The organism is Conyzicola nivalis, from assembly GCF_014639655.1.
In the GTDB taxonomy this organism is placed as follows: domain Bacteria; phylum Actinomycetota; class Actinomycetes; order Actinomycetales; family Microbacteriaceae; genus Conyzicola; species Conyzicola nivalis.
The window spans coordinates 2,380,890-2,491,918 of record NZ_BMGB01000001.1; the positions used below are offsets into that span (position 1 = coordinate 2,380,890).

119 protein-coding genes, 4 tRNA genes and 2 pseudogenes (2 of these 125 cut by a window edge) are annotated in these 111,029 nt (G+C 67.5%); 73 read left to right on the plus strand and 52 right to left on the minus strand.

What is annotated here, in order from left to right; translation table 11 throughout:
- A protein-coding gene (locus IEV96_RS11840; protein ID WP_188510788.1) for a M13 family metallopeptidase crosses the window boundary here: on the minus strand, nt 1-1,403 show its 5' portion. 583 nt of this gene lie to the left of the window's left edge; only the first 1,403 of its 1,986 coding nucleotides appear in the window; the start codon lies at nt 1,401-1,403; its stop codon lies beyond the left edge, outside the window.
- Nucleotides 1,404-1,531: 128 nt separating this feature from the next.
- Here IEV96_RS11840 and IEV96_RS11845 point away from each other — a divergent pair, with 128 nt between their 5' ends.
- Genes IEV96_RS11845 through IEV96_RS11855 form a run of 3 tightly spaced genes read left to right on the plus strand, consistent with a single transcriptional unit; the run spans nt 1,532 to nt 4,411 of the window.
- Nucleotides 1,532-2,110, plus strand: a complete 579-nt coding sequence (locus IEV96_RS11845) for a MarR family winged helix-turn-helix transcriptional regulator (RefSeq protein ID WP_188510789.1) — start codon at nt 1,532-1,534, stop codon at nt 2,108-2,110.
- Nucleotides 2,111-2,121: 11 nt separating this feature from the next.
- Nucleotides 2,122-3,042 carry an NmrA family NAD(P)-binding protein gene (locus IEV96_RS11850; protein ID WP_188510790.1) on the plus strand — a complete coding sequence of 307 codons (921 nt, stop codon included), beginning with the start codon at nt 2,122-2,124 and terminating at the stop codon, nt 3,040-3,042.
- 58 nt (nt 3,043-3,100) lie between these two features.
- A complete protein-coding gene (locus tag IEV96_RS11855; RefSeq protein WP_229733277.1) occupies nt 3,101-4,411 on the plus strand; it encodes an MATE family efflux transporter in 1,311 nt (436 codons plus the stop codon).
- An 86-nt stretch (nt 4,412-4,497) separates the two neighbouring features.
- Here the strand turns inward: IEV96_RS11855 and IEV96_RS11860 are convergent, their stop codons facing one another.
- Nucleotides 4,498-5,568: a LacI family DNA-binding transcriptional regulator gene (locus tag IEV96_RS11860; protein ID WP_188510792.1), complete on the minus strand. Its 1,071-nt coding sequence runs from the start codon at nt 5,566-5,568 to the stop codon at nt 4,498-4,500.
- Between the two features lie 66 nt (nt 5,569-5,634).
- Here IEV96_RS11860 and IEV96_RS11865 point away from each other — a divergent pair, with 66 nt between their 5' ends.
- From IEV96_RS11865 to IEV96_RS11880, 4 genes are all read left to right on the plus strand, one after another.
- The gene (locus IEV96_RS11865) at nt 5,635-6,894 is read left to right on the plus strand and encodes an MFS transporter (RefSeq protein ID WP_188510793.1); all 1,260 of its coding nucleotides are present in this window, start codon (nt 5,635-5,637) and stop codon (nt 6,892-6,894) included.
- A 155-nt stretch (nt 6,895-7,049) separates the two neighbouring features.
- Nucleotides 7,050-7,745: an endonuclease NucS gene (nucS, locus tag IEV96_RS11870; protein ID WP_188510794.1), complete on the plus strand. Its 696-nt coding sequence runs from the start codon at nt 7,050-7,052 to the stop codon at nt 7,743-7,745.
- A gap of 107 nt (nt 7,746-7,852) precedes the next feature.
- Entirely contained in the window at nt 7,853-8,239 is a 387-nt protein-coding gene (locus IEV96_RS11875; protein ID WP_308419482.1) for a winged helix-turn-helix transcriptional regulator, read from the plus strand.
- A gap of 28 nt (nt 8,240-8,267) precedes the next feature.
- A complete protein-coding gene (locus tag IEV96_RS11880; protein WP_188510795.1) occupies nt 8,268-8,924 on the plus strand; it encodes an HAD hydrolase-like protein in 657 nt (218 codons plus the stop codon).
- 6 nt (nt 8,925-8,930) lie between these two features.
- Here the strand turns inward: IEV96_RS11880 and IEV96_RS11885 are convergent, their stop codons facing one another.
- On the minus strand, nt 8,931-9,869 hold the full coding sequence (locus IEV96_RS11885) for an SDR family oxidoreductase (protein ID WP_188510796.1): 939 nt from the start codon (nt 9,867-9,869) through the stop codon (nt 8,931-8,933).
- A gap of 126 nt (nt 9,870-9,995) precedes the next feature.
- On the opposite strand from IEV96_RS11885, the gene IEV96_RS11890 reads away from it, so the two are divergent.
- Nucleotides 9,996-10,838: a helix-turn-helix transcriptional regulator gene (locus IEV96_RS11890; protein WP_188510797.1), complete on the plus strand. Its 843-nt coding sequence runs from the start codon at nt 9,996-9,998 to the stop codon at nt 10,836-10,838.
- 17 nt (nt 10,839-10,855) lie between these two features.
- Here the strand turns inward: IEV96_RS11890 and IEV96_RS11895 are convergent, their stop codons facing one another.
- The 6 genes from IEV96_RS11895 to IEV96_RS11920 form a co-directional block, all read right to left on the minus strand.
- Nucleotides 10,856-11,599, minus strand: coding sequence for a class I SAM-dependent methyltransferase (locus tag IEV96_RS11895; RefSeq protein WP_188510798.1), 744 nt, complete (start codon nt 11,597-11,599; stop codon nt 10,856-10,858).
- 237 nt (nt 11,600-11,836) lie between these two features.
- Complete coding sequence (locus IEV96_RS11900; RefSeq protein ID WP_188510799.1) at nt 11,837-12,871, minus strand: NAD(P)/FAD-dependent oxidoreductase; 1,035 nt, start codon at nt 12,869-12,871, stop codon at nt 11,837-11,839.
- The gene (locus tag IEV96_RS11905; protein WP_188510800.1) at nt 12,871-13,407 is read right to left on the minus strand and encodes an isoprenylcysteine carboxyl methyltransferase family protein; all 537 of its coding nucleotides are present in this window, start codon (nt 13,405-13,407) and stop codon (nt 12,871-12,873) included. The genes IEV96_RS11900 and IEV96_RS11905 overlap by 1 nt, the downstream gene beginning before the upstream one ends.
- The gene (locus tag IEV96_RS11910) at nt 13,404-14,465 is read right to left on the minus strand and encodes a type III polyketide synthase (RefSeq protein ID WP_188510801.1); all 1,062 of its coding nucleotides are present in this window, start codon (nt 14,463-14,465) and stop codon (nt 13,404-13,406) included. Before IEV96_RS11910 ends, IEV96_RS11905 begins: the two co-directional genes overlap by 4 nt.
- A 110-nt stretch (nt 14,466-14,575) precedes the next feature.
- On the minus strand, nt 14,576-14,839 hold the full coding sequence (locus tag IEV96_RS11915) for a hypothetical protein (protein WP_188510802.1): 264 nt from the start codon (nt 14,837-14,839) through the stop codon (nt 14,576-14,578).
- A gap of 34 nt (nt 14,840-14,873) precedes the next feature.
- Nucleotides 14,874-15,509: a hypothetical protein gene (locus IEV96_RS11920; RefSeq protein ID WP_188510803.1), complete on the minus strand. Its 636-nt coding sequence runs from the start codon at nt 15,507-15,509 to the stop codon at nt 14,874-14,876.
- Nucleotides 15,510-15,727: 218 nt separating this feature from the next.
- Here IEV96_RS11920 and IEV96_RS11925 point away from each other — a divergent pair, with 218 nt between their 5' ends.
- On the plus strand, nt 15,728-15,877 hold the full coding sequence (locus IEV96_RS11925; protein ID WP_188510804.1) for a hypothetical protein: 150 nt from the start codon (nt 15,728-15,730) through the stop codon (nt 15,875-15,877).
- Nucleotides 15,878-15,886: 9 nt separating this feature from the next.
- Here IEV96_RS11925 and IEV96_RS11930 read toward each other — a convergent pair whose 3' ends face one another.
- Nucleotides 15,887-16,627 carry a class I SAM-dependent methyltransferase gene (locus tag IEV96_RS11930; protein WP_188510805.1) on the minus strand — a complete coding sequence of 247 codons (741 nt, stop codon included), beginning with the start codon at nt 16,625-16,627 and terminating at the stop codon, nt 15,887-15,889.
- 106 nt (nt 16,628-16,733) lie between these two features.
- On the opposite strand from IEV96_RS11930, the gene IEV96_RS11935 reads away from it, so the two are divergent.
- From IEV96_RS11935 to IEV96_RS11955, 5 genes are all read left to right on the plus strand, one after another.
- Nucleotides 16,734-17,939: an MFS transporter gene (locus IEV96_RS11935; protein WP_188510806.1), complete on the plus strand. Its 1,206-nt coding sequence runs from the start codon at nt 16,734-16,736 to the stop codon at nt 17,937-17,939.
- A 147-nt stretch (nt 17,940-18,086) separates the two neighbouring features.
- Complete coding sequence (locus IEV96_RS11940; protein ID WP_188510807.1) at nt 18,087-18,809, plus strand: GNAT family N-acetyltransferase; 723 nt, start codon at nt 18,087-18,089, stop codon at nt 18,807-18,809.
- Nucleotides 18,810-18,901: 92 nt separating this feature from the next.
- A complete protein-coding gene (gene cofG / locus IEV96_RS11945; RefSeq protein ID WP_188510808.1) occupies nt 18,902-21,247 on the plus strand; it encodes a 7,8-didemethyl-8-hydroxy-5-deazariboflavin synthase CofG in 2,346 nt (781 codons plus the stop codon).
- Nucleotides 21,244-21,621 carry a hypothetical protein gene (locus IEV96_RS11950; RefSeq protein ID WP_188510809.1) on the plus strand — a complete coding sequence of 126 codons (378 nt, stop codon included), beginning with the start codon at nt 21,244-21,246 and terminating at the stop codon, nt 21,619-21,621. The genes cofG and IEV96_RS11950 overlap by 4 nt, the downstream gene beginning before the upstream one ends.
- Nucleotides 21,618-23,045, plus strand: a complete 1,428-nt coding sequence (locus IEV96_RS11955) for a flavin-containing monooxygenase (RefSeq protein WP_188510810.1) — start codon at nt 21,618-21,620, stop codon at nt 23,043-23,045. The genes IEV96_RS11950 and IEV96_RS11955 overlap by 4 nt, the downstream gene beginning before the upstream one ends.
- Here IEV96_RS11955 and IEV96_RS11960 read toward each other — a convergent pair.
- Complete coding sequence (locus tag IEV96_RS11960; protein WP_229733278.1) at nt 22,994-24,289, minus strand: APC family permease; 1,296 nt, start codon at nt 24,287-24,289, stop codon at nt 22,994-22,996. The two genes, IEV96_RS11955 and IEV96_RS11960, sit on opposite strands and share 52 nt — an antisense overlap.
- A gap of 128 nt (nt 24,290-24,417) precedes the next feature.
- Here IEV96_RS11960 and IEV96_RS11965 point away from each other — a divergent pair, with 128 nt between their 5' ends.
- The 6 genes from IEV96_RS11965 (at nt 24,418) to IEV96_RS11990 (ending at nt 30,586) form a co-directional block, all read left to right on the plus strand.
- Complete coding sequence (locus IEV96_RS11965; RefSeq protein ID WP_188510812.1) at nt 24,418-26,475, plus strand: transglycosylase domain-containing protein; 2,058 nt, start codon at nt 24,418-24,420, stop codon at nt 26,473-26,475.
- Between the two features lie 28 nt (nt 26,476-26,503).
- Nucleotides 26,504-27,721: an MFS transporter gene (locus IEV96_RS11970; protein WP_188510813.1), complete on the plus strand. Its 1,218-nt coding sequence runs from the start codon at nt 26,504-26,506 to the stop codon at nt 27,719-27,721.
- A 95-nt stretch (nt 27,722-27,816) separates the two neighbouring features.
- Nucleotides 27,817-28,662 (plus strand): DUF4397 domain-containing protein, encoded by an 846-nt coding sequence (locus IEV96_RS11975; protein ID WP_188510814.1) that lies wholly within the window; start codon nt 27,817-27,819, stop codon nt 28,660-28,662.
- Nucleotides 28,663-28,879: 217 nt separating this feature from the next.
- Nucleotides 28,880-29,308 (plus strand): class F sortase, encoded by a 429-nt coding sequence (locus IEV96_RS11980; protein ID WP_188510815.1) that lies wholly within the window; start codon nt 28,880-28,882, stop codon nt 29,306-29,308.
- A gap of 56 nt (nt 29,309-29,364) precedes the next feature.
- Complete coding sequence (locus IEV96_RS11985) at nt 29,365-29,928, plus strand: RNA polymerase sigma factor (RefSeq protein WP_188511245.1); 564 nt, start codon at nt 29,365-29,367, stop codon at nt 29,926-29,928.
- Nucleotides 29,909-30,586 carry an anti-sigma factor gene (locus tag IEV96_RS11990; RefSeq protein ID WP_188510816.1) on the plus strand — a complete coding sequence of 226 codons (678 nt, stop codon included), beginning with the start codon at nt 29,909-29,911 and terminating at the stop codon, nt 30,584-30,586. Before IEV96_RS11985 ends, IEV96_RS11990 begins: the two co-directional genes overlap by 20 nt.
- A gap of 2 nt (nt 30,587-30,588) precedes the next feature.
- On the opposite strand, the gene IEV96_RS11995 is transcribed toward IEV96_RS11990, so the two are convergent.
- The 3 genes and pseudogenes from IEV96_RS11995 to IEV96_RS12005 form a co-directional block, all read right to left on the minus strand.
- Entirely contained in the window at nt 30,589-31,347 is a 759-nt protein-coding gene (locus IEV96_RS11995; RefSeq protein ID WP_188510817.1) for a hypothetical protein, read from the minus strand.
- 390 nt (nt 31,348-31,737) lie between these two features.
- On the minus strand, nt 31,738-32,121 hold the full coding sequence (locus tag IEV96_RS12000; RefSeq protein ID WP_188510818.1) for a hypothetical protein: 384 nt from the start codon (nt 32,119-32,121) through the stop codon (nt 31,738-31,740).
- Nucleotides 32,122-32,182: 61 nt separating this feature from the next.
- Nucleotides 32,183-32,422 (minus strand): annotated as a pseudogene (locus tag IEV96_RS12005) (hypothetical protein); the annotation flags it as partial.
- A gap of 168 nt (nt 32,423-32,590) precedes the next feature.
- Between IEV96_RS12005 and IEV96_RS16850 the strand changes: the two are divergent.
- Nucleotides 32,591-32,749, plus strand: a pseudogene (locus tag IEV96_RS16850) (helicase associated domain-containing protein); the annotation flags it as partial.
- A gap of 118 nt (nt 32,750-32,867) precedes the next feature.
- Here IEV96_RS16850 and IEV96_RS12015 read toward each other — a convergent pair.
- Nucleotides 32,868-32,954, minus strand: a tRNA-Leu gene (locus tag IEV96_RS12015).
- Between the two features lie 151 nt (nt 32,955-33,105).
- Here IEV96_RS12015 and IEV96_RS12020 point away from each other — a divergent pair.
- The 7 genes from IEV96_RS12020 (at nt 33,106) to pknB (ending at nt 41,924) form a co-directional block, all read left to right on the plus strand.
- The gene (locus tag IEV96_RS12020; RefSeq protein ID WP_188510819.1) at nt 33,106-33,813 is read left to right on the plus strand and encodes an FHA domain-containing protein; all 708 of its coding nucleotides are present in this window, start codon (nt 33,106-33,108) and stop codon (nt 33,811-33,813) included.
- On the plus strand, nt 33,810-34,334 hold the full coding sequence (locus IEV96_RS12025; RefSeq protein WP_188510820.1) for an FHA domain-containing protein FhaB/FipA: 525 nt from the start codon (nt 33,810-33,812) through the stop codon (nt 34,332-34,334). Before IEV96_RS12020 ends, IEV96_RS12025 begins: the two co-directional genes overlap by 4 nt.
- Nucleotides 34,335-34,338: 4 nt before the next feature.
- Entirely contained in the window at nt 34,339-35,580 is a 1,242-nt protein-coding gene (locus IEV96_RS12030) for a Stp1/IreP family PP2C-type Ser/Thr phosphatase (protein ID WP_188510821.1), read from the plus strand.
- Nucleotides 35,564-36,997, plus strand: coding sequence for an FtsW/RodA/SpoVE family cell cycle protein (locus IEV96_RS12035; RefSeq protein ID WP_188510822.1), 1,434 nt, complete (start codon nt 35,564-35,566; stop codon nt 36,995-36,997). Before IEV96_RS12030 ends, IEV96_RS12035 begins: the two co-directional genes overlap by 17 nt.
- The gene (locus tag IEV96_RS12040) at nt 36,994-38,448 is read left to right on the plus strand and encodes a peptidoglycan D,D-transpeptidase FtsI family protein (RefSeq protein WP_188510823.1); all 1,455 of its coding nucleotides are present in this window, start codon (nt 36,994-36,996) and stop codon (nt 38,446-38,448) included. The genes IEV96_RS12035 and IEV96_RS12040 overlap by 4 nt, the downstream gene beginning before the upstream one ends.
- Nucleotides 38,445-40,145, plus strand: a complete 1,701-nt coding sequence (locus tag IEV96_RS12045) for a serine/threonine-protein kinase (protein ID WP_188510824.1) — start codon at nt 38,445-38,447, stop codon at nt 40,143-40,145. The genes IEV96_RS12040 and IEV96_RS12045 overlap by 4 nt, the downstream gene beginning before the upstream one ends.
- Before the next feature lie 69 nt (nt 40,146-40,214).
- Complete coding sequence (pknB, locus tag IEV96_RS12050) at nt 40,215-41,924, plus strand: Stk1 family PASTA domain-containing Ser/Thr kinase (RefSeq protein WP_188510825.1); 1,710 nt, start codon at nt 40,215-40,217, stop codon at nt 41,922-41,924.
- Here the strand turns inward: pknB and IEV96_RS12055 are convergent.
- From IEV96_RS12055 to IEV96_RS12065, 3 genes are read right to left on the minus strand one after another with little or no spacing between them, the layout of a single operon-like run.
- Nucleotides 41,921-42,559, minus strand: a complete 639-nt coding sequence (locus tag IEV96_RS12055; protein WP_188510826.1) for an anthranilate synthase component II — start codon at nt 42,557-42,559, stop codon at nt 41,921-41,923. The two genes, pknB and IEV96_RS12055, sit on opposite strands and share 4 nt — an antisense overlap.
- Nucleotides 42,556-42,714, minus strand: coding sequence for a hypothetical protein (locus tag IEV96_RS12060; protein WP_188510827.1), 159 nt, complete (start codon nt 42,712-42,714; stop codon nt 42,556-42,558). Before IEV96_RS12060 ends, IEV96_RS12055 begins: the two co-directional genes overlap by 4 nt.
- The gene (locus tag IEV96_RS12065; RefSeq protein WP_188510828.1) at nt 42,714-43,499 is read right to left on the minus strand and encodes a class E sortase; all 786 of its coding nucleotides are present in this window, start codon (nt 43,497-43,499) and stop codon (nt 42,714-42,716) included. The genes IEV96_RS12060 and IEV96_RS12065 overlap by 1 nt, the downstream gene beginning before the upstream one ends.
- 91 nt (nt 43,500-43,590) lie before the next feature.
- On the opposite strand from IEV96_RS12065, the gene IEV96_RS12070 reads away from it, so the two are divergent.
- Nucleotides 43,591-43,836 carry a cell division protein CrgA gene (locus IEV96_RS12070; protein ID WP_188510829.1) on the plus strand — a complete coding sequence of 82 codons (246 nt, stop codon included), beginning with the start codon at nt 43,591-43,593 and terminating at the stop codon, nt 43,834-43,836.
- A gap of 82 nt (nt 43,837-43,918) precedes the next feature.
- Here the strand turns inward: IEV96_RS12070 and IEV96_RS12075 are convergent, their stop codons facing one another.
- Both IEV96_RS12075 and IEV96_RS12080 read right to left on the minus strand, forming a co-directional pair.
- Nucleotides 43,919-44,560, minus strand: coding sequence for a rhomboid family intramembrane serine protease (locus IEV96_RS12075; protein WP_308419483.1), 642 nt, complete (start codon nt 44,558-44,560; stop codon nt 43,919-43,921).
- 206 nt (nt 44,561-44,766) lie between these two features.
- Nucleotides 44,767-45,306, minus strand: coding sequence for a peptidylprolyl isomerase (locus tag IEV96_RS12080; protein ID WP_188510831.1), 540 nt, complete (start codon nt 45,304-45,306; stop codon nt 44,767-44,769).
- Between the two features lie 136 nt (nt 45,307-45,442).
- Here IEV96_RS12080 and IEV96_RS12085 point away from each other — a divergent pair, with 136 nt between their 5' ends.
- A complete protein-coding gene (locus IEV96_RS12085; RefSeq protein WP_229733280.1) occupies nt 45,443-46,105 on the plus strand; it encodes a DNA helicase in 663 nt (220 codons plus the stop codon).
- A 125-nt stretch (nt 46,106-46,230) separates the two neighbouring features.
- Here IEV96_RS12085 and IEV96_RS12090 read toward each other — a convergent pair.
- The 10 genes from IEV96_RS12090 to dnaA form a co-directional block, all read right to left on the minus strand.
- Nucleotides 46,231-46,303: transfer RNA gene (locus tag IEV96_RS12090), tRNA-Ala, on the minus strand.
- A 31-nt stretch (nt 46,304-46,334) separates the two neighbouring features.
- Nucleotides 46,335-46,408 (minus strand) — tRNA-Ile (locus IEV96_RS12095).
- A 69-nt stretch (nt 46,409-46,477) separates the two neighbouring features.
- Nucleotides 46,478-46,885 carry a DUF3566 domain-containing protein gene (locus IEV96_RS12100; RefSeq protein WP_188510833.1) on the minus strand — a complete coding sequence of 136 codons (408 nt, stop codon included), beginning with the start codon at nt 46,883-46,885 and terminating at the stop codon, nt 46,478-46,480.
- Nucleotides 46,878-49,472, minus strand: a complete 2,595-nt coding sequence (gene gyrA, locus IEV96_RS12105) for a DNA gyrase subunit A (RefSeq protein WP_188510834.1) — start codon at nt 49,470-49,472, stop codon at nt 46,878-46,880. Before gyrA ends, IEV96_RS12100 begins: the two co-directional genes overlap by 8 nt.
- An 85-nt stretch (nt 49,473-49,557) precedes the next feature.
- Nucleotides 49,558-51,519, minus strand: a complete 1,962-nt coding sequence (gyrB, locus tag IEV96_RS12110) for a DNA topoisomerase (ATP-hydrolyzing) subunit B (RefSeq protein WP_188510835.1) — start codon at nt 51,517-51,519, stop codon at nt 49,558-49,560.
- 164 nt (nt 51,520-51,683) lie between these two features.
- Nucleotides 51,684-52,190, minus strand: coding sequence for a DciA family protein (locus IEV96_RS12115; protein WP_229733282.1), 507 nt, complete (start codon nt 52,188-52,190; stop codon nt 51,684-51,686).
- Nucleotides 52,187-53,359 carry a DNA replication/repair protein RecF gene (recF, locus tag IEV96_RS12120; RefSeq protein WP_188510836.1) on the minus strand — a complete coding sequence of 391 codons (1,173 nt, stop codon included), beginning with the start codon at nt 53,357-53,359 and terminating at the stop codon, nt 52,187-52,189. The genes IEV96_RS12115 and recF overlap by 4 nt, the downstream gene beginning before the upstream one ends.
- A 13-nt stretch (nt 53,360-53,372) precedes the next feature.
- On the minus strand, nt 53,373-54,260 hold the full coding sequence (gene gnd, locus IEV96_RS12125) for a phosphogluconate dehydrogenase (NAD(+)-dependent, decarboxylating) (RefSeq protein ID WP_188510837.1): 888 nt from the start codon (nt 54,258-54,260) through the stop codon (nt 53,373-53,375).
- Nucleotides 54,261-54,294: 34 nt separating this feature from the next.
- Nucleotides 54,295-55,440 carry a DNA polymerase III subunit beta gene (dnaN, locus tag IEV96_RS12130; RefSeq protein ID WP_188510838.1) on the minus strand — a complete coding sequence of 382 codons (1,146 nt, stop codon included), beginning with the start codon at nt 55,438-55,440 and terminating at the stop codon, nt 54,295-54,297.
- A gap of 367 nt (nt 55,441-55,807) precedes the next feature.
- The gene (gene dnaA / locus IEV96_RS12135; protein WP_188510839.1) at nt 55,808-57,232 is read right to left on the minus strand and encodes a chromosomal replication initiator protein DnaA; all 1,425 of its coding nucleotides are present in this window, start codon (nt 57,230-57,232) and stop codon (nt 55,808-55,810) included.
- 290 nt (nt 57,233-57,522) lie between these two features.
- Here dnaA and rpmH point away from each other — a divergent pair, with 290 nt between their 5' ends.
- From rpmH to IEV96_RS12175, 8 genes are all read left to right on the plus strand, one after another.
- Entirely contained in the window at nt 57,523-57,660 is a 138-nt protein-coding gene (gene rpmH / locus IEV96_RS12140) for a 50S ribosomal protein L34 (protein ID WP_188510840.1), read from the plus strand.
- A 110-nt stretch (nt 57,661-57,770) separates the two neighbouring features.
- Nucleotides 57,771-58,109: a ribonuclease P protein component gene (gene rnpA / locus IEV96_RS12145; protein ID WP_188510841.1), complete on the plus strand. Its 339-nt coding sequence runs from the start codon at nt 57,771-57,773 to the stop codon at nt 58,107-58,109.
- On the plus strand, nt 58,109-58,420 hold the full coding sequence (yidD, locus tag IEV96_RS12150; RefSeq protein WP_188511247.1) for a membrane protein insertion efficiency factor YidD: 312 nt from the start codon (nt 58,109-58,111) through the stop codon (nt 58,418-58,420). The genes rnpA and yidD overlap by 1 nt, the downstream gene beginning before the upstream one ends.
- Nucleotides 58,421-58,428: 8 nt before the next feature.
- Entirely contained in the window at nt 58,429-59,412 is a 984-nt protein-coding gene (gene yidC / locus IEV96_RS12155) for a membrane protein insertase YidC (RefSeq protein WP_188510842.1), read from the plus strand.
- A 53-nt stretch (nt 59,413-59,465) separates the two neighbouring features.
- Nucleotides 59,466-59,948, plus strand: a complete 483-nt coding sequence (locus tag IEV96_RS12160; protein WP_373282442.1) for a Jag family protein — start codon at nt 59,466-59,468, stop codon at nt 59,946-59,948.
- 14 nt (nt 59,949-59,962) lie between these two features.
- The gene (rsmG, locus tag IEV96_RS12165; RefSeq protein ID WP_188510844.1) at nt 59,963-60,595 is read left to right on the plus strand and encodes a 16S rRNA (guanine(527)-N(7))-methyltransferase RsmG; all 633 of its coding nucleotides are present in this window, start codon (nt 59,963-59,965) and stop codon (nt 60,593-60,595) included.
- A gap of 319 nt (nt 60,596-60,914) precedes the next feature.
- The gene (locus IEV96_RS12170) at nt 60,915-61,760 is read left to right on the plus strand and encodes a ParA family protein (RefSeq protein ID WP_308419487.1); all 846 of its coding nucleotides are present in this window, start codon (nt 60,915-60,917) and stop codon (nt 61,758-61,760) included.
- Nucleotides 61,760-62,710, plus strand: a complete 951-nt coding sequence (locus tag IEV96_RS12175; protein ID WP_188510845.1) for a ParB/RepB/Spo0J family partition protein — start codon at nt 61,760-61,762, stop codon at nt 62,708-62,710. The genes IEV96_RS12170 and IEV96_RS12175 overlap by 1 nt, the downstream gene beginning before the upstream one ends.
- A 959-nt stretch (nt 62,711-63,669) precedes the next feature.
- On the opposite strand, the gene IEV96_RS12180 is transcribed toward IEV96_RS12175, so the two are convergent.
- From IEV96_RS12180 to IEV96_RS12205, 6 genes are all read right to left on the minus strand, one after another.
- A complete protein-coding gene (locus IEV96_RS12180) occupies nt 63,670-64,632 on the minus strand; it encodes a D-alanine--D-alanine ligase family protein (RefSeq protein WP_188510846.1) in 963 nt (320 codons plus the stop codon).
- Nucleotides 64,633-64,641: 9 nt separating this feature from the next.
- Nucleotides 64,642-65,970 (minus strand): aminotransferase-like domain-containing protein, encoded by a 1,329-nt coding sequence (locus tag IEV96_RS12185; protein ID WP_188510847.1) that lies wholly within the window; start codon nt 65,968-65,970, stop codon nt 64,642-64,644.
- A gap of 115 nt (nt 65,971-66,085) precedes the next feature.
- Nucleotides 66,086-66,412 (minus strand): thioredoxin, encoded by a 327-nt coding sequence (gene trxA, locus IEV96_RS12190; protein ID WP_188510848.1) that lies wholly within the window; start codon nt 66,410-66,412, stop codon nt 66,086-66,088.
- 39 nt (nt 66,413-66,451) lie between these two features.
- Nucleotides 66,452-67,444: a thioredoxin-disulfide reductase gene (trxB, locus tag IEV96_RS12195; protein WP_188510849.1), complete on the minus strand. Its 993-nt coding sequence runs from the start codon at nt 67,442-67,444 to the stop codon at nt 66,452-66,454.
- An 80-nt stretch (nt 67,445-67,524) separates the two neighbouring features.
- Nucleotides 67,525-69,177 carry a murein biosynthesis integral membrane protein MurJ gene (gene murJ, locus IEV96_RS12200; RefSeq protein WP_188510850.1) on the minus strand — a complete coding sequence of 551 codons (1,653 nt, stop codon included), beginning with the start codon at nt 69,175-69,177 and terminating at the stop codon, nt 67,525-67,527.
- Nucleotides 69,174-70,868 (minus strand): DUF6049 family protein, encoded by a 1,695-nt coding sequence (locus IEV96_RS12205; RefSeq protein WP_188510851.1) that lies wholly within the window; start codon nt 70,866-70,868, stop codon nt 69,174-69,176. The genes murJ and IEV96_RS12205 overlap by 4 nt, the downstream gene beginning before the upstream one ends.
- Before the next feature lie 55 nt (nt 70,869-70,923).
- Here IEV96_RS12205 and IEV96_RS12210 point away from each other — a divergent pair, with 55 nt between their 5' ends.
- Nucleotides 70,924-72,357 carry a CCA tRNA nucleotidyltransferase gene (locus IEV96_RS12210; RefSeq protein WP_188510852.1) on the plus strand — a complete coding sequence of 478 codons (1,434 nt, stop codon included), beginning with the start codon at nt 70,924-70,926 and terminating at the stop codon, nt 72,355-72,357.
- On the opposite strand, the gene IEV96_RS12215 is transcribed toward IEV96_RS12210, so the two are convergent.
- Nucleotides 72,354-73,421: an inositol-3-phosphate synthase gene (locus tag IEV96_RS12215; protein ID WP_188510853.1), complete on the minus strand. Its 1,068-nt coding sequence runs from the start codon at nt 73,419-73,421 to the stop codon at nt 72,354-72,356. The genes IEV96_RS12210 and IEV96_RS12215 overlap by 4 nt on opposite strands.
- A gap of 139 nt (nt 73,422-73,560) precedes the next feature.
- On the opposite strand from IEV96_RS12215, the gene rpsF reads away from it, so the two are divergent.
- From rpsF to IEV96_RS12250, 7 genes are all read left to right on the plus strand, one after another.
- Complete coding sequence (gene rpsF / locus IEV96_RS12220) at nt 73,561-73,965, plus strand: 30S ribosomal protein S6 (RefSeq protein ID WP_188510854.1); 405 nt, start codon at nt 73,561-73,563, stop codon at nt 73,963-73,965.
- 2 nt (nt 73,966-73,967) lie between these two features.
- A complete protein-coding gene (locus IEV96_RS12225; protein WP_188510855.1) occupies nt 73,968-74,480 on the plus strand; it encodes a single-stranded DNA-binding protein in 513 nt (170 codons plus the stop codon).
- 33 nt (nt 74,481-74,513) lie between these two features.
- Nucleotides 74,514-74,777, plus strand: a complete 264-nt coding sequence (gene rpsR / locus IEV96_RS12230) for a 30S ribosomal protein S18 (RefSeq protein WP_184239658.1) — start codon at nt 74,514-74,516, stop codon at nt 74,775-74,777.
- An 11-nt stretch (nt 74,778-74,788) separates the two neighbouring features.
- Nucleotides 74,789-75,241, plus strand: a complete 453-nt coding sequence (gene rplI, locus IEV96_RS12235) for a 50S ribosomal protein L9 (protein WP_188510856.1) — start codon at nt 74,789-74,791, stop codon at nt 75,239-75,241.
- A gap of 439 nt (nt 75,242-75,680) precedes the next feature.
- Nucleotides 75,681-77,063, plus strand: a complete 1,383-nt coding sequence (gene dnaB / locus IEV96_RS12240; RefSeq protein WP_188510857.1) for a replicative DNA helicase — start codon at nt 75,681-75,683, stop codon at nt 77,061-77,063.
- Between the two features lie 74 nt (nt 77,064-77,137).
- Nucleotides 77,138-77,782, plus strand: a complete 645-nt coding sequence (locus IEV96_RS12245) for a DUF308 domain-containing protein (protein ID WP_229733283.1) — start codon at nt 77,138-77,140, stop codon at nt 77,780-77,782.
- A gap of 1 nt (nt 77,783) precedes the next feature.
- Nucleotides 77,784-78,029 (plus strand): hypothetical protein, encoded by a 246-nt coding sequence (locus IEV96_RS12250; RefSeq protein WP_188510858.1) that lies wholly within the window; start codon nt 77,784-77,786, stop codon nt 78,027-78,029.
- 256 nt (nt 78,030-78,285) lie between these two features.
- On the opposite strand, the gene purB is transcribed toward IEV96_RS12250, so the two are convergent.
- Both purB and IEV96_RS12260 read right to left on the minus strand, forming a co-directional pair.
- Complete coding sequence (gene purB / locus IEV96_RS12255; RefSeq protein WP_188510859.1) at nt 78,286-79,671, minus strand: adenylosuccinate lyase; 1,386 nt, start codon at nt 79,669-79,671, stop codon at nt 78,286-78,288.
- Nucleotides 79,668-80,189: a low molecular weight protein-tyrosine-phosphatase gene (locus IEV96_RS12260; protein WP_188510860.1), complete on the minus strand. Its 522-nt coding sequence runs from the start codon at nt 80,187-80,189 to the stop codon at nt 79,668-79,670. Before IEV96_RS12260 ends, purB begins: the two co-directional genes overlap by 4 nt.
- A gap of 112 nt (nt 80,190-80,301) precedes the next feature.
- Here IEV96_RS12260 and IEV96_RS12265 point away from each other — a divergent pair, with 112 nt between their 5' ends.
- Both IEV96_RS12265 and IEV96_RS12270 read left to right on the plus strand, forming a co-directional pair.
- On the plus strand, nt 80,302-80,586 hold the full coding sequence (locus IEV96_RS12265; protein WP_188510861.1) for a hypothetical protein: 285 nt from the start codon (nt 80,302-80,304) through the stop codon (nt 80,584-80,586).
- Complete coding sequence (locus IEV96_RS12270; protein ID WP_188510862.1) at nt 80,579-82,045, plus strand: hypothetical protein; 1,467 nt, start codon at nt 80,579-80,581, stop codon at nt 82,043-82,045. Before IEV96_RS12265 ends, IEV96_RS12270 begins: the two co-directional genes overlap by 8 nt.
- A gap of 1 nt (nt 82,046) precedes the next feature.
- Here the strand turns inward: IEV96_RS12270 and IEV96_RS12275 are convergent, their stop codons facing one another.
- Nucleotides 82,047-82,454, minus strand: a complete 408-nt coding sequence (locus IEV96_RS12275; RefSeq protein ID WP_188510863.1) for a phage holin family protein — start codon at nt 82,452-82,454, stop codon at nt 82,047-82,049.
- 10 nt (nt 82,455-82,464) lie between these two features.
- Here IEV96_RS12275 and IEV96_RS12280 point away from each other — a divergent pair, with 10 nt between their 5' ends.
- From IEV96_RS12280 to IEV96_RS12335, 12 genes are all read left to right on the plus strand, one after another.
- Nucleotides 82,465-83,586, plus strand: coding sequence for a histidinol-phosphate transaminase (locus IEV96_RS12280; protein ID WP_188511250.1), 1,122 nt, complete (start codon nt 82,465-82,467; stop codon nt 83,584-83,586).
- Between the two features lie 19 nt (nt 83,587-83,605).
- On the plus strand, nt 83,606-84,718 hold the full coding sequence (locus IEV96_RS12285) for a thiamine pyrophosphate-dependent dehydrogenase E1 component subunit alpha (protein ID WP_188510864.1): 1,113 nt from the start codon (nt 83,606-83,608) through the stop codon (nt 84,716-84,718).
- Nucleotides 84,715-85,725, plus strand: a complete 1,011-nt coding sequence (locus IEV96_RS12290) for an alpha-ketoacid dehydrogenase subunit beta (RefSeq protein WP_229733285.1) — start codon at nt 84,715-84,717, stop codon at nt 85,723-85,725. Before IEV96_RS12285 ends, IEV96_RS12290 begins: the two co-directional genes overlap by 4 nt.
- Nucleotides 85,726-85,737: 12 nt before the next feature.
- On the plus strand, nt 85,738-87,102 hold the full coding sequence (locus tag IEV96_RS12295) for a dihydrolipoamide acetyltransferase family protein (protein ID WP_188510865.1): 1,365 nt from the start codon (nt 85,738-85,740) through the stop codon (nt 87,100-87,102).
- Between the two features lie 69 nt (nt 87,103-87,171).
- A complete protein-coding gene (locus IEV96_RS12300) occupies nt 87,172-88,161 on the plus strand; it encodes a metal ABC transporter solute-binding protein, Zn/Mn family (RefSeq protein ID WP_188510866.1) in 990 nt (329 codons plus the stop codon).
- A 44-nt stretch (nt 88,162-88,205) separates the two neighbouring features.
- Nucleotides 88,206-89,000, plus strand: a complete 795-nt coding sequence (locus IEV96_RS12305; protein ID WP_373282443.1) for a metal ABC transporter ATP-binding protein — start codon at nt 88,206-88,208, stop codon at nt 88,998-89,000.
- 23 nt (nt 89,001-89,023) lie between these two features.
- Complete coding sequence (locus IEV96_RS12310; RefSeq protein ID WP_188511252.1) at nt 89,024-89,881, plus strand: metal ABC transporter permease; 858 nt, start codon at nt 89,024-89,026, stop codon at nt 89,879-89,881.
- Between the two features lie 10 nt (nt 89,882-89,891).
- Complete coding sequence (locus IEV96_RS12315; protein ID WP_188510868.1) at nt 89,892-90,284, plus strand: Fur family transcriptional regulator; 393 nt, start codon at nt 89,892-89,894, stop codon at nt 90,282-90,284.
- A gap of 231 nt (nt 90,285-90,515) precedes the next feature.
- A complete protein-coding gene (gene rpmB / locus IEV96_RS12320) occupies nt 90,516-90,752 on the plus strand; it encodes a 50S ribosomal protein L28 (RefSeq protein ID WP_184239701.1) in 237 nt (78 codons plus the stop codon).
- On the plus strand, nt 90,752-90,919 hold the full coding sequence (gene rpmG, locus IEV96_RS12325) for a 50S ribosomal protein L33 (protein WP_184239703.1): 168 nt from the start codon (nt 90,752-90,754) through the stop codon (nt 90,917-90,919). The genes rpmB and rpmG overlap by 1 nt, the downstream gene beginning before the upstream one ends.
- 2 nt (nt 90,920-90,921) lie before the next feature.
- Nucleotides 90,922-91,227, plus strand: a complete 306-nt coding sequence (rpsN, locus tag IEV96_RS12330) for a 30S ribosomal protein S14 (RefSeq protein WP_188510869.1) — start codon at nt 90,922-90,924, stop codon at nt 91,225-91,227.
- Between the two features lie 67 nt (nt 91,228-91,294).
- Nucleotides 91,295-91,591, plus strand: a complete 297-nt coding sequence (locus tag IEV96_RS12335; protein WP_184239713.1) for an HU family DNA-binding protein — start codon at nt 91,295-91,297, stop codon at nt 91,589-91,591.
- 60 nt (nt 91,592-91,651) lie between these two features.
- Here the strand turns inward: IEV96_RS12335 and IEV96_RS12340 are convergent, their stop codons facing one another.
- The gene (locus tag IEV96_RS12340; protein WP_188510870.1) at nt 91,652-92,062 is read right to left on the minus strand and encodes a RidA family protein; all 411 of its coding nucleotides are present in this window, start codon (nt 92,060-92,062) and stop codon (nt 91,652-91,654) included.
- 79 nt (nt 92,063-92,141) lie between these two features.
- Between IEV96_RS12340 and IEV96_RS12345 the strand changes: the two genes are divergently transcribed.
- Complete coding sequence (locus IEV96_RS12345) at nt 92,142-92,516, plus strand: winged helix-turn-helix transcriptional regulator (protein ID WP_188510871.1); 375 nt, start codon at nt 92,142-92,144, stop codon at nt 92,514-92,516.
- Between the two features lie 44 nt (nt 92,517-92,560).
- Entirely contained in the window at nt 92,561-94,537 is a 1,977-nt protein-coding gene (locus tag IEV96_RS12350) for a bifunctional copper resistance protein CopD/cytochrome c oxidase assembly protein (protein ID WP_188510872.1), read from the plus strand.
- Here IEV96_RS12350 and IEV96_RS12355 read toward each other — a convergent pair.
- Nucleotides 94,518-95,507, minus strand: a complete 990-nt coding sequence (locus IEV96_RS12355) for a zinc ribbon domain-containing protein (protein WP_188510873.1) — start codon at nt 95,505-95,507, stop codon at nt 94,518-94,520. The two genes, IEV96_RS12350 and IEV96_RS12355, sit on opposite strands and share 20 nt — an antisense overlap.
- A gap of 68 nt (nt 95,508-95,575) precedes the next feature.
- On the opposite strand from IEV96_RS12355, the gene IEV96_RS12360 reads away from it, so the two are divergent.
- Nucleotides 95,576-96,862 (plus strand): ATP-dependent DNA helicase, encoded by a 1,287-nt coding sequence (locus IEV96_RS12360; RefSeq protein ID WP_188510874.1) that lies wholly within the window; start codon nt 95,576-95,578, stop codon nt 96,860-96,862.
- Here IEV96_RS12360 and IEV96_RS12365 read toward each other — a convergent pair whose 3' ends face one another.
- The 4 genes from IEV96_RS12365 to IEV96_RS12380 are packed head-to-tail and all read right to left on the minus strand — an operon-like array spanning nt 96,863 to nt 98,989.
- Nucleotides 96,863-97,516: a biliverdin-producing heme oxygenase gene (locus tag IEV96_RS12365; RefSeq protein WP_188510875.1), complete on the minus strand. Its 654-nt coding sequence runs from the start codon at nt 97,514-97,516 to the stop codon at nt 96,863-96,865.
- 38 nt (nt 97,517-97,554) lie between these two features.
- Nucleotides 97,555-98,004: a DUF4383 domain-containing protein gene (locus tag IEV96_RS12370; RefSeq protein ID WP_373282432.1), complete on the minus strand. Its 450-nt coding sequence runs from the start codon at nt 98,002-98,004 to the stop codon at nt 97,555-97,557.
- A 2-nt stretch (nt 98,005-98,006) separates the two neighbouring features.
- Nucleotides 98,007-98,303, minus strand: coding sequence for a DUF2470 domain-containing protein (locus IEV96_RS12375; RefSeq protein ID WP_229733287.1), 297 nt, complete (start codon nt 98,301-98,303; stop codon nt 98,007-98,009).
- A gap of 38 nt (nt 98,304-98,341) precedes the next feature.
- On the minus strand, nt 98,342-98,989 hold the full coding sequence (locus IEV96_RS12380) for a dienelactone hydrolase family protein (protein WP_188510876.1): 648 nt from the start codon (nt 98,987-98,989) through the stop codon (nt 98,342-98,344).
- Between the two features lie 231 nt (nt 98,990-99,220).
- Here IEV96_RS12380 and IEV96_RS12385 point away from each other — a divergent pair, with 231 nt between their 5' ends.
- Complete coding sequence (locus tag IEV96_RS12385; RefSeq protein ID WP_188510877.1) at nt 99,221-100,225, plus strand: TerC family protein; 1,005 nt, start codon at nt 99,221-99,223, stop codon at nt 100,223-100,225.
- Here IEV96_RS12385 and IEV96_RS12390 read toward each other — a convergent pair.
- On the minus strand, nt 100,222-100,614 hold the full coding sequence (locus IEV96_RS12390) for an SHOCT domain-containing protein (RefSeq protein WP_188510878.1): 393 nt from the start codon (nt 100,612-100,614) through the stop codon (nt 100,222-100,224). The two genes, IEV96_RS12385 and IEV96_RS12390, sit on opposite strands and share 4 nt — an antisense overlap.
- A 160-nt stretch (nt 100,615-100,774) precedes the next feature.
- Here IEV96_RS12390 and IEV96_RS12395 point away from each other — a divergent pair, with 160 nt between their 5' ends.
- A complete protein-coding gene (locus tag IEV96_RS12395) occupies nt 100,775-101,848 on the plus strand; it encodes an alkene reductase (protein WP_188510879.1) in 1,074 nt (357 codons plus the stop codon).
- Between the two features lie 136 nt (nt 101,849-101,984).
- Nucleotides 101,985-103,130: an epoxide hydrolase family protein gene (locus IEV96_RS12400; RefSeq protein ID WP_188510880.1), complete on the plus strand. Its 1,146-nt coding sequence runs from the start codon at nt 101,985-101,987 to the stop codon at nt 103,128-103,130.
- A gap of 120 nt (nt 103,131-103,250) precedes the next feature.
- Here the strand turns inward: IEV96_RS12400 and IEV96_RS12405 are convergent, their stop codons facing one another.
- Together IEV96_RS12405 and IEV96_RS12410 are read right to left on the minus strand one after the other, a co-directional pair.
- Nucleotides 103,251-103,505 (minus strand): DUF4190 domain-containing protein, encoded by a 255-nt coding sequence (locus IEV96_RS12405; RefSeq protein WP_188510881.1) that lies wholly within the window; start codon nt 103,503-103,505, stop codon nt 103,251-103,253.
- A 38-nt stretch (nt 103,506-103,543) separates the two neighbouring features.
- Nucleotides 103,544-103,617, minus strand: a tRNA-Gly gene (locus IEV96_RS12410).
- A gap of 83 nt (nt 103,618-103,700) precedes the next feature.
- On the opposite strand from IEV96_RS12410, the gene dcd reads away from it, so the two are divergent.
- Nucleotides 103,701-104,306 (plus strand): dCTP deaminase, encoded by a 606-nt coding sequence (gene dcd / locus IEV96_RS12415; protein ID WP_188510882.1) that lies wholly within the window; start codon nt 103,701-103,703, stop codon nt 104,304-104,306.
- 139 nt (nt 104,307-104,445) lie between these two features.
- Here the strand turns inward: dcd and deoC are convergent, their stop codons facing one another.
- Together deoC and idi are read right to left on the minus strand one after the other, a co-directional pair.
- Nucleotides 104,446-105,126 carry a deoxyribose-phosphate aldolase gene (deoC, locus tag IEV96_RS12420; RefSeq protein ID WP_188510883.1) on the minus strand — a complete coding sequence of 227 codons (681 nt, stop codon included), beginning with the start codon at nt 105,124-105,126 and terminating at the stop codon, nt 104,446-104,448.
- On the minus strand, nt 105,123-105,686 hold the full coding sequence (idi, locus tag IEV96_RS12425) for an isopentenyl-diphosphate Delta-isomerase (RefSeq protein WP_188510884.1): 564 nt from the start codon (nt 105,684-105,686) through the stop codon (nt 105,123-105,125). Before idi ends, deoC begins: the two co-directional genes overlap by 4 nt.
- Nucleotides 105,687-105,706: 20 nt before the next feature.
- Here idi and IEV96_RS12430 point away from each other — a divergent pair, with 20 nt between their 5' ends.
- The 6 genes from IEV96_RS12430 to IEV96_RS12455 are packed head-to-tail and all read left to right on the plus strand — an operon-like array spanning nt 105,707 to nt 110,725.
- Entirely contained in the window at nt 105,707-106,777 is a 1,071-nt protein-coding gene (locus IEV96_RS12430; protein WP_188510885.1) for a polyprenyl synthetase family protein, read from the plus strand.
- A complete protein-coding gene (locus tag IEV96_RS12435; RefSeq protein WP_229733289.1) occupies nt 106,774-107,640 on the plus strand; it encodes a phytoene/squalene synthase family protein in 867 nt (288 codons plus the stop codon). The genes IEV96_RS12430 and IEV96_RS12435 overlap by 4 nt, the downstream gene beginning before the upstream one ends.
- Entirely contained in the window at nt 107,637-109,178 is a 1,542-nt protein-coding gene (crtI, locus tag IEV96_RS12440) for a phytoene desaturase family protein (protein WP_188510886.1), read from the plus strand. Before IEV96_RS12435 ends, crtI begins: the two co-directional genes overlap by 4 nt.
- Complete coding sequence (locus IEV96_RS12445) at nt 109,178-109,504, plus strand: lycopene cyclase domain-containing protein (protein ID WP_188510887.1); 327 nt, start codon at nt 109,178-109,180, stop codon at nt 109,502-109,504. Before crtI ends, IEV96_RS12445 begins: the two co-directional genes overlap by 1 nt.
- Nucleotides 109,501-109,872 carry a lycopene cyclase domain-containing protein gene (locus IEV96_RS12450; RefSeq protein ID WP_188510888.1) on the plus strand — a complete coding sequence of 124 codons (372 nt, stop codon included), beginning with the start codon at nt 109,501-109,503 and terminating at the stop codon, nt 109,870-109,872. Before IEV96_RS12445 ends, IEV96_RS12450 begins: the two co-directional genes overlap by 4 nt.
- Nucleotides 109,865-110,725 carry a prenyltransferase gene (locus IEV96_RS12455; RefSeq protein ID WP_188510889.1) on the plus strand — a complete coding sequence of 287 codons (861 nt, stop codon included), beginning with the start codon at nt 109,865-109,867 and terminating at the stop codon, nt 110,723-110,725. Before IEV96_RS12450 ends, IEV96_RS12455 begins: the two co-directional genes overlap by 8 nt.
- Before the next feature lie 34 nt (nt 110,726-110,759).
- Here IEV96_RS12455 and IEV96_RS12460 read toward each other — a convergent pair whose 3' ends face one another.
- Nucleotides 110,760-111,029, minus strand: the end of a protein-coding gene (locus tag IEV96_RS12460; protein WP_188510890.1) for an NAD(P)/FAD-dependent oxidoreductase. 681 nt of this gene lie beyond the right edge of the window; the window shows 270 of its 951 coding nt (coding positions 682-951); the start codon falls outside the window, past its right edge; it ends in the stop codon at nt 110,760-110,762.

The window sequence follows — 111,029 nt, forward strand, 5'->3', positions numbered from 1 at the left end:
GGGAACACGATCTCGTTGAAGCCGGGGTTGTAGTAGGCGTTGATGGTCTGCGGCGTCATGAACCACTCGTCCCGGTCGAGCGGCTTGCCGATCTTGCCCAGCTCGCGCTGGAACTCGAACTCGTTGGTCGCGCGCACGTTGCCGAGCAGGTCGAGCGCGTCGATCTCGAGGGTCGAGTAGTCGCGCCACTTCGCCGGGTAACCGATCTTCGGCGTGAACTTGTCGAGCTTCTCGAGCGCGCGGCGGCGGGTCTCCTCGCCCATCCAGGTCAGCCCGGTGATGCTCTGCCGGTAGGCCTCGACGAGGTTGGCGACGAGCACGTCCATGCTCGCCTTCGCCTCCTCGGGGAAGTGGCGGTCGACGTAGATGCGGCCGACGGCCTCGCCGAGTGCGCCCTCCACGAGCGAGACGCCGCGCTTCCACCTGGCGCGCAGTTCGGGGGTGCCGGTGAGCGTCTTGCCGTAGAAGCCGAAGTTCGCGTCGACGAAGTCCTGGCTCAGGTAGGCGGCGTTCGACCGGATGACCTGCCAGGCGAGCCAGTCGGTCCAGCTGTCGATGCGGTCGGGGCTGAGCAGATCCGCGACGCCGGCGAGGAAGCTCGGCTGGCGCACGACGACTTCGTCGAAGGATGCCTGCGGCACGTCGAGAGCGGACTTCCAGATGTCGAAGTCGGCACCGTCGGCGACGGCGTCGACCGAGGCGAGGGCGCGGGCGTCGACCCACGGCATCGGGTTGTAGGTGGCCTCGCTGTCGCGGTTCTTCACGTTGTCCCAGTGGTGGGCCGCGAGATCGGTCTCGAGCGCGAAGATGCGGGCGGCCGCCTCGGCCGCGTTCTCGCGACCGGCTAGCCGCAGCATCCGCTCGATGAATGCCACATAGGCGGTGCGGACCTCGGCGAACTTCTCTTCGCGGAAGTAGCTCTCGTCGGGCAGTCCGATTCCGCCCTGCTCGAGGAAGACGCGGTAGCGCTCGGGGTTGCCGGGGTCGTTGTCGACGAAGACCTGCACGAACCCGGTCGAACCGCGGCGCTCGAGACGGCCGAGTGCGGCGAGCAGGTCGGGGATGGAGCCGACCGCGTCGACCTCGGCGAGAAGGGGTTCGAGCGGCGTCGCGCCGAGGGCCTCGATGCGCGCCTCGTCGAGGAAGCTGGCGTACAGGTCGCCGAACTTGCGCTGTTCGGTGCCGGGCTCGGCCGACTGCGCCTCGACGATGATGTCGCGCACGGCCTTTTCGGCCTCTTCGGCGAGCACATAGAAGGAGCCGTAGCGTGCCTTGTCGCTCGGGATCTCGGTGCGGGCGATCCACTTGCCGTTCACGTGGCGGAAGAGGTCGTCTTGCGGACGCACCGCCTGGTCGAGTTCTTCGGTGAGGATTCCGGACGGGAGGGAGTTGTCGACGCTCATGGGTTCCACCCTATTCCTCGCGGCCGTCGGAGCAGCTCGTGCGCCGACCCCCTCGAGATTCGTCTACCTTTCGTCTAGAACTGCACTCATCATTGGCGAAGACGATCTTTGAAGAGTATGATCTCGCTATGAACATTTCTTCGGCTACAGACGTGGCGGACTTCCCGCCGGAGATCGATTGGGGCGCGGGAGGGATCGAGACCGAACTCGGCTGGGCCCTGCCGGCGATGTATCAGGGGTTCTCCCGGTCCGCTACGGGTGCGGTCGCCGATGTTCCGGGCGGACCGCGGGGCTACCAGGTGCTCGTGGCGATCACGACCGAGGAGCCTTCCTCCCAACTGGCGCTCGCCCAGCGTCTCGGGATCGACAAAACCCAGATGACCTATGTCATCGATGCCCTCGAGGCCGGCGGATTCGTCGAGCGTCGCCCCGACCCGAACGATCGGCGGATCCGCCAGGTGCATCCGACAGACGGCGGCCGGACGCTGTTGACCTCCGCACGTGTCGCCCTCCGCGACGTCGAGGGTGTCCTGATGCGACACCTCGGCCCCGACGAGCAGACGCAACTCCGCCGGCTCTTGGCCCGGGTCGCGCTCGGCGCCGGAAACGTCGAATCCTGCATTGCCGACGCACGCGCATCGGCCGACCAGCCCCTCGCCGCCCCCGACCGATCCCGCCGATCCACCCCTTCGCCCACAACAGATTGAGACGCTCCCCCATGACCCACACCATCCTCATCGCCGGGGCCACCGGCGACCTGGGCCAGCGGATCGTCCGCGAACTCCTGCAACGCGACGCCCGGCTCCGGGTGCTCACCCGCCCCGGCAGCGCGACCGCAGCCGCACTCTTCGGCGACGACGACCGCATCGACATCGTGACCGCCGCCTATTCCGACCACGCCGCGCTGACCGCCGCCGTGTCCGGCGTCGACGTGGTTGTCTCGGCCGTCAGCGGCGTCCGCCCGGTCATCGTCGACGCCCAGCGCGCCCTCCTGAAAGCGACCGTCGCAGCCGGTGTGCCCCGGTTCATCCCGTCGGACTACTCCGCCGACTACCGTCAGATCAGCCCGGGCACCAACCGCAACTTCGAAATCCGTCGCGAGTTCGCGGCCGATGTCGATGCCGCGCCCGTTCAGGCGACGTCGATCCTCAACGGCATGTTCACCGACCTGCTCACCGACGAGGCACCCATGATCCTCTTCGGCCGTCGACGGGTCCTGTTCTGGTCCTCCGCCGACCAGATCCTCGACTTCACCACGAAAGACGACGTCGCTCGCGTCACCGCCCTCGCCGCGCTGGACGACGATGCTCCACGCGTCATCGAGATCGCCGGTGCACAGGTCTCCGCCCGCGACGTCGCCCGAACGATGACCGAGCTCACGGGAACCGAATTCAAGCTGCAGTGGGCCGGCACGACGGGAACGCTTTCGGCAATGAGCAAGGTCGGCAAGCGGTTCTCGAAGAACCCGGATGAGACCTTCCCGGCCTGGCAGGGCATGCAGTATTTCGTCAGCATGTTCAGCGGCCAGGCGCAGCTCCATCACGTCGACAACGACCGGTTCGGCCCCCACGCCTGGACCTCCGTGCGAGACGTGCTCCAGGCGCACCTCGCCGGTCGGAAAGCGTCGACGACGGCTTGACCCGGTCGCGGCCGTCAGGGCGGCCGCGACCCGACTCCCCAACCGGCAGACTGTGACTGTGACCAGAGCCCTCGACCGCGACATCCGGCGGCTCGCCCTCCCGGCGCTCGGTGCCCTCGTGGCCGAGCCGCTCTTCCTGCTCACCGACACCGCTCTCGTCGGCCACCTGGGCAGCGTGCCGCTCGCCGGTCTCGGCATCGCGAGCGTGGTGATCCAGACCGTGGTGGGTCTGCTCGTCTTCCTCGCCTACGCGACGACCCCGATGGTCGCCCGGCGCCTCGGTTCCGGCGATCTCACCGGCGCGGTGCGCGCGGGAATCGACGGCGTCTGGCTCGCGCTCGCGGTCGGCGCAGTGCTCGTCGCCGCCGGAGTACCGCTCTCGGGCTGGCTCGTCGGGCTGTTCGGGGCGTCGCCAGAGGTCACCGCCGCAGCGGCCACCTACCTCGCGATCGCCCTGTGGGGCATCCCCGCGCTGCTGCTCACGCTCGCCGCGAGCGGCCTGCTGCGCGGCCTGCAGAACACCACCACCCCGCTCGTCGTCGCCGGCGTCGGCTTCGCCGCGAACGCCGCACTCAACGCCGTGTTCATCTACGGTTTCGGCTGGGGCATTGCGGGCTCGGCGATCGGCACGGTCGTCGCCAGCTGGGGAATGGCGGCGGCTTACCTCGTGATCATCGTGCGTTCGGCGCGGGCGACCGGGGCGTCGCTCACCCCGCACGTCTCCGGGCTCGGCAGCGCGCTGCGCAGCGGCGGCTGGCTGCTGCTGCGCACGGCGTCCCTGCGCGTGGCCATGCTCGCGACGGTCGTCGTCGCGACCGACTTCGGCACGCACGAACTCGCGCCCACCCAGATCGCGCTGACGCTCTTCTCCACCCTGGCGTTCGTGCTGGACGCGCTGGCCATCGCGGGTCAGGCGATGATCGGTCACGGGCTGGGCGCATCCGACCTGCCGCGCGTCCGTGCCATCACCACGCGCCTGCTGCACTTCGGGGTGGGCGGCGGCGCCCTGCTCGGCGTGGCGATCGCCGCGCTCAGCCCGGTGCTTCCGGTGATTTTCACTTCGGATGACGCGATCTCGGTTGCCCTCACGGTGGTGTTGCTCGTGATGGCGGGCGGGATCCCGATCGCGGGTTACGTGTTCGTGCTCGACGGAGTGCTGATCGGCGCGGGCGACGCGAAGTACCTCGCGCTCACCGGCTTGGTGAACCTCGCCGTGTATCTGCCGCTGCTCTGGGCGGTCTCTGGCCTCGACGGAACTGCCGGTATCGCCTGGCTGTGGGCCGCGTTCGGCTTCGGCTACATCGGAGCCCGCGCGGTCACGCTGGGCCTGCGCGCGCGGGGCGACCGCTGGATCGTGACCGGCGCCTGAGGCCGGCCGGTCCCGTCGCGCCGCGTTTTGTCACCCCAGCGGCCAAATGTCCGGGGCGGGTGTGAAAAAAGGCCGCGCAACCCTGGTCAGCGGCCGGGCGCCGGGCCGGTCGTCGCACCGATGTGCAGCTCGCTCGTGAAGGCGGCAGGCTCGTCGGGTGCCGCGGCGAGACTCGCCAGCACGGCCCGACCGGCCGCGCTGCCCTTCTCGACGGCGGGCTGCACGAGCGTCGTGAGGTCGAGGTCGAGGCGCACGCCGTCGAAACCGAGCACGCTCAGGTCGCCGGGAACGCTGAGTCCGAGCGCCTCCGCCGCGCGGATCACACCCACGGCGAGCAGGTCGCTCTGCGCGATGACCGCTGTCGGGCGGTCGGCAGCCGACAGCAGCTCGCGGCCGGCGAGCTCGCCCTCCTCGACCGTGCTTCCCGCCGCGACGACCCCGACGGCGTCGGGATAGACGTCGCGGGCGCCCCGGATGCGTTGGGTCGCCGTGAACGCGGAACTCGCGGCCTCGCGCTCGGGCGTGAGCGCCCCGCGCTCGTGTTCCGGGCCGAGCGGCAGCGTGACGAGCGCCACCCGCTCGTGGCCGAGACCGCGCAGGTGCTCGGCGCCGCGCCGGGTCGCGTCGCGGTTGTCGAGGTCGATCGGCACGACGCCCTGCATGCGCTCCGCCTCGATGGCGACGATCGGGATGCCGCGTTGGCGCAGCGTCACGACGGACTGGTCGAGCCGCGTGCTGCAGCCGATGAGCACGACGGCGTCCATGGGCGCGACGGAGATGTCGGCCGCTCCCCCGGTGTCGGTGAGCAACAGCAGCGCGAGCCCGGCCGTGCCGGTGACGTCGGCGATGCCGTCGAGCATGGCGATGTTCATCGGGTCGCGGAACGCGTCGGCCAGACGGTCCTCGATCACGACGCCGATGATCCCGGAACGCCCGCGCCGCAGCGACTGGGCCCGCGGGTCGGGTCCGGCGTAATCGAGTTCGGCCGCCGCGGCGAGCACGCGCGCGCGGGTGGCGTCGGACACCGGGCCGGCGCCGCTGAAGGCGAGGGAGGCGGTAGACGCCGAGACGCCGGCGAGGGCGGCGACCGCCGCGAGGTTGGGGCGCGGGGGTGCGGCTGGCGCATCCGCCCCACTGGTAGTTGCTTCGGCTCCCATAGCTTGCTAGCTTAGTCGAATCGATTCGATCGAATCGATTCGACCTCCTGATCTCTCGGAGACCCCATGTCAGCAACGCCACCGTCGGCGCCGGCTACCAACGCAGCCGGCGCCCTCTCCCGCCACCAGGTCGTCGCCTGGCGCAACGCGATGTTCGTGATCTTCGCGCTGTGCGGGCTCGCCCTCGCCAGCTGGGTGTCCCGGTTGCCCGCGGTGCGCGACGAACTCGGCGCCTCGACCCTCGACATGGGCGTGCTCATCTTCGGGCTGTCGTTCGGCTCGATCCTCGGCCTGCTCGTGTCGAGCCACATCATCGCCCGGCTCGGGGCGCGCACGACCATGCGTTGGGGGTTCGTCATCGCGCCGATCGGCCTCGCCTCCGCGGGCCTCGCCGCGACCGTCGGGCCCAGCTTCCCCGTGATCTTCGTGGGACTCGCCGTGTTCGGCGCGGCGTTCAGCATCTGCGACGTGGGCATGAACGTCTCCGGCGCCGCCAACGAGCGCGCCCTCGGCCGCGCCATCATGCCGATCTACCACGCGTTCTTCAGCTTCGGCACGATCGTCGGCGCCGGTCTGGGTGCTCTCGCCGAAGCGCTCGACGTGCCGATCGCCGCCCACATCGGCATCATCGCCCTCGTCATCGTCGCGCTCGGCCAGGTCTCGCTGCGCTTCCTGCAGGACGAGAACTTCCTCGCCGACGGCGACGAACCGGTGGCCGACGACGACCACTCGAAGAGCTGGCGCGGCCGCCTGAGCATCTGGCGCGACCCGCGCACCCTGCTGATCGGCGTGATCGTGCTCGGCATGGCGTTCGCCGAGGGATCCGCGAACGACTGGCTGACCCTCGCCATGGTCGACGGCCACGGTGTCAGCGGCACCGTCGGCGCGCTGATGTTCGGCATCTTCGTGACGGCGATGACCGTCGGCCGCCTCAGCGGCGTCTTCCTGCTCGACCGGTTCGGGCGTGTCCCGGTGCTGCGCGGCTCGGCCGTGCTCGCCATCATCGGACTCGTCATCGTGATCTTCGGCCCGAGCGCCGAGATCGCGATCGTGGGCATCGTGCTCTGGGGGCTCGGCTCGTCGCTGGGCTTCCCGGTGGGCATGTCGGCCGCCGCGGACGACCCGAAGACCGCGGCCGCCCGGGTGAGCGCCGTCGCCACGATCGGCTACTGCGCGTTCCTGGTCGGCCCGCCCGTGATCGGCCTGCTCGGCGAGCACTTCGGCATCCTGCGCGCGCTGCTCGTGGTGCTGGTGCTTGTCGTCGCCGCGGGACTGGCGAGCGGCGCGGCCCGCGAGCCGAAGAACCCGACCGTCGCCGAGGCGTGAGCCGCGGCATCCGTCTCGCAACTCAGGCAGGAAATTGCGGGAGGCCCGAAAGGCCTGACAATTCGCGGATGCCACGGGTCGGCAGCCCGAATCTGCCTGATTTGCGAAGGTAGGCGGGTGGCAATCACGCCCGCGGCAGCACATAGGCTTGCCGGGTGCGCCTCGTTATAGCCAAGTGTTCCGTCGACTACGCCGGAAGGCTCAGTGCTCACCTGCCGGTGGCCACCCGGCTGCTGCTCGTGAAGGCCGACGGGAGTGTGCTCGTGCACTCCGACTCGCTGAGCTACAAGCCGCTCAACTGGATGAGCCCGCCGTGCACCCTGGCGCAGGTCGACCCCGAGCAGGCGCAGCTCGACGCGGGCGTCACCGAGATCTGGAAGGTCACGCAGGCGAAGACCGCCGACATGCTGGTGATCTCGATCCACGAGATCATGCTTGATTCGACCCACGACCTCGGCATCGACCCCGGCCTGCAGAAGGACGGCGTGGAGAGCGACCTGCAGAAGCTGCTCGCCGAGCAGATCGAACTGCTGGGCGACGGCTACCACCTGGTGCGGCGCGAGCACATGACCGCGATCGGTCCCGTGGACATTCTGGCGAAGGATGCCTCGGGCGCCAGTGTCGCCGTCGAGATCAAGCGGCGCGGCGACATCGACGGCGTCGAACAGCTCACCCGCTACCTCGAGCTGATGAACCGCGACCCGCACCTCGCGCCCGTGGTGGGCGTTTTCGCGGCGCAGGAGATCAAGCCGCAAGCCCGGATGCTGGCCCAGGACCGCGGCATCCGCTGCCTGCTACTCGACTACGACGCGATGCGCGGCATGGACGACAGCCACTCGCGCCTGTTCTAGCGACGCGGACCGACCCGCCACACTCGGGCAGCCGGTTTTAGTTACTTATCGTGCGTAACGCACGGATAGTATTCTCGTACCCGTCTGCCACGGACCGGAGGTAAGGAGTGACGAGCCACATGCCCGACATCGAGCAGATCTGCCGCGGTGACGTCGTAACGGCCGGACACTTGCGCGACGTGCTCGACCGCGTCGGCGACAAGTGGAGCATGCTCGTGATCAGCCTGCTCGAGCACGGGCCCCGCCGGTACGGCCAGCTCGCCACCGACATCCCCGGCATCTCACAACGGATGCTCACGGTGACGCTTCAGCGCCTCGAACGCGACGGACTGGTCACGCGCACGAGTTATCCGGAAATCCCTCCCCGCGTCGAATACGCTCTGTCCCCCCTCGGCGCGAGCCTGCAGGAGCCGATCAGCGCCCTGGCGCAGTGGGCCTACGCGCACAAGGACGAGTTCCTCGCGAGCCGCGACCGGTACGACGCGAAGGCCTGACATCTCGCCCGCCTAAACTGGGCGCAATATGACGACCCCATACAGCTGCATCCTGTTCGACCTCGACGGAACGATCGTCGACTCCGCTCCCGGAATCACCGCCACCCTGGCCTACATGTTCGAGCAGCTGGGCAAGCCGATCCCGACGCCGAGCGAACTGCTTCGCTATGTCGGCCCGCCGCTGCTCGATTCGTTCCGCGATCTCGCCGGGTTCTCCCCCGAGGAGTCTGCCCGAGCGCTCGGGATCTACCGCGAGAAGTACCTGAACGTGGGCGCCTACGACGCCACCCAGTACCCCGGCGTCGGCCTCGTGCTCAAGGCCGTGCACGAGAGCCCGCTGCCGATGTCGCTCGCGACGTCGAAGCCGGAGACGCCGGCCACGCTCATCCTCGAGCACTTCAACCTGGCCAGATACTTCGACATCATCACCGGCGCCTCCGACGACGAGGTGCGGAGCGCCAAGAAGGACGTCGTGGCCGAGGCGCTGATCCGTCTCGAGGCGATGGGGGCCGACATCTCGCGCCCCGTGCTGGTCGGCGACCGGGAGCACGACGTGCACGGTGCCGCCGCCAACGACGTCCCCACGATCTTCGTCGAGTGGGGCTACGGCTCGGTCGCCGAACAGGCCGGATCGGTCGCCGTAGTGAAGACGCCGGAAGAGCTCAAGACCCTGCTGCTCGGCTAGGTCGGCTCAGCCGAAGCTCACCCCGGTCAATTCTTCCGAGACCTCCCACACCTTCTTCGCGTCGTCCGCGCTGCGAAGGGGCGCCCACAGCTTCTGTTCGCCCGGCGCTCCCCCGAGGTTGCCCAGACCCTGCGGCCCGTAGAAGCCGCCGTTCTTGGCGTCCGGCGTTGTCGCGGCCAGGAGGGCGGGCAGCTTCGCACTGTCGACAGTGCCGACGACGACGCCGCGGGCGGAGAGCCAACGGATTATCCGCACCTCCCGCGTGTCCTCGGTCCTCCCCACCTCCGGTCGCGCCGCCAGAAGGTTGGTCGGCGCGACGCCCGGGTGTGAGACATTGCTCGTGATGCCCCAGCCGGCCGCCACACTACGTCGCGCCAGTTCCAGGCCGAACAGCCCGAAGGCGATTTTCGACTGCGTGTAGGCGCGCATCCCGTCGTAATCGTGCTGCCAGCCGAGGTCGTCCCAGTTGATCGTGCCGCTGCGGGCAGCGATGCTCGACTGGGAGGTCACGCGGCCGCGACCGGCTCGGAGCAACGGCAGGAGGTGCGCGGTGAGCGCGAAGTGACCGAGATGGTTGGTGCCGAACTGCAACTCGAACCCGTCGGCCGTCGTCTGCCGCGTCGGCGGGGTCATCACACCCGCGTTGTTGACGAGCAGTTGCACGGGCACGCCCTCGGCCCGCAGCTCTTCGCCGAGCGCCGCTACGGACGCGAGCGAGGAGAGATCCATCTGGCGCAGCGACACCCGGGCGTCGGGCTGGCCGTCGCGGATCTTCGCTATCGCCGCTTCGCCCTTGCGGAGGTTGCGCACCGGCATGATCACCTCCGCCCCTGCGGCGGCGAGTCGCGCGGCAATGCCGGTGCCCATCCCGTCGCTGGCACCGGTGACCACGGCTCGCGTGTTCGAGAGGTTCCGAATGGTGATGTCGTGCTGTCGTCGTGACATGGGTGGCGCCTTCTGGTCGGTGGATGCACCGTTCGGTGCCACAAGCGATGGTGCGCGACTTCGCGCCCGCTATCCACGGCCCGACGATCCGTGGATGAGCGCGACCGGGTGGGCGAGAATCAACTCATGATCGATCGCGTCGGCCTCGCCGACTTCCTCCGCCGCCGCCGCGAAGACCTGCAGCCCGAAGACGTCGGGCTGCCGAGGGGTCCACGACGCCGCACAACCGGCCTCCGCCGGGAAGAGGTCGCCGCGCTCTGCCACATGTCGACCGACTACTACTCCCGGCTCGAGCGAGAGCGCGGCCCGCAGCCGTCGGAGCAGATGATCGCCTCGATGGCCCAGGGACTGCATCTGTCCCGCGACGAGCGTGATCACCTCTTCCTCCTCGCCGGGCACAGGGTTCCAGACCGGATCTCCGGGGGCGACCATGTCAGCCCCGGGATGATGCGCATCTTCGACCGGCTGACCGACACGCCTGCCGAGATCGTCACCGAGCTCGGCGAAACCCTGCGGCAGACGGCGCTCGGCGCCGCGATCGCCGGCGACGCGAGTCCGCGCACCGGCCCCTCGCGCAGCATCGGCTACCGCTGGTTCAGCGACCCGGCGGCACGGGAGCTCCACCCGCCGGAAGACCACGAGTTCTACTCGCGCCTCTACGTCTCGGGGCTGCGGGGCGCGATGGTCCGACGCGGACCCGACTCGCGGGCCGCCCATCTCGCGACGCTGTTGAATGAGAACAGCAGGGAGTTCGCCGCCCTGTGGGACAAGCACGAGGTCGGGATCGCGCCCCGCGAGCTGAAGCGCTACCAGCACCCGACCGTCGGCCTGCTCGAGCTCAACTGCCAGGTCTTGCTCGATCCGGAGCAGGCGCACGCGCTGCTCGTCTACACCGCGGTGCCCGGCAGCGAGAGCTATGAGAAGCTGCAGTTGCTCTCCGTATTGGCGGTCCCGGTGGCGGCTGAGTAGGGTGCCGCGCGACGTGCTCAACCGGCGAGAACGCGCGCGATCGTCACCCGGGTTCGGTAGGGCATCCGGTACTCGGTGAGCCCGGCGAGGTCGGGGTGGGTGTCGAGCAGCGTGCCGAGCTCGGCGAGCAGCGCGTCCCGCTCGAGCGCCTCCATCGTGATGACGTAGCTGCGCGACGTGACCATCGCGAGCAGCTCGTCGCGGGTCAGGGTGTTCTCCCAGGGGAACTCGGTGTAGCTCTCGATCTTCAGCGGCGCCGCGACATCCGGGTCGACGCTGTCGTACCTCTCCGCCTCCGAGGCCCCCATCACCTCGCCGAGGGCCGCGACCCAGTCGACGTCAGGATCGCGGATGTTCCAGACCAACGCGAGGGCGCCGCCGGGCCGAAGCACACGCGCCACCTCGGCGCTTGCCGCGGGCACGTCGACCCAGTGCCACGCCTGCGCGAACGTCACGAGGTCGGCGCTCGCGTCGGGCAGCGGGATCTCCTCGGCGCGTCCGGCGAGCGCGGTCACGCCCGGGTGGTTGCGCGCGAGGCGCGCGAGCATCGCCGCGTCGGGTTCGACCGCGGTCACCGCGAGCCCACGCGCGACGAGCGAGGCGGTGAACTTGCCCGTCCCGGCTCCGACGTCGACGACCGCGTGCGGGTCGACCCGGTCGACGATCCAGTCGACGGCGTCGTCGGGGTAGCCTGGGCGGCCGCGCTCGTAGTCGCCGACGTTCTGGCCGAATGAGAGGGCGTGCCGGGGGTCGCGGGTCATGACTCCAGTCTGGGCGGATCGGGTTAGGCCGTCCACTGGCGCGGGTTGACGGCCGTCACGCAACCGAGGCGGTTTCGGGCGGATGACTCGACCGTGACGGGCTCATCGCGCCGGAACCGGCTCGGGTGAGGGCACCGGTGGGTGCGGTCTCGATGCGGTCGCTGCGCGCCCTGCTCGACCGGCTCGACCGGCTCGACCGGCGACCGGCGACCGGCGACCGGCGACCGGCCTCCGGCGTCAGCGCGCCAGGCGCTCCACCACCCCGCCGTACACCCGCGGGAGCGCGGCGGCGAGCGGCACGATCGCGGGCCGCAGCGGCGACCGGGCGGCCGCGACCAGCCCCGACGTGAGCACCCGGAAGTCGCGCGTGATGCTCATCCAGTCCTGCTCGTAACCACCCGGGAGGCCGTGCGCCACCGCGGACACGGCCGCCTCCGCCTGGGCGAAACCGAGCCGGAGGCCCTCCCCCGTGATCGCGTCGACGTAGCCCGAGGCGTCGCCGACGAGCAACACCCGCCCGCGGTGCCGCCGCGAGGTGCGCTGCCGCAGCGGGCCGGCGCCGCGCAGCGTGCTCGCCGGCTCGGCGTCGAGCAGGAAGGCGAGCTCGGGAATGCCGGCGAGCGCCCGCGCGAAGTCGATTCCGCGGCGCCCGAGCAGGGCGATGCCCACGGTGTCGGGCGCGACGGGCGTGACGTAGGCCTCGACCTCGCCGCTCCAGTGCACCTCGATGAGGTCGCTCCACGGCGCCACCGCGAAGTGCTGCCGCACCCCGAACCGGCGCCCCCGACGGGATGCCGGCAGCTCCACGCCGATCTCGCGCCGCACGGTCGAGTGCAGCCCGTCGCATCCGAACAGCCATCTGGCGCGCATCCCGGCGGCCGTCACCGACGCGGCGTCCTGCGAGATCGGACCGACCTTGGTCTCGTCGAAGGCGACGCCGAGCTCGACGGCCCTGGCGTGCAGGGCGGCGTGCAGCTCGGTGCGCCGCACCCCGCGGCCCTCGCCCGACGCCGCGGTGAAGCGGTGGTCGGCGTGCCGACCTCGTGTGCGATAGCTGACTCCGCGCAACGGCATTCCCGAGGGGTCGACGCCGAGCCTCTTCAGCCGGGGCAGCGCGCCGGGCATCAGGCCCTCGCCGCAGGCCTTGTCGATGTCGCCCGACCGCGGTTCGGCGACCACTACGCTGAGCCCGGCGAGCCGCGCCTCGATAGCGGCCGCGAGGCCGACGGGCCCGCCGCCCGCCACGATGAGGTCGACGTCGAAACCGCTCATCAGACCGGGGAGCTAGGGGCCAGCTTCCGCAGCGCCTCGTTCTCGGTCGGGATGCGGAATCGCAGCAGCAGAATGGCGTTCAGCACGGTGAAGGCGATCGCGGTGATCCACGCCGTGTGCACGAGCGGGAGGGCGATGCCCTCGACCGCGACGATGAGGTAGTTGGGGTGGGGCAGCCAGTCGAACCGGTACGGACCCTTCGCCTTCACGGCGCCGGCGCCCGGGACCACGATCACACGGGTGTTCCACTGCGCGCCGAGCGCGGCGATGCACCAGTAGCGGCCGACCTGGCAGAGCAGCGCGATCGCGAACATGGGCCAGCCGAGCCACGGGATGAACGGCCGGTCGAGCAGGAACACCTCGGCGATGCACGCGAGCAGGAACCCGGTGTGCAGCGCGACCATCCACGGGAAGTGGGATTGGCCGTACTCGACGCCTCCCCGCGCGAATGCCGCCGACGCGTTGCGCTTCGAGACGACGAGCTCGTAGATGCGCTCGGCACCGGTGAACAGGATGAATGCCAGGTACGCGATCACGCGGCCCACTCTAGTAGTACGAACTCGGCGCTGACGCCCGGGCCGAGCGCGAAGAGCAGGCCGGGCGCCCCCGCGTCGAACGAGCCGAGCTCGAGGGTGTCGGCCAGCACGTGCAACACGGCCGCCGACGACAGGTTGCCGACGCGGTCGAGGCACGCCCAGCTGCGAGCGAACACCGAGGCGTCCACCTCGAGGGCGGTCACGAACGCGTCGAGCACCTTCGGGCCTCCCGGGTGGGCGACCCACCAGTCGATGTCGCCGACGGCGAGCTGCCGCGTCGATAGGAAGGCCGCGACATCCGAAGCAAAGTTCTTCTCGATCACATCGGCGACCCCCGGGGTCAGCACGATCTCGAATCCGTTGCCGCCCACGTTGAAGCCGATCACGTCGCGGGTGTCGGGGTAGGTCGCGCTCAGAGTGGCCGCCACGCGTGGTCCGGCCGACCTGGGGTGCTCATCGCCCACCATCACGACGGCCGCGGCACCGTCGCCGAACAGGCCGGTCGCCACGAAGTTCGCCATGGTGGCGTCGTCGCGCTGCAGGGTGAGCGAGCAGAGTTCGACGCTCAGCAGCACGGCCACGCCCTCGGGGTGCCCCTCGAGGTAGTCGTGCACGCGCGAGATCCCGGCCGCGCCGCCCATGCAGCCGAGCCCGTAGGAGGGAAGACGTTTCACGTCCGAGCGCATGCCGAGCCGTGACACGAGCAGGGCGTCGACCGACGGCGCTGCGATTCCGGTGACAGAGGTGAACAGCACGAAGTCGATGTCGGATGCCACGAGCCCCGCGTCGTCCAGAGCGAGCCGCAGGGCGCGCTCGGCCAAGTCTGTCGCGACCTCGATGAAGATGTCGTTGGTCTCGCGGAAGGTCCCGAGCTCGCGGTAACGCTCGAGGGGGAGGGCGGTGTGGCGGGTGCCGATGCCGCTCGCGGCGTGCATGCGCTCGATCACTGCCTGGCGTGCGGGTACCGACGTGATCAGCGGCGCCAGTTCGGCGGTGATCTCGCTTTGTGTGTAGACAAAATCCGGAAGCACGGGGGCGACCGCTGCAATGCGGGTCATTCTCAGAACGTAGCACTCGGGCGGCGTGCCTCCCGGGTCGCGCCGACCCCTCGCCACGGCCGTCGTGTGCGCCTACGATGGCACGCGTTCCCCGACCAGCCGATCGACGCCTACTTGGCGTTGTCGGCGAGAATCTGGTCGACGTCGATCCCGGCCAGCAGTGCGGTCCAGTCGATCTGCCGGGCCGACTCCGCCGCGTCCTCGTCGGCGTAGGCCTTGCCGTTGCGGTGAACGACCACGCCCGCGGGCAACAGCAGGTTGAGCTGGGCGAGCACGGCGTCGTCGACCGCCCCGGTGTCGAAGTCGGCGCCGACTTCGGCGAAGTAGTCGGCGGACACCGTGTAGGGAACGGTTGCGATCTCGACCTGTGCCATGGTGCTCCTTCTCGTGCGTTCGGTTGCGCCCAATCTAGCGCCGGGGGCTCCTCCCCGCCGCGGGATGCTCGGCCGGCAGCGCGTGCCGTTTGCCCTCGGCGGCCAGAGCGGCGTTCTTCTTCTCCCAGTCGCGCACGGCCTGGCGTTCCGGTTCGATGGCGGCGAATTCCTTGCACGTCAGCACGGGTTCTCCACAGGCGCATGCACCGAATTTCGCGTCGTTCTCGTGGTGCAGCCGTTCGAGTCGCCAGAGAACGGCCATCGCCCTGTCGTTGCGGCGGTTGGCGAGCTCCGTGGCCCGGTCCGCGCGGCGCACGACGTCGTTTTCGAGCAGGTCGCGCACCCCGCCGGCGGCGAATTCGCCGGCGACCACGGCCGTGAGCCCGGCGGACTCGGCGCGCAGACTCGCGACCACGGCCGCTTCGTCGGCGAGGTTCGCCCGCAACCGCTCGACCTCAGCGTGATGGTTAACCTGCTGGTCAGCGGCGAGATGCGCCCACATCGTGACGTGCTCGCGATCGCGGCGCTCCGACTTGTCGGTGCCGAGGTGGCTGACACACGTCGCGCAGACCACCTGGTCGCTCGGCGACGCGAATCGGAACACCCGTGGCGCCAGGCAGCAGAGACACTGCGCCGTGACATCCACATGCAACTCGTAAGCGTGGGGCACGTGCCGCTCCTTCTATTCACACACACGTTCGAACACAAATATGCAGGTGAGTCGTTAAGTTCGAATTACACGCCTGTAGTTATCCACAGGTGTTTTCACATGTACGAAAGTTTTATCCACAGGTGCTTATACACATGTTAATTGTTTCGCCGCGGGTGCCATCGATCGCCCGGAAACCGGCATACGCTGGGGATGTTCCCCCTAACGAAGGAGTCGCCGTGACCCTCTCCAACGAGCGCATTCCCGCACCCGACGAGCCCACCGTCCCCGAGCTCGAGGCCGACCAGACGATCGCACCGCGCCCCGAAGAAGAGATCGCCGACGCCCTGCGCGCGAAACCCGACACCGAAGACCACAGCCAGGCCTGACCCGCCGGTCTAACCGACCGTCTTCGCCACCGCGAACCGGTAGGCGTTGTTCAGCCGGTACCCGCCTTCGACGCGGAACGGCCGAGCCGCCGCGAGCACCACGGGGGCCAGTTCACGCAGCACCGAGGGGTCTTCGCCCAGCAGCACCCCGCGCACGAGCGTCTCGTCGTCGGGCACGAGCCACGGCACGTCGACGAGGCCCGCCGTCACGACCTCGAACCCGCTCTCCTCGAGCACCGCCTCAAGCCCGCCGGCCACCCGCAGGTCGCCGTCCGGTCCCGGCTCGACGCCGTCCGCCGCGGCCACGGCCGCCTCCACCGCGTCCAGGTCGTTGCGGGCGCCCTCGGCCCAGTTGGCGATAGCGACCGACCCGCCGGGCGCCAGCACCCGCGCGAATCCGCCGAGGGTTTCGACCGTGTCATCCGCAAACTGCAACGCGTTCACGGCCGTGACGACGTCGAACGAGCCGTCGGGCCAGTCGAGCCGCTCCGCGACACCCGACCGCACATCGGCGAGCGGCGCCACCCGGCGGGCGACCTCGACCATGCCAGGAGCGGGGTCGATGCCGACCGCGCGGGCGCCGACCGCACCCAGGGCCCGCAGAAACTCGCCGCTGCCGCAGCCCACGTCGAGAACGCGCGAGCCGGCGCGAATGCCGGATGCCGCGATCAGCGCGTCGTGCACCGGTGCGCCCGACGACCCCCACAGTTCGCTCCACTGCGCCGCGAGGGCCGACCAGCCGTCTTCCATGCGCCCCACCCTAGCCGCGGAATTCTCGTGGCCCGCGTGTGGTTGATTCGCGGGTATGGCAACGCCGCCGTGACACCCCCCTCCACGAGCGAGAACGGAACCATCCATGCGCACTCTCAGCCGTCGGGCGAGTTTCCTCGTCGCCGCCGCCATCGCCGCGATCGCGCTGTGGACGAGCGCGGCCCCCACCGTCACCTATCCCGTCTACGCCGCCGAGTGGCAGCTACCCACCTCGGCGACCACGGCCATCTTCGCCGTGTATCCGATCGTGCTCGTGCTGGCCCTCGCGGTCTTCGGCAACCTCTCCGACTACATCGGCAGGCGCGCCTCCATCCTCATCGGCCTGCTCGGGTCGTTCGTCGGCGTCGTGCTCTTCGCCGTGGCGCCGAGCGTGGAGTGGCTCTTCGTGGGCCGCGCGTTTATGGGTCTGGGCGTCGCATTCTCGCTGAGCCCGGCCACGGCCGCCATCGTCGAGTTCAGCAAGCCAGGCCAGGGCAAGCGGGCGGGCGCCATCACCACGGCGTCGACGGCGATCGGGATCGTGCTCGCGATGCTCGTGGGCGGCGCGCTCATCGAGTACGCGCCGCTGCCGACCCACCTCAACTTCGTCGTGCTGGCCGCGGTCGTGGCGGTCGTCGCCGGTTTCGCGTGGTTCCTTCCGCGCCACACCGCCGCCGAGGCTCAGGGACGCTGGCGCCCGCGGGGCATCACGGTGCCCCACGGCATCCGGCGCTTCTTCCTCATCGGCGCCGTCTCGGTGACGGCGGCCTTCGCCGTCGGCGTCATCGTGCTCTCGCTCGGCGCCGACATCGCCCAGGAGCTCATCCAGAGCGACAACGCCCTCGTCAACGGCGCGGTACTCGCGCTCAACGCCGCGGCGATCGCCGTGGCCGCGATCGTGCTGCGCAACGTGCGTGCGGTGAACCTGATCATGATCGGCGCGGGCGCCACGGTCGTCGGTCTCGCGGTGATGCTCGCCTCGTCGATGCAGCACTCGCTGGCGCTGTTCCTCGTCGCGGCCGTGATCACCGGCGTGGGCTACAGCCTGCTCTTCGGCGGCGGACTCGGCATCGTCAGCACGACGGCGCCCGCGCACCACCGCGCCGGCACCCTGTCGGCCGTCTACCTCATCGCCTACTTTTTCCAGGGCGCCACGGCGCTCTTCCTCGGGGCGCTCGCCACCGGGTACGACCTGCAGCTGGCCCTCGAGATCGGCGCGGGCATCGTGACCGTGTTCAGCCTGACCGCGCTCACCCTCGCGTTCACCCTCGGCCGCGGGCCCCAGCCCGACCTGACCCCCGCGACCGCCTGAGCCGCCCCTTCTCCTCCTCGCAACTCAGGCAGAATTTCGGATGCCTCGGGGCGAGGTACCGGGATCGGCGGGTTTCCGCGGCCGCGACATCCGCGAAGCCCCACCGCCGCGCGATCTGCCTGAGTTGCGAGAGGTGAGAATAGGGGGATGGCCCTCGAACTGCGCATCCGCCCGCTCGCCGCGACCGATGTCGACGACGTGGTCGCCGCCTCCGACGTCGACCGGGGCACCCTGCTCGCGGATGTGACGAGCTGGCAGCAGCAGAAGGCACCGACCATCGTCGCCCGCACGATCGACGGCGCCTTCGTCGGTTTCGCGCGGGCCCGGCCGAACGAGGTGGAGACGAGTCCGCGCCCCGAGGGCCAGGTTGCCGAGTTCACCCACCTGTTCGTCGTCGGCGACCAGCGCGGCAACGGCGCGGGCACCGCTCTCGTCGAACGCACGCTGAAGACTCTGCGCCTGCTCGGCTTCGCCCGGGTGGTGGCCGCCGCGAACGAGCCGACCGCCGCCTGGCTGGCGCAGCGCGGCTGGGAGGTGCTGCCCGCGGGCCGCGCCCTGGCCTGGGTCGAACCGTTCATCGCGCGCGACGACCTGTGGCACCCCGACGCGCGGTCCGGCAGCTTCTCGCCGCTGCTCGCTATGCCGTTGGCGAAGAACCGGCCGGTGCAGGCGTGGATGCGCCTCGCCGACGCCCCGCCCCTGATCGACGCGCTGTACGACCCGCGCGGCGACGCCGACGCCCACGCGGTCACCGCCATCACGGCCGCCCTGGTCGACCGGCCCGACGTGCTCGCGAAACTGCCGCCCCTGCTTCGTGCCGCGCTGCACTTCCCGGCCTACGACGCTGCGGCGCCCGAGGTCGAGGGGTAGCCTAGACACCAGTCAGTTCGTGCGGGCCTTGATTTGGGCTCGAGGGCACTCCGTTGAGTGTCGTCCTCTGTCGCTCGTCACGAAGGCTCGTCATGCCCACTGCTCTGCACGAAGCACTCTCCCGCACCGAGGCCACGCGCACGGTCACCGAATCCGACGCCGAACTGCTCTTCGACGCCCGCGGCGGCGACCTCGAACGGTTGCTCTCCGTGGCATCCGCGATCCGCGACGAGGGCCTCGCCGGTTCCGGGCGCGACGGTGTGATCACCTACTCGAAGAAAGTGTTCATCCCGATCACGTTCCTCTGCCAGGACCGCTGCCACTACTGCACCTTCGTCGAGACCCCGGGCGGCCTGCTGGCGATGGGCAAGCCGAGCTACATGTCGCCGGACGACATTCTCGAGGTGGCCCGGGCGGGCGCCGCGATGGGCTGCAAGGAGGCGCTGTTCACGCTCGGCGACCGGCCGGAGAACCGCTGGCCGACCGCCCGCGCCTGGCTCGCCGAGCACGGGTACACGTCGACGATCGACTACATCCGGGCGATGGCGAAGCTCGTGCTCGAGGAGACCGGGCTGCTGCCGCACCTCAACCCCGGGGTGATGACGTTCGGCGAACTGCAGGCGCTGCGGCCCGTCGCACCGTCGATGGGCATGATGCTCGAGACCACCGCGACCCGGCTGTGGAGCGAGAAGGGCGGCGTGCACTACGGCTCGCCCGACAAGGATCCGGCGGTGCGCCTGCGCGTGCTCGAGGACGCCGGCCGCGCGAAGGTGCCGTTCACGACCGGGGTGCTGCTCGGCATCGGCGAGAACAACGCCGAGCGCGCCGAGTCGCTGTTCGCGATCCGGGCCTCGCACGAGCGGCACGGGCACATCCAGGAGACCATCGTGCAGAACTTCCGCGCCAAGCCGAAGACCGCAATGCAGAACGACGACGACCTCGGCTTGCAGGAGTACGTGGCCGCGGTCGCGGTCGCCCGCATCGTGATGGGGCCGGATGCGACCATCCAGGCGCCGCCCAACCTGACCGACGCCGACGAGCTCGGCCTGTTGATACGGGCCGGAATCGACGACTGGGGAGGGGTCAGCCCGCTCACCGCCGACCACGTCAATCCCGAGCGCCCGTGGCCGGAGCTCGACGACCTGGCCAGGCTCACCCGCGCCGCGGGCTACGAACTGCGCGAGCGGCTGACGGCGCATCCGCGGTTCGCTACCGTCCTCGACTGGATCGACGCGCGCATCCGGCCGCACGTCGACGCCTTGGCCGCGCCGTCGGGGCTCGTGGATGCCACGGCGCCCGTCACCGGACGCCCCTGGCGCGCGGCGCCCGTCACGCGCACATCGACTCCCGTGCTCCGCCGCGCCGCCGTCGACCCGGCCGGCCTCGGCGACACGGACTACGTGGAACTGCTCGGCTACGACGGCCCCGAGCTCGAGGCCCTCGCGAGCCTCGCCGACGAGCTGCGCGTCGCCACCGTCGGCGACGGGGTAAGTTTCGTCGCCAACCGCAATCTCGACTCGTCGGTGGTGACCGATCCCGGTCTCATCGGCGACCTGGCCGACGAGGCGGCGGCACTCGGCGCCACCGAGATCTGCGTGCAGGGCGCCGTGCCCGCGCACCTTCCCGGCTCGGCCTACCTCGACATCGTGACCGCGATCAGGCGTCGCCAGCCGGGGCTGCACCTGCACGCGTTCCGCCCGACCGAGGTGGTCGACGGCGCCGCCCGGCTCGGCATCACGGTGCGCGAGTTCTACGGCCTGCTGCGCGACGCCGGCGTCGGCACGGTACCCGGAACGGGCGCCCGCATCCTCGACGACCGCATCCGCGGACTGCTGAGCGCCCACGCCGATCCACCCGTCGCCGACTGGGTCGAGACGGTCGCCACCGCGCACTCCGTGGGCCTGCGTTCGACCGCGACCATGGTCTACGGGCACGTCGAGACGGCCGCCGATCAGGTGGCGCACCTGCGCACGCTCGTCGCGCTGCAGCGGCGCACCCGCGGCTTCACCGAATTCATCGCGATGCCGTTCGTGCCGGTGGACTCGCCGCCGGTGCCCGGCGCGCGACCCGGCCCGACGGTGCGGGAGAGCAGGGCGCTGCACGCGGTCGCGCGGCTCATGCTGCACGGCAGCATCGACCACATCCAGGCCGCGTGGACCAAACTCGGCCTCGAGACCAGCCAGGCGGTGCTGCTCGGAGGCGCGGACGACCTCGGCGGCCTGCTGCTCGACGGCGTGCTCGCGCCCGAGGCCGGCGCCGAGGCGTACCGCTCGCTCACGGTCGCCGACGTGCACCGCGTCGCCGCCGAGATCGGGCGCCCCGCCCACCAGCGCACCACCGACTACGCCCCGTTCGCTGAGCCCACCCCGGTCGCTGAGCCCACCCCGGTCGCTGAGCCTGTCGAAGCGCACCAGCCCGCCGAAGCGCGCCGCCCGTGATCACCCTCGCCGCCACCGTCCCCCACCGCGCCTTCCTCGCCGCCATGCTCGCCCGGCACTACGACCTGGCTCAGCCCCCCACCGTGCTGATCACCACCGACCCGCACACCCCGGTCGCCGACACGATCCGCCGCGTCATCCTGATCACCGACGGCCCGATCACCGACGGCCCGATCACCGACACCCCGATCACCGACACCCCCGCGCCGCTCCCCCTCCCCACCCTGATCATCGGCCCGACCGGCCACCCGGCCGCCGGCCACGCCCGCCTCGCCACCTCCCACCCCGCCGAACTGCTCAGCGTCGTCGACGGCTACCTGCGCCACCCCGAGTTGTACCCGGCCGGGCGCACGCGAGAACCGGCCAGGATATGACCGACCTCGACACCGTCATCGTCGGCGCGGGTTTCGCCGGCATCGGGGCGGGCATCCGCCTGTCACGCCTGGGCGAGCACTCGTTCGTCGTGCTCGAACGGGCCGAAGCCATCGGCGGCACGTGGCGCGACAACGTCTACCCCGGCGTCGCCTGCGACATCCCCTCGCACCTCTACTCCTTCTCCTTCGCCCCCAAACACGACTGGTCGCACTTCTTCGCCCGTGGTTCGGAAATTCAGGACTACTTGCGCGAGTGCGCGCGCGAGATCGACTCGCGCCTCCGGCTCGGCACCGACGTGCTCGAGATGCGCTGGCTCGCCGACATCGAACGGTGGCTCGTGCGCACGTCGGCGGGCGACTACACCTGCCGCACGCTCGTGGTCGCCGCCGGCCGGCTCTCCGAACCCCGGATGCCCGAGATCCCGGGCCTCAATTCGTTCCCGGGCGCCGCGTTCCACTCCTCCCGCTACGACCACGACGTGCGACTCGCCGGCAAGCGGGTCGGCGTCGTGGGCACAGGCGCCTCGGCCGTGCAGCTCGTTCCGCGGGTGGCCGAACAGGCCGGCAGCGTGGTGCTGTTCCAGCGCACGGCCCCCTACGTCGTACCGCGCGACGATGTCGAGTACTCGGCACGCGACATCCTGAATTTCCGAAACGACCCCGAGGCCCGCGAGCGGTTGCGCGCCGACCTGTTCTGGGCGATGGAGGCGGGTTTCGCCGAGCGCGTGGCCACTCCGGGCTACATCGACGCCCTGCGCGACCGCGCGCGCGGCCACCTCGAGGCCCAGGTCTCCGACGCCGCCCTGCGGGAAGCCCTCACCCCCGACTACGAGATCGGCTGCAAGCGTGTGCTGCTCGCAGACGACTTCTACCCGGCGCTCGAGAGCGGGGCGGTGACGATCACCGCCGCGCTCGAGCGCGTCGACGGACCGACCGCGATCGCGGCGAACGGCGCCGCCCACGATCTCGACGTGCTGGTCTTCGCGACCGGCTTCGAGTCCACCCGTCCGCCGTTCGCCCGCCGCGTCTTCGGCCGCGACGGCCTGAGCCTCGACGAGGCCTGGCGCGACGGCATGGTCGCCTACGCCTCGACCACGGTGCACGGCTTCCCGAACCTGTTCGTCATCGACGGCCCGAACGCGAGCCTCGGCCACAACTCGGCGATCGTGATGATCGAGGCGCAGATCGACTACCTGCTCGGCGCGCTGCACGACGAGATCGACGTGCTCGAGGTCTCGGCCGACGCCCAGGCCGCCTACGTCGCCGATCTCGACGCCCGCGCCGCCTCGACCGTCTGGCTCGGCGGCGGCTGCGAGAGCTGGTACGTCGACGAGCGCAGCCGCCGCCTCACACTGCTCTGGCCCGACTTCGCCTACGCCTTCCGCGACCGGCTCTCCGAGTTCGACCGCGCCGCGTACCTCTGAACCGCCGCCCGATAGGCGACACCGACGACGAGCACGGCTACTCCGACCACGATCGACACGGGCGGAAGGGTAGCGACGAGCACGAGACATCCGAAAGCCCCCGCCACCTGCAGCGCCCGCGGGTACCGCCGCTGCTCGCCCGGCTGGGTGAAGGCAGCGACGTTGGCGATCAGGTAGTAGAGCAGCACGCCGAACGACGAGAAGCCGATCGCCCCGCGCAGGTCGACCGTCAGCACGAGCGCGACGATCACGACGGCGACGGCGACCTCGGCGCGGTGCGGGACGTGGAATTTCGGATGCACCGCCGACAGCCACCTCGGAAGGTCCGCCTCGCGCGCCATCGCCAGGCCTGTGCGCCCGATGCCCGCGATGAGCCCGAGGAGGGCGCCGAGCGAGGCGACGGCGGCGGCCACGCGCACGACGGGTTCGGCCCACCGCCAGCCCGACTCGACGGCGGCGTCGGCGAGCGGTGTCGGCGACCCCGCGACCCCGTCGACACCGAGGGCGCCGAGCACGACCACGGCCACTACCGCGTACACGACCACCGTCGCGGCGAGCGCGATCGTGATCGCCCGCGGGATCGTGCGCGCCGGATCGACCACCTCCTCGCCCATCGTGGCCACGCGCGCGTAGCCGGCGAAGGCGAAGAACAGCAGCCCGGCCGACTGCAGCAGCCCGTGCCAGCCGCCCGCCACGAGCGCGTCGGCGGCGAACGGGTTGGCATCGCCGATCTCGGGCAGGCCGCCGCTCGCCGCCGCGGTCACGCCGATGGCGAGCCCGACGAGCACGACCACCACGATCACGCGGGTCAGCTGCGCGGTGCGGGTGATCCCGCGGTAGTTGACGGCGGCGAGCGCCACCACGGCGGCCGCCGCGACGGGCCGCTCCCAACCGGAAGGGGCGGCGTAGGCGGCGAAGGTCAGCGCCATCGCGGCACAGCTCGCGGTCTTGCCGATCACGAAGCTCCACCCGGCGAGGAATCCCCAGAGAGCGCCGAGCCGCTCGCGACCGTAGAGATAGGCCCCGCCCGAGAGCGGATAGCTGGCCGCGAGCTGCGCCGTCGAGGTGGCGTTGCAGAACGCGACGAACGCGGCGACGGCCAGACCCACGAGCAGTCCGCTGCCCGCGGCCTGGGCCGCCGGGGTGAACGCGGCGAACACGCCGGCCCCGATCATCGAGCCGAGACCGATGAACACGGCGTCGGGGGTGCGCAGCCGGCGCGCGAGTTGGGGCTGAGGGGTCACGGAGGCAGAATACCGGCGGCCCGTGAACACCACGATCCGGTATCGAATTGTCTTCATCCCTTGGGTTCCTGGGACGGGTGTCGTAGCGTCGTTGGACCTGCAGGTTCGAAGTCGAGAGGCTCTCCCTCATGCCCAGCCGCTACGAGATGGTCTCTCTCGACGAGATTTCCGTCGGTGCGACCGACTACGCCCGGCCCCGCGGGTACAAGATCCTGCTCGCGGCTCTCGCCATGATCCTCATCCCCGCGCTCATCGGTGCCGGGTTCGCCGCCATGGCTACGCCGGCAGTGCTCGCGGCATCGTCGACCACCGAGAAGGTCACCGACTACTGGGAGGCCTTCCCCTCCGACCTGCCGATCGCGGCCGCCCTGCCGCAGCACGTCGTGTTGCTCGACAAGAGCGGCGCCGAGTTCGCCCGCTTCTACAACGAGAACCGCATCCCGATCACCTACGAACAGATCTCGCCCAACTTCATCAACGCTCTGGTGGCCACCGAGGACTCGCGGTTCTACCAGCACTCGGGCGTCGACTTCGCGGGCATCGCGCGCGCGATGGTGAAGAACCTCACCAACGACAACCGCACCGAGGGCGCCTCGACGATCACCCAGCAGCTGGTGCAGAACATCCTCATCAGCAATGCCCGCAACGACGACGAACGGGAGGTCGCGAAGGGCGACACCTACGAGTCGAAGATCCGCGAGGTGAAGTACGCGGTGGCGCTCGAGAAGACGATGCCCAAGCAGGACATCCTCTCGACGTATTCGAACGCGGTCTACTTCGGCAATCTGGCCTACGGTGTCGAGGCCGCATCGCGCGTCTATTTCAGTTCGGATGCCGCGTCCCTCACGGTGCCGCAGGCGGCCGTGCTCGTCGGGCTCCTGCAGAGCCCCGTGCAGTACGACCCGTACGCGCGGCCCGAGGCGTCCCAGGCCCGGCGTGACGCGGTCATCGACCGGATGCTGGCGGAGGGCTACATCACCGCGGAGGAGGCCGCCGCCGCGACGGCGACCCCGCTCACGCTGAGCCGCGGCGACACCCCGTCGGGCTGCGCCACCTCGGCCTACCCGTACTACTGCGCGCTCGTGCAGCAGGAACTGCTCGCCAACGTGGCTTTCGGGGCCACCCCGGAGGAGCGGCAGCAGAACCTGAGCCTCGGCGGCATCACCGTCACGACCGCCCTCGACCGCGGGGTGTCCGACGCGGCGACCCGGGCGGCGACGGACGCTCTCGGCAACGACAACCGGGTGGCCGCGGGCATCGCCGTCGTCGTTCCCGGCACCGGCCACATCGCGGCGGTCGCCGAGAACCGTGGGTGGAACCAGACGCAGGTCGTCTACGCGACGAGCGCGCAGCAGCCCGGCTCGGTGATGAAACCCCTCACGCTGGTTACAGCGCTAGAGCAGGGCATCCCGATCACCACGACCCTGTCGGCCAACGGCCCGTACTTCTCCCGGGTGCTCGACAGCCCGAAGAAGGGCTACACGAACTTCGGCAACGCCCAGCTCGGCAACATCGATGCGCGCAGCGCGATCCGCCAGTCGGTCAACATCTACTTCGTGAAACTGATCGAGCAGACCACGGTCATGTCGGTCGTCGACATGTCCAGACGACTCGGCATCTCGACGATCAACACGAACGAGGGCGACCCCGCGGCGGTGGGTCCGCGCACGGGCTCGTTCGCGCTCGGCACCTCATCGGTCACGCCGGTGGAGATGGCGAACGTCTACGCCACCTTCGCGGCGGGCGGCGTGAAGTGCAACCCGATCTCGATCGTGTCGGCCGTGCGCACCACCACGGGCGAGCCGCTGCCGACCTCGGCACCAGAGTGCCATCAGGAGATCAGCCCCGCCATCGCCGCGCAGATGACCGACGCACTGCAGGGAACCTTCGGCGGAGGCGGCACCCTCGCCGGCGTCGGCCCTCTCCCCGGGCGCGAAACCGCGGGCAAGACCGGAACGACCGACGACAGCTCGGCGAACTGGACCGTGGGCATGACCCCGAACTTCGCCACCGCCGTCTGGGTGGGCGACCCGCGCGGCGGATTCGCGTACCCGCTGACCAGCGTCTTCGCCTACGGCCGCACCTTCTTCAAGACCACGGGCTCGGCGATCGCCGGCCGCATCTGGAAGACCGTCATGGTCGATGTGCACCAGGGGCAGCCGGTGACCGGTTTCCCGAACGGCTGAGCCCCGCCGCCGCTCGTAAGCTCGACGGGTGAGCACCACCGCCCCAGTCCCCCGTCCCGCCCGTGTAGCCGTGCGCGCCCGCACGGCCGTGAACATCCTGTTCTTCACCAACGGGGCGATCTTCGCCAACCTGCTCCCCCGGTATCCCGAGATCAAAGACTCGCTCGAGCTCACCAACACGGCCTTCGGCGCGGCCGTCGCGGCGTTCCCGCTCGGCGCCCTCATCGCCGGACTGTCGGCGGGCTTCCTCGTGCGCCGCTTCCGCTCGTCACGCGTCGCCGTCGCCGCGGCCGTCTTGTCGTCGGTCGGCATCCTCGTCGCGGGCGCCTCGCCGGTCTGGGCCCTGCTGGCTCTCGGCCTCTTCCTCTCCGGCGCCATGGACTCGATCACCGACGTCGCCCAGAACTCGCACGGCCTTCGGGTGCAGCGGCTCTACGGGCGCTCCATCCTCAACTCGTTCCACGCCGTGTGGAGCATCGGCGCGGTCGTGGGCGGCCTGCTCGGCGCCGCGGCGGCCCAGCTCGCCATCCCGGTCGCCACCCATCTCGCGATCTCGGCCACGCTCTTCAGCGCGATGGCCGTGATCTCCTACCGCTTCCTCCTCCCCGGTGCCGAGCCGGACGAGGTGGCCCCGGAACCGCACGCCGCAGCGCGCATCGCGGGCCGCGCCGGCGGCCTCATCGCGAAGTACGGGGTGCTGGCCGCGCTCGTGTTGATCGCCTGCGCCGGTGCGATCGTCGAGGATGCGGGCGCGTCCTGGGCCGCCATCTACCTCTCCGACTCGCTGGGTGCCTCGGCGTTCCTCGCCGGCGTCGGCTTCATCGCGTTGCAGGGCATGCAGTTCGTCGGCCGCCTCTTCGGCGACCGTCTTGTCGACAGGTTCGGCCAGCGCGCGGTTGCCCGCACGGGCGGCGCCGTCGTTTTCGTCGGTATGGGGCTCGCGCTCGCCTTCCCCACCCTCGCCGGAACGATCGTCGGCTTCGGCCTCGCCGGCCTCGGCGTGGCCACACTCATCCCCGCGGCGATGCACGCCGCCGACGAGCTGCCCGGCTTCCGCGCCGGGTCGGGGCTCACGATCGTCAGCTGGCTGTTGCGACTCGGCTTCCTGGTATCGCCGCCGCTGGTCGGCGCGGTCGCCGACGCGACCGAGCTGCGCTACGGCCTGCTGATCGTGCCGCTCGCCGGACTGCTCGTCGTCGCGTGCGCGGGGGTGCTGTCGAAGCGCTCGGCGCATCCGCACCCTTAAGAGGCGAATTTTTTGGTCGCCGGTGCATCCAAAACAGGGTCCACGGGAGAACTACCTAGTACACGGCGATCTCGCCACGACACTAGGAGGATGCAGTGCGCAAAACACTGATAGCCGGCACCGCCGCCGGATGCATCGCCGCGTTGGGTCTCGTAGCAGCCCCAGCGCAAGCCATCTCATCAACGACCGCCGACCTGTACGTGCTGCACGCGGTACCGGCCACCCCCGTCGACGTCTATGTCAACGGCGCGCTCACCCTCGACGATTTCCAGCCCGGCGACCTCGCCGGCCCGCTGGACCTGCCGGCCGGAACCTACTCCGTGGCCATCACGGCGGCAACCGCCACCGATGCCAGCGCCCCGGTCATCGGGCCCGTCGATCTCACCCTCGCCGCCGGCTCGAGCTACACGGCCGTGGCGCACCTGAACGAGGCGGGCGGCCCGACGGCCACCCTCTTCACCAACGATCTCGCGAAGACCGCTCCCGGTCAGGGCAGGATCACGGTTCGGCACGTGGCCGCCGCCCCCTCGGTCGACGTGCTCGCCGGTGGGAGCGCGGTGATCACCGCGCTGACCAACCCCAACGAGGCGAAGCTCGACCTCGCGGCCGGAACCGTCTCGGCGGCCGTCGCGGCCACGGGCACGACCACCCCGGTGATCGGACCGACGGACGTGGCCGTGCAGGAGGGTGTCAACACCATCCTCTACGCCTGGGGAAGCCTGGCCGACGGCAATCTCGCGATAGCGGTGCAGACCATCGGCGGACTGCACACGCCGCCGAGCGGCGTTCCCGCGGGCGAGGCGGGACTCGCCGCCGAGAATGCGGCCCCGATGGGAGAAGAACTGGTGCCGGTCACGGTCGCGGCTCTCGTGCTTCTGCTCGCCGCGGGGGGCGCCGCGCTCGTTCTGTCGCGCAAGCGATCGGCCGTTGAAGATCGCTGAAGACCGGAGACGCGCAGCGCGACGCCCACCCGCCCTGGCGGGCGTCGCGCTCGCTCTCCTCATGACCGGATGCTCCCTGAATCCAGCGGCGGAGCATCCGGTCGCCTCGCCTCCGGCCGCGACGCCCCCACCGGCCGAGGTGGCTGTCCCCGATGTGCCGATTCAAGGCACACAGAACGCGCCCGCCCGCGCCGTGGTCGCCCCCGCGAGGGTGGTGGTGCCCGACGCAGAGATCGACCTCGAAATCGAACCGGTCGGCGTGCTCGCCAACGGAGAGATGGAGCTGCCGGCGAACACGAAGGTCGCCGGCTGGTACAAATTCGGCCCCGACCCCGCGAGCCCCACCGGCGCCACCATCCTCGCCGCCCACGTGGACTCCCTCGTCTACGGCCTCGGCCCTTTCTCCCGGCTCAAAGAGCTCGCACCGGGAGCGGCGGTGACCGTGACGACAGTCGACGGCACCGTGCACGCCTACACGATCGCGTCGATCGCCCGAATCCCGAAACAGGAGATTGCGCTCGACACGGTCTTCGATCGCACCGGGCCCGCCCACCTCGTGCTGATGACCTGCGGCGGCCAGTTCGACGACGAGACCGGCCACTACCTCGACAACATCCTCGCCATCGCCACCCCGGTGGCGCCATGAGCCGCGGTGCGTACGATGGAAATCACACCCAGCAACGGAGCCGCACGGTGACAGTGATGTACTCGGCGTCGACCGATGAGTCGACACTCACGGCCGGTTTCGTCGCGGGCGACGAGAGAGCGCTCGAGGGTGCCTATTCGCGCTGGTCGCCCCTCGTCTACACGATCGCGCTGCGTTCCCTGGCCGACGTCGCCGACGCCGAAGACGTGACCCAGAAGACCTTCGTCTCCGCCTGGCAGGGGCGCCACACGTTCCGCGCCGACCGGGCGCGATTGCCCGCCTGGCTGGTGGGCATAGCCAAGAACACGATCGCCGACACGCACGAAGCGCGCGCACGACGGCGCCGGCTGGAGGCCGAACTCGTGGCGAGCATCACCGTGCAGGGCGAGGAAACCCACGAGGTCGACATCGCCGACCGCATCGCGATCGCCGACGAGATCAGCCTGCTCGAACCCGACGCGCAACGTGTCATCCGCCTCGCCTTTTTCGACGACCTGACCCACAGCGAGATCGCCGACCGCCTCGGCCTGCCCCTCGGTACCGTAAAAAGCCACATCAGACGCAGCCTGCACCGGATGCGCACCAGACTGGAGGTGACCCATGCCGCACCTCGACCCTGACATCCTCGCGCTGATCGCCCTGGGCGAAACCGTAGAGACCGACGCCGACACGAGCCACCTCGCGTCGTGCTCCGCCTGCCGCGACGAGGTCGCCGCCCTGTCCGCGACGGTCGTCGTCGGCCGTCGGTCCCTCTCCGACGATCAGCTCGTCTCCCCCGACGCACGGGTGTGGGAGGCCATTAGCGACGAGCTCGGGCTGAAGCCGCGCAGACGTTCGCGCCGGCTCGTGCCCGCGCTGGTCGCGGCCGCCGCGGCCGTGGTCCTCATCGCCGGAGGAGCCGCCACGTGGTGGGCTCTTCGCCCCGTGCCCAACACGGTTCTCGCCAGCGCCGCCCTCGCCAGCTTCCCGAATTGGCCCACGGCCGACGGCGAGGCCGTGCTCGAACAACACCCCGACGGGTCGAAGACCGTGACCGTCACGGTGCAGGCGCCCACTGAGGATGGCGCGTTCCGTGAGGCGTGGCTGATCAGATCGGATGCCACGGACCTCGTCAGCCTCGGCGTGGTGCGCGGCTCCAGCGCCACCTTCGACGTGCCCGCGGGCGTCGACATCACCCAGTTCGACCTGGTCGACGTCTCGCAGGAGGCCGACGACGGCAACCCGGCGCACTCGGGCGATTCGATAGTGCGAGGCCAGCTGCAGGCCGCCGCTCAGTAGAGTCAGTCCGACACCGCGCCGGCGTGCTCCTCTACGAGCTGCAGGGCGGCCCGCGGCGTTCGGAGGGTCGAGCGGTGCTCCGGGTGAGCCAGGAAGAAGTTGATCACCGGGGCGACGACGTTCGCGTCGGAGCCGGTGTAGCGCGGTTCGATTTCGACCACCCCTCCGGTGCGCAGGTGCAGCGCCAGCTTGGCACCCTTCGACGCCACGGCCTCGGCATGATCGAGTTCGTCCCAACCGAGCTGCACCGGCTTGCTGCCGCGCACTCCCCGCAGCCCGTGCTCTGTGAGGGTCAGGCCTGTCGGAGTGCGGAGCGCCCAGAGCTGTTGCGCGAGCCAGACCAGCGCAATGCCGCTCAGGAGGAGGAAGAACAGCCCGCCGCGCCTCGAGCCCGACGGCACGCCGGCAGACAGCGCGATAAGACCGGGGACGACGCCCACCACCGCTGCGGCGAGGAACAAGACATGCACGCTGGCCGGGCCGGTAAATCTCAGACCGGCGATTCCGGGGTCGATGCGCACGATGCGGTCGCGGACTGCGTTCTGATGCACGATGCCGGCGACCCCGACGACCGCTACCAGCGCGCCCACTGCCACCATCATGAGCCGGAGCCCGGCGTCGTCGGCCAAGACCGCGAAGGCCGCGGCAACGGCGAGCACCGCGACGAGCACGGCGATGGCGGCGCCGGGCCGATAGTTCGACGCGTGTAAGGGCACGCGCGGCGCCTCGCGTGCCACCCGGTTCATCGATACGTCGCTCACTGAATACCGTCCCTCGGCGTTCGTTGGGCTATTGGTACGACACGGGCGGTCGGCGAAGAAGTCGTCGATCGACTCCCTGACGCATCTCATGCTAGCTGGCAGGCGGCAGAAAACCTCGAGTCTGTAGCGGCGGAACAACAAAAAGGCCCCCGGTTTCCCGAGGGCCTTCCTTGTTGTCTTCCGGTGATGTATTTCCATAACTCCAAAAGCCCGCGGAATTCCGGGCTTCCTTCGCTCTCCGAAAAAACCACTTCCCCCGTATTTTTGAAACCTTCCATTGGGTCTTCAAAAACGTCGGCGTTTATAGGGGAGTAGCGCGTTCCAGCCTCTCTGGACGAGTGGCCCGTGTAGCCATTCGTATTGCTATGGTTTTGCCTCCCGCGTCAATTGTTATAACGCTTGAGCCGCTTTCGACGCCCTGTTCGGGACGGCCAGCGACAAAGCCGCGACAGTCAGCGCGAAGGCGACTAATACGATCGCGGAGAGGAAAGGGTCGGTACCGTTCAGGAGGAAGAATGTTCCGGCGATCGCCAAACCGATGACCAGCCCAACGACCGCGCCGACGGTTGAATCCATCGCTACTGCCGCGGGAGTGTGGCGCTCCACCTCGTTCCGACGTACGCGCTGGATGAGGATCGGAGCTATGGCTACGACGTACGCAAACATCACCAGGAGAAACCCACCTTGTGGCAAATTCAGCTGGCCGCCGACCCAGCCCACGACACCGGCTAGGACGACCGCGAGAACGTAAGCAAGAACGGTTCGTGCGCGCATGTTTCAGAACCCCATTAGTTGGAAAACGTTGTAGTCCCAGTCCACCACGACCAGATACGAGCTACAAATCATTGCAGTTGACCGATTTGCCGTAAAGGATGCCAGCAACCACTCCGATTCCGCCGCCGATCACTGCGATGAGTGGGTCGACCGGACCGGTGATGACTGCTGCCGCTGCCGTGAGAGCAGCTGCGCTTCCTCCATAGATTCCGGCGTATTGAAGCAGACGCGAAGGGGTGCACTTCAACCCTGTCGGGTCCGAAGCATTGACCGGGTTGCACCCCGCATAGGCATACGGGTTGGATTCCTGCCCGCTCGGATCAAACTGCGTGAACCGCCCCTGCGCTGGGCAGCTGGGCGGCTAGGCGCGATACCAGCGTCGCCGAGCGGAGCGTGAGCTGCTGCCTGCATGGCAGTGCCAACTGCTTGACGCGATGCCAGAGTTTTCTTGGGATCCTCTCGGTGACCAGTGGAATGGTTCGAGAAGTTGCGGGGCTTCCTTGATCGGGAATCTCGAGTTCCGCGCTATCGAACGGATGCACCCGAAGGGAGGGCGTTAGCGGCCTGGGCGCACAAGCAACGGCACTTCCACCGACAGGGAACGCTCGCGCCGGATCGCACCGCTGCGCTCCGTGAGCTTCCGGCGCACTCGGGCTTTTTGATAGTGAGAGGCAAATTGAAGCCGCCTCCCAGTAGGGCGGTCGAACGACAGAAGGCCCCCGGTTTCCCGGGGGCCTTCTGTGCTCTGGTGCGCGAGGGGGGACTTGAACCCCCACGTCGTTTCCAACACACGGACCTGAACCGTGCGCGTCTACCAATTCCGCCACTCGCGCCAACCAAGCGAGATTATCACAGCGCGGAGCCCCGTCCGCACACGGTACCCGGTAGGGTCATCCGCTGGGTGTAAAAGAACCGCGTAAACACGCACGTTCAAGCCCACCGGCTAACATCGTCGTATTCACTAGGCGTGAGATGAGGAAATCCTTGGGGCTTCTTGACAGCTTCGAACGAGGGCTCGAGCGGGCGGTCAATGGCGCGTTCGCGAAAACCTTCAAGAGCGGCGTGCAGCCCGTCGAGATCACGAGCGCGCTCCGACGCGAACTCGACACAAAGGCCGCGGTGGTCTCGCGCGACCGCATCCTCGTACCCAACCGCTTCCTCGTGCGTCTCTCCCCCATGGACTTCGATCGCATGTCGGCCATCGGACCCGCGCTCATCGACGAGCTCACGAGCCTGGTGCAACGGCACGCCACCGCGCAGCGCTACTCCTTCTCCGGCCCCCTCTCCATCGCGCTCGAACGCGTCCCCGGCCTCGGCGAGGGCATCATCGAGATCGAGTCCGTCAACGTGAAGGGCACGGTCGCCTGGACCCCGGTTCTCGATATCGGTGGCAAGCGTCATCCGATCACCAAGTCCCGCACCGTCATCGGTCGAGGGTCGGATGCGGACATCACCGTCGACGACTCGAGTATTTCCCGTAAGCACGTCGAGGTACTGTGGGACGGCAAACGGGCCGAAGTCAACGACCTCGGCTCGACCAACGGCTCCCTGCTCAACGGCGAACGTGTCTCCAAGGCGAGGCTCGATCCCGACTCCGCGATTGATATCGGCCGCACGCACATCGTGTTCCGCGTCATCGCACAGGCTGCCGACGACTTTCCGACTTCGCGCGACAAGGGCGGCAACCGATGATCGATCCGAGCCCGCTCACCCTGCTCGTACTCAAGATCGCCTTCCTCATCCTGATGTGGGCCTTCGTCTTCGCGGTCGTGTACGCACTGCGCACCGACCTGTTCGGCCAGAAGGTGCGCAAGCTGCCCGCCTCGGTGGATGCCGCGGCTGCCGCACCGGCACCGATGGGTGTGGTGACGAGCGCCCCCGCGCCGGCCCGCGCACCCGCCGCCGCACCCGTCAGCTCGTCGGGCGCGAGCCGGCTCGTCATCACCGGCGGGGCCAAAGAGGGCCTCGAGATCGCGCTTCCCCCCGAGCAGCTCACGATCGGCCGATCGAGCGATTCCGGCCTCGTGATCCGCGACGACTACACCTCGACCCACCACGCCCGACTGCTCAACTGGAACGAGGGCTGGGTTATCCAAGACCTAGACTCGACGAATGGCACGTTCCTCGATGGCACGCGGGTGATCGTTCCGACTCAGGTTCCCCTGAACACGCCAGTGACCATTGGCACTACCAGTTTCGAACTACGGCGGTAAGCGAGTGGCCCCCGGCAAGAGTGCCGCGGTCTCCCATGTGGGGAAGATCCGCGCCAACAATCAGGACAGCGGCTATGCCGGCGAGTACCTGTTCGTTGTCGCCGACGGCATGGGCGGCCACGCGGGAGGGGATGTGGCCTCGGCGATCGCCGTCAAGCGCATCACCGAGACCGACCGCCAGTTCGCCTCGGGCAGCGACGCCGAGTTCGCACTGCACACCGCACTCACCGCCGCCAACGCGCAGCTAGCGGAGACGGTCTTCGACCACTCCGAGCTCACCGGGATGGGTACCACCGTCAGCGGGCTCATCCTCGTCGGCGGTCAGGTCGTGATCGCCCACATCGGCGACTCGCGCATCTACCTGCTGCGCGACGGCGAGCTCACCCAGGTCACGGCCGACCATACCTTCGTGCAGCGGCTCGTCGACAGCGGCCGCATCACCGAGGAGGAGGCCGCGGTGCACCCCCGGCGCTCGGTGCTGATGCGGGTTCTCGGCGACGTCGACGCCACGCCGGAGATCGACACCTCGATCATGGCCACGCAGCCGGGCGACCGCTGGCTGCTCTGCTCCGACGGCCTGAGCAGCTACGTCTCGCACGACAAGATCCTGCACGCGCTCACCTCGGTCGCAGACGCCCAGAATGCCGCGGAGCGGCTCGTGAAGGACGCCCTCGACCAGGGCGCCCCCGATAACGTCACCGTGGTGCTCGTCGACATCGACGAGTCGGGCACCTCGGCCCACGTTCCCCCTCTCACCGTCGGCTCCGCCGCGAGCCCTCTCGTCTTCGACGGCGACGTGGCGAAGAAGCCGCTTCGCCTGCCCGCTCTGCTGCTGCACCCGCTCAAGGTCTCGAAGCCCGACGACTCGCACTTCGAGCCAGAATCCGACGGCTACCTCGACGAACTCATCCTGGAAGACCGCCGCCGCGCACGCCGCCGCCGCATCACCTGGCTCGTGGGGCTCATCCTCGTCGTGCTCGGAATTCTCGGCGGGATCTTCACCGCCTACCAGTACACACAGAGCCGGTACTTCGTGGGCGTCGACCAGGGCAACGTCGCCATCTACCGCGGGGTTCAAGAGGGCATCGGTCCGATCAGCCTGTCGACCGTCTACCGAACCACCTCGATCGAGGTCGACTCCCTCACGGCCTACTCGCAGCAGCGGGTGGAGGCCACCATCAACGCCGACGACCTGAGCGACGCCGAACGCATCGTGGACACATTGTCGAATGTCAGCCCCGAATAGCCTCCCCACCGAAGCCGTGTCGACCGGACGCCCGGTCGACACCGCTGATCGCGCCAATTTCACGAGCAGTATCCGCCTGAAGCTGCGGGTTCCCGCGCGTATGCGCAACATCGAGCTGCTGCTGTTGCTCGTCGCGAGCGGCATCAACGCCGCCGCGATCTGCCTCGTGCAACTCGGCGCGCTCGGCGAGATCGACTCGACGCTGCTCACCTACGGGGCCGGCCTCACCCTGCTCGTCTTCGCGATGCACTTCACCATGCGCGTGGTGGCGCCCGATGCCGACCCGTTCATCCTCCCGGTGATCACGGTGCTCAACGGCCTCGGCATTGCCATGATCTACCGCATCGACATCGACGACAACCTCACAGGATGGGGAGCGGCCGGCGTACGCCAAATGGTGTGGACAGCGCTCGCGATCACGCTGGCCATCGTCGTGATCATCGTCGTGCGCAACCACCGGGTGCTGCTGCGCTACCGCTTCGTCTCGATGTTCACGGGCATCGCGCTGCTGCTGCTGCCGCTCGCTCCACTGATCGGCTCCGAGCGCAATGGGGCGCGCATCTGGATCGAGCTCGGCCCGCTCAACTTCCAGCCCGGAGAGCTGGGCAAGATCGCCCTTGCGATCTTCTTCGCCGGCTACCTCGTGACCGCGCGCGACTCGCTCTCGATGGTCGGCACGAAGGTGCTCGGCATGACCTTCCCGCGCGCCCGCGACCTCGGCCCGATCATCGTCGTCTTCATCGCGTCGATGGGCGTGCTGATCTTCCAGCGCGACCTCGGAACGGCGCTGCTCTACTTCGGGCTCTTCCTCGTGATGATCTACGTCGCGACGGGCCGCGCGAGCTGGATCATCCTCGGCCTCACCGCCTTCTTCGGCGGAGCCCTCGTCGCCAGCCAGACGCTCAGTTACGTCAACGGGCGGTTCGCCGCGTGGCTCGACGCGTTCAACCCCGACATCTACGACCAAAACGGCGGTAGCTACCAGCTCGTTCAGGGTCTCTTCGGCCTCGCCAAGGGCGGACTCATCGGCGCGGGGCTCGGCCAGGGCCGACCGGGTATCGTGCCCCTCGCCGAGAGCGACTACATCATCGCGAGCCTCGGCGAAGAACTCGGCCTCATCGGCCTCTTCGCTATTCTGGCCCTCTACCTGCTGTTCGTTTCGCGCGGTTTCCGCATCGGCTTCGCCGGGCAGGATGATTTCGGTCGCCTTCTCGGAGTCGGCCTCTCGTTCCTGATCGCCCTGCAGGTATTCATCGTGGTGGGCGGTGTGACCCGGGTGATCCCGCTAACCGGACTCACGACGCCGTTCCTGGCCGCCGGAGGTTCGTCGCTCGTCGCGAACTGGATCATCGCCGCGCTGTTGCTGCGGCTGTCCGACACCGTACGCAACCAGCCGAGAGCGGTGATCGAACAGTGAACAAAGAACTCAAGCGCGTGAGCGTCGTCGTGCTGCTCATGTTTGTTGCGCTGTTCGGCTCGAGCAGTGTCATCCAGGTCGTCGAAGCGGACAGCCTCAGCGCCGATCCCCGCAACCAACGCACTATTCTCGACAGCTTCTCTGCCCAGCGCGGACCGATCTTGGTCGACGGCGTGCCGATCGCCGAGTCGACCCCGGTCGACGACGACTTCTCCTTCCTGCGGCAGTACTCGAACGGGCCGCTGTACGCGCCGATCACCGGCTACTTCACCCTCAACCAGGGAACCACCGGCATCGAGAGCGCGCTGAACGACTACCTCAGCGGAACCTCCAACGCCCAGTTCTTCGACCAGATCAACGCCATCTTCACCGGGCAGGAGCCCAAGGGCGACGCCGTCGAACTGACCATCGACGCGAACCTGCAGCAGGTGGCCTGGGACGCGCTCGGGGCGAACTCCGGCTCCGTCGTCGCGCTCAACCCGAAGACCGGCGCGATCATGGCGATGGTTTCGAAGGGATCGTTCGACCCGAACGCGCTGGCGGTACACGACGACAACCAGGTGCTCGAGGCCTACAACGCGCTCATCAACGACCCCGGCGACCCCCTCGCGAACCGTGCGATCGCCGGCGACCTGTACACACCCGGTTCGGTCTTCAAGCTCGTGGTCGCGGCCGCGGCCATCGACAGCGGGCAGTTCACGGCCGACTCCGAGTTCCCCAACCCCGGCTCGCTCACCCTGCCGGGCACCAGTTCGGTCATCACCAACTCCGAGGGTGGATCGTGCGGTGGCGGCGCCACCGTCTCGATCGCCACGGCCCTGCGCCTGTCGTGCAACATCCCGTTTGCCGAACTCGGGCTCGCCGTCGGCTACGACGCCATCGCGGCGAAGGCCAAGGAATTCGGCTTCGAGTCGAGCCTGGACATTCCGATGAGCACGACGCCCAGCGTGTACCCGCAGACCGAGAGCGACGCGCAGCAGATGCTGTCGTCGTTCGGGCAGGCGAGCGTCCGCGTCACGCCGCTGCAGATCGCCATGGTCTCGGCCGCGATCGCGAACGACGGAATGCTCATGCAGCCGACCCTCGTCGAGAGCATCCTGGCGCCCGACCTCACACCGCGGGAACAACTCCAGCCCACCGTCTACAACACACCGATGACAACCGAAACGGCGGAAACATTGACCCAGATGATGATCAGTGCGGTATCCAACGGCGTCGGCGGTAATGCGAGAATTAGCGGAGTCAACGTGGCGGGCAAGACGGGCACGGCAGAGAACGGCGACGGCGATCCGTACACGCTCTGGTTTACCGGTTTTGCTCCAGCGGAAGATCCACAGGTCGTCGTCGCCGTTGTGGTCGAGAACGGTGGTGGCCTCGGCCAGTCCGGATTCGGCAACTCGGTCGCAGCTCCAATCGCAAAGAAAGTACTAGAGGCGGTGCTAAACAAATGAGACCCACCAGTGGCCTCACTTTCGGGGGCAGGTACCAACTGTCCAGTCGCGTGGCGATCGGCGGGATGGGCGAGGTCTGGCAGGCTACCGACCTCGTGATCGGACGCACTGTCGCGATCAAGATCCTCAAAGACGAGTACCTCGGCGACCCCGGGTTCCTCGAGCGCTTCCGCGCCGAGGCCCGCCACGCGGCCCTCGTCAACCACGAGGGCATCGCCAACGTCTTCGACTACGGCGAGGAAGAGGGCAGCGCCTACCTCGTGATGGAACTCGTTCCCGGCGAGGCGCTCAGCGCGATCCTCGAGAGGGAGCGCGTGCTCTCCACCGACCGCGTTCTCGACATCGTCGCACAGACGGCGAACGCCCTGTCGGCTGCGCACGCGGCCGGTCTCGTGCACCGCGACATCAAGCCGGGCAACCTGCTGATCACCCCCGACGGCCGCGTCAAGATCACCGACTTCGGCATCGCCCGCATCGCCGACCAGGTGCCGCTCACGGCCACCGGACAGGTCATGGGGACGGTGCAGTACCTCTCGCCCGAACAGGCGAGCGGCCGCTCTGCGTCGCCCACGACAGACATCTACTCCCTCGGCATCGTCGCCTACGAGGCCCTCGCCGGCCGTCGCCCGTTCACGGGCGAGTCGCAGGTGGCCATCGCCATGGCGCAGATCAACGAGACGCCGCCCGAACTCCCCGTCACCATCTCGGAGCCCGTGCGCAACCTGGTCTATGCGTGTATCGCGAAGAACCCGGCGGACCGCCCGGCCAGCGCGGCACACCTCGCGCGTGCCGCCCAGGCCCTGCGACGCGGAGACGTCTCCGCGGCCGCCGTCGCCGTTCCCGGCATTCTCGGCGCCGGCTCGCTCGCCGCCACGGCCGGGGCGAACTACGGCCAGAACGCCGCCACGACGCGCCTGCTCACCGCCGAGGAGCAGGCCACCACGACCACGACCGACGTTCCCCCCGAGGAGGAGGAGAAGCGCAACCCGTGGATGTGGCCGCTTATCGCCATCGTCTCGGTTCTCGCCGTCATCCTGGTCGTGGTCATCGTCATGCTCCTGGCGAACCCGGCCGAGGAAGAGCCGAAGCCCACGAACACCACGACGAGCTCGACCCCGTCGAGCACACCGACTCCGTCGAACACACCGACACCGACTCCCACCGTCGCCCCCATCGTCATCAATGAAGACGAGTTCATCGGTCTCACCGAGGCGCAGGCCAAGCAGAAGATCAGCGGCCTCGGCCTCACGATGGAGACCCGGGTCGGCGACGCCGCGGAGACCAACGGCGATGTCGGCAAGGCCTACGCGGTGAGCCCCACCGGCAACGTGTCGAAGGACCAGCTGATCGCCGTCACGTTCTACGGCCCCGTCGCCGAGGTTCCCACCCCGCCGCAGCCCTCCGCCGTCGCGCCCCCCACGGGAACGCTTATCGTCGGCCAGGTGGCCACCGTCAGCTGGACGACCTACGCGGGCTGCCCCTCGGGTCACCCGCTCACCGGCTACACGTTCACCGTCGGAGGCCCCGGCACGCAGCAGACGCCCAACCCCCTCGGCGCGAGCGCCACCTCGCTCGGCATCAACCTCACCGCTCCCGGCAACGTGACGGTGAACTACATAGTGCAGTGCAGCGACCTCCAGTCACCCGCATCCGCGAACACGACCTTCACCGTCGCAGCCGCGCCGGCCACGGGCTAACAGCGGGTGCAGACACACCACCGAGTACACTGGCAAGGAAAATAGGCGCACCCGACCGGGAGATAGTTTGTGATTGAAGGCGTAGCTCAGAGCGTGCGCCTGCTCGCGGGCAGGTACCAGGTCGGCGACCTCATCGGCCGCGGCGGCATGGCCGATGTGCACGTCGGAACCGACTCCCGTCTCGGACGACGCGTCGCGATCAAGCTGCTCAAACCCGAACTCGCCACCGACCCCGCATTCCGCAGCCGCTTCCGACGCGAGGCGCAGGAAGCGGCCAAGATGGCGCATCCGACCATCGTGCGCATCTTCGACGCCGGCGAGGAGACCATCGTCGACGACGACGGGGCCGAGGTGCAGCTCCCGTTCATCATCATGGAGTTCGTCGACGGACGCCTGCTCAAAGACATGATCGCCGACGGCCCGATCGAGCAGACCGAGGCCGTGCGCATCATCTCGCAGGTGCTCACCGCCCTCGAGTACTCGCACCGCGCTGGAGTCGTCCACCGCGACGTGAAGCCCGGCAACATCATGGTAACCACGACCGGCCAGGTGAAGGTCATGGACTTCGGCATCGCCCGTGCCGTCTCCGACTCCTCCGCGAGCATCGCGGAGACCAGCACCATCGTCGGCACCGCCCAGTACTTCTCGCCGGAGCAGGCGCGCGGCGAAGCCGTCGACGCCCGCACCGACCTCTACTCCACCGGCATTGTGCTGTTCGAGATGCTCACCGCGCAGGCTCCGTTCACGGGTGACAACCCGGTCGCGGTCGCCTACCAGCACGTCAACCAGCAGCCGTTGCCGCCGAGCGCGCTCAACCCGCGCGTCTCACCCGCTCTCGACGCGGTCGTGCTGCGCGCCATGGCGAAAGACCGCTTCGACCGCTTCCAGACGGCTGGCGAGTTCCGCACCGACGCGGAGACCGCGGCTGCCGGCTCCATCCCCGTGCGCAAGCCGGCTCCCGCGGGCGAGTTCAACGCCGCGCTCTTCGGCGTGAACCCGAACTCGCGGGTGGGCTCGGAAGCCACTTTCCGCCAGCTCAACGTCGACCAGAACGACCGCATCCCCCGCACTCAGAACCGCCCGCCGGTCGCCTGGATCTGGGGCGGCGTGGCCGTGCTCATCGTGATCATCGTCGCGGTGTTCATGTGGGTCCAGACCGTGTCCCAGCCCACCGAGTTGACCGGCAACGTGTCCATCCCCGTTCCCGAGGTCGTCGGCCTCACCTACGAAGAAGCCGCCGCCGCGATCAGCGGCGAGAACCTCGCCTCCGAGCGCGTCGACGAGACGAGCGTCGAGGTCGAGGCCAACCGTGTCATCCGCACCGACCCCGAGGCCGGCATCCGCGTCGCACCCGGCCAGGACATCACCGTCTACGTCTCGAGCGGCGCCAGGCCGGTCAATGTGCCGCAAATCGTCGGCATCGACCAGGCGGCGGCGGCCGAGGCGATCACCGCCGCGGGACTCGTCGTCGGCACGTCGACTCAGGACTACTCGCCGAACGTCAAGGCCGGCGTGGTCATCTCGGCCACGCCCGGCGCCGGAGAAGCCACCAGCGAGGGCGCGACCGTCACGATGGTCGTCTCCAACGGACTGGTGAAGATTCCCGACGTGACCGGTCAGGATGTCGCGGCCGCGAACACCGCGCTGCTGGCGCTCCAACTCGAAGTCAAGACGGTGCCCGACCTGTCGTGCTCCGGCGGCAAGATCTCGTCGCAGTCGGTCACCGGCGACGCACCGCAGCGCTCCGCGGTTCAGATCAACTTCTGCAACAAGCCCTAGGCGACGGTGACGAGCGGCGTGAGACCCTTCGCGGTCTCCGCCGCCTCCGGCAGCCCCGCGACGGCGAGCCAGTTGCCCACCATGCGGTAGCCGCCCTCGGTCAACACCGATTCGGGGTGGAACTGCACGCCGTAGATCGGCAGCGCCTCGTGACGCACTCCCATGATCACACCGCCGGCGGTGCGTGACGTGACGACGAGCTCGCTCGGTGTCGTGCCGTCGACGATGGCGAGCGAGTGGTACCGGGTGGCGCGGAACGGATGCGGCACGCCGTCGTAGAAGCCGCTGTCGTCGTGGTCGATGAGCGACGTCTTGCCGTGCATCAGTTCGTCGGCGTGGGTCACCGTGGCGCCCATGGCCTCGGCGATGGCCTGGTGTCCGAGGCAGACGCCGAAGAGCGGCTGTCCGCTCTCGAGCACGGCGTTCACGATCGGGATCGAGACCCCGGCGGCGGCGGGCGTGCCGGGACCCGGCGAGAGCAGCACGGCGTCGTAGTCCGCAATGAAGCTCGCCGCGTCATCCGCACCGAACGCATCGTTACGCACGACGGTCGTCTCTGCTCCCAACTGCTGGAGGTAGCCGTTGAGGGTGTACACAAAGCTGTCGTAGTTGTCGACAACGAGAACGCGGGTCATTCGCCTACCGTCACTTCCGGGGGTACAAACAGTTCATTGACGAACGGAAACACCCACAGTACGAGACTCGCGAGCACCGCCGCAACGAGAACGACGACCGTGAGCACGCGCACCCAGAGCGGGCCGGGCAGAATGCGCCAGAGGGCGGCATACATCAGTTGGCTCCTGCCTGAACGAGGGTGGCGATTTCGGCGGGCGGGCCGCCGGCGCGGGGGTACCAGGTCTCGAAGACGCCGTAGGCGATGATGCGCTCGGCCGAGGAGAAGTACGGGTGGCAGCTGGTCATCGTGATGATGCGATCGGTGGATGTCGCGTCCGCTACCTGGGGCACGGGTTCGAGCACGCCGATACCCGTCGGCCGCACGTACTCGGTACCCCGGTAGACATACTTGTACCAGCCGTCTTCCGTCTCGACGAAGATGCTGTCGCCGACCACGAGCTTGTTGATGTCGTGGAACCCGGCGCCGTAGGTGGTGCGGTGCGCGGCGACCGCGAAGTTGCCGACCTCCCCGGGCATCTGCGTCTGGGGATAGTGCCCGACGCCGGTCTTGCGGTTGTTGAGCACGCCGAGGCCGACCCCCTCGGCGATCGGCCGGCGGTAGTCGGTGCCGAGTCTCGGCACGATGAGGTTGGCGAACGACGCGCCCTCCGCGGGCGGCGCGGCCACGACCGGCTCACCGGGGTCGACCGGCACGGGCGTCTCGGTTGGGACCGCCGTCGGCGTCGGGTCTCCCCTGTCCCACTGCTCGGCGAGATCGTTCGCGGCCGACGTCTGCTCCGCGCCCACGATGATGTCGTTGAGCCAGACCTGCCAGCCGAGGAAGAGCAGCACGAGAACACCGGCGGTGATGAAGAGTTCACCGAGGACTCCCACCACCGACAGCCGACGGCGCGGCCGGCGCGGCGACGGCTCGACGGGCGTGCGGTCGGTCTCGGGCATTCCTTGATTGTACGGTGCGCACCTGTCCGCGATCCCTGTGCCGCAGCGGCCTCACGCCGAGCCTCGGGCGATTCAGGATAAGATTTCGGGCATGGCCCGTAGCGAACGAACCAAGACCGACCGTACCGCCGAAACGCGCCCAGGCGAGCAGGCACCGAACCCCGTGTGGTTCAAGCCGATCATGTTCGGCTTTATGCTCGTCGGCCTCGTGTGGATCATCGTCTTCTACGTGAGCGGCGGCAGTCAGCTCCCCATCCCGCAGCTCGGCTCCGGCAACATCTTGGTCGGCTTCGGCATCATGTTCATCGGCTTCCTGATGACGACACGCTGGCGCTGATACCGCCGAATTCCGCGGGAATTAAGGCCTAACTACACCGGTGTAATTATCCCCAGTGTGTACAAGCCTGTGGATAACTTGCCTAGACGGTTACGGCCGCCACGGTGATCGCGATCAGGGCCACCGCGACGCCAGCCACGGCCGCGATCTGAATCGCCTTCTTGCTGCGGTGTCGTGTCGCCATGTAGATCGCCGCTACCCCCGCGCCGACCACGAGGCCACCGACATGCGCCTGCCAGGCGATACCGGGCACGAAGAAGCCGATCGCGAGGTTGAGCCCGATCACGATGAGCAACTGCGCGTTGTTGCCGCCCAAGCGGCGTTGGATCACGAAGAACGCGCCGAGCAGGCCGAAGATCGCGCCCGATGCACCCACGACCACGGCACCGGGAGCGAGCAGCAGCACCGCGACCGACCCGCCGAAGGCCGCCAACAGGTAGAGGGCCACGAATCGCGCCCGACCGACGGCGTGTTCGATGATGGGGCCGAAGATGAACAGCGAGTACATGTTGAACAGGATGTGGAAGATCGAGGCCGGCGAATGCAGGAACGCCGCCGTGATCATGCGCCACGGCTCCACCGCCGTGAAGGGTGGGTAGTAGGCCAGCGCCTGATACACGGCGCCGCCCGACACCCACTGGGCGATGTAAAGCAGAAGGTTCAGGCCGATGAGCGAGTACGTAACGACGGGTACGCCGCTCGACGAGCGCATGGAACGCTTCAAGCGGGTCGTCGTGCCACGACTCGTGCGAGGCGCGCTGTCACGCGCCTCGCGCACGCACTCGGGACAGTGAACCCCGACGGCGGCCTGCGTCTGGCATTCCGAACACACGGTGCGACCGCACCGCTGGCAGATGATGAAACTCTGCCGGTCGGGATGCCGGTAACAGAAGTTGTCCGGATTCCTGTCGGTATCCGTCACGGGAGTGTCTAGACCTGGTCGACAGTAACGCTCTCAATGACGACGTCACTGAGGGGCTTGTCGCTTCCATCGGTGGGCACGGCCTCGATCGCGTCGACGACGCGCTTCGACTCGTCGTCGGCGACGAAGCCGAAGATGGTGTGCTTGCCCTGGAGCCACTGCGTCGGAACCGTGGTGATGAAGAACTGCGAGCCGTTCGTGCCCTTGCCGCCGCGCGTGCCAGCGTTGGCCATGGCGAGTACGTAGGGCTCATTGAAGCTGAGCTCGGGGTGGATCTCGTCGTCGAACTCGTAACCGGGTCCGCCGATGCCCTTGCCGAGCGGGTCGCCGCCCTGGAGCATGAACTGCTTGATGATGCGGTGGAAGATGATGCCGTCGTACAGCTTGTCGGTCGAAACCTTGCCTGTAGCGGGGTGGGTCCATTCCTTGGTGCCCGTTGCCAGTCCGACGAAGTTATCGACGGTCTTGGGGGCGTGGTTGCCAAGGAGGTTGACCTTGATAACGCCGAGGTTGGTGGTGATCGTGGCGACAGCAGTATGCGAAGACATAGTCACAATTCTTGCATAGCCTCTCCGTTCGCTGCCCGCTAGCGCACAGGCGGCTCACAGGCCTAGCCGTTTCGCTCGCTAGAGTGGCGTGACAAGATTGGATCGTTCGCTGCACAACGACGACGGAGGTTTTTCAATGGGACTGTCACGGAAGCGGCAGCGAGAGTTCACTCGGCTCAAGAAGCAAGCCGAGGAACTGTTGCAAAGCCAGAAGGACGTGCTCGAGCACGCCGGCGGCGTAGTTCGTGAGGCGCGCCACCAGGCCGCCAACTACGCTCGCGAAGAAGTAAGCCCGCGGGTGAAGGACGCGTACGAGTCGAACCTGAAGCCCGTGGTCGACACCGGCATCACGGCGACGCAGACGGTGGCGTCCACCGCGAAGGACAAGATCGAGCACGACGTGCTGCCCGCGTTCGCCTCGGCGATTGCTTCGGCCCTCGCCGTTCTCGACGCCGCCAAGAGCCCGCAGGTTCGCGACGCCATCCGCCGCGTCTCCGCCGGCTCGGAGGAGGCTTCGAAGCAGATCGCGAAGCGCGCCGACAAGCTCGGCAAGAAGGCCGAGACGTTCAGCAAGAACGTGTCGAAGAACGCCACGGTGATCGGCCGCAAGGTCGGCATCGTCGAGAAGCCGAAGAGCGGCCCAGGCAAGTACATCCTCATCGGTCTCGGCGTCGTCGCCGTCGCCGGTGTCGCGTACGCCGTGTGGCAGACGCTGCGCGCCGACGACGACCTGTGGATCGACGACGACCTCGAGCCCGGAGCCGACACCGTCGACCCCGGAGCCGTAGGCGCCATCTAGAACAGCACAACGCACGAGGGCCCGCTACGGCGGGCCTTCGCCCGTTAACGGGCGGCAGGAAGCGGGTGAACGCCGCCCGCCCGTTAACGAAGAAAGTCGCCTACACAGAGGCGACGGTGAACATGTGGAGCCTAGGAGAATCGAACTCCTGACCTCCTGCTTGCAAAGCAGGCGCTCTACCAATTGAGCTAAGGCCCCGAAGGGTTGAACTCACTCTCGTGAGTCACAGTGGGGGTACCGGGATTTGAACCTGGGACCTCTTCATTATCAGTGAAGCGCTCTAACCAACTGAGCTATACCCCCGCGGGCAGATTCGAGAGTACCGTACCTGCGCCGGGAATCCCAATCGAGCGACCAGGCGCCCGCATTGGGTTAGTTGTTCGTGAAACCGACCAGCAGTCCGCCGGTGATCCGCACGCTGAAGTTGTAGAGAACGCTCGTGATCGCGCCGAGGGCGGTGCCCACGATGATGTTGAGGATCGCCACGACGACGGTGAACAGTGACACCTGCACAAGAGAGAAGCTGTCGGTGATACTGAACGACTCGTCGCCCAGGATCTCGGCCAGCGTCTTGTCGAGGGTCTCGAAGATGTTCGTCGACTGCAGCACGAGGTACACGAGGATCGTCGCCACAACGAGCACGATGCCGAGCGACACGGCAATGAGGAACGACAGCTTCACGGTCGACCAGAAGTCGACGTAGACCAGCTTGAGACGGACCTGCTTGGTGGCAACGGGGCGCTGCGACTTGCGCTGCAGCTTTTCGGCGACGCTACTCATCTACTGATTCGTCCTCTCCAGAGACGACGGGCACCGCCGGAATTTCTCCGACCACTACTTCGCCATCCTGATTAACTAGATTGCGTTCGCTGTTCTTCGCAAGCGCGATAATTCTGTCATCCTCGGCGAAACGGGCGAAAACGACGCCCATTGTGTCCCTGCCCTTGGCGGGAACTTCGGCCACGGAGGAGCGTACCACCTTGCCGCTGGCAAGAACCACAAGCACCTCGTCGTCGTCGGAGACGATGAGCGCGCCCGCCAGATCGCCGCGGGCGTCCTGGAGCTTGGCCACCTTGATCCCCAGGCCACCGCGGCCCTGCACCCGGTACTCGTCGGTGGAGGTGCGCTTGGCGAATCCGCCCTCCGTGACGACGAAGACGTAGCCGGCGTCGGTGACGACCGAGGCAGAGAGCAGCTCGTCTCCCTCGCGGAAGTCCATACCCTTCACACCGGAGGTGGAGCGGCCCATCGGGCGCATCGCCGAGTCGGACGCGGTGAAGCGGATTGACATTCCCTTGTGCGAGACCAGGAGAACGTCCTGCGTTTCCTCGACGAGCATGGCCGAGACCAGTTCGTCTTCGTCGCGCAGATTGATGGCGATGATTCCGCCGGTGCGGTTGGTGTCGTACTCGGTGAGCGCGGTCTTCTTCACCAGTCCGCGACGGGTGGCGAGCACGAGGTACTTCGCCGCCTGATAGTCGGGGATGTCGAGGATCTGGGCGATCTCCTCGCCGGGCTGCAGCGCGAGCAGGTTGGCGACGTGCTGGCCCTTCGCGTCGCGGCCGGCCTCCTGCAGTTCGTAGGCCTTGGCGCGGTACACGCGGCCGGTGTTGGTGAAGAACAGCAGCCAGTGATGGGTGGTGGTGACGAAGAAGTGCTCGACCACGTCGTCGGCCCGCAACTGCGCACCCTTCACGCCCTTGCCGCCGCGGTGCTGGCTGCGGTAGTTGTCGCTGCGCGTGCGCTTGATGTAGCCGCCGCGCGTGACCGTGATGACCATCTCCTCTTCGGGGATGAGGTCTTCCATGCTCATGTCGCCGTCGAAGCCGAACATGATCTCGGTGCGGCGGTCGTCGCCGAAGCGGTCGACGAGCTCGGTGAGTTCTTCGCTCACGATCTCGCGCTGGCGCGCCGGGGTGGCGAGGATGTGGTGGTACTCGGCGATCTTGGCTTCCCACTCGGCGGCCTCGTCGACGATCTTCTGTCGCTCGAGGGCCGCGAGGCGGCGCAGCTGCATGTCGAGGATGGCGCGTGCCTGAAGCTCGTCGATGGTGAGCAGTTCCATCAGGCCGTCGCGCGCGGTCTCGGTGTCGGCGCTGCGGCGGATGAGCGCGATGACCTCGTCGAGCGCGTCGAGCGCCTTGAGGTAGGCGCGCAGGATGTGCATGCGCTCTTCGGCCTTTTTGAGGCGGAAGGTGGTGCGGCGCACGATCACTTCGATCTGGTGGTCGATCCAGTGGGTGATGAACCCGTCGATCGGCAGCGTGCGCGGAATCCCGTCGACGATCGCGAGCATGTTCGCGCCGAAGTTGTCCTGCAGCTGCGTGTGCTTGTACAGGTTGTTGAGAACTACCTTGGCCACGGCGTCGCGCTTGAGCACGATCACGAGGCGCTGGCCGGTGCGGCCCGAGGTCTCGTCGCGGATGTCGGCGATCCCGCCGATCTTGCCCTCCTTGACGAGCTCGGCGATCTTCAACGCGAGGTTGTCGGGGTTCACCTGGTAGGGCAACTCGGTGACGACGAGGCAGGTGCGGCCCTGGAGCTCTTCTACATTGACCACCGCGCGCATCGTGATCGACCCGCGTCCGGTGCGGTAGGCATCCTGAATTCCCTTGATGCCGAGAACCTGCGCTCCGGTCGGGAAGTCGGGGCCCTTGATGCGCTCGATGAGCGCTTCAAGCAGCTCTTCGCGCGGAGCCTCGGGGTTTTCGAGCGCCCAGAGAGCTCCGGATGCCACCTCCCGCAGGTTGTGCGGAGGGATATTGGTCGCCATACCGACGGCGATGCCGACGGAACCGTTGACGAGGAGGTTCGGGAAGCGCGCCGGCAGCACGACGGGCTCCTGCGTCTTGCCGTCGTAGTTGGGGATGAAGTCGACGGTCTCCTCGTCGATGTCACGCACCATCTCCATGGCGAGGGGGGCCATCTTGGTCTCGGTGTATCGAGGCGCCGCGGCGCCGTCGTTTCCGGCCGAACCGAAGTTGCCCTGGCCGAGGGCGAGCGGGTAGCGCAGGCTCCACGGCTGAACCAGGCGGACGAGCGCGTCGTAGATCGACGAGTCGCCGTGCGGGTGGAACTGGCCCATGACCTCGCCGACGACGCGGGTGCACTTGTTGAAGCCCTTGTCGGGACGGTAGCCGCCGTCGTACATGGCGTAGATCACGCGGCGGTGCACCGGCTTGAGGCCGTCGCGAACCTCGGGCAGCGCGCGGCCGACGATGACGCTCATCGCGTAGTCGAGGTACGACCGCTGCATCTCGAGCTGCAGGTCGACCTGGTCGACCTTGTCGTGACGCGTGTCGATGACAGCGTTCTCGAACGTCGGTTCGGCGGCTTCGGTGCCGTCTGGTGTTGTTTCGTCAGCCATGGTTCTTTTCCTTAGCCGGTCCCTGAGCTTGTCGAAGGGGCCATAGCGCCGATCCCTTCGACAAGCTCAGGGACCGAGGTGGGTATTAGATGTCGAGGAAGCGCACGTCTTTGGCGTTGCGCTGGATGAAGTTGCGGCGCGATTCGACGTCTTCGCCCATGAGGGTCGAGAAGATCTCGTCCGCCGCCGCCGCGTCGTCCAGGGTCACCTGCAGCAGGGTGCGGGTCGCGGGGTCCATCGTGGTTTCCCACAGCTCGCTGTAGTCCATCTCGCCGAGACCCTTGTAGCGCTGGATGCCGTTCTCCTTCGGGATGCGCTTGCCGGCCGCGAGGCCGAGCTCGAGCATTCCGTCGCGCTCCTTGTCGCTGTACACGAACTGGTGCTCGGCGTTCGTCCACTTGAGGCGGTAGAGCGGCGGCTGCGCGAGGTAGACGTAGCCGTGGTCGATGAGCGGGCGCATGTAGCGGAACAGCAGGGTGAGCAGCAGAGTCGTTATGTGCTGGCCGTCGACGTCGGCGTCGGCCATCAGGACGATCTTGTGGTACCGAACCTTCTCGGGGTCGAAGTCTTCGCCGATGCCGGCACCGAAGGCGGTGATCATCGCCTGCACTTCGGCGTTTCCGAGCGCTCGGTCGAGGCGCGCCTTCTCCACGTTGAGGATCTTGCCGCGCAGCGGGAGGATCGCCTGGAACTGCGGGTCGCGGCCCTGGACGGCCGAGCCGCCTGCGGAGTCACCCTCGACGATGTAGATCTCGCTGAGCGAGGGGTCTTTCGACGAGCAGTCCCGCAGCTTTCCGGGCATTCCGCCCGACTCGAGGAGACCCTTGCGGCGGGTCTGCTCGCGCGCCTTGCGGGCGGCGAGGCGCGCCTGCGAGGCCTGAATGGCCTTGCGGATCACGTCGCGCGCCTGCGTGGGATTGCGGTCGAACCAGTCGCCGAGCTGCTGGCCGGCCACGCGCTGCACGAACGCCTTGGCCTCGGTGTTGCCGAGCTTGGTCTTGGTCTGGCCCTCGAACTGCGGTTCGGCCAGCTTCACCGAGATCACGGCGGTCAATCCTTCGCGCACGTCGTCGCCGGAGAGGTTCTCGTCTTTCTCCTTGATGATGCCCTTCTCGCGGGCATACCGGTTGACGAGCGTGGTGAGCGCGGCGCGGAAGCCCTCTTCGTGGGTTCCGCCCTCGTGGGTGTTGATGGTGTTCGCGTACGTGTGCACGCTCTCGGTGTAGGCGTTGGTCCACTGCATCGCGACCTCGAGCGAGATCTTGCGGTCGGTGTCTTCCGACTCGAACGCGATGATGTCGGGGTGGATGAGCTCGGCCTTCTTGGCCTTGTTCAGGTACTCGACGTAGTCGACGAGCCCCTTCTCGTACATGTAGCTCTCAACCACGTCTTCTTCGCCGCGTTCGTCGGTGAGCGTGATGCGCAGCCCCTTGTTGAGGAACGCCATCTGCTGGAAGCGTGCGCGGAGGGTCTCGTAGTCGAACTCGACGGTCTCGAACGTCTCTTTGCTCGGCCAGAAGGTCTGCTGCGTTCCGGTCTCGTCGGTCGCCTCGCCCTTTTCGAGCGGCGCGGTCGGCACACCGTCTTTGAAGCTCATGCGCCAGACGTGTCCCTGACGGCGCACCTCGGTGTCGACCTCGCTCGAGAGCGCGTTGACCACGGAGATACCCACGCCGTGCAGTCCGCCCGAGACGGAGTAGCCGCCGCCGCCGAACTTTCCGCCAGCGTGCAGGATAGTCATAACGACCTCGACGGTCGACTTCTGCTCTTGCTTGTTGATGTCGACCGGGATACCGCGGCCGTTGTCGCGAACCCGGATCGAGCCGTCTTTGCGCATCGTGACGAGAATGAGGTCGCAGTAGCCGGCGAGGGCCTCGTCGACGGAGTTGTCGACCACCTCGTAGACCAGGTGGTGGAGACCCCGCGGGCCGGTCGATCCGATGTACATACCGGGACGCTTGCGAACGGCTTCAAGCCCCTCGAGAATCTGGATCTGGTCTGCGCCGTAGCTGTCGTCGTGCAGATCCTCGGTGGGAATAGTCGCCATCTGAAATTGTGCTCCTGCCGCGTCTGTGATCACGCCATCCGAGATTGTGGTCCCACAATGGGACGCGCTCGACGGCCGTTTAAGTCTACCAAATCGCGACCCCCGCCGCTCGCTCTATGGCCGTATGGCGCGCGTTCTGTGGAGGGGTGACCAGATTTGTCTACCTAGCCGTAAGTATCGCGCGGGCCCCGGCCTGGAATTGATCTGGGGCCCCGTTTCCAGGAAGGGGCGTTCGGCCCTTCGAAGCGAACCGACTGGATCTTGGCGTCCGGGTACCGCAACGCGATGTGCGTGGTGATCTGCGTGCGCATGAGCCGCAGCTGCGTGGCCCACGCGGTGGAATCGCATTGGATGGTGAGCACACCGTCTTCTATACCGGTCGGCGTGGAGTGTTCCGCCGTCTCCGCGCCGGCGATCTCGATCCAGGATGCGACCAGGTCGGACTGGGCGAGGGGGGAGGTCCACCCCATGTTGGTCGTGAGCCCGTCGATGACGTCGGAGAGCCCGAGCGGGTCGCGGCCCGCGCCGAAAGGCACGCTCGCGCCATCCACTCTCTTATCGCGCTTCTTCTGATCGTTCGACTTGAAGACGCCGGTACCGAAGAGCTGCCGGAAGCGCAGGTACACCGCGCGGGCCTCGTCGTTGTCGCGCGGCGGAACCTGATTCGTCACGATTCCTCCCCCTCCACGATACGGCCGGCCCGGATGCGCACGATATGCCCGGCCAGTTCTTTCGGAACGTCGTCGAGCACGGCCGCGGTGATGAGCACCTGCTCGAAGCCGTCGATCGCCGACGCTAGGCGGCCGCGGCGCGACTCGTCGAGCTCGGCGAACACGTCGTCGAGAATCAGCACGGGGTCTCCCGTCGACGACTCCCGCCGCAGAACGGCGGCCGCCGCGAGCTTGAGCGACAGCGCGAAGGACCACGATTCGCCGTGGCTCGCATAGCCTCGCGCGGGCAGGTCGTTGAGTTCGAGCACGAGGTCGTCGCGGTGCGGTCCGGCGAGGGTGATTCCGCGATCGACCTCGGAGCGCCGGAGGCGCGCGAGCGCGGCGCGGAAATTCTTGGCGATCTCGTCGAGTTCCAAAGCCCCGCCGCGCACCGCGGTCTGCTCGATCGTCGCCTCGTCGCCGGCGTCGCTCGACAGGATGCTGAGATAGCTGGCGAGCGACGCCCGGTGGTCGGCGCCCGCGATCGCCGAGTAGGCGGCCTTCACCTCGGGGAGGAGTTCGGCGATGAGCGCACTGCGGGCCTGGATCAGTTCCGATCCGAATTCGACCAGGCGTTCGTCCCAGATTTCGAGCGTCGAGAGTCCGCTTTCGCGAAGACCGGATGCTCGTGCCGACTTGAGCAGCGAGTTGCGCTGTTTCAGAACGCGCTCGTAGTCGACCATCACGCCGCTGAAGCGGGGAAACCGCTGCACGAGCAGTTCGTCCATGTAGCGGCGGCGGCCGGACGGTTCGCCGCGTACGAGGGCGAGGTCTTCGGGAGCGAACAGGATGCTGGAGAAGTAACGGGGCAGGTCGCGGGTCTTGATGGCCGACCGGTTGATCTGCGCGCGGTTGGCACCGGTTCGGTTGATCTGCACCTCGGCGAGGATCTCGCGGTCGCCGTTCTGCAGCCTGGCCCGCACGATCGCTGCGTCCTGGCCCGCCCGGACCATCGCGTGATCGGTCGACACCCGGTGGGATCCGAGCGTGCTCAGGAAGCCGAGGGCCTCGACCAGATTGGTCTTGCCCTGTCCGTTGCTGCCGACGAAGACGTTCGCGCCCGTCACCAGCCCAACGTCAACGGTTTCGTAGTTACGGAAGTCGGTGAGGTTGAGCTGGGTGACGATCACGAGCGAGGTGGTGCTATTCCGCCTTGCGGACGGAGTGTCCGCCGAACTGGTTGCGCAGGGCTGCGACTGCCTTCATCGACGGCGAGTCACCCTGGCGCGACACGAAGCGCGCGAAGATCGCCGCGCTGATCGTGGGAACCGGTACCGCGTTGTTGAGCGCCTCTTCGACGGTCCAGCGACCCTCGCCGGAGTCCTCGACGTAGCCCTCGATCTCTTTGAATTCGGGGTCTTCCTTGAGCGCCTTCACGAGAAGCTCGAGCAGCCAGGAGCGCACGACGGTGCCGCGCTGCCATGCCTCGAAGGTTCCGGTGACGTCCTTGATGATGTCCTTGCGGGTGTCGAGCAGTTCGTAACCCTCGGCCCACGCCTGCATCAGTGCGTACTCGATGCCGTTGTGCACCATCTTGGCGTAGTGGCCAGCGCCGACCTCGCCGGTGTGCACGAAGCCCTCCGCGCGGGGACCTTCGGGGCGCAGCGCGTCGAAGATCGGCATGGCACGCTCGACGTCGGTCGCGTTTCCGCCGACCATCAGGCCGTATCCGTTCTCGAGACCCCAGACTCCACCGGAGACACCGGCGTCGACGTAGTTGATGCCCTTCTCGGCGAGCTCCGCCGAGTGCTTGAAGTCGTCGGTGAAGCGCGAGTTGCCGCCCTCGATCACGAGATCGCCCTCGGAAAGCACGGTGCCCAGCTCGGTGATGACGCCCGAGGTGATCTTGCCGGACGGCACCATGACCCAGACGATGCGGGGTGCGGGCAGCGCCGCGGCGAGTTCGGAGAGGCTGGCAACGTCGGAGACGGCGGGGTTCGGGTCGTAACCCGTCACCTCGATGCCACCCTTGCGCAGGCGAGCGCGCATGTTGTTGCCCATCTTGCCGAGTCCAATGAGCCCAATGTGCATAAAAATTCCTTAGTACGGGTGTTGTGTGGTGGGTTTAGCGCAGGAGCAGGTTGGGCTGCAGAAGGTACTTGTAGTTGTCAGCACCCGCCTGGTCCTTGGAGGACTGGCTCGTGATGAGCACGGGTCCGGGCTTGTTGGGGTTGTCGGTCTTCGTGAACGAGATGCGCACGAACTCCGAGTGCACGGCGCCGAGGCCGTCGAGCAGGAACGCCGGCTTGAGGGAGACGACGGTGTCGACGCCGGTGAGGAACGCGTCGATCGTCTCGGAGGCCTGCGCCTGTTCGGAGCCGATGGCCTCGAGGGTCAGCCCATCGACCGAGAAGCTGAAACGCAGCGCGGCTTCGCGCTCGAGCACCAGCGACACTCGGCGCACGGCCTCGACGAGTTCGGCGGTGTTGATGACGGCGTAGTTGTCGACCACGTCGGGGAACAGTCGTTTCACGGGCGGGAAGTTGCCCTTGATCAGCAGCGACGTCACGGTCTTCTTGTCGGCCTGGAACGCGATGAGCTCGCGTTCGTCGCTCGAGGTGATCGCCACGGAGATCGAGCCGCTGTGGCCGAAGGTCTTCCCGATCTCGATGAGGGTGCGGGCGGGAACCAGCGCCGTGATGACATCGGTCACCGATTCATCCGCGGTCCATTCGATCTCGCGGACCGCGACACGATAGCGGTCGGTTGCGATGAGAGAGAGCTTGTTGTCTGCGATCTCGAGCTGCACTCCGGTGATGACCGGCGTGACGTCGTCGCGGGATGCGGCCACCGCTACCTGCGACACGGCGTTCGCGAAGAGTTCGGCCGGCAGGAAGCCCGACTGTGCTGATACCTGGGGCAGGGTCGGGTACTCCTCGACCGGCATGCTCAGCAGGGTGAAGTGCGCGGATCCGCACGAGACGGTGATGCGACCCTCTTCGGTCGCGAAGGTCACGGGCGCATTGGGGAGCCGGCTGGCGATGTCTGCGAGGAGGCGACCGGAGACGAGCACCTTGCCCGGGTCGCTGACTTCCGCCGCGATCTCGGTCTGAGCGGAGACTTCGTAGTCGAACGACGACAGCGTGAGACCGGCTTCGGTGGCCTCGATCAGGATTCCACTCAGGATCGGCAGGGTGGTGCGCTGAGGAAGCAACTTCACGGCGAACGAGACTGCCTCACTGAAGACGTCGCGATTTACCTGGAACTTCACGGATGTAACCCCTGTCACTGGTGGATGTCGGTCTAGCCGGTTAATACTGGCACAGGCCAGAGGGGCCCGATCGGCGCAGGGTCCAAGGTTATCTCTCGCCAACCAATAAGGATTTAAAAGAACAACAGTGTTAACCGCTGTGCGAACTGTTAGTAACTACAAGAAATCCACGGCGCTGCTGGAAACTACACGAGTGTGAGTTGTTGACGGCCTGTGGAATTAACCGACAACTTTTGTCACTGCTCCGAAGCGCCCCACAACCCGTTTCCACAGAATCTTGTAATTCCCCAACAGCTTTCCCGGCGAGTTCCCCCAGTTATCCACAGGGATTTCATACTGTGTGAAAACTCGGGTTCCGCCTGAGACCTCAGTTTTTGCCGAAGCGGTGGTTCTGCTTGATGCGGCTCGTGAGCTCGGTCACTTGGTTGTAGATCGACCGGCGCTCCTTCATGAGCTCCGTGATCTTCTTGTTGGCGTACATGACGGTGGTGTGATCGCGGTTGCCGAACAGCTGCCCGATCTTGGGCAGCGACAGGTTCGTCATTTCCCGGCACAGGTACATGGCGATCTGGCGGGCGGTGGCGACCGCTTGAGATCTGGATGACCCGTAGAGATCGTCGACCGTGAGCTTGAAGTACTCCGCGGTGTGGTTGATGATGTCGACCGGCGCGATCACGTTGTCGTCGTCGAGGGTGATCAGGTCTTTCAACACTGTCTGCACCAGGGCGAGATCGACCGGTTGGCGGTTCAGGCTGGCGAACGCGGTGACCCTGATCAGGGTTCCCTCGAGCTCGCGGATGTTCGACGACACCTTCGAGGCCATGTATTCGAGGATCTCGTTGCCGACCTGGAGCTTCTCGCTCTGTGCCTTTTTGCGCAGAATGGCGATGCGGGTCTCGAGATCGGGCGCCTGCACGTCGGTGATGAGACCCCACTCGAAGCGAGAGCGCATGCGGTCTTCGAAGCCGGTGAGCGCCTTGGGCGGGAGATCGCTGGTGATGACCACCTGCTTGTTGTGGTCGTGCAGGGTGTTGAAGGTGTGGAAAAAAGCCTCTTGCGTCGAATCCTTCCCCTGGAGGAACTGGATGTCGTCGATCAGGAGGATGTCGATGTCGCGGTACCGCGACTGGAAGACAGAGGCCCGGTTGTTCGCGATCGAGTTGATGAAGTCGTTGGTGAATTCTTCACTGCTGACGTAGCGAACACGGATTCCCGGATAGAGGCTCTCTGCGTAATGGCCGATGGCGTGCAGGAGATGGGTCTTGCCGAGACCGGAGTCGCCGTAGATGAAGAGGGGGTTGTAGGCCTTCGCCGGGGCTTCAGCCACGGCGACCGCGGCGGCGTGCGCGAAGCGGTTGGAACCACCGATGACGAAGTTGTCGAAGTTGTACTTGGGGTTGAGCCGGGAATCGGAGCGGCGGCCCGGATTGCTGGAGTCGACCGGTGCGGGGACCAGCTGCGGTTCGATGTAGGCGGCCTGCTCGCCGATGCCCGGATCCTGTTCGAGCGAATCGTGCTGGATGTCGGGGTTCACGACGATGGCGAAGTTGATGACCTCTTGGTCTTCGCTCAGTCCGGCGATGGCGTTGAGCAGAGGAAGACGGATGCGCTGCTCGAGCATTCCGCGCGTCAATTCGTTGGGAACCTCGAGGTAGAGGGTGCCGGCCATGACGCCCTTCGGCTCGACGAGGCTGATGAAACCGAGGAGCTGTGGAGTGATGCGTTCGTCAGACGTGAGTCTGGTGAGCACCGATTTCCAAATCTCAGGGGTCGAGTCAGCTATTTCGGCCATGCGTTCTTGTTCCCACAATCAAAAAGTTATTCACAGAGTTATCCACTGAGGGGATAACTGCTGCGCGTCGGCAATTTACCGGATTCGCCTCGAAGAATGGCGTAAGTCTTCACCTTAGTTCTTACCCCTGTGCACTCACCAACCCCACTTATCCAGATGTGGATAACCTTGAAGTACCGCCTCAGGTTTGACCACGGCGGTTTAACGCCGTACTTTTAATCAGTTGACTTCTGCCTTCGGGCCAAACCTCGTCTTTCCGGCCTTCAGAGCTGGGCTTTGGAGATACCACTATGAGCAAGAGAACTTTCCAGCCGAACAACCGCAAGCGCGCCAAGGTGCACGGCTTCCGTCTCCGGATGCGTACCCGTGCCGGCCGCGCGATCCTGGGCGCACGTCGCCGCAAGGGTCGCACCGAACTTTCCGCGTAGAACTTACTTCTAGTTCGCCGTGTCCCGTGCTCGACTGAAGTGCGTCGCTTTGACGCACATCGGTCGAGCACGTGGGCTTTCGGCGGCGAATAACGGCAGCGGGGGCATCCGTGCTCTCTAAATCCAACCGGGTACTCAGCGCTGCCGACTTCAAAGCGGCCGTGCGCCGGGGTAAGCGCGCGTATGCGCCCCATGCGGTTGTCTACGTTCTGCCACGGGGCGCATCCGAATCCACGCGTTTCGGCTTCATCGTCGGCAAGAATGTGGGCGGAGCGGTGCAGCGCAACCTGGTCCGGCGCCGCCTGCGCGCCATCGGCCGTGAGCTGCTCGTGACCAACTCGACCGGCCGCGACGTCGTCGTGCGGGCATTGCCAGGTGTTGAACAACTCGCCTGGGATACCCTTCACACGGAGATTTCCGATGTGGTGAATGGGAGCGTGGCACGGTGATGAACCGAACGCTGTCGTTCGTGTGGCTGCTTCCGCGAAACCTCTGCGTCATCATCTTGCGGGCGTATCGCGCGGTGATCTCGCCCCTGTACGGCGATGTCTGCCGGTACTACCCCTCGTGTTCCTCGTACGCGCTTCAGGCAATCCAGCACCACGGCGTCATCCGCGGTATCTGGTTGGGTTCACTGAGAATCGCGCGGTGCCACCCCTGGGCCGCCGGCGGAGTCGATGATATCCCCCAACGACCGACCGAGCGGTACTCGGTAACAGACTTCGGTTTTGTCGTCGCACATAGCCATGGAAAGGGCTGACCCCACCAATGCCAGATCTCATCGGAACAATACTGTGGCCCATTAAGTGGGTCATCGAGGCGATTCTCGTCGCGTTCCACACCGGCCTCGACATGCTGGGGCTCGATCCCGCCGCCGGTCTCACGTGGGTCCTCTCCATCGTCGGACTCGTGCTCGTCGTACGCGCGGCGCTTATCCCGATCTTCGTGCGCCAGATCAAGAGTCAGCGCCGCATGCTCGAAGTGGCCCCGCAACTCAAGAAGATCCAGGACAAGTACAAGGGCAAGAAAGACCAGTTCTCCCGCGAAGCGATGTCGCGCGAGACCATGGCGCTCTACAAGGACACGGGCACCAATCCCCTCGCGTCCTGCCTGCCGCTGCTCATTCAGATGCCGATCTTCTTCAGCCTCTTCTCTGTTCTCAACGAGGCGAAGCCGCAGCCCGACGGCAGCTACCGTGAGGGCGTGGGGCTGCTGTCGCAGCAACTGTCCGAGCAGTTCGGAAGTTCGTCGCTCTTCGGCATCGCTCCCCTTCGGCTGAGCATCCAGAGCGCGCTCGAGGTCGGCAACACGGTCGTGGTGGTCATCGCCCTCGTGATGGTCGTCATCATGACGGCGTCGCAGTTCATCACGCAGCTGCAGATCATGTCGAAGAACCAGTCGCCCGAGATGAAGGCGAGCCCCACCTACAAGCAGCAGCGCATCCTGCTTTACATCCTCCCCCTGGTCTTCGCCTTCTCGGGCTTCGCGTTCCCCATCGGCGTTATGTTCTACTGGCTGACCTCGAACATCTGGACGATGGTTCAGCAGTTCATCGTCATCCGCAACATGCCGACCCCGGGCAGCGAGGCAGCGTTCGCCCGCGAGGCCCGCCTGGCGAAGAAGCGCCAGCGCCGCGGGATCACCGTCACCGAGTTCGAGGAACCGGCCGCCATCGCGGAGCCGAAGAAACCTCAGAGAGTTCAGCCCGTAAGCAAGAACCGCGCCAAGAAGCAGACTGGAAACAAGAAGTGAGTGACGTGACTGAGACAGACACCACCGTGGCGATCGACGTCGACGTCGACGTCATCGCTGAAGACCAGGCTCCCACGACGAGCCAGCTCGAAGAGGAGGGTGAAATCGCGGCCGACTACATCGAGGAACTGCTCGATATCACCGACCTCGATGGCGACATCGAGATCGACACGCGCGGAGGCCGCGCCTACGTCTCGGTGAACTCGAGCGAGGACACCAACCTCCGCCTGCTCGCCCGTCCCGACACCGTCGCCGCTCTGCAGGAGCTCACGCGTATCGCTGTGCAGACCAAGACCGGGTCGTTCTCACGACTCATCCTCGACGTCGGCGGTTCGCGTGAGGCCCGTGTGGCCGAACTCACGATCCTCGTCGACAAGGCCGTGGAGCGCATCGAGGCTGGAGCCGACTCGGCAGCGCTTCCCGCAATGTCGTCATACGAGCGCAAGCTCGTGCACGATGTCGTCGCTGAGCGTGGTTTCTCCTCGCAGTCCGAGGGCGAAGGCCGCGACCGCCACACCGTCATCACCCGCGCCTAGTTTCACGTGAAACATTGAACGACATCGCACTGGAGATCGAACCGGACGTAGCGGCAACGCTGTTCGGCGATCGTATCGACCTCGCCCGGCAATTCACCGCCGATCTGGCACGGCGAGGAGAAGAGCTCGGTCTGATCGGACCGCTGGAGCTCCCCCGGCTCTGGACCCGTCACATCCTGAACTCGGTTCTGGTTGCCCCCCTCCTCTCCCCCGGCGTCGTCGGAGACATCGGTAGCGGTGCGGGCCTCCCCGGCATCGTGCTCGCGATAGCGCGCCCCGACGTCTCGTTCATTCTGATCGAGCCGATGGAGCGCAGGGTCGACTGGCTCACGAGTGAGGCGGCGTCGCTCGGGCTGACCAACGTCACCGTGATCCGCGCCCGTGCCGAAGAGACGAAGCTCGACTGGCCCCTCGACCAGGTCACCGCGCGCGCGGTCAGCGCTCTGTCGACGCTCATCCCCCTCACCGCGCCCCTGGTGAAGGCCGGCGGAGAGATGTTGTTTATGAAGGGCGCACGCGTCGAAGACGAGATCACCGCCGCCGCAAAGGCCATCCGCAAGGCTCGGTTGAGCGAGATCGAAGTTCTCGTACTCGGCGAAGGCGTAGTACCCGAAGTCACTCGGGTCTTTCGGGCTACAGTTGATTGATGGCCCGAGACGTTTTCCGGAACTCTCGGGTCGAGTTCATAGCGGTGGAGGCCGTAGCGGTGGCAGACGCGCTGATGCGGCGTCGCGACCGGGTGCACCACGTCGGCTGATGGCCCACTAACGAAGGTTTCACGTGAAACATCCCGATGGCTACCCTGCGGGCAACCCGGTCTCGCCCGAGCCGCTTCACGCGCTCGTCGAGCCCGGGCAGGCGGTGAACGCCGCGCAGAAGCGACCGGCGGGTCAGAATCCCGCAACTCCGGCGGGGACCGCTCCGGCAACAAGCGCCTTCGACGACTCGACGCCGCTTGCCCGCGAGCTGGCCGACATCAACCGTCGCCGACGTGCTCTCGCCGCCCAACAGTTGCCCCTCCCCCCGGCTCCCCGCGTCTTCACCGTCGCGAACCAGAAGGGCGGCGTGGGTAAGACGACGACAACCGTCAACCTGGCGGCGGCTCTCGCGCGCGGCGGCGCGCGTGTGCTGGTGATCGATCTCGATCCGCAGGGCAACGCATCCACGGCGCTCGGGGTCGACCACAGGTCGGAGACGCCCAGCGTCTACGACGTCGTGATCAACGACGCGCCCGTCGCCAGTGTCCTGCAGAAAAGCCCGGAGTTCGACGCCCTCTACTGCGTTCCGGCCACGATCCACCTCGCCGGCGCCGAGATCGAGCTCGTCTCGCTCGTTGCCCGCGAGCAGCGCCTCCGCACGTCGCTCGACAGGTTCCTCGCCGAGACGTCGGAGCCGTTCCACTATGTCTTCATCGACTGCCCGCCGTCGCTGGGCCTGCTTACGATCAACGCATTTGTGGCCGCCCGCGAGGTGCTCATCCCGATCCAGTGTGAGTACTACGCCCTGGAGGGCCTGAGCCAGCTCCTCAACAACATCAAACTGATCGAGCGCCACCTGAATCCGGTGTTATCGGTGTCGACCATCCTGCTCACGATGTACGACGGACGCACCAACCTGGCGAACCAGGTGGCGGAGGATGTTCGCAACCACTTCCCCAAGGAGGTGCTGAAGACGGTCATTCCCCGTTCGGTCCGCATCTCCGAGGCACCGAGCTACGGCCAGAGCGTGATCAGCTACGACCCCAGCTCTCCGGGCTCGCTCTCGTACCTCGAGGCGGCCGCAGAAATTTCACGACGAGGAGCACCCGCCTGATGGCTACCAAAAGAACCGGATTAGGCCGCGGAATCGGCGCACTCATCCCGGTGAGCGAAGACTCGGCCGCGCAGCGGCCCGTGGATGTCTTTTTCCCGGCCGCCTCCGCAGAGAAGCAGGGACTCCTCGCGGTCCCGGGCGCACGACTGGCCAACCTGAGCCCCTCGGACATCGTGCCGAACTCGCAACAGCCCCGCACCGAGTTCCGCGACGAGGAACTGGCAGAACTCGTGGTGTCGATTCGCGAAATCGGCGTGCTGCAGCCCATCGTGGTGCGCCCGCTCGCGGGTGCGGTGGATGGAGGGCCCCAGTACGAGCTCATCATGGGTGAGCGTCGCTTGCGCGCGACGAAGCAGCTCGGACTCACCAGCATTCCCGCGGTGATCAAGAACACCGCCGACGAAGACATGCTGCGCGACGCGCTGCTGGAGAACCTCCATCGCGCGAACCTCAACCCGCTCGAAGAAGCGTCTGCCTACCAGCAGCTCCTCGCCGACTTCGGGATCACGCAGGAACAGCTGGGCGAGCGCATCGGCCGGTCGCGACCGCAGATCACCAACACGCTCCGTCTCCTGCGCCTGCCGGAGCCGATCCAGCGCCAGGTGGCGTCGGGCGTGCTCAGCGCGGGGCACGCCCGCGCGATCTTGTCTGTGGGCGAGCCTGCGGCCATGGACCGTCTCGCCACGAAGATCGTGAACGAGGAGCTTTCGGTGCGCGCCGCGGAAGCAGCCGCGACTCAGGCCTCCCCCAAGCCCGCGAAAGCCAAGCCCGCGGCGGGCAAGCGGCAGGGCCAGCTGGACGAGATCGCCGAGGGCCTTGCCGACCGGCTGGACACCCGGGTCAAAGTCACGCTCGGCGCGAGCAAGGGAACGATCGTGATCGACTTCGCGACCGTTGGCGACCTGAACCGCATTCTCGGCGAGCTCGGTCAAGAGGGTTTCCGCCGCTAGATACTCGTTCGAGCCGGCCATGTTTCACGTGAAACATGGCGGGTTTTCGCGCGGAGGCTGCGGTCTTTCCGCGTGCTTTGTGCCGTGCCGGCTGTGGGGTTGTGTGGCGTCTCTGTGTGCCGGGAGCGGCGTTCCGGATAGTCCTCGGCGTTGAGGCCTCCATTAACAGGCGCAGACACCGCGCACGCCGGGTTCTGGGACCGAACAGGCCACGCCCTGGAACGCACTGGGGCCTGTCCCGGATGCCCTCCGCGCGGACCCTTGGGCGGCCATCCGCGGACCGGCTTCGCCGCGACTGCGGTTGTGGTGGGCCAGGCTCACAACTCCCAGGTGCCAAGTTGCCGCCGGTCGCTACTCCCCCGGGATCCTACTGAGGCGGACAGGCGCCGGGAGGCCCTGCGCCGCGTCGGAATGCAGGGCGCGAGACGATGGAAATTCCACGCGGGTCAGCCGCCTGCTCGTGTCCCTGAACAGGACCACGTTCCTCTTCTCAGGCGGTCGATCCTGTGGGACTGCGCGCTACGGTAGTCGCGCGCTCGTCGCGAGTGGAGGCTCGGCATCGTGAGCCGCGGAGTGCTCGTCGGTACCGAAGCGGTGACAAGGGGGGCTTGTCGGAGTCGGCTACGCGACGTCGCTGGTGACGTCGTGGCGGGAGGCTCCGCCCGGGCCCCCACCGAGTTGAGCGGAGGTAACGATGCGACGGCGCTACTGTCGTCGCAACACCCGCCCCTCGATCGCGGCCGCCGCGCATTTTCGACCCGAATCGGCAAAATGGCTCTGAGCGGACGAACTCGGCGATTTTCACCGCTGAACAGTCTCGGCCCGTCAGGAGCGATTCTGAGCGATTCCGACCATTTCGGAGAGCTCGTCGGGAGCACCCGAATTTCCTAGAGCGTCGGCTTAAAACTACCCGCTGATCAGGGTTTTCGGCGAGGCCGAACGCAACGTTTCACGTGAAACTAGTCGCGAGCCTCGTTTACGGCCGCTTCAGCAAGGGCGTAGTAGACCCATCCGACGTCGTGCCCGGCCGCCTCGAGGGCCAACGGGAAGAGCGATGTCTCGGTCAGGCCGGGAAGGGTGCTCGCCTCGAGGAACCACGGAGTGCCGGCGGCGTCGACGATGAGGTCGATGCGGGAGATGTGTCGGAGACCGAGCGCGGTGTGAGCCGTGATCGCCACTTCGGCGGCACGGGCCGCGACCTCGTCGCTGATGCGCGCCGGGGCGTAGAAGCGGGTCTCCCCCGCCGTATACCGAGCCTCGAACGAGTAGACACCCGAGACCGGTTCGATCTCGATGGCCGGGAGGGCGACCGGCCCGTCGCCGGTGTCGATGATGCTGACGGCGATCTCGACGCCGACGATCTTCTGCTCGATGAGCGCGACGTCGGAGTACGTGTAGGCGTTAACCATCGCGCGCGGCAGCTCCTCGGCCGTGTCGACGATGCTGACGCCCTGGGCCGATCCGCCCTGGGCCGGCTTCACGACGACGGGCACGGGCAAGTCGGTCGAGATGATGCCGAGCACGGCACCGGCGCCGAGTTCGCGGAACGTGTCGCGCGGAAGGGTGATCGACTGGGGCGTCGGTACCCCGGCGCGCGAGACAATGACCTTCGCGGTCGGTTTGTCCCAGGCGAGGCGTGACGCGTCGGACTTCGATCCGACGAAGGGGATTCCCAGATAGTCGAGGAGGCCGCGCAGTGCGCCGTCCTCGCCGCTGGCGCCGTGGAGCGCCGGCCAGATGACGTCGGGGCGGCTGCTCTCGAGATACTCGAGCAACGTGGCATCCGGATCTTTCATCACGACATCGATGCCGTGGTGGGCGAGGCTGTCGGAAACGCGCCGACCGGAACGCAGCGAGACGTCGCGTTCGTGCGAGAGTCCCCCGGCGAGAACGACGATGGTACGCGGAGTTGAGTCAGTCATGGTGGTGCCCTAGTCGATGTTCGGCGGCGGGCTCGTGACCCGGTCGGTGGACTTGATCGTCTCGAGCTGGCCGGTGCCGGCGAAGGTCTCGAGCAGTTCGGTCTCGCCGTTGATCACCTTGGTGAGGCGCCGCACGCCGAGACGGATGGCGTCTGAGGTGGGGTAGCAGAACGAGAGCCGGATGTTGTGCCGCCCGCCGCCGTCGGCGAAAAAGGCCGTACCGGGCGTGTAGGCGACGAGCTCCTTGACGGCGCGCGGGAGCATCGCCTTCGAGTCGAGGTGCTCGGGCAGCGTGAGCCAAACGTAGAACCCGCCATTCGGGTCTGTCCAGGTCAGGTCGGGCAGGTGCTCCTTTAAAGAGCCGACCAGAGCCTCTTTACGTTCGCGATAGATGGAGCGGAAGGTGTCGATCTGACCGCGCCAATCGGATGCACCGAAGTACGAAGTGATCACATTCTGGGTAAACGTACTCGGCGAGAGCACCGCGGACTCGTTGGCCAGGATGAGCTTTTCGCGGATGGCGTGGGGCGCCACGGCCCAGCCGACACGCAGTCCTGGCGCGAACGTCTTCGAGAAGGTTCCGAGGTAGATGATGCCGTCGGTGTCGACCGAGCGCATCGCCTGGGGCGGCGGGCCGTCGAAGTAGAGGAGCCCGTAGGGGTTGTCTTCGAGGATCAGGATGTTGTTCGACCGCGCGATCTCGATGATCTCGAGGCGGCGCTCCCAGCTGAGCGTGACGCCGGCCGGGTTGTGGAAGTTGGGGATCAGATAGAGGAACTTGATCGTCTTGCCCGCCGCGCGCGTGCGCACGATGGTCTCACGCAGCGACTCGGGCACCATGCCGTCGTCGTCGGTCGCGACGTGGATCACATCGGCCTGGTACGAGCGGAACACGCCGATCGCGCCGACGTAGCTCGGGCTTTCGGCGAGGATGACGTCGCCCTTGTCGATGAACAGCTTGGTGACGAGGTCGAGTGCTTGCTGCGACCCGGTGGTGACGACCACGTCGTCGACGCTCGCGCGGATGCCCTCGAGGGCCATGACCTCGAGGATCTGCTCGCGGATGGCCGGTGTGCCCTGGCCCGAACCGTACTGCAGTGCCTCGGGACCGTGGTCGCGCATCACGCGCTCGAGGGCGCCGCTGACCAGCTCGGGCGGGAGGGCCGACACGAAGGGCATGCCGCCGGCGAGCGAAACGACCTCGGGGCGGGAGGCGACGGCGAACAGGGCTCGGACCTCGGAGGCGCTGAGGCCGGCCGTGCGGTCGGCGTAGTGGCCGTACCAAGGGTCGAGGTTGTTTCCCGTGTTCGTTCCCGGTGTCGGGCCCTGTGCAGTCATGAAGAATTCCCGTTCGATCGTCGTTCAAGGATATGGGGTGCGGCAGTGAAGCCACGTAGATACAGAAAAAGCCCCGCCCGAGAGTGTCTCGGGCGGGGCTCCTGATCGCGAGTGGTTACGCGAGGAACTCCGCCAGGTCGGCCTCGATGGCCGGCTTGGGCTTGGCGCCGATGATGGTCTTGACGACCTCGCCGCCCTTGAAGACCTTCATCGCGGGGATGGAGGTGATCTGGTACTTCATGGCGATCTCGGGGTTGTCGTCGACGTTGAGCTTGACGATCTTGATCTTCGAGGAGTGCTCCGAGGCGATCTGGTCGAGGATCGGGGAGACCGCGCGACACGGGCCGCACCACTCGGCCCAGAAGTCCACCATGATGGTGTCTTCGGAGTTGAGGACCTGGTCGGTGAAGGTGGCGTCGGTGACGTCGAGAGCAGTAGACATTACTTTCCTTACTTTTCGAGTGGGTGCAGGAGCCGAGAGTTAGACGGCTACCGGTTCTGCAGCGGTGTCGGTGACCATGGAGGCCTGGACCGCCGAGTCAACGAGGTCTTTGGGGAGCGATGCGAGGTAGTGCTCGGCATCGAGAGCCGCGACGGTTCCGGATGCCGCGGCCGTGACGGCCTGACGGTAGGTGGGGTCGATCACGTCGCCGGCCGCGAACACGCCGGTGAGGTTGGTGCGCGACGTGCGACCCTGTACCGCGATGGTGCCCTCGATGGTGAGGTCGAGCTGACCGTGCACGAGGTGCGTACGCGGGTCGGCGCCGATGGCGATGAACAGTCCGCTGAGGTTCAGCGTCGTCTCGCTGCCGTCGACCGTGTCGATGAGGCCGACGCCGTTCACGAGACCCTCTCCGTAGATGTGGGCGACCTCTTTGTTCCAGAGGAACTCGATCTTCGGGTCGGAGAATGCGCGGTCCTGCATGACCTTGGAGGCCCGCAGCGAGTCTTTGCGGTGGATGACGTAGACCTTGTCGGCGAAGCGGGTGAGGAACGTGGCCTCCTCCATCGCGGAGTCGCCTCCACCGACCACGGCGATGGTCTTCTTGCGGAAGAAGAATCCGTCGCAGGTGGCGCACCAGGAGACGCCCTGGCCGCTGAGGCGTTCTTCGTCTTCGAGGCCGAGCTTGCGGTAGGCGGAACCGGTCGCGAAAATCACGGAGAGACCCTCGTGCACGTCTCCGTTGCCGAGGGTGACCGTCTTGACCTGGCCGGTGAGGTCGAGCGAGACCACGTCGTCGAGAACCACCTCGGTGCCGAAGCGCTCTGCCTGGGCCTGCATGGCGAGCATCAGGTCGGGGCCCTGGATACCCGCGGGGAACCCGGGGAAGTTGTCGACCTCGGTGGTCTTCATGAGTTCGCCGCCGGCTTCGACCGAGCTCGCGATGAGCAGGGGAGCCAGGTTGGCGCGGGCCGCATAAATGGCAGCCGTGTAACCGGCGGGGCCGGAGCCGATGATGATTACTTGACGCACGAACGTCTCCTTTGTGCTTGCAGTAGCCGGTATAACCAATCCTACGTGCAGCCTATTCCGGGCTACCGGGACGGACGGGGTCAGCCGCGCCCGCGCAGGCGCCGCACGACCGGTCGCACGGCCTCGCCGAGTTCCGGGTTGCGGAAGGCGACGAGCACGCCCGCATAGACAAGGGCCATCACTCCCCCGATCACCACCATCGACACCAGCGCGGTGAACCAGTCGGACACCGCGAAACCACCGTCGGTGGTTACACCCATCGCGGACGCGAGGAGCGCACCCACCGCGGCGGTAGGCAGCGCCGCCAGCAGGAAGGTGGCGTACCGGCGCAGTATCCGGGCGGCGTCGATGCGCTGGAGACGTCTGCGCAGCATGACCGCGGCGACGACCGCCTGCGCCGAACCAGCTATGGAGGTTACGGCGGCGATGCCCACCGCGATCCACTCCCGTTCGAACCCGGACACCACGAGGGCACCCAAGACGAACAGGGCAGATTGGAACACCTGCAGGAAGAACGGGGTGCGGGTGTCGCCGAGCGAGTAGAAGGTGCGCTGGATCAGGAACAGGATGCTGAACGGCACGAGCCCGACGAGGTAGGCGATCACCACGTACCCCATCTGCTGCACGTCGTCGAAGTCGTTGTCGAAGACCGCGCTGAAGGGGAAGGCGAGCACGATCAGCCCGGCGGACGCGAAGACCATGATGAGCCCGATCGACCGCATCGAGGCGGAGAAGTCGGCGCGCACGCCGTCCAGGTTGCCCTCGTGCGCGTGCGTCGACATGCGGGTGTAATAGGCGGTCGCGATCGACACGGCGACGATCGAGTGCGGCAGCATAAAGATCAGCCAGGAGAGGCCGAGCACCCGCACGGACGCGTCGCCGCTTCCGCCGGCCTGAGATGCCACGTTGCTCTGGACGATACCCGCGAGCTGGGTGATCACGATCATGCCGAACACCCAGGAGGCGGCCTTGCCGGTCGCCCCGAGGCCGACACCGCGCCAGTGGAAGTCGGGCCGGTAGGTCAGCCCTGCGCGGCGCCAGAACCAGAAGAGGCCGAGACCCTGCACCGCGATGCCGAGCGTGGCCGACCCGGCAAGCAGGGTGATCATGGGTGCCGTCCACGTCGACGCGTCGGTGTGCGCCGGGTCTCCCCCGAAGGCGACGATGAACACGACCATGCCGGCGATCGCGACGAGGTTGTTGAGCACCGGGGTCCAGGTGAACGGACCGAAGATCTTGCGGGCGTTGAGAACCTCGCCGAGCAGGCTGTAGATGGCGTAGAAGAGCACCTGAGGCAGGCACCAGTAGGCGAAGGCGGTTGCCAACGCGATCTCGTCGGGCGAGAGGCCGCGCGAGCCGTCGCTCGACTGCTGGGAATACAGGTCGACGAGCAGCGGGGCCGCGATCGTGGCTATCACGGCGGCCAGGACGAACACGGCGAGACCGAGGGTGACGAGCCGGTTGATGAAGCGTTGGCCGCCGTCGTCGTGCATGCCGGCCTTGACGATCTGCGGCACGAGCACCGCGCTGAGCAGGCCGCCGGCGATGATCGCGTAGATGTTGTTGGGCAGCTGGTTGGCTATGGCGAAGGTGTCGGCGCCGGCTCCGGTGGTGCCGATGGCCTGGGCGAGAACCGCCGCACTGACGAAACCGAGTATGCGGGAGACGATCGTGCCCGACGCGAGAAGCGCCGACGCGCGTCCGAGCCCCCCACCGGCATCCGTCTTCGTCACTCGGACTCGTCCACTGGGGCGTTTCCGGCGGCGCGCTCCCTGCGGGCGCGGCTGCGGCGCACCACGAGCCTGGCGATGCCGAACCCGAAAACGCCGACGACGAACACCCCGAGGGCGACGGTGATCGGCGTCTCCCAGCCGGCGTAGACGCTGATGCTGACGGTGGTCGGCGTGCCGATCCTGTCGCCGGTCGGACTCGAGATCGAGATGGAGATCACGGCCGTGCCATTGGAGAGCGACTGCGCGGGCACGGCGGCGCGCTTCTGCGACTCCGGTTCGATCGTTAGGGGAACGGGCGACTGTTCGATCGCCAGTAACGGGGTGGGCGCGGTCACGTCGATGTTGACGTTGACCGGTTGGTTCAACTCGTTCGTCACCGTGATGTAGAGCGAGCCGCGGTCGGCGATAAGCGTTATCGGACTGCTCTGCACGACGCGCACCGAATCGTGCAGGGCGACCGACTCGGATTCGAAGAGCGCGAGAGCGCTGCCCCAGCCACCGGGGTAGGAGTACCAGGCGTTCGACATGGTCGCGAGCATGCGCAGCCGTCGTTCTCCGGTGATGAGTTCGGGATTCTCGGCGACGGAGGCGAAGGCCGCGTCGGATGCCTCGGTGGTCAGCAACGTCTGGGCGGCCCTCACACGCTCGGGGCTCTGCGGACGGTCGGTGATCGTGGCGTCGCCGCGCGCGGAGTCGAGCACGGACGAGAACGACGCGAGGTCGCTGCTGGGGAGCGCGTCGATGGCGGCGAGGGTCGAGCGCAGCCGGCTGGCCGTGCCGAGGCTGGTGCGGTCGACGGCGAGCACGATGGCTGCTCCCCCGGCGTCGCCCTCGGCAGCGCTGGCGTCGACGGCCGGCTGCAGCAGGGCCACGGCGGACTCCCACTGCTGCATGGTTTCTGCGTCGATCGCGTCGCCGAAGAGCTGCGAGAGCCCGTCGTCGGTGGTGACAGCCGAGAGGCTTCCGAGGGAGGCCATGGCCTTCGACCGGTCGGTGCGCTCGATGTTGCCCGAGTTGACGATGGTGGTGTTGAAGCCACTCGACACCATCGTGGCGAGGTCGCTCGTGATCACGGTGTCTGCGACCGGCCACACGATGGCCGGCACCGTGTAGTCCCAGGAGAGCAGCGATTGGGCGGTCGGAAGGCTCGGCGCGGTCCCCCGGGGCGGCTCGGTGGGCTCGGGATCGGGGGTGGCGGTGGGGGTTTCGGCCGGGGGCGTAGCGAAGAGCGTCGGGTCGATCGCGAAATCGAACGAGTTCGGCGCGATCACCGAGGAGGCGCCGGCCTGGAGGCCGACGGTGACGTCGGTGTCGGCGTAGGTGAGGGAGAAGGTCTCGTTGGGCGCCTGGGACAGCCGGCTCAGCCAGTCGAGGGCCGACTGCGGCGCCGACGTGCCCAGCACACGGATAGACGCCAGGATCATCGGGTCGATAGCGATGGCCGCCGACGTGTCGATCACGGCGTCGAGGTCGCGGGTGAGCGCGCCGGTCGGCGAGGTGTATCCGGCGAGGGCCTCGGCGCTGATCAGGGCGGTGCGGGTCTCGGGGGTGGTGAGCGGGAAGACCGTGGCGACGCGCGCGACACCCGCGGGATCGCCGGGGGCCGCGTTCGCGGCCGCGGGCACGCCGAGGGCCAGTGCCAATAGGGCGACGAGGCCGCCGACTACGGCTTTCAGGGGTCTTATCGGCACGGGCGAACTCCCGAAGATCCCTTGGCCGTCATGGGGAGAGTCTATTCTCTTGGCTATGGAGAGCGTCGCTACGGCACTACACAGGCTGGGCGAACTCGCAGAATCCCGGCATATTTCACGACTCGCGCGTGCTTTCGCCGACGCCGGACACGAGTTGGCCCTCGTCGGCGGCCCCGTGCGCGACGCGTTTCTCGGGCGTCCCGTGAACGACTTCGACTTCACGACGAGCGCCCTGCCCGACGAGATCCTCGCGATCGTCGCGCCCATCGCCGACGCCCACTGGGACATCGGCCGCGCCTTTGGCACTATCGGCGCGCGCTTCTCGGGCGACACCGTGGAGATCACCACCTACCGCACCGACGCCTACGACGGCGAGACCCGCAAGCCGGTCGTCGAGTTCGGCGACTCGCTCGAGGGCGACCTGGTGCGTCGCGATTTCACGGTCAACGCGATGGCCCTTCGGCTCCCCCAGCTCGTGCTCGTCGACCCCTCCGGCGGCATGGACGACCTGCTCGCCAAACGCCTGACGACGCCGGCGTCCGCAGAAGTCTCCTTCGGAGACGACCCGCTGCGGATGATGCGTGCCGCCCGTTTCACCTCACAGCTCGGTTTCACCGTCGACGAGTCGACGCGTGCGGCCATGGTCGCGCTCGCCGACCGGTTGCCCATCGTGAGCGTCGAACGGATGAGCGACGAGCTGACGAAACTGCTGCTGACCGACGATCCGGTTCCTGGGTTACGCCTGCTCGTGGAGACCGGCCTCGCCGACATCGTGCTGCCCGAGGTGCCGGCGCTCAAGCTCGAGGTCGACGAGCACGCCCACCACAAGGACGTCTACGAGCACAGCCTCACGGTGCTGACCCAGGCGATCGACCTGGAGAAGTCGCGACCGGGCATCGACAGCCCCGACCTGATCGTGCGCCTCGCGGCCCTGCTGCACGACATCGGAAAGCCGCAGACGAGGCGGATCGAGGGCAAGAACGTCGTCACCTTCCACCACCACGACGTGGTGGGCGCGAAGCTCTCGGCCAAGCGGCTCAAGCACCTGCGCTTCGACAAGGAGACGATCGCCTCGGTCTCCAAGCTCATCGAACTGCACCTGCGCTTCTTCGGGTACAGCGAGGGCGTCTGGACCGATTCCGCCGTGCGCCGCTACGTCCGTGACGCCGGCCCGCTGCTCGAGCGCCTGCACATTCTGACCCGCGCCGACGTGACCACGCGCAACGTGCGCAAGGCCGACCGGCTGTCGTTCGCGTACGACGACCTCGAAGAGCGCATCGCGGCGATCGCGGAGGCCGAGGGCATCGCGGCCGTGCGCCCCGACCTCGACGGCGAGCAGATCATGGCGCTGCTGGGACTGAAGCCCGGACGCGAGGTGGGTGAGGCCTACCGCTACCTGCTGGAACTGCGCCTCGATGAGGGACCGTTGGGGCCGGATGTCGCGGAGCAGCGGCTCAGGGCGTGGTGGGCTGAGCGCAGCGACCGCTAGTTCTCGGCGATGAACGTCTCGAGCAGCTCGCGGGCCACCGGGTCCGGGTACTGCACCGACGGGCTCTTCATGAAGTAGGCAGATGCCGCTTCGAGCGGTCCGCCGAGCCCGGCGTCGAGAGCGATCTTGGCGGCACGGATGGCATCGATGACCACCCCGGCCGAGTTGGGCGAGTCCCACACCTCGAGCTTGTACTCGAGGCTGGTCGGCGCGTTGCCGAAGCCGTGGCCCTCGAGACGCACGTAGGCGAATTTGCGGTCGGTGAGCCACGGCACGTGGTCGCTGGGGCCGATGTGCACGTCATCGGCGGGCAGGTGCGCGGCGATGTTGCTCGTGACGGCCTGCGTCTTCGAGATCTTCTTCGACTGCAGGCGGGAACGCTCGAGCATGTTCTTGAAGTCCATGTTGCCGCCCACGTTGAGCTGGTACGTGCGGTCGAGCATCAGCCCGCGTTCCTCGAAGAGCCGGGCGAGAACGCGGTGGGTGATGGTCGCGCCCAGCTGGCTCTTGATGTCGTCGCCCACGATCGGCACACCGGCGGCGGTGAACTTGGCTGCCCACTCGGGGTCGCTCGCGATGAACACGGGGAGGGCGTTGACGAACGCGACACCGGCGTCGATGGCGGCCTGGGCGTAGAACTTCGCCGCCTCGTCTGACCCGACGGGGAGGTAGCAGACCAGCACGTCGGCGCCGCTCTCGCGCAGTGCGTTCGCCACGTCGACCTGGGGCGCATCCGACTCTTCGACCACCTCGCGGTAATAGCTGCCGAGTCCGTCGAGCGTCGGGCCACGCTGCACGGAGACGCCGGTGGCGCCCACCTCGGCGAACCGGTAGGTGTCGTTCTCGCTCGCCCACATCGCTTCGCAGAGGTCGGAGCCAACCTTGGCGGCGTCGACGTCGAACGCGGCAACGAACCGCATGTCGCCGATCGAGTGCGGCCCGAAACGCGTGTGCATGAGGCCGGGGACGACCGAGTCGTCGTCCGCATCGGCGTAGAAGGTGACGCCCTGAATGAGGGCGTTGGCGCAGTTTCCGACGCCGGCGATCGCGATGCGGATGGTCATCTGTAGTGGTGCTCCTTGAGACATGGTGCGTGTACTGACTACACTAGGCAGGTTGCCCCGGTTAAATTCGCCAGGGCACACGTCAACACCCTCCTGCCACAGATCGTCTGTGGCCGTAAAGTCCGAAGGAGGTGGGTTAGTGACGAATCAGTACGAACTCATGGTCATCCTCGATCCAGAGATCGACGAGCGCACCGTAGCTCCCAGTCTCGACAAGTTCCTCAACGTCATCCGCAACGATGGTGGATCTATCGACAAGGTAGATGTTTGGGGCCGTCGTCGTCTCGCTTACGAGATCAACAAGAAGGCCGAAGGCATCTACGCCGTCGTCAACTTCACTGCATCCCCCGCAGCGACGACCGAGCTCGACCGCCAGCTTTCGCTCAGCGAAGCAGTCATGCGCACCAAGGTGCTGCGTGCCGAAGAGGGCTTCGCCCAGGTCGCTGCAGCCAAGAAGGCTTCTGACGAGAAGGCCGCCCGCAAGGCAGCCGCGCCGTCGAAGGCCCCCGAGGCCAAGCCCGACGCAACCGCCGCCGCCGAGTAATCATGGCCGGCGAAACCATAATCACGGTTGTTGGCAACCTCACCGGAGACCCCGAACTGCGTTACACGCAGAACGGACTCGCGGTTGCCAACTTCACGATCGCTTCGACGCCGCGCAATTTCGATCGCGCGACCAACGACTGGAAAGACGGAGACGCTCTGTTCCTGCGCGCAAGCGTATGGCGCGAGTTCGCCGAGCACGTCGCGGGATCCCTCACCAAGGGTTCGCGCGTCATCGCTACCGGTCGCCTGAAGCAGCGTTCGTATGAAACCAAGGAAGGCGAGAAGCGCACGAGCATCGAGCTCGAGGTCGATGAAATCGGCCCGTCGCTTCGTTACGCCACCGCCCAGGTGACCCGTGCAGCTTCATCCCGCGAAGGTGGCGGAGGAGCACGTGGTGGATCACAGCAGAGCCAGGTAGCCGAAGAGCCGTGGGCCGCTAGCGCGCCCGCAGCCGAGGCAGCCGGCGACGTGTGGAACACGCCGGGCAACTACACAGACGAAACGCCCTTCTAGGCGCTCATTACTTTTTAGGAAAGAAGAAAACCCATGGCTGGAAAGAGCAGCGGCGATCGCCGCAAGCCAATCCGCAAGGGCAAGGACGGCAAGAACGCCGCTCCTGCCAAGTCGATCCGCGTTGGCGTCATCGACTACAAGGATGTCGCAACCCTTCGTAAGTTCATTTCCGATCGCGGAAAGATCCGTGCTCGTCGCATCACCGGTGTCTCCGTCCAGGAGCAGCGCCTCATCGCCCGTGCCGTCAAGAACGCGCGCGAGATGGCACTGCTTCCCTACGCCGGCTCAGGCCGTTAAGGAGCATTGATATGTCCAAGTTGATCCTCACGCACGAGGTCACCGGCCTCGGTGCCCCCGGAGACGTCGTCGACGTCAAGAACGGTTTCGCTCGCAACTACCTCATCCCCCAGGGCTTCGCCGTGGCGTGGACCCGTGGTGGAGAGAAGCAGATCGATTCCATCAAGGCAGCCCGCTCTGCCCGCGAGCACGCCACCCTCGAAGAGGCGCTCGACCTGAAGGCCCGCCTTCAGGCAACGACCGTCACCCTCACGGTCAAGACCGGAGACGGTGGCCGCCTGTTCGGTTCCGTCAAGACGTCTGACATCGCCGACGCTGTGGCCGCTGCCGGCCTCGGCGGCGTCGACAAGCGCAAGATCGAGCTCTCCGCTCCGATCAAGGTGACGGGCACCCACGAGGCGACAGTCCGCCTTCGTGACGACCTCGTCGCCACCATCACGTTGAATGTGGTCAGCGCGAAATAGCTTCACCTCAAGAGGTGGTTGTCGCGGCCGGAAGGCCCGCGGCAACCACCTTTTTTGCGCCCGAAGTCAAGAGCTTTGTGCACAGGGCGCGAGAATTTAACACAACCTTCAACGTCTACTGTAAACATGTTTCTACACACACCATGTGAAAAGATAAACAGCTGATCAGAGGCCATTTAGCAGAATAAATTGATTAGTTACTAACAGTTCGTTCCACAGGTTGCACACACAACTTCCGGCGTTTCCCGTCCTGATTCCACAGGGTTGTCCACAGGGATGTTTTGCGGCCCGACTGACACCTCCATATCGTGAGGTCCGGGTGGAAGACGCCCGTCGGGCTGAGGGGAGCCCGGGTGGATAACCGGACGCGCCGGGCTGGATGCGCGATTGTCGGAAGCCACCGCTAGAACTAGAAGCAACACCACGATTGGGAGCTCACGTGTCTATTGCACACCTCGGACTAGCCGGCGATACCGGCCGGAGCGACACCCGTGGCGGCGACCGTGACAGGGTCCCCCCGCACGACCTGCTCGCCGAACAGAGCGCCATCGGCGGCATGCTGCTCAGCAAAGACGCGGTGGCAGACGTAGTAGAGGTCGTCCGAGGGGTCGACTTCTACATTCCCAAGCACGAGATCATCTTCGACGCGATCCTCTCGCTCTACTCCCACGGCGAGCCCACCGACGTCATCGCGGTCACCGACGAACTGACCAAGACGGGCGAACTGCAGCGGGCCGGCGGCGCCGAGTACCTGCACACGCTCACCGGGCTCGTGCCGACCGCGGCCAACGCCGGCTTCTACTCGATGATCGTCACCGAGAAGGCCGTGCTGAGACGCCTCGTCGAGGCCGGCACCCGCATCGTGCAGATGGGATACGCGAGTGAGGGCGAGGTCGTCGACCTCGTCAACAACGCCCAGGCCGAGATCTACGCGGTCAACGGCGGAGTCGAGACCGAAGACTACGTGCCGCTTTCCGACGCCGTCACCGCGGCCGTCGACGAGATCGAGGCGGCCAAGGGGCGCGACGGCCAGATGATCGGTGTGCCCACCGGATTCGCCCAGCTCGACGCTCTCACCAACGGCTTGCACCCGGGCCAGATGATCATTCTCGCCGCCCGCCCCGCCATCGGTAAGTCCACGCTCGCGCTCGACTTCGCACGGGCGGCCGCCATTCACAACGACATGCCCGTGGTGGTCTTCTCGCTCGAAATGGGACGCAGTGAGATCGCCATGCGCCTACTGTCGGCCGAGGCATCCGTACCCCTGCAGTCCATGCGCAAGGGAACCGTGCACTCGCAGGACTGGACCACGATCGCCCAGACCCGGGGCCGCATCAACGACGCTCCGCTCTACATCGACGACTCCCCCAACATGACGCTCGTCGAGATCCGCGCCAAGTGCCGCCGACTCAAGCAACGCGTCGGCCTGAAGATGGTCATCATCGACTACCTGCAGCTCATGACCAGCGGTAAGAAGGTCGAGTCGCGCCAGCAAGAGGTCTCGGAGTTCTCGCGTGCGCTCAAGCTGCTCGCGAAAGAGATCGGCGTGCCGGTCATCGCCATCAGCCAGCTGAACCGTGGACCCGAGCAGCGTGCAGACAAGAAGCCCGCGCTTTCCGACCTGCGCGAGTCGGGTTCGCTCGAGCAAGACGCCGACATGGTGATCCTGCTGCACCGCGAAAGCGCCTACGAAAAAGACAGCCCCCGCGCCGGCGAGGCCGACCTGATCATCGCGAAGCACCGCAACGGCCCCACCGACACGCTCACCATCGGCTTCCACGGCCACTTCTCGCGCTTCGTCGACCTGCCGCCGGGGGCCTGACCCGCGGCACACAGATACGCCGCTGTCGCGTGGCGTAAAGTTGCCTATGAGCCAGTCGGAAAGAGGTCGCTCCCGTGTCTTCCCCTGACGACAAGCACGACAAGCAGGTGTACGCCGGCCGCTACTGGCCGTGGGTGCTGTTGCGTGCGCTCCCGGCGATCGTCGTCGCCGTCGTCATCACCTTCAGCCAGGACCACTCTGCCCGCCTCGGGTTCGCGATGTTCGGCGTGCTGGCCCTCCTTGGAAGCGCCGCCGTGCTGCTGGGCGCCCTGCGCGCCCTCGAGCCGGGCATCGCGCGCTGGTGCTTCGTCGTGCAGGGTCTTCTCGGCATCGTCCTCGGAGCGATCGCGCTCTTCTCCGGCTCGGCCGGGCTGCCGTTCCTCGTTTTCCTGGTGAGCGCCTTCGCCGTGCTCACCGGTTTCCTCGAGCTGTACAGCGGGCTGCGCGCGCGGGGCCGCGACGACTCGGCGCGCGACTGGTTGTTCGCCGGTGCGCTCACGGTCGTCCTCGGTGTCGTCGCGCTCGTCGTGCCGCCCGACTACAACCAGCCCTTCACCGGCCCCGACGGCGTCGAACGCGCCCTCACGGCCTCGATCATCCTCGTCGGGATCCTCGGCGCCTACGCCGCCATCCTCGGCGTCTTCCTTGTTATAGCCGGGCTCAGCCTCAAGTGGGCTCCCCGGGCGGTGGCGGCTACAGCCGCGGAAAGCGGCAGTTAAAGTGGTAAAGCCCAGCAGAAAAGACCGCACGAAGCCGGTCGAGCTCCTCGTCTTGTCGGGCGTCATGGCCGTGTTCACGGGACTTATCGCGCTGATGTCGACGCGCGACATCGTGCTCTCGCTCATCTTCTTCGGCATCGCGTTCGTCGTGGTGCTCGTGGTGCTCGCGATGCTCGTGCTCGCGGTGCGCCCCGACGGCGACGAGCTGATCGACCTCGACGAGCAGAACCACCCCGAGGGCCACTAGCTCTCCCGCCGGTTCTCGCAACTATCCGGCCGGCCGCCAAGTTCGGCATTCAGGACGAACAGCCTCCGCGTGGTGCGCGGGCGCCGGAAACTCGCGGGCGGCGCGTCGCACCGGGCCATCCGTCCTGAATCACGAACGCGCGGTCTCGCAACTCAGGCAGAATCGCGGATGCCACGGGGCGCGCTCCGGGGGATCCCCCGGAAACCGGCCCCGCGGCATCCGCGGATTTTTTCTGCCTGAGTTGCGAGAGGGGGAGCTAGTTCTCGATGAAGCCGACGAGGGCGCTGGCCAGTCCCGCGTAGCCCGCGGGGGTCAGCGTGCGCAAGCGGTCCTTGGCGTCCTGGCCGATGTCGAGGGCGTCGATGAACTCGACGAGCTCGGTCTGGCCGATGCGGCGCCCGCGGGTGAGCTCCTTGAGCATCGCGTAGGGGTCGCTGATCGACGAGCGGCCGGCCGTGATCTCGGCGCGGATGACGGTCTGGATGGCCTCGCCGAGGATCTCCCAGTTGCCGTCGAGGTCGGCGGCCAGCGTCTCGGTGTCGATGCTGAACTCGCTCAGGCCGCGGCCGAGGTTGTCCATGGCGAGCATCGAGTGGCCGATCGCGACGCCCACGTTGCGCTGCGTCGTGGAGTCGGTGAGGTCGCGCTGCAGGCGCGAGGTGACCAGGGTCTGCGACAGCGACTCGAGCAGGGCGCTCGACAGCTCGAGATTCGCCTCGGCGTTCTCGAAGCGGATCGGGTTGATCTTGTGCGGCATGGTGGATGATCCGGTGGCGCCGGCCTGCGGGATCTGGGTGAAATAGCCCATCGAGATGTAGGTCCAGATGTCGGTGCACAGGTTGTGCAGCACCCGGTTGGCGTGGCTCATGCGCTGGTAGAGCTCGGCCTGCCAGTCGTGCGACTCGATCTGGGTGGTGAGCGGGTTCCAGTCGAGGCCGAGGCCGGTGACGAACTCGCGCGAGATGGCCGGCCAGTCCTGACCGGCGTCGGCGGCCACGTGCGCGGCGAAAGTGCCGGTGGCGCCGCTGAACTTGCCGAGGTACTCGGTGCCCTCGGTCTGGGCGAAGATGCGCTCGAGGCGGTAGACGAAGACGGCGAACTCCTTGCCGACCGTCGTCGGGGTGGCGGGCTGCCCGTGCGTGTGGGCGAGCATCGGTACGTCGCGGTGCTCGACCGACAGTTCGCGCAGCTTCTCGATGATGCCGGCGAGCCGGGGCATCCAGACCTCGCGCACGGCCGAGCCGATCGTGAGCGCGTACGACAGGTTGTTGATGTCTTCGCTCGTGCAGGCGAAGTGGGTGAGTTCGGCGACGTCGTTCAGGCCGAGGTCGGCGAGCTTGTGGCGGACGAGGTACTCGACGGCCTTCACGTCGTGGCGTGTGGTGGCCTCGAGGGTCGCCAGCTCGTCGATCTCGGGCTGGCCGAAGTCGGCGGCCAGCGCCCGCAGCGAGCGGGCCTCCTCGAGCGTGAGGCGGCGCGAGCCGAAGAGCTCGTGGTCGGTGAGGTAGAGCAGCCACTCGACCTCGACGTGCACGCGCGCGCGGTTCAGCCCGGCTTCGGAGAGGAACTCACCGAGACCCGTGACGGAGGCCTTGTAGCGGCCGTCGAGCGGGCTGAGGGGTTGTTCTGGCAGTGGACTCATTTGACACCCTGAATTCCTGGTTTGATCTGGCGGAAAAGCGCCGAGCTCGCGTGTTCGATCGAGGCGAGGACCTGGTCGAAGAACGCGGCGTCGGAGTAGTACGGGTCGGGCACGTCGAGCTGGCTCGACTGGTCTTTGTCGAAGGAGAGCAGCAGCTGCACCTTCGACCGGTCGTGGTCGGTCGACGCCCACGCCTTGAGAATCCGCTCCTGGCTGTGGTCGAAGACGACGACGAGGTCGAGTTCGCCGAACCAGTCGGGGTTGAACTGCTTGGCGCGGTGTTGCGAGCCGTCGTAACCGCGGCCGGCCAGCGCGTCGAGGGTGCGTTCGTCCGAGCGCTCCCCCACGTGCCAGTCGCCGGTTCCGGCCGACATCACCGCGATGCGGCCCTCGAGGCCCGACTTCTTGATGAGGTCGGTGAACACGACCTCGGCCATCGGCGAGCGGCAGATGTTGCCGGTGCACACGAAACAGAGCCTGAAGAGCGCCGACTCGTCGAAGATGCGCTCGAAACTCATGCGCCCATTGTCGCGTAGATTCCCCTCCCCCACAGCGCGGAGAAGAGGGGCGGATGCCACGGACCGTTCTCTCCCGGCCGGGGCGGCCCTGCCGACCACCGAGTATGTACCCGTGATCCTCGATTCCGCGTCGCTCCTCGACCCCGCGCAGCTCGAGGCGCGCCACGCGCTCTCGGCCCAGCTCGCCACTCTCGCGCGCGCGCTGGCCCAGCTCGAGCGGGCCCGCGCCGGGGTGCCGCCGGGAGCCCCGAGCGACCGGTGGCGCGGTCCCGCCCAGTCGGCCTACGGCTCGAGCGTGCGCCAGCTGGGGGCGCAGCTCGACCAGGCGATCGACGCCGTCCGTTCGGCGAAGCGGTGCACGGCGCGCGCCCTCGCGACTATGGCGTCCCGTGGCTGAGGGGCGCGCGCTCGACCGGCCCTCCGACGCGATCATCGTCTCGGGCGGCGGCTCGGTGGCGGTCGCGAGCGATGCGCTCTTCGCCGACGCCCAGGCGCTCGAGGGCGTGTACGACGAGCTGCGCCGCGCGGCCGCCGGGCTCGCGGCGGCCGACACGGCGCTCGGCGACCGCCTGCTGCGGCGGGCCGACGCACCGCTCAGCGCCCTCGACGCCGAGCGGGAGATCGCCCGCTCCCTCGAGCTCGTCGCGGCCTCGGGCCAGCGGGCGTCGGCTCTCGCCTTCGTGCTCCGCGCCTCGGCCCACAGTTACGGGCTGGCCGACGACGCCGCAGCGAGGCTCGCCCAGCAGCTCGCGGCCGGCCTCGGCTATTCGATCGGCCGCCTGCTGCCGCTCGCCGTGGCGCTCATCGCACCGGCGCTGCCGTCGGTGCTCGGCGCACTGCTGGTCGCGTCGCTCATCGCGCCCAAGCAGGTCGCGGCGCTACCCGGTGCGCTCGGCACGTGGCTCGCCGACAACAACCGGCTGCTCACCAACCCGGTGACCGTGGCGCTCGTGCGCGCCGCAGTGATGAGCGTCGACGACGTGATCGGCGGGGCGCTCGGGCTCCCGAGGGCCGCCGTGCAGGCGCTCGGCGACGAGGGCGCAGGGGTCGCTGGCATCGACACGTCGGCCGGTTTCTTCACGGTCGTCGGTGCGCCGTTCGGCCTGCTCGTCGAGACGGCGGTGGCGACGCGCGCGGCGGGGCGACGCGACATCCGGGCCCCGCAGGGTCTTGCCGAGCGCCTCGACCGCGTGCCGCAGCGCGTCGAGACGGCGGCCGGGGCGCGGGGCCAGCACATCCGCATCGAGCGCTACGAGTCGCCGGGCCGCCCCGACCGGTTCGCCGTCTACATCACCGGCACCGCCGACTTCTCGCCGCGCACGGGACCGGAGGCGTTCGACCTCACGAGCAATGTCGTCGGCATGACCGAACTGCCGGCCGGCTCGGTGCGCGCCGTGCACGACGCGATGCGGCAGGAGGGCGTGACGCCCGACTCCCCCGTGCAGTTCACCGGTTTCTCGCAGGGCGGGCTGGTGGCGGCGACGCTCGCGGCCTCGGGCGACTACAACACGCAGGGCGTCGTGACGGTCGGGGCGCCCACCGCCCAGGTCTCGTTCGGCAACGACTACCCGGCGGTGCTGCTCGAGCACACCGACGACATCGTGCCGGCACTCGGCGGCAACCGCATCGACGACGACCCCGTGCTCGTGCAGCGCGAGGCCTTCGCCGGCCGCGAGACACCGACGGGCGTCGCCGTGCCCTCGCACGACCGCGAGGAGTACCGCAGAACCGCCGAACTCGCCGACGGCGCGCGCAGCGAGCACCTCGTCGACGCGATCGCCGAACTCGACGACTTCGGCCGCGGCGCGACGACGGTCACGTCGACCACCTACGTCGCCGAGCGGGTGAGGAGGTGACCTAGCGGCGACCCCGGTCGGAGCCCATGAGCGGGCGCAGGAACACGCCGAGCACCCAGCCGATGAAGCCGAGCACCAGCGCGCCCAGAACGCCCCACCAGAAGCTCTCGACCACGAGGCCGAAGCCGAGCAGCGACGAGACCCACTGAACGATGAGCAACAGCAGCGCGTTCACGACCAGCGCGAGCAGTCCGAGGGTGAGCACGTACAGCGGGAATGCCACGATGCGGATGGTGTTGCCGATCACGGCATTCACCACGCCGAAGACGACGGCGACGATCAGGTAGGTCAGCACCGTCTCGAGGGTGCCCCCGGGCGGGAACGCGTTGACGCTGATTCCGCTCACGATGAGGGTCGTGAGCCAGAGTGCGATGGCGTTGATGATCAGTCGGACCAGGAAGCGTTGCATGGTGACCACTATGCACTGGCGGCTCGCGCGGTCGCAATTAGGCTTAGTCCTCGTGAACGCACCCAGAGTACGACTCCGCCCCGAGATCGAGGGCATGCAGCCCTACCGCCAGGGCAAGGCCGCTGCCGAAGACGCCTTCAAGCTCTCGTCGAACGAGAACCCGTTCGAGCCGATCCCCGCCGTGCTCGAGGCGATCGCGTCATCCAGCGTCAACCGCTACCCCGACGGCTCGGCCATCGCGCTGCGCACCGCGCTCGCCGACCACTACGCGCTCACCCCCGAGAACGTGCACGTCGGCGCCGGCTCGGCGTCGATCCTTAGCCAGCTCATCACCGCCGCGGCCGGCCCGGGCGACGAGGTCGTCTACTCCTGGCGCAGCTTCGAGGCCTACCCGGGCTTCGTGGCGGTCGCCGGCGCGACGAGCGTGCAGGTCCCGAACACCGCGGACCACCGCCACAACCTCGACGCCATGGCCGACGCCGTGACCGACCGCACGCGCGTCGTGATCGTCTGCAGCCCCAACAACCCGACCGGTTCGGTCGTCACGGCCGACGAGTTCACCGCGTTCATGGCGCAGATCCCCGAGACGGTACTCGTGCTGCTCGACGAGGCCTACATCGAGTTCGTGACGGATGACACGGCGGTACGAGGGCCGCAGCTGCTCGCCCACTATCCGAACCTGGTCGTGCTGCGCACGTTCTCGAAGGCCTACGGCCTCGCCGGCCTGCGTGTCGGCTACGCGCTCGGCGCCGAGTACGTGCTCGACGCGGCCCGCGCCACCACCATCCCGCTGTCGGTCATCGAGCCGGCGCAGCGCGCGGCCATCGTCTCGATCGAGCACCAGGCCGAACTGCTCGAGCGGGTGGCCGGCCTCTCCGTGCTGCGTGACACCATCTGGGCGGCGCTCGTCGAACAGGGCTGGGACGTTCCGAAGCCGCACGGCAACTTCGTCTGGCTGCCCACGGGCGACATCACGGCGTGGGCTGCGGACGTCTTCTCCGACAACGGGATCGTCGTGCGTGCGCTCGGAACCGACGGGGTGCGCATCAGCATCGGCGAGCACGAATCTGTCGAGAAACTCCTAAAGGCGTCGGAAGAGGTTGTGCGCAAGCTACGAACGGCCGAGGGCTAAGCCACGTTAGATTAGTCAAATGTCTTACACCGCCGCGACGGTCCAGCTGCTCTCCCCCGAGGGCGTACTCGTCGAAAGCGACGCGTCGGCTGAGTACCTTCCCTACATCGAAGCCCTCAGCGACGACCAGCTGCGCGAGTTCCACCGTCAGATGGTGGTGATCCGCCGGTTCGACCAGGAGGCGGCGAACCTCCAGCGTCAGGGCGAACTCGGCCTCTGGGTGCCGAGCCTCGGCCAGGAGGCCGCCCAGGTCGGTTCGGCGTTCGCGTCCAGGCCGCAGGACCACATCTTCCCCTCCTACCGGGAGCACGCCGTCGCCCGCATTCGCGGCGTCGACCTCGTCGGCATCATGGGCCTGCTGCGTGGCACGACCCACGGTGGTTGGAACCCGGCAGACACCAACTTCCACCTGTACACGCTCGTGCTCGGCTCGCACACGCTGCACGCCACGGGCCGCGCGATGGCGATGACCCTCGACGGCGCCACCGGCACCGGCAACCCCGAGACCGACGCGGCCGTCATGTCCTACTTCGGCGACGGCGCCTCGAGCCAGGGCGACGTCAGCGAGGCCTTCGTCTTCGCCGCGAGCTACCAGGCCCCCGTCGTCTTCTTCCTGCAGAACAACCACTGGGCCATCTCGGTGCCGGTCGAGATCCAGTCGCGCACGCCGCTCTACCTCCGGTCGAGCGGCTTCGGCATCCCCGGCGTGCAGATCGACGGCAACGACGTGCTCGCCGGCTTTGCGGTGACCAAGCAGAACCTCGACGCCGCGCGCGGCGGCGGGGGCCCGCGGTTCATCGAGGCGCTCACCTACCGCATGGGTGCGCACACGTCCTCCGACGATCCCACCAAGTACCGCCTCGACAGCGAGGTCGACTACTGGCTGCGGCGCGATCCGATCGCCCGGTACGAGACCTGGCTGCGTTCGCGCGGCGAGGGCGACGCCTTCTTCGCCGACGTCGCGACCGAAGCCGAGGATGTGGCCTCGGACATCCGCAAGCGCACGCTCGCCCTGGGCATCCCGTCGGTCGGAAAGATGTTCGACCACGTCTATTCCGAGCCGCATCCCGTCATCGAGGCACAGCAACGGTGGCTCGCCGAATACGAAGCATCTCTGGAGAACGACGGATGACCATCGTGAACCCCACCACCACCGCCGCCTCGGTCGAGACCATGCCGATGGCCAAGGCGCTCAACGCCGGCCTGCGCAAGGCGATGCACGACGACCCGAAGGTCTTGCTCATGGGCGAAGACATCGGTCCGCTCGGTGGCGTCTTCCGCATCACCGAGGGCCTGCTGGCCGAGTTCGGCAAGCGCCGGGTCATGGACACGCCGCTCGCCGAGTCCGGAATCATCGGCACGGCGATCGGCCTCGCGATGGGCGGCTACCGCCCCGTCGTCGAGATCCAGTTCGACGGCTTCATCTTCCCCGGCTTCGACCAGATCACCACGCAGCTGGCGAAGATGACGAACCGCCACGAGGGCCAGGTCACCATGCCTCTCGTGATCCGCGTGCCCTACGGCGGACACATCGGCGCCGTCGAGCATCACCAAGAGAGCCCGGAGGCGTACTTCGCGCACACCCCCGGACTTCGTGTGGTCAGCCCGAGCACGCCGCACGACGCCTACTGGATGATCCAGGAGGCGATCGCGAGCAACGACCCCGTGATGTTCTTCGAGCCCAAGGGCCGCTACTGGCCGAAGGGCGAGGTGAACCTCGCCGCCAACACGGCACCGCTGCACTCCAGCCGCGTCGTCCGCGAGGGCACCGAGGTCACGCTCGTCGGCCACGGCGCCATGGTCAACGTGCTGCTGAACGCCGCAGAACTGGCCGCCGAGGAGGGCACGAGCGTCGAGGTCATCGACCTGCGCTCGCTCTCCCCCATCGACTACGACCCCATCGTCGCGAGCGTGCAGAAGACCGGGCGAGTCGTCGTCGCCGCCGAGGCCCAGAGCTTCGCGTCGATCAGCAGCGAGATCGCCGCCACAATCACCGAGCGCGCGTTCTACTCTCTCGAGGCACCCGTGCTGCGGGTCGCCGGATTCGACACCCCGTTCCCGCCGGCGAAACTCGAGGACATCTTCCTCCCCGACGCCGACCGCGTGCTCGAGGCCGTCGACCGCGCAATGGCTTACTAAGAAACCAGGCTCATGAGCACTTTCGAATTCCTCCTCCCCGACGCGGGCGAGGGCCTCACCGAAGCCGAGATCGTCGAGTGGAAGGTCAAGCCCGGCGACGAGGTTGCGGTCAACCAGATCCTCGTCGAGATCGAGACGGCCAAGTCGCTCGTCGAGCTGCCGTCGCCGTTCGCGGGCACGGTCACCGAGCTGCTCGTCGAGCCCGGCCAGACGGTGGACGTCGGTACCGTCATCATCCGCGCCTCCGGTGGCGCGGGCGACGCGGAAACAGGCGCTGCGGATGTCGCGGCTCCCCCGACAACGGACGACGACGCCCTCGGCGCCGTAGCCGACACGGCCAGCAGCATCTCCAGCGAGACCGCGGCCGCCGAGAAGCCCGGCGCGGTACTCGTCGGCTACGGCAGCAAGGGCGGAGCGACGTCACGCCGCCGCCGTGGCGCGGCCGCCCCAGTCGCACCGTCCGCCCCGGCCACCGTGCCGTCTGCCCGCCCCGCGTCGGTGCCCGCTGCCGCGGCATCCGCAATCATCGCGAAGCCGCCGATCCGCAAGCTCGCGAAGGACCTCGGCGTCGTCCTCGCCGACGTCACGGCCACAGGTCTGGCCGGCGAGATCACCCGCGACGACGTCATCCGCAACGCCACCCAGGCGAGCCTCTTCCGCAACATCGAGACGCCCGAGTGGTCGCCCGAGCGCGAAGAGAAGATCCCCGTGAAGGGCGTGCGCAAGGCGATCGCCGCCGCGATGACGGAGAGCGCGTTCACCGCGCCGCACGTGAGCGTCTTCGTCGACATCGACGCGACCCGCACCATGGAGTTCGTGAAGCGGCTCAAGAACTCGCCGGACTTCGCGGGCATCCGCGTTTCGCCGCTGCTGATCGCGGCGAAGGCCGTCATCTGGGCCGTGCGCCGCAACCCGATGGTGAACGCCACCTTCACCCCCGCCGAGATCACGGTGCACCACTACGTGAACCTGGGTATCGCCGCGGTCACCCCGCGCGGACTCGTCGTGCCGAACGTGAAGGACGCCAACGAGCTCTCGCTGCGCGAACTGGCCGTGGCGCTCGAGCAGCTCACGCTCACCGCGCGCGACGGCAAGACGACCTCGGCCGACATGTCCAACGGCACGATCACGATCACGAACCTCGGCTCGTTCGGCATGGACACGGGAACACCGATCCTCAACCCCGGCGAGGTCGGCATCGTGGCGCTCGGAACGATCAAGCAGAAGCCGTGGGTCGTCGACGGCGAGGTGCGGCCGCGCATGGTCACGACCGTCGGTGGCAGCTTCGACCACCGCGTGGTCGACGGCGACGTGGTCAGCCGCTTCATCGCCGACGTCGCGAGCGTGCTCGAGGAGCCGGCGCTGCTGCTCGACTGACCCTCGTCCGGCGTGTGCCATACTGTTGATAACGAATCTCATTACGTTTATCAATCTAGAAACGGCATCATGCGTCTGAACTCCCCCGCCCTCATCGGCACGATCGCGATTTCCGCACTCGCCCTGGCCGGCTGCTCGTCGAGCGCTCCGGCGGCCGAGGAGACCACCGGCCTCTCCGTCATCGCGTCGACCAACGTCTACGGCAGCATCGCCGAGGCGATCGGTGGAGACCTGATCACCGTCACGAGCCTCATCACGAGCGCCGCGCAGGACCCGCACAGCTACGAGGCCTCCGCGCAGGACCAGCTCGCGCTCTCCAAGGCCGACCTCGTCATCGAGAACGGCGGCGGCTACGACCCGTTCATCGACACCCTGCTCTCCGCGGCGTCGAGCGAGGCGTCCGTCGTGAACGCGAGCGAGGCATCCGGCCTGCTCGACCCTTCGACAGGCTCAGGGACCGAAGCCGAGACGGGGGCCGAGACCGAAGCCGAAGCCGAGACCGAGACCGACGACCACGAGGGCCACGACCACATCGAGGGCTTCAACGAGCACGTCTGGTACAGCTTCCACGGCGTCGAGCACGTCGCCGAGGCGATCGCCGAGCAGCTCTCCGCGCTCGACGCCGACAACGCCGCCGTCTACGAGGCGAACCTCGCCGACTTCACCGCCGAGATCGAGACGCTCGAGGCGACCGCGGAGGCGCTGCACGCGGACACCGAGGGACTCGGCGCCGCCATCACCGAGCCGGTGCCGCTGTACCTGCTCGAGGCGGCCGGCTTCACGAACCGCACCCCCGAAGAGTTCTCCGAGGCGATCGAAGAGGGCACGGATGTCGCGCCCGCCGTTCTCGCGGAGACCCTCGACCTGTTCGATTCCGGTTCGGTGGCCCTGCTCGCCTACAACTCGCAGACGGCGAGCTCGGAGACCGAGCAGGTGCGCGCCGCCGCGGAGGAGAACGGCGTCGCGATCGTCGAATTCACCGAGACCATGCCCGATGGCGCAGACTATGTGTCGTGGATGACCGACAACCTGAGCGCGCTCTCCGCCGCAGTGAAGTAGCGGTGGGGGACGAAACGGCGGCCCGCCCTGCGCCTGTCGAAGCGGTGCTCGAGTTCGAGAACGGCTCGCTCGGCTTCGGCGGCCGGTCGCTGTGGAGCGACCTTGACCTCACGGTGCGGCCCGGCGAGTTCCTCGCGGTGCTCGGCCCCAACGGTTCGGGCAAGACCAGCCTGCTGAAGACGATCCTCGGCCAGCAGCAGCTCGACTCGGGCTCTGTGCGGCTGAGCGGGCACCCCATCCGCCGCGGTGATCGCCGTGTCGGCTACATCCCGCAGCAGAAGCTCGTGCCGCCGGGAACCCCGCTGCGCGGACGCGACCTCGTCGCGCTCGGCGTCAACGGCCACCGGTTCGGCCCGCCGCTCCCCCGCCGCTCCGACCGCGAGCGTGTCGACGAACTGCTCGAGGCCGTCGGCGCGACGCAGTACGCCGACCAGCCGGTCGGGACCCTGTCCGGCGGCGAACAGCAGAGACTACGGGTGGGCCAGGCACTCGCCGGCGACCCCGTGCTGTTGCTCTGCGACGAGCCGCTACTCAGCCTCGACCTGCACCACCAGCGCGCCGTCTCCGAGTTGATCGACCAGCGCCGGCGCAGCCACGACACCGCGGTGGTGTTCGTCACCCACGACGTGAACCCGGTGCTCGACGTCGTCGACCGCATCCTCTACCTCGCCGGCGGCAAGTTCCGCCAGGGCACGCCGGGCGAAGTTCTGCGCTCGGACGTGCTGAGCGAGCTGTACGGCACGCCGGTCGACGTGATCCGGTCGCACGGCCGTGTCATCGTGGTCGGCGTTCCCGACGGGCACGACCACCACGACCACCACGACGAGGTCGCCGAGTGACCGCCGACGACATCTGGGGCCGCATGTTCGACTTCGCCAACTACGGCGAGCTCGTGGCCCTCGTGCAGAACTCCATCGTGGCGGCCGCCGTGCTCGGCATCGTCGGCGGGCTCATCGGCGTCTTCGTGATGCAGCGCGACATGGCTTTCGCGGTGCACGGCATCAGCGAACTGTCGTTCGCCGGGGCCGCCGGGGCGCTGCTCATCGGCGCGAACGTCGTGCTGGGCTCGCTCGTGGGCTCGCTGATCGCCGCCGTGCTGATCGGCCTGCTCGGCGCGAAAGCCCGCGACCGCAACTCGATCATCGGGGTGCTGATGCCGTTCGGGCTCGGGCTCGGCATCCTCTTCCTCGCGCTCTACCCCGGGCGAAGCGCCAACAAGTTCGGTCTGCTCACCGGGCAGATCATCTCGGTCGACATCCCCCAGCTCGGGCTGCTCGTCACCCTGTCGGTCGTTGTGCTCGTGGCCCTGCTCGTGGTCTGGCGCCCGCTCACCTTCGACAGCCTCGACGCCGACGTGGCCGCCGCCCGCGGGGTGCCGTCGCGCGCGCTCTCCCTCGGCTTTATGGTGCTGCTCGGACTCACGGTCGCGGTGTCCGTGCAGATCATCGGCTCGTTGCTCGTGCTCGCGTTGCTCGTGACGCCCGCCGCCGCCGCGCTGCGGGTCTCCTCGTCGCCGCTCCTCGTGCCGTTACTCAGCATGCTCTTCGGCTTCGTCTCCGCCGTGGGCGGGATCCTGCTCGCCCTCGGCGGATCGCTGCCGATCAGCCCGTACATCACGACGATCTCGTTCCTGATCTATGTCGTCTGCCGCATCGTGGGCGCCCGGAAGGCCGCCGGCCGGCGCGCATCCGCCCGCCTTCCACTGCAGGCCGCGAGGTAGAATCCGTCATATGAAGCGCAATACCTGGCAGCGGGAAGCCGTTCGCGAAGCCCTCGGATCATCCGAAGGTTTCGTCAGCGCCCAGGCGCTTCACTCGAACCTGAAGAACACCGGCTCGCCCATCGGGCTCGCCACCGTGTACCGGGCCCTCGCCGACCTCGCCGTCGAGGGCGAAGCTGACTCGCTGCAGCAGGAAGGCGAGAGCCTGTTCCGGGCGTGCACCCCCGGTAGCCATCACCACCACCTGATCTGCCGAAACTGCGGACTGACGGTGGAGATCGAGGCGGATGCCGTAGAACTCTGGGCGAAGAACGTTGCCGCGGAGCACGGGTTCACCGAGCCGAACCACATCGTCGACGTGTTCGGGCTCTGTGCGAACTGCACGAAGCGTGAGAACGCGTAGCGTTCACGCCCTTGACCCGGCTCGTTCCGCATGATTCCGCGGAACTCGGCTTGCTATTGGACCCTCAGACCCGTAGTGTTTATGGCTGGCTGAGTGGTATCTACACTCGCATGTGCGCCGACCCCGACTTTCCTAGGAAAAACTTAGGGTCCATGCGCGCCGACAAGTAATTCTTGGGCAGCAACGGCTCACTTCGGTGTGTCGCGGCTGCGGAGACTAATGGAGGAAATCATGGCAGCAACTTGCCAGGTGACCGGAGCCGTTCCCGGCTTTGGGCACAACATTTCGCACTCGCACCGACGCACCAAGCGTCGTTTCGACCCGAACGTACAGAAGAAGACGTACTACGTCCCTTCGCTGCGCCGCAACGTGACGCTGCAGCTTTCCGCAAAGGGCATCAAGGTTATTGACGCCCGTGGCATCGAGTCTGTCGTCAAAGACATCCTCGCTCGTGGGGTGAAGATCTAATGGCTAAGGCACAAGACGTACGTCCGATCATCAAGCTTCGTTCGACGGCAGGAACCGGTTACACCTACGTGACCAAGAAGAACCGTCGCAACGACCCCGACCGCCTCGTACTCAAGAAGTACGACCCTGTAGTGCGCAAGCACGTCGAATTCCGTGAGGAGCGCTAAACATGGCTAAGAAGAGCAAGATTGCAAAGAACGAGCAGCGCAAGGTCATCGTCGCGCGCTACGCGACGAAGCGCCTTGAGCTGAAGAAGGCCCTCGTCGACCCCGCCGGAACCGACGAGTCGCGCGAAGAGGCCCGCATCGGCCTGCAGAAGCTTCCTCGCAACGCGTCGCCCGTGCGCGTTCGTGGTCGCGACGCCATCGACGGACGTCCGCGCGGTTACCTCGCGCAGTTCGGTGTAAGCCGTGTTCGCTTCCGCGATATGGCGCACCGGGGCGAATTGCCCGGAATTACCAAGTCAAGCTGGTAGATTTCTTCCGGTTCACCGACTTTTAGTCGGTTACCACCCAACTGCACAACGTCCGAGGAGGACATTCATGGCTGACAAGTCACTAAACCGTACCGAGCTCGTCGCGGCAGTTGCCGCAGCATCTGGCCAGAGCCAGGCTGCCGTCAACGGCGTAGTCGACGCACTCTTCTCCGTACTGTCCACCTCGGTGGCCGACGGCGTGAAGGTGTCCATCCCGGGCTGGCTGGCAGTGGAGCGCACTCACCGTGCAGCTCGCGCCGGCCGCAACCCGCAGACGGGCGAAGCGATCGAGATCAAGGCGAGCTACGGCGTCAAGCTGAGCGCCGGCTCGAAGCTGAAGGCTGCAGCGAAGGACTCCAAGTAGTCGTTTGAACGTTGAGGGCGTCGACCGTGAGGTCGACGCCCTTTCTGTTTAACGCCTCGTTCAGTCGAGGATGGCGTAGGCCTCGAGTTCGATGAGCACGTCCGGCTCGAAGAGGAAGTCGACACCGATGACCGAGACGGGCGGGAGCGGCTGCGGCAGGTCGAGCTCTTCCGCCACCAGCGCGATCCCGGCCATGAAGTCGCCGAACTTCTCCGGCGCCGACTGGGCCATGAAGAACCGCAGGCGCACGACGTCGGAGAACGTGGCGCCCGCACCGGCGAGACCGAGAGCCGTGTTGCGCAGCACCTGGGCGACCTGGCCGGCGAGATCGCCGGTCGCGATGCGGTTAGCCTCGCCGTCGCGGGCGATCTGGCCGGCCACGTGCACGTGGCGGGTGCCGGTGCCGACGGCGACGTGGTTGTAGGGCACGGGCTGGAACATGTTGTCGGGGGAGAACGTCTGAACGGTCACTGGTCGATCCTTCGGTTGTGGTGAGTGGTTTCTCCTGTCTACTTGGTGTCCGAAGGGAACTTCAACGAGACTAGGTGTCATGAACGACACCAGCCATCCCGACGCCGACCTGCTGCAGGTCGACGCGCCCCACCGCGAACTGCTCGACCAGGTGCTCGACAAGTGGTCGCTGCAGGTTCTCGACGAGCTGTGCGCCCGGCCCCTGCGGTTCAACGAATTGCGTCGTGCCATCCCGGTCGTCGGGCAGAAGTCGCTCACCGCGACCCTGCGCCGCCTGGAGCGCAACGGCATGATCGAACGGGTCGTGCTGCAGTCGAGGCCGGTCGCGGTGGAGTACCGCATCGCCCCGGTCGGGAACACCCTCAACCAGCTCATCGACGCGCTCCTGCGCTGGACGACCGAGAATCTGCCCCAGGTGGAGCGGGCCCGCGAGCGGTTCGACTCCGAAACCTGAGCAGCGGAGGGCGGCATTCAGGATGACGCGGATAAACTGGCCTGATGCCACGAACCGTTCGGATAGTGGGGCCAGCGCTCCTTCTCCTCGTGGCACTCGTTTCCGTCATCGCGGCGCTGCAGTTCGGCGGGGGAGTCGCGCCTGAGCCGATCGCCGATCCGGGTCCGGTCGTGCGATTCGGTCTGCCCATCGGGAAACTCCTCGTCAACCTCGGAGCGGCGGGAACCATCGGCGCGCTGATGCTCGCCAGTTTCGGGATGAGCCGGGACAAGCCGGAATACTCGTTGGCGCTCGATATCGCCGCCGCGTCCGCTGCCGTGTGGGCCGTGGCATCCGCGGCTACCGGCTTCTTCGCCTTCATGACGATCTACCTGCAGCCGCTCTCGATCGACGACAGGTTCGGCGAGCTGCTCGCCCAGTTCCTGACGCAGCAGGAACTCGGCCAGTCGTGGCTGTACACCACCCTCATCGCGGCGGCCCTCACGGTTCTCTGCTTCGCGGTGCGCAACCACACGCTCGTCCTGGTGATGGCCGTCGGCTCGGTCATGGGGCTCATCCCGATGGCGCTGCAGGGACACGCCGGCGGCACCGCGAGCCACGACGCCGCCACGAGCGCGATCTGGTTGCACATCGTGTTCGCCGCGATCTGGCTGGGCGGGCTGCTGACCCTCGTGCTCAGCTCGCGCACGCTCGACACCGGCCGCATCGTTCCGCTGCTGGCCCGCTACTCCACCCTCGCGCTCATCAGCTTCGTCGTCGTCGCGGCGTCCGGGTATGTCAGCGCGGAGATCCGGGTCGGAACCCTCGACAACCTGCTCACCCCGTACGGCATCCTCGTGCTGGTGAAGGTGGCCGCTCTCGGTGCCCTGGGCGTGTTCGGCGTGGTGCAGCGCCGCTACCTCGTCGGCCGCATCGCCAGCACGGGGGAGCGCAAGTACTTCTGGTGGCTCGTCACCGCCGAGATCGCGTTTATGGGCCTCGCCTCGGGCGTCGCTGCCGCACTCGCCCGCACGGCCACGCCGCAGCTCGAGGTGACCGCCTCCGCCGACACCGGCGCGACGCCGGCCGAGATCCTCACCGGCGCGCCCCTGCCGCCGCCCTTCTCGTTCACGAACCTGTTCACCATCTGGAACTTCGACCTGCTCTGGGGCCTGTTCTGCGCCTTCGCCGTGTTCTTCTACCTCGCGGGCGTGTGGCGGCTGAAGAAGCGCGGCGACACCTGGCCCGCCCTGCGCACCGTGCTCTGGGTGGCGGGCATGGCCCTGCTGTTCTACATCACCAACGGTGGCGTGAACGAGTACGAGAAATACCTGTTCAGCGCGCACATGCTCGCGCACATGACCCTCGGCATGATGGTTCCGGTGCTGCTCGTGCCCGGAGCGCCCATCACCCTCGCCCTGCGCACTATCCGCAAGCGCGACGACGGCAGCCGCGGCCCGCGCGAGTGGATCATGCTCGCCACCCACTCCGCCTACTTCGGCTTCCTCTCGCGGCCGCTGGTGGCGGCCGGCATCTTCGTCGCGTCGCTCTGGGTCTTCTACTACTCGCCGCTGTTCCGCTGGGCGACCACCGACCACCTCGGCCACCAGTGGATGATCATCCACTTCCTGCTCAGCGGGTACCTGTTCGTGCAGTCGCTCATCGGCGTCGACCCGTCGCCGCACAAGGCTCCCTACCCACTCCGCCTGCTCGTGCTGCTCGCGACGATGGCCTTCCACGCGTTCTTCGGCCTCTCGCTGATGACCGGAACCGGCCTGCTGCTCGCCGACTGGTACGGCGCCATGGGCTGGGGCATCAGCGCGCTCGAAGACCAGCAGGCCGGCGGGGGCATCGCGTGGAGCGTCGGCGAGATCCCGACGGTGGCGCTCGCGATCGCCGTGGCGATCATGTGGTCGCGAAGCGACGAGCGCGACTCGAAGCGCTACGACCGCAAGGCCGACCGCGACGGCGACGCCGAACTCGAGGCCTACAACGAGATGCTCGCCGCGAGGTCGACCACTCCTACTCGTACACGGCCGTAATCAGCAGCTTGTTTCCCGGCTCGAACGTGAGCGCGTACTGCACGTCGAACGGTACGTCCTCGTCGAAGGTCGTGACCCGGCCGTCGAAGAGCGATCGCACGTCGACCACGAGGTGCGCCATCGCCGGCGTCTTCGGAACCGACCAGGTGCCCGACGGGGTGCCGGGCACGATCGTCACGAGCGGGTCGGAGACCATGCTCCACTGCGGGGTGCCGACGACACGGTTCGACAGCTGCTGGCCGAACGGGCAACCGGTGGGCATCAGCACCTCCTGCGTGGTGCACTCGCCGAGGTAGGCCGTGACGTGCTTCTGCACCTCGGCGACGAACGCCTCGTTGGCCTGGACGTCCACCGTGACATCCGAAATCTCGCCTATCTGCGTGACCGCCGCGGTGACGCTCGTCGACGCGAGGTAGGTGGACTCGTGCTTCAGCACGTAGAGCCCGGGCGCGAACACCTGGAAGGAGGCGGGCGCGTCCGGCTCTGCCGAAGAGGTGACATCGTGCCCGTTCACCTGGAAGTCCTGGTCGTGCAGCACGGTCACGGACAGCGAGTTGATGGGGCTCGTCACGAAGCGCCAACTGGGGAAGAGGCCGAAGCGGATGCCGTCGGGCGCCACCACGAATTCGGTAGTGCCGGTAGTCGACTGGGAACCGTCCGGTGCGGAGGCCGTGTACTCGACGACGACGGTGTGCCGCCCGTCGGCTTCCTCGGTGTCGCTCACCGTGCGCACGTCGTCGAGGTCGCCCATCGCGTCGGATGCCAGCAGCTCGGCCGCCGTGTCGTTGCCGCTACCCACGCCCGGCAGGGCCAGGGCGGCGGCGCTGTCGTGCCGTTGGAGGGCGTCGAGGTAGCGGCCGACGAAGCCGTGCGCGCTGTAGAGGTCGGCGTTCAGGGCGAGGACGGACGCGCCGAATCCCGCGAGCAGCAGGGCCATCACGGCCGACCAGGTGATTACGGTGCGGCGCATGGTCACATCCTAACTTTCGCTGTGGACAGGCACCTGAGCCGCCCGCGCGCAGCGGGTAGATTGGGGGAGTGAACGCGCCCTCGTTGTCCCCCGAGCAGGCGGCCGTGTTCGCCGCGATCGAGACGACGCAGGAGAACATCTTCGTCACCGGCCGCGCGGGCACTGGAAAATCGACCCTGCTCAACCACCTGTCGTGGAACACGTCGAAGCAGGTGGTCATTTGCGCGCCCACCGGCGTCGCGGCGCTCAACGTGGGCGGCCAGACGATCCACTCGCTGTTCCGGCTGCCGATCGGTGTGATCGCCGACCACGAGATCGAGCACACCGCCGAGGTGCGCAAGCTGCTGAACACGATCGACACGCTCGTGATCGACGAGGTCTCGATGGTCAACGCCGACCTGCTCGACGCCCTCGACCGCAGCCTGCGCCAGGCCCGCCAGCGCAAACGCGAGCCGTTCGGCGGCGTGCAGGTCATCCTGTTCGGCGACCCGTACCAGCTGGCCCCCGTGCCGGGCGACGCCGACGAGCGCGCCTACTTCGCCGACCAGTACCGTTCGATGTGGTTCTTCGACGCCAAGGTGTGGGACGAAGCCGACCTCAAGATCTACGAGCTCACGACGATCCACCGCCAGCACGAGGGCGAGTTCAAGTACATGCTCAACGCCGTGCGGCACGGCCGGGTCACCGCCGAGATCGCCGAACGGCTGAACACCACGGGTGCCCGGGATGCGCCGGGCGAGGGCATCATCACGCTCGCGACCACGAACGCCGCGGTGAACCGCATCAACGCGACTGCCCTGGCCCGCCTTCCCGGCAAGGTGCTCACGGCCAAGGCCGAGGTGACCGGCGAGTTCGGCGGCCGCGCCTTCCCCGCCGACGAGGCGCTCGAGTTGAAGATCGGCGCGCAGGTGATGTTTCTGCGCAACGACGCCGACCAGCGCTGGGTCAACGGGTCAGTCGGAACCGTCACCAAGATCGACCAGTTCGTGCACGTCGAGATCGACGGCGAGGTGCACCAGGTGCAGCCGGCCGTGTGGGAGAAGTACAAGTACTCGTACTCGGCCGTGACCAAGGCGCTGAAGAAAGACATCGTCGCCGAGTTCACCCAGTTCCCGCTGCGGCTGGCGTGGGCCGTCACCATCCACAAGTCGCAGGGCAAGACCTACGACCGCGCGATCGTCGACCTCGGCCAGCGCTCGTTCGCGCCCGGCCAGACCTATGTGGCCCTCAGCCGCATCAGCGCGCTCGACGGGCTCTACCTGAGCCGCAACCTGCGCCCCAGCGACATCATCGTCGACGAACACGTGCAGCGGTTCATGGAACGCGCCACGGCGGTACCGGCGATCGAAGCGTAGCTAGGCGACGGCGCTCGCCTTCGCCTCGGCCAGGTCGACGAACAGCTCGGTGTTGAACCGGTAGGCGATCATCACCTCGTCGATCACGCGTTCGCGCTCCTCTTCACTCCAGGACACGGCGTCGAGCTGCGCGCGGTAGACGTCCTTGAACTCCTTCGGCTTGGCGATCTGGTCGAAGAGGTAGAACCCGACGCCGTTGGTCTCGAAGCCGAACTGGCGCTGCATGAGCGTGCGGATGATCTGGCCGCCCGAGAGATCACCGAGGTAGCGCGTGTAGTGGTGGGCGATGAACCCGCCGCTCCAGGTCGCCGCGACGGTTCGCAGTCGGTCGACGTAGCGGGTGGTCGTCGGCAGCGGGGTGATGCGGGACCGCCAGTCGTCGCCGAGCAGGAAGCGCAGGTCGCTCTCGAGGGCGGGCAGGCGGGTGAGCTGCGGGGTGATGAACGGTGCGGCGTCCGCGTCATCCCGCATCTTCTCCGCGGCAGCCTCGAGCGCCTCGTAGATGAAGTAGTGCTGGGCGACGAGCGAGATGTAGTCGTCGCGCGACCCCTTGCCGGTCATCAGGTCGTCCATAAAATGCGCGCCCTCGCTGGCGCTGTGCCCGCCGCGTGTTCGCTCGCGGAGTGCCTGGGAGAAGGGAAGAACAACAGACACGATGGCACTCCGTACGGGTTGGTTAGGTTACCCTAATACTAGCGAGTGCGGGTGGCCGGTTCAGAACCCTTTTTCTGGGAATCGCCCTTGTCGGCACCGAGGCCCACCGCGAGCAGAACGACCGCCGTTCCGGAATGCAGCACGTTGCCCGCGCCGTTCAGGGCGAGCAGATTAGCCGGCGAGCCGACGAGGAACAGCCCCACCAGCGCGAGCAGCAGCACCACCGTGCCGATCACCGCGTTGCCCGTTCTCGCGACGCCCGCGGCGGCCAGGCCGCACGCCACGAGCGCGGCCCCGATCGCCAGGTGCACGAGGTTGTGGAAGCCGTTGACCTGCACACCGAGCAGCAGCCCGCCGTGCGGGGCGAAGAAGTCGGCACCCCAGCTCGCAGCGAAACCGACCAACCCGAGCAGCACGTAGACGGCACCGACGAGAAGCGCGACGAGGCGGTTCGGCGAGGCCGTGATCGCGCGGAGCTGACGCGGCACGACTAGTGCGGGCGGGGCTCGACGCCGAGGCGAGCGCAGGCGGTGTCGTAGAGGGCGACGATCTCGCGGCGGATCTCGGCGCGCTCGGTGATGGGCGCGGGCCACGGCACGGTGAGTTCGGCGGTCGCGTCGCCCGCCTCGTAGGTCCAGGTGCCGCCGAGGTCGTCCACGTCGCTCATGACCGCCGCCGTGGCATCCGCGGTTGCGAAGGCCCGCACGATCAGCAGATTGTCTTCCGGGTGGTCGTTGTTCATGTGGTCGATCACGGCGGACACGGTGGAGGCTTCGAAGATGGGCACGAAATCTACGGTAGCCGGTATTGCCCGAGTTGCCGCGTTCAGTCGACCAGGTGCTTGTCGAAGAACGAGGCCGTGCGGGCGAAGGCGAGCGCGGCCGAGCGGTTGTCGAGTGCGCCCGAGAGATTCGCGTTGGCGAACGAGTGCTCGGTGCCCAGGTAGACGTACTCGGTAACGGGGGTGCCGTGGTCTTCGAGACGGGCGACGAACGACTCCGGCTCGGCCCCCGGCTGGAAGTCGTCGTTCTCGGCGAGGTTGAGCAGCACCGGGCAGGGAATGATGCCGTGCTCCTCGGTGCCGAGCGTCGCGTAATAGGCGACCACCGCATCCGCATCGCCGCCCTGGGCGTGCAGCAGCGCGATCCAGCCACCCATCGAAAAGCCGATGAGGCCGACGCGGGTCGAGCCCTCGAGCCGGGATTCGGCGACGAGGTCGTCGATGGCAGCCAGAGCCGAGCCCGTGTCGAGATCGTCGCGTAGGTCGGCGGCCGTCTCGGGATCGATGGTGGCGAATCCGCCGTAGAAGTCGGGCACGACCACCCGGTAGCCCTGGCTCGCGAGTGCGGTGGCGTAGGGCTCGAGCCACGGCAGCCGTCCGTACCAGTCGTGGGCGATGACCACGAGGGGGGAACCCGGCAGGCCGTAGTAGACGGCGGCACCGGGGGAGGGAATCGGAACGAGTTCGGCCATCAGTGCCCCCTAGGGTGTTGCCATCGAGACTACCCCCGGCGCTCGACGCGCATCGGATTCTCAGGTTCGGTTCATAGGTTTGTATCGATAAGGGGAGTAATCCAACCACGGAAGCTTCGTCAGTACGGACCCGCAGACGCGTCCCGGAGCAACGGTTGTCGAGTACCTAATGGTGCGGAGCAGCGGATGAGACTTTAGATTCTGTTTCCGCTACCCCTTGGAGTACTTCACGTGAACGTGACCCCTGCCGTCTGGCTCATCACCATCGCCATCACCATCGCCTTCTTCGTCTACGAGTTCTTCGTGCACGTCCGGAAGCCGCACGAACCGAGCATCGCCGAGTCCGCGCGCTGGTCGGTGTTCTACATCAGCCTCGCGTTGCTCTTCGGAGTCGGGATCGGCCTCACCTCGGGCTGGAACTTCGGCGGCGAGTACTTCGCCGGCTACGTGACCGAGAAGGCCCTGTCGATCGACAACCTGTTCGTCTTCCTCATCATCATGAGCGGGTTCGCGGTGCCGAAGGCCTACCAGCAGAAGGTGCTGATGATCGGCATCATCATCGCCCTCGTGCTGCGCGGGGTGTTCATCGCGGTCGGAGCGACCCTCATCGAAAACGTGTCGTGGATCTTCTACATCTTCGGCGCCCTGCTGCTCGTGCTCGCCTGGCGTCAAGCCTTCGGCAACCATGAAAGCGACCCGGCCAACGGACGCCTCGTTATGTTCGCCCGCCGCATCCTGCCGATCACCGACGACTACCACCGCGACCGCATCTCGGTGAAGATCGACGGCAAGCGCTTCTTCACGCCGATGCTGCTCACCATCGTCGCTATCGGGCTCGTCGACATCGTGTTCGCGGTCGACTCGATCCCGGCCATCTACGGGCTCACCGAAGAGGCCTACATCGTGTTCACGGCGAACGCGTTCGCGCTTATGGGGCTGCGCCAGCTCTTCTTCCTCATCGGCGGACTGCTCGAGCGTCTCGTGTACCTGGCCCAGGGGCTCGCGGTGATCCTCGGCTTCATCGGCGTCAAGCTGGTGCTGCACGCCCTGCACGTGAACGAGCTCCCGTTCGTGAATGGCGGAGAGAACGTGCTGTGGGCCCCCGAGATCCCGATCTGGTTCTCGCTGCTCTTCATCGGCGCGACCATCGCCGTCGCCACGATCGCGAGCCTGCGCAAGACGCGCGACTCCGAGCCGGCCTCAGCGGTGGAGACGGGCACGCGCGAAGACGCCTAGAACTTCTTACCGAGCGCCTTCGCCTTGAGCGCATCGAATTCGCCCGCGGAGAGGATGCCCTGGTCGAGCAGGGTCTTGGCCTTGGCGATCTCGGCGGCCGGGTTCGCGAAAGAGACGGAACGCACGTACTCGTCGCTGTACTCGGGCGCCTGCTCGGGACGGGCGCGGGCCCGGTCGGCCATGCCGGCGCCCCGGGCGATCAGGTAGACGAGCGCGGTGAGAAACGGCACGAAGACCAGGAAGACCAGCCAGACCGCCTTGGCCCAGCCGCCCAGCGTCCGGTCGCGGAACAGGTCGTACACGATCCAGATGAACATGAACAGGTACGCGCCGAAGACGACCAAGAGAAACAGGTACTCGAATACACCGCCGAAAATGTCCCAGCGCATGACGCCTCCTCGCTCGATGATCCGACGGTAGTGGCGCGGGAGGCGGCCGCGATCATCAGTTGTGGGTGACCGAGTGTTACGCGGCAGGGAATGCAAAACGACACCTGCCGCGTTACCGTGTAGGCGCGTTCCGCGCCGGACCCCCACCCGTTAGGACCCCATGGATCTCTTCACCCCCGTCACCTTCGGCTCACTGAACCTCGCGAACCGGCTGGTGATGGCCCCGCTCACGCGGGTCCGCGCGGGAGACGACGGGGTGCCGACCCCGCTCATCGCCGAGTACTACGAGCAGCGCGCGAGCCTCGGGCTGATGGTGACCGAGGGCACCTTCACGAGCGACGAGGCGAAGGGCTTCACCGGCCAGCCCGGCATCGTCACCGACGAGCAGCAGGCGGGCTGGGCGCGCGTCGCCGACGCCGTGCACGCCGCCGGCGGACTGATCGCCATGCAGGTCATGCACGCCGGCCGCGTCACCCACACCGAGATCTCCGGAGCCGCCCGCAGCGTGGCGCCGAGCGCCATCGCGATCGAGGGCGAGACGCGCACCCCGAGCGGCAAGACCGCGCACCAGGTTCCCGAGGCCATCGCCCTCGACGAGCTGCCCGCGGTCGTCGAGGAGTTCGTCGCTGCCTCCCGCCGCGCGCTCGCCGCGGGAATCGACGCCGTCGAAGTGCACGCGGCCAACGGCTACCTGCTGCACGAGTTCCTCGCGCCCAGCTCGAACACCCGCACCGACGCCTACGGCGGATCGCCCGAGAACCGCATCCGCTTCGTCGTCGAGGTCGTCACCGCCGTCGTCGAAGCGGTGGGCGCCGACCGGGTGGGCCTGCGCATCTCTCCGGAACGAAACATCCAAGGCGTTATCGAAGACGATGCCGCGGATGTCGCGATCACCTACGGCCTTCTCGCGGACGCGCTTGCACCGCTCGGCCTCGCCTTCCTCGACTACATGCACCCCGAGCCCGCGGGTGCGCTCGCCCAGGACATCCGCTCGCGGGTGAACGCGCCGTTCATCGTGAACACGGGCTTCGCTTCGCCGACCACCCGTGACGAGGCGTTCGCGATCGCGTCCGCCGACCTGGCCGACGCCGTGTCGATCGGCCGTGCGGCCATCGCGAACCCCGACGTCGTGGCGCGCTGGAAGGCCGCGGCCGACGAGAACGAGCCCGACCCGTCGACCTTCTACGGCCCCGGCGCGGCCGGCTACACCGACTACCCGGCGCTGGCGGTCTAGCGCGGGTTGCTGCGGGCTGCGGGCTGCGGCGGTGCGGCGGTGTGGGCGCCATCTCGGGACGACCGCGCCACGGCGCGCTGTAGCGCTCGTCCCGAGATGGCGCCCACACGCCCCGGGGTTACGCGAGAATCATCCTGTGCGGCCGTTCCGGATCCAGATTCCCGACGCCGAGCTCGAGGAGCTGGGGCGGCGACTCGACGCGGCGCGATGGCCGGTCGCCGAGAACGAACCGGGTTGGGCATCCGGGGTTCCTCGTGGCTGGCTGGAGCGGTTGTCCGAGACGTGGCGAACGGGTTATGACTGGCGCGCCCGTGAGGCGCGGCTCAACAGCCACCCGCAGGTTCTGGTGGAGGCGGCCGGGCTCGACGTGCACGCGGTCGTGCTCGGACAATCCGAGGTTGAGCGCCCCGCAATCGTACTGACTCACGGCTGGCCGGGCACGTTCGCCGAGTACCTGGAGGTCGCCCGCCGGCTCGCCGACCCCGCGAGCTACGGCGGCGACGCGGGCGATGCCATGACCGTCGTCGTTCCGTCGCTGCCCGGGTACGGCTTCAGCGGAATCCCGGCCGAGACCGGCTGGGGGGTCGAGCGCGTCGCGGACGCGTGGGTGGAGCTGATGGCGGCGCTCGGGTTCGAACAGTTTTTCGCGGCCGGCAGCGACTGGGGGACGAGCGTGTCGGCCGAACTCGGCCGACGGCATCCGCAACGGATTTTGGGCCTGACGCTCATCCCCCCGTTGGCGCCACCCGATCCGGCGACGGCCAGCCATTCGACCGCTGCGGAGACCCGGGCGCTGGAGCGCTTGCAGACACGGGGCGCGGAAGGCAGCGCGTATTCCGCCGTGCACGCCACGCGCCCGCAGACGATCGCGTACGCCCTCGCCGACTCGCCCCTCGGCCTGCTCGCCTGGATCGGGGAGAAGTACGCCCAGTGGGCAGGTGTTCCGGGGGTTGCCGACGTGGACATCCTCGATGCGGCGTCGATCTACTGGTTCACGCGAACCGCGGGCACGTCGGCTCGGCTGTACCGGGAGAGCATCGACGACGTCAGCCGATACTTCACCGACGCGAATCCGGTGCCCATCACCGTTCCCACCGGAGCCATCATGTTCCCCGACGAGGTGCCCTGGGTGTCGAGGCGCTGGGCGGAGCGACGGTTCCCGGGCCTCCGCGTGTGGTGCGAGCCCGCTGCGGGCGGCCACTTCGGCGCCCTCGAACAGCCGGCGGCCGTGGCGGCCGGAATCGTTGCCACGGTGAGAGCCTGCCGACAAACGGGCACCTGAACCAAGCGGCCGCCGACGCGTTCGCTCGGGCGGTGTGCGCGCCATCCCGGGACAACCGCGCCACGGCGCGCAATAGCGCTCGTCCCGAGATGGCGCGCACGCTCGCCTAGCGGGACGCGCCTAGCGGGACGCGCCGAGCCAGACGACGAGCCCGACGGCCGCCACGAGAAGCACGACCGTGCCGAGATATCCGATCACGAGGCCCGCGATCGCGATACCCCGGCCGGTCTGTGTGCCGCGGGCGAGCTGGTGCAGCGCGACGTGGCCCAGCACGATCGCGACGGGCGGGACGAAGAACGCCGCGATCAGCGAGGACATCGCGAGAACGTTGGTCCGGCGGTTGTAAATGGCCGTGAGCTGAGGGTTGTTGTACACGAGTCCGAGTGTAGGAGACTCGCACTTCCGGACACTCGTGGAGCGGATGACGGGAATCGAACCCGCGCTATCAGCTTGGGAAGCTGAAGTTCTGCCATTGAACTACATCCGCGTGGGCCGCTCGCGCGGAACGGCTCGAGAGCAAGTGTAGGTGGTGGCGCTGGCCGCGGCATCCGTCTCAATAGAATGTCAGCCATGCTGCTTTCTGACAGGGACATCAAGGCCGAACTCGCCGACGGACGCATCGGTCTCGACCCGCTCGAGCTCGGGATGGTGCAGCCGTCGAGCGTCGACGTGCGGCTCGACCGGTTCTTCCGGCTGTTCGACAACCACAAGTACCCGTTCATCGACCCGGCCGAAGACCAGCCCGACCTCACGCACTTGGTCGAGGTGGAGGCTGACCAGCCGTTCATCCTGCACCCGGGCGAGTTCGTGCTCGGTTCGACCTACGAGCTGGTGACTCTGCCCGACGACATCGCCGCGCGCCTCGAGGGCAAGAGCTCGCTCGGCCGCCTCGGGCTGCTGACCCACTCCACGGCCGGCTTCGTCGACCCCGGCTTCAGCGGACACGTCACCCTCGAGCTGTCGAACGTGGCGACACTGCCGATCAAGCTGTGGCCCGGCATGAAGATCGGCCAGCTCTGCTTCATGCGCCTGACCAGCCCCGCCGAGAACCCCTACGGGTCGGGCATCTACGGTTCGCGCTACCAGGGCCAGCGCGGCCCGACGGCGAGCCGGTCGTTCCAGAACTTCGTGCACACCGACGTCTCCGACACCGAGGCCGGTCGCCCCGGCAAGTAGCCGGCGTCGTTCGCCCCGTACCAAATGCAGGAGAACTCGCCGGCGAGGGGCGCCGATCGCACCTAACGTGTGACTCGCCCCGGAATCTCCTGCATTTGGTACGCAGGGCCGGCGGATGTCGCGGGGCCGGTGCAGCCAGCTAGTAGGCGCCGTCGACCGGGGCTGCTGCTGCGGCGCCGGCCTCCTCGGCCAGCACCTGCCGCGAGCCGGAGACGCCGAGGCGGGTGGCCCCGGCGGCGATCATCGCCTGCGCGGTCTCGAACGAGCGGATTCCCCCGCTGGCCTTCACGCCCGCGCGCCCCGCGACCGTGGCCGACATCAGCGCGACGGCCTCGACCGTGGCGCCGCCCGTCGGGTGGAAGCCCGTCGACGTCTTGACGAAGTCGGCGCCCGCCGACACGGCGGCCTCGCACACGGCGACGATCTCGTCGTCGGTGAGCGCGGCCGACTCGATGATCACCTTGAGGATGCGCGGCGCCGGGATGACCGAGCGCACCGACGCGATGTCGGCCTCGACCAGGTCGAAGCGGCCGGCCTTGGCGGCTCCGACGTCGATCACCATGTCGATCTCGTCGGCGCCGAGGGCGATCGACTCCTCGGCCTCGGCGGTCTTCACCGCGGTGGTGTGCTTGCCCGACGGGAAGCCGCAGACGACGGCCAGTTTGAGCGAGGCCGGCACGGTGAGCGGCAGCATCGAGGGGGAGACGCACACCGAGAAGGTGCCGAATTCCGCGGCCTCGGCGATGAGGGCCTCGACGTCGGCGGCGGTCGCCTCGGGCTTGAGTAGCGTGTGGTCGATGATGCTGGCGATGGATGTCATTGGGTGTCCTCGGGTGTTGTGGGCGAATCAGCCGGTGCGGGCTGGGCGGAGAGCTCGTCGAGCTGCCAGACGAGCCAGGGGCTGAAGGCGAAGGGTGCGGCCGCCGCGGCGTTGCGCAGTGATTGCGGCTCGACCCACTCGAATTCGGACACTTCGTCGGCGGCGGGAGCCACGGCATCCGTCGTGTACGCCCGATAAACCGGGCAGACCTCGTTTTCGACGATCCCGGATGCGTCGACGGCGCGATAACGGAAGTCGGGCAGAACGACTTCCAGTCTCGAAATGGTGATTCCCAGTTCGCGTTCGGCGCGTCGCGCGATCGCGTCTTCCATCGACTCGCCCGGGCCGGGGTGTCCGCAGAAGGAGTTCGTCCAGACGCCTGGCCAGGTCAGCTTGCTCAATGCGCGCCGCGTAACCAGCACCTCACCGGCTTCGTTCATGACGTGGCAGGAGAACGCGAGGTGCAGCGCGGTGTCGTGCGTGTGAACGGCGACCTTGTCGGCGGTGCCGATAGGGTAACCGTCGTCAGATAGGAGGACTACCTGTTCGGTCTGGCTCATGGTCGAGGTATTCTGCTCAAATGAATGGTCCCGACCTGATTTCCGTCTCAATTGCGAGGCAGGCGCAGGTCGACGTCGTGCTCGAACGCTTCTTCAGCCTAGCCAAGAACCGCGCCGCCGCCTTCGGCGAGCAGTATGTGCAGCTGTGGACAACCCTCGAGAGCAACACGATCGGCGGCAAGAGATTCCGCCCGCGCATGGTGATGGGCGCCTACCAGTCGCTCGGAGGCACCGACCTCGAGGCCGCCGCCTACGTCGGTGCCGCGTTCGAGCTGCTGCACACCGCGCTTATCGTGCATGACGACGTGATCGACCACGACTTCGTGCGCAGGGGCGTCGCCAACATCTCCGGCAGCTACCGCGACGCCGCGCGCAAGGCGGGCAGCAGTGAGAAGGTGGCCGAGCACAGCGGCATCTCGGCCGCCGTGATCGCCGGCGACCTGGCACTGTTCAACTCCTACCGGCTGATCGACCGCAGCGGTGTCTCGGACGTGGTGCGTTCGAGGCTCCTCGAGGTGATGGATGACGCGTTGTTCGCGTCCGCCGCCGGCGAACTGATCGACGTCGACTTCTCCATCACGGCTGAGGTCCCCCGCGTCGACGACATCCTCACCATGGAGCGGCTCAAGACGGCCGTCTACTCGTTCGAGTGCCCGCTGCAGGCCGGGGCAATCCTCGCCGGGGCGTCCGAGGAGGTCATCCAGACCCTGGGCGACTTCGGCCGCGAGATCGGCATCGCCTACCAGCTCGTCGACGACCTGCTCGGGGTGTTCGGCAAGGAGGCCGAGACCGGCAAGACGACGATGGGCGACCTGCGCGAGGGCAAGCGCACGGTCATGATCTCCTACGCCACGAGCACCGCCGAGTGGGAGTCGATCGAGCCGCTGATCGGCAAGCACGACCTCACGCCCGAGGAGGCCGAGGCCGTGCGTCAGGTACTCATCGACTGCGGAGCGCGCTCGTTTGCCGAGGGACTCGCCCGCTACTACGCCAACCGCGCTCTCGCGCGGCTCGCCGAGCCGCACATCCCGCCCGCGCTGCGCATAGAGCTGCACCCCGTCGTGGATGCCGTGCTCGGACGGGTCAAGTGAGCCGCCGCGGCCTGTACGACCGCGTCGCCGAGGAAACCGCGAGTGTCGTCATCCGCCGCTACTCCACGTCGTTCGGTATGGCCGCACGGTTGCTCGGACCCGGGGTGCGGCAACACGTCGAGAACATCTACGCGCTGGTGCGGGTGGCCGACGAGATCGTCGACGGCGCCGCCGTCGAATCGGGCCTCGACCGCGCGGGCGCGGCCCGGCAGTTGAACGAACTGGAACGCGAGACCGATGCCGCGATGGCGGAGGGATTCAGCTCCAACCTCGTGGTGCACGCGTTCGCGCTCACCGCGCGCGAGACCGGATTCGGCACCGAGTACACCGCGCCGTTCTTCGAATCGATGCGTACCGACCTCACGGCGACCGAGCATGACGCGGAGAGTTTCGACCGCTACGTCTACGGCTCGGCCGAGGTCGTCGGCCTCATGTGCCTGCGCGCGTTCCTCCTGGGGCAGTCGCTGAGCGACGAGCAGAACGAGCGCTTCGTGCGCGGCGCCCGAGCCCTCGGCGCGGCCTTCCAGAAGGTCAACTTTCTGCGCGATCTCGCAGCCGATTTTGAGACGCTGGGGCGGAGCTATTTCCCCGGCGTCAGCGTCGACTCATTTACGGAAGAAGACAAGATCCGCCTCCTCGACGACATCGACAACGACCTCCGCCTTTCCGCGTCGATCATCCCCGAACTGCCGGCCTCGAGCCGCAAGGCCGTCGCGCTCGCACAGGGCCTCTTCGCCGAGCTCTCGGTGCGGCTGCGCGCCACCCCGGCCGAGCGCCTGCGCACCACGCGCATCCGCGTGCCGAACCCCGTGAAACTGCGCATCGCCACCGGCGCCGTGCTCGGCGCGAAGGCGAAGGCATGAGCCGCGTCGTCGTGATCGGGGGAGGCATCAGCGGCCTCGCCTCGGCCGCCCTGCTCGCCCGCGACGGGCACAGCGTGACGCTGCTCGAGCAGAAGGACGACCTCGGCGGCCGCGCCGGATCGTGGTCGAGCGAGGGCTTCCGCTTCGACACCGGACCGTCGTGGTTCCTTATGCCCGAGGTGTTCGACCACTTCTACAAGCTGCTCGGCAGCTCGTCCGACGAGCAGCTGCGGCTGGTAACCCTCGATCCCGGTTACCGCGTCTACTTCGAGGGCCGGGCGGAGCCGATCGACATCTCGGCCGACCGCGACGAGAACATCGAGATCTTCGAGTCGATCGAGAAGGGCGCGGGCAAAAAACTCGCCGCCTACCTCGACTCGGCGCTCGACACCTACGACATGGCGAAGAAGAAGTTCCTCTACACGACCTTCGCCGACCTTCGCCCGCTGCTGACCTCCGACGTGGTGAAGCGCACGGGCAAGCTCGCCCGACTGCTCACGATGTCGCTGTCCAGGCTCGTCGCCAAGACGGTGCGCGACGACCGTCTGCGCAAGATCCTCGGATTCCCGGCGGTGCTGCTCGGCTCGTCGCCGTACATCACGCCGAGCCTCTACCACCTGATGAGCCACCTCGACCTGAGCGACGGCGTGCTGTACCCGCTCGGCGGATTCACCCGGGTGATCGAGAGCATCGTCGACCTCGCCCGTAAAGAGGGCGTGGTCATCACGACGGGCGCATCCGTATCCCGCATCGTCGTGGTCGACGGCGTCGCGACGGGCGTCGAGTACAAGGTGGGCGGGGAGGCACTCACGCTCGACGCCGACATCGTGGTCTCGGCGGCCGACCTGCACCACACCGAGACGCGGCTGCTCGGCCCGCAGCACCAGAGCTACCCGGCCGCCCACTGGGACAAGCGTGTTCCTGGCCCGAGCGCGCTGCTGCTCTACCTGGGCGTCGAGGGCGACCTGCCCGAGCTCGAGCACCACACACTGCTGTTCACCGACCGCTGGGAGAAGGGCTTCGCCGACATCTTCGGCACGCCGAGCGCGGTGCCCGACCCCGCGTCGATCTACGTCTGCAAGCCGAGCGGCGTCGATCCGGATGTCGCGCCCGAGGGCAGCTCGAACGTGTTCGTTCTCGTCCCGATCCCCGCCGACCCGAGCATCGGCAAGGGCGGGGATGCGCGCATCGAGGCGCTCGCCGACGTGATCATCGACCAGATCGGCTCGTGGACGGGCATCCCCGACTTCGCCTCACGCATCACCGTGCGGCGAGCGGTCGGCCCCGGCGATTTCGCCGCGGACCTCAACGCCTGGCGTGGGACCGCGCTCGGCCCGGCGCACATCCTCAAGCAGAGCGCGTTCTTCCGCGAGGGCAACAAGAGCAAGAAGGTCGAGGGCCTGTACTACGCGGGCGGCTCGACCATCCCGGGAATCGGTCTGCCGATGTGCCTCATCAGCGCCGAGATCCTCGTGAAACGCCTGCGCGGCGACACCTCGACCGAGGCGCTGCCCGAACCGCTCGAGGCCACCGTCTGATGGGTCTGATCTACCTGGCCGCGCTGCTCGTGGCCCTCACCGGCATGGTCATGCTCGACCGGCGTTTCCGGCTGTACTTCTGGGCGGACGCCCGCCGGGCGACGATCGTCACGCTCGCGGGCCTGGTGTTCTTCGTCGTCTGGGACCTGTTCGGCATCGGTCTCGGGATCTTCTTCCGCGGCGAGACGGCGTTTATGACCGGTGTGCAGGTCGCGCCCGAGCTGCCGGTCGAGGAGCTGTTCTTCCTCACGCTGCTCGTCTATGTGACGATGAACCTCTACGCCGCCGCGTCACGGGTGCTGTCGCACGGGGCGGAGCGCGCATGACCTACTGGTCGCTCAACGCGTTCTTCCTCGCGGCCGTCGCGCTGGTCGCGCTCGCCGCGGTGCTGACCCGCCGCGCGCCGCGGTGGCGGGCGCTCGCACTCGCCGGCATCGTGCTGCTCGTCACGACGGCCGTCTTCGACAACGTGATGATCGGCATCGGCCTGGTCGACTACGACCCCGACCTCATCAGCGGCGCATTCGTCGGAATCGCCCCGCTCGAAGACTTCGCCTACGCCATCGCCGCGGTCGTCCTGCTGCCGTCGCTCTGGCACCTGCTCGGCCCGTCGAGTCGCGGGAGCGGCACGGGTCGCGCGAGCGGCACGGGTCGCTCGAGCGGCGCGAGCCACGCGAGGAGAGCCAATGCTTAGGGCGCTCTTCGTCTCGTCGAGACCGCTCAGCTGGATCAACACGGCGTTCCCCTTCGCAGCCGCCTATTTCATGACGGTGCGCGAGGTCGACCTCGTGTTCGTCGTGGGCACCATCTACTTCCTCATCCCGTACAACCTCGCGATGTACGGGATCAACGACGTGTTCGACTACGAGAGCGACCTGCGCAACCCGCGCAAGGGCGGTGTCGAGGGCGCGCTGCTCGACCGCAGCATGCACAAGCCCACGCTGTGGGCGGCGTTGCTCACCAACGTTCCGTTCCTGGTATTTCTCCTGGTCGTCGGTAACCCCCTTTCCTGGTTGGTGCTCGCGGTCAGCGTCTTCGCTGTCATCGCCTATTCGGCGCCGGGCCTGCGCTTCAAGGAGCGCCCGTTCGTCGACTCGATCACCTCGAGCACGCACTTCGTCTCCCCGGCAATCTACGGACTGGTGCTCGCCGGCGCGGCCTTCACGCCGCAACTGTGGATGCTTCTCGCCGCGTTCTTCCTGTGGGGGCTTGCCTCGCACGCGTTCGGTGCGGTGCAAGACGTGATCGCCGACCGCGAGGCCGATATCTCGTCGATCGCCACGGTCATCGGTGCGAAGGCGACGGTGCGGATCGCGGTGCTGGCCTACTGGTTCGCCGGTGTGCTGCTGCTGTTCACCGAATGGCCCGGGCCGCTCGCCGCGATCCTCGCGCTGCCCTACGTCGTGGTCTGCGCGCCGTTCTGGTCGATTTCGGATGACGCGGCCGAGTCGGCCAACCGCGGCTGGAAGAAGTTCCTCGCCCTCAACTTCCTCAGCGGATTCTTCGTCACCATGCTGCTCATCTGGTTCGCCTTCGTCAGCGCGTAGCGATTCCGACCGACGTCCGCGGGCTCACTCCCGCCTAACGAGCGGCGCGGTAGGCCTCCAGCGCGTCCCGCTCGTCGTCCGCGATGAGGCTGGCGTTGATCTGCGCGCCCGCCCACAGGCCTTCGCCCGCCGAGGTGATGACCTGGCCGGCGAGGTTGGTCACGTTTCCGGCGGCCCAGACGCCCGGCAGCGATGTCGCGCCGCTCGCGTCGGTCGCGACGTACAGGCCCATGCCCATCGGGTGCTCGGCCAGTTCGAGTCCGAGGTCGACGAGGAGCCCGGCCCGCACCGACACCGGCGCTCC

Bases quoted from the DNA above. Each gene is read 5' to 3' on its own strand.
- IEV96_RS11845 (WP_188510789.1), top strand. From the start codon at position 1,532: ATGAACATTTCTTCGGCTACAGACGTGGCGGACTTCCCGCCGGAGATC.
- IEV96_RS11850 (WP_188510790.1), top strand. From the start codon at position 2,122: ATGACCCACACCATCCTCATCGCCGGGGCCACCGGCGACCTGGGCCAG.
- IEV96_RS11860 (WP_188510792.1), bottom strand. From the start codon at position 5,568: ATGGGAGCCGAAGCAACTACCAGTGGGGCGGATGCGCCAGCCGCACCC.
- IEV96_RS11865 (WP_188510793.1), top strand. From the start codon at position 5,635: ATGTCAGCAACGCCACCGTCGGCGCCGGCTACCAACGCAGCCGGCGCC.
- IEV96_RS11880 (WP_188510795.1), top strand. From the start codon at position 8,268: ATGACGACCCCATACAGCTGCATCCTGTTCGACCTCGACGGAACGATC.
- IEV96_RS11885 (WP_188510796.1), bottom strand. From the start codon at position 9,869: ATGTCACGACGACAGCACGACATCACCATTCGGAACCTCTCGAACACG.
- IEV96_RS11890 (WP_188510797.1), top strand. From the start codon at position 9,996: ATGATCGATCGCGTCGGCCTCGCCGACTTCCTCCGCCGCCGCCGCGAA.
- IEV96_RS11895 (WP_188510798.1), bottom strand. From the start codon at position 11,599: ATGACCCGCGACCCCCGGCACGCCCTCTCATTCGGCCAGAACGTCGGC.
- IEV96_RS11900 (WP_188510799.1), bottom strand. From the start codon at position 12,871: ATGAGCGGTTTCGACGTCGACCTCATCGTGGCGGGCGGCGGGCCCGTC.
- IEV96_RS11910 (WP_188510801.1), bottom strand. From the start codon at position 14,465: ATGACCCGCATTGCAGCGGTCGCCCCCGTGCTTCCGGATTTTGTCTAC.
- IEV96_RS11915 (WP_188510802.1), bottom strand. From the start codon at position 14,839: ATGGCACAGGTCGAGATCGCAACCGTTCCCTACACGGTGTCCGCCGAC.
- IEV96_RS11930 (WP_188510805.1), bottom strand. From the start codon at position 16,627: ATGGAAGACGGCTGGTCGGCCCTCGCGGCGCAGTGGAGCGAACTGTGG.
- IEV96_RS11935 (WP_188510806.1), top strand. From the start codon at position 16,734: ATGCGCACTCTCAGCCGTCGGGCGAGTTTCCTCGTCGCCGCCGCCATC.
- IEV96_RS11940 (WP_188510807.1), top strand. From the start codon at position 18,087: ATGGCCCTCGAACTGCGCATCCGCCCGCTCGCCGCGACCGATGTCGAC.
- cofG (WP_188510808.1), top strand. From the start codon at position 18,902: ATGCCCACTGCTCTGCACGAAGCACTCTCCCGCACCGAGGCCACGCGC.
- IEV96_RS11955 (WP_188510810.1), top strand. From the start codon at position 21,618: ATGACCGACCTCGACACCGTCATCGTCGGCGCGGGTTTCGCCGGCATC.
- IEV96_RS11965 (WP_188510812.1), top strand. From the start codon at position 24,418: ATGCCCAGCCGCTACGAGATGGTCTCTCTCGACGAGATTTCCGTCGGT.
- IEV96_RS11985 (WP_188511245.1), top strand. From the start codon at position 29,365: ATGTACTCGGCGTCGACCGATGAGTCGACACTCACGGCCGGTTTCGTC.
- IEV96_RS11990 (WP_188510816.1), top strand. From the start codon at position 29,909: ATGCCGCACCTCGACCCTGACATCCTCGCGCTGATCGCCCTGGGCGAA.
- IEV96_RS12000 (WP_188510818.1), bottom strand. From the start codon at position 32,121: ATGCGCGCACGAACCGTTCTTGCTTACGTTCTCGCGGTCGTCCTAGCC.
- IEV96_RS12025 (WP_188510820.1), top strand. From the start codon at position 33,810: ATGATCGATCCGAGCCCGCTCACCCTGCTCGTACTCAAGATCGCCTTC.
- IEV96_RS12035 (WP_188510822.1), top strand. From the start codon at position 35,564: ATGTCAGCCCCGAATAGCCTCCCCACCGAAGCCGTGTCGACCGGACGC.
- IEV96_RS12045 (WP_188510824.1), top strand. From the start codon at position 38,445: ATGAGACCCACCAGTGGCCTCACTTTCGGGGGCAGGTACCAACTGTCC.
- IEV96_RS12055 (WP_188510826.1), bottom strand. From the start codon at position 42,559: ATGACCCGCGTTCTCGTTGTCGACAACTACGACAGCTTTGTGTACACC.
- IEV96_RS12060 (WP_188510827.1), bottom strand. From the start codon at position 42,714: ATGTATGCCGCCCTCTGGCGCATTCTGCCCGGCCCGCTCTGGGTGCGC.
- IEV96_RS12065 (WP_188510828.1), bottom strand. From the start codon at position 43,499: ATGCCCGAGACCGACCGCACGCCCGTCGAGCCGTCGCCGCGCCGGCCG.
- IEV96_RS12070 (WP_188510829.1), top strand. From the start codon at position 43,591: ATGGCCCGTAGCGAACGAACCAAGACCGACCGTACCGCCGAAACGCGC.
- IEV96_RS12080 (WP_188510831.1), bottom strand. From the start codon at position 45,306: ATGTCTTCGCATACTGCTGTCGCCACGATCACCACCAACCTCGGCGTT.
- IEV96_RS12085 (WP_229733280.1), top strand. From the start codon at position 45,443: ATGGGACTGTCACGGAAGCGGCAGCGAGAGTTCACTCGGCTCAAGAAG.
- IEV96_RS12100 (WP_188510833.1), bottom strand. From the start codon at position 46,885: ATGAGTAGCGTCGCCGAAAAGCTGCAGCGCAAGTCGCAGCGCCCCGTT.
- gyrA (WP_188510834.1), bottom strand. From the start codon at position 49,472: ATGGCTGACGAAACAACACCAGACGGCACCGAAGCCGCCGAACCGACG.
- gyrB (WP_188510835.1), bottom strand. From the start codon at position 51,519: ATGGCGACTATTCCCACCGAGGATCTGCACGACGACAGCTACGGCGCA.
- gnd (WP_188510837.1), bottom strand. From the start codon at position 54,260: ATGCACATTGGGCTCATTGGACTCGGCAAGATGGGCAACAACATGCGC.
- dnaA (WP_188510839.1), bottom strand. From the start codon at position 57,232: ATGGCCGAAATAGCTGACTCGACCCCTGAGATTTGGAAATCGGTGCTC.
- rpmH (WP_188510840.1), top strand. From the start codon at position 57,523: ATGAGCAAGAGAACTTTCCAGCCGAACAACCGCAAGCGCGCCAAGGTG.
- yidD (WP_188511247.1), top strand. From the start codon at position 58,109: ATGAACCGAACGCTGTCGTTCGTGTGGCTGCTTCCGCGAAACCTCTGC.
- yidC (WP_188510842.1), top strand. From the start codon at position 58,429: ATGCCAGATCTCATCGGAACAATACTGTGGCCCATTAAGTGGGTCATC.
- IEV96_RS12175 (WP_188510845.1), top strand. From the start codon at position 61,760: ATGGCTACCAAAAGAACCGGATTAGGCCGCGGAATCGGCGCACTCATC.
- IEV96_RS12180 (WP_188510846.1), bottom strand. From the start codon at position 64,632: ATGACTGACTCAACTCCGCGTACCATCGTCGTTCTCGCCGGGGGACTC.
- IEV96_RS12185 (WP_188510847.1), bottom strand. From the start codon at position 65,970: ATGACTGCACAGGGCCCGACACCGGGAACGAACACGGGAAACAACCTC.
- trxA (WP_188510848.1), bottom strand. From the start codon at position 66,412: ATGTCTACTGCTCTCGACGTCACCGACGCCACCTTCACCGACCAGGTC.
- IEV96_RS12210 (WP_188510852.1), top strand. From the start codon at position 70,924: ATGGAGAGCGTCGCTACGGCACTACACAGGCTGGGCGAACTCGCAGAA.
- IEV96_RS12215 (WP_188510853.1), bottom strand. From the start codon at position 73,421: ATGACCATCCGCATCGCGATCGCCGGCGTCGGAAACTGCGCCAACGCC.
- IEV96_RS12225 (WP_188510855.1), top strand. From the start codon at position 73,968: ATGGCCGGCGAAACCATAATCACGGTTGTTGGCAACCTCACCGGAGAC.
- rpsR (WP_184239658.1), top strand. From the start codon at position 74,514: ATGGCTGGAAAGAGCAGCGGCGATCGCCGCAAGCCAATCCGCAAGGGC.
- rplI (WP_188510856.1), top strand. From the start codon at position 74,789: ATGTCCAAGTTGATCCTCACGCACGAGGTCACCGGCCTCGGTGCCCCC.
- purB (WP_188510859.1), bottom strand. From the start codon at position 79,671: ATGAGTCCACTGCCAGAACAACCCCTCAGCCCGCTCGACGGCCGCTAC.
- IEV96_RS12260 (WP_188510860.1), bottom strand. From the start codon at position 80,189: ATGAGTTTCGAGCGCATCTTCGACGAGTCGGCGCTCTTCAGGCTCTGT.
- IEV96_RS12275 (WP_188510863.1), bottom strand. From the start codon at position 82,454: ATGCAACGCTTCCTGGTCCGACTGATCATCAACGCCATCGCACTCTGG.
- IEV96_RS12280 (WP_188511250.1), top strand. From the start codon at position 82,465: ATGCACTGGCGGCTCGCGCGGTCGCAATTAGGCTTAGTCCTCGTGAAC.
- IEV96_RS12285 (WP_188510864.1), top strand. From the start codon at position 83,606: ATGTCTTACACCGCCGCGACGGTCCAGCTGCTCTCCCCCGAGGGCGTA.
- IEV96_RS12290 (WP_229733285.1), top strand. From the start codon at position 84,715: ATGACCATCGTGAACCCCACCACCACCGCCGCCTCGGTCGAGACCATG.
- IEV96_RS12295 (WP_188510865.1), top strand. From the start codon at position 85,738: ATGAGCACTTTCGAATTCCTCCTCCCCGACGCGGGCGAGGGCCTCACC.
- IEV96_RS12300 (WP_188510866.1), top strand. From the start codon at position 87,172: ATGCGTCTGAACTCCCCCGCCCTCATCGGCACGATCGCGATTTCCGCA.
- IEV96_RS12310 (WP_188511252.1), top strand. From the start codon at position 89,024: ATGTTCGACTTCGCCAACTACGGCGAGCTCGTGGCCCTCGTGCAGAAC.
- IEV96_RS12315 (WP_188510868.1), top strand. From the start codon at position 89,892: ATGAAGCGCAATACCTGGCAGCGGGAAGCCGTTCGCGAAGCCCTCGGA.
- rpmB (WP_184239701.1), top strand. From the start codon at position 90,516: ATGGCAGCAACTTGCCAGGTGACCGGAGCCGTTCCCGGCTTTGGGCAC.
- rpmG (WP_184239703.1), top strand. From the start codon at position 90,752: ATGGCTAAGGCACAAGACGTACGTCCGATCATCAAGCTTCGTTCGACG.
- rpsN (WP_188510869.1), top strand. From the start codon at position 90,922: ATGGCTAAGAAGAGCAAGATTGCAAAGAACGAGCAGCGCAAGGTCATC.
- IEV96_RS12335 (WP_184239713.1), top strand. From the start codon at position 91,295: ATGGCTGACAAGTCACTAAACCGTACCGAGCTCGTCGCGGCAGTTGCC.
- IEV96_RS12345 (WP_188510871.1), top strand. From the start codon at position 92,142: ATGAACGACACCAGCCATCCCGACGCCGACCTGCTGCAGGTCGACGCG.
- IEV96_RS12350 (WP_188510872.1), top strand. From the start codon at position 92,561: ATGCCACGAACCGTTCGGATAGTGGGGCCAGCGCTCCTTCTCCTCGTG.
- IEV96_RS12355 (WP_188510873.1), bottom strand. From the start codon at position 95,507: ATGCGCCGCACCGTAATCACCTGGTCGGCCGTGATGGCCCTGCTGCTC.
- IEV96_RS12380 (WP_188510876.1), bottom strand. From the start codon at position 98,989: ATGGCCGAACTCGTTCCGATTCCCTCCCCCGGTGCCGCCGTCTACTAC.
- IEV96_RS12390 (WP_188510878.1), bottom strand. From the start codon at position 100,614: ATGCGCTGGGACATTTTCGGCGGTGTATTCGAGTACCTGTTTCTCTTG.
- IEV96_RS12395 (WP_188510879.1), top strand. From the start codon at position 100,775: ATGGATCTCTTCACCCCCGTCACCTTCGGCTCACTGAACCTCGCGAAC.
- dcd (WP_188510882.1), top strand. From the start codon at position 103,701: ATGCTGCTTTCTGACAGGGACATCAAGGCCGAACTCGCCGACGGACGC.
- deoC (WP_188510883.1), bottom strand. From the start codon at position 105,126: ATGACATCCATCGCCAGCATCATCGACCACACGCTACTCAAGCCCGAG.
- idi (WP_188510884.1), bottom strand. From the start codon at position 105,686: ATGAGCCAGACCGAACAGGTAGTCCTCCTATCTGACGACGGTTACCCT.
- IEV96_RS12430 (WP_188510885.1), top strand. From the start codon at position 105,707: ATGAATGGTCCCGACCTGATTTCCGTCTCAATTGCGAGGCAGGCGCAG.
- crtI (WP_188510886.1), top strand. From the start codon at position 107,637: ATGAGCCGCGTCGTCGTGATCGGGGGAGGCATCAGCGGCCTCGCCTCG.
- IEV96_RS12445 (WP_188510887.1), top strand. From the start codon at position 109,178: ATGGGTCTGATCTACCTGGCCGCGCTGCTCGTGGCCCTCACCGGCATG.
- IEV96_RS12450 (WP_188510888.1), top strand. From the start codon at position 109,501: ATGACCTACTGGTCGCTCAACGCGTTCTTCCTCGCGGCCGTCGCGCTG.
- IEV96_RS12455 (WP_188510889.1), top strand. From the start codon at position 109,865: ATGCTTAGGGCGCTCTTCGTCTCGTCGAGACCGCTCAGCTGGATCAAC.